At 72.4% G+C, this 111,105-nt stretch carries 103 protein-coding genes, 2 pseudogenes and 1 riboswitch (2 of these 106 running past the window's edge); of the genes and pseudogenes, 58 read left to right on the top strand and 47 right to left on the bottom strand.

Features of this window, described 5'->3' with window-relative positions; translation table 11 throughout:
- The 3 genes from QM792_RS01570 to QM792_RS01560 all read left to right on the top strand — a co-directional run.
- Positions 1-264 carry the final stretch of a vWA domain-containing protein gene (locus QM792_RS01570; protein WP_415147417.1) on the top strand. Its footprint begins 1,281 nt before the window's first position, so 264 of the gene's 1,545 nt are visible here — the last part of the coding sequence; its start codon lies beyond the left edge, outside the window; it ends in the stop codon at positions 262-264.
- 16 nt (positions 265-280) lie between these two features.
- The gene (locus QM792_RS01565) at positions 281-670 is read left to right on the top strand and encodes an Ig-like domain-containing protein (protein WP_415147416.1); all 390 of its coding nucleotides are present in this window, start codon (positions 281-283) and stop codon (positions 668-670) included.
- A gap of 266 nt (positions 671-936) precedes the next feature.
- Positions 937-1,341, top strand: a complete 405-nt coding sequence (locus tag QM792_RS01560) for a GreA/GreB family elongation factor (protein ID WP_415147415.1) — start codon at positions 937-939, stop codon at positions 1,339-1,341.
- A 13-nt stretch (positions 1,342-1,354) separates the two neighbouring features.
- On the opposite strand, the gene recQ is transcribed toward QM792_RS01560, so the two are convergent.
- Together recQ and QM792_RS01550 are read right to left on the bottom strand one after the other, a co-directional pair.
- Complete coding sequence (gene recQ / locus QM792_RS01555; RefSeq protein ID WP_415147414.1) at positions 1,355-3,211, bottom strand: DNA helicase RecQ; 1,857 nt, start codon at positions 3,209-3,211, stop codon at positions 1,355-1,357.
- Positions 3,212-3,290: 79 nt separating this feature from the next.
- The gene (locus tag QM792_RS01550; protein ID WP_415147413.1) at positions 3,291-3,785 is read right to left on the bottom strand and encodes a hypothetical protein; all 495 of its coding nucleotides are present in this window, start codon (positions 3,783-3,785) and stop codon (positions 3,291-3,293) included.
- Between the two features lie 142 nt (positions 3,786-3,927).
- On the opposite strand from QM792_RS01550, the gene QM792_RS01545 reads away from it, so the two are divergent.
- The gene (locus QM792_RS01545; protein ID WP_415147412.1) at positions 3,928-4,725 is read left to right on the top strand and encodes a helix-turn-helix domain-containing protein; all 798 of its coding nucleotides are present in this window, start codon (positions 3,928-3,930) and stop codon (positions 4,723-4,725) included.
- A 17-nt stretch (positions 4,726-4,742) separates the two neighbouring features.
- Here QM792_RS01545 and QM792_RS01540 read toward each other — a convergent pair whose 3' ends face one another.
- From QM792_RS01540 to QM792_RS01520, 5 genes are read right to left on the bottom strand one after another with little or no spacing between them, the layout of a single operon-like run.
- Positions 4,743-5,306 carry a carboxymuconolactone decarboxylase family protein gene (locus tag QM792_RS01540; RefSeq protein ID WP_415147411.1) on the bottom strand — a complete coding sequence of 188 codons (564 nt, stop codon included), beginning with the start codon at positions 5,304-5,306 and terminating at the stop codon, positions 4,743-4,745.
- Positions 5,296-5,991, bottom strand: coding sequence for a substrate-binding domain-containing protein (locus QM792_RS01535; protein WP_415147410.1), 696 nt, complete (start codon positions 5,989-5,991; stop codon positions 5,296-5,298). The genes QM792_RS01540 and QM792_RS01535 overlap by 11 nt, the downstream gene beginning before the upstream one ends.
- Entirely contained in the window at positions 5,988-7,064 is a 1,077-nt protein-coding gene (locus QM792_RS01530) for a Rieske 2Fe-2S domain-containing protein (protein ID WP_415147409.1), read from the bottom strand. Before QM792_RS01530 ends, QM792_RS01535 begins: the two co-directional genes overlap by 4 nt.
- A gap of 26 nt (positions 7,065-7,090) precedes the next feature.
- A complete protein-coding gene (locus tag QM792_RS01525; RefSeq protein ID WP_415147408.1) occupies positions 7,091-8,065 on the bottom strand; it encodes a hypothetical protein in 975 nt (324 codons plus the stop codon).
- On the bottom strand, positions 8,065-9,045 hold the full coding sequence (locus tag QM792_RS01520) for a fumarylacetoacetate hydrolase family protein (RefSeq protein WP_415147407.1): 981 nt from the start codon (positions 9,043-9,045) through the stop codon (positions 8,065-8,067). The genes QM792_RS01525 and QM792_RS01520 overlap by 1 nt, the downstream gene beginning before the upstream one ends.
- 180 nt (positions 9,046-9,225) lie before the next feature.
- Between QM792_RS01520 and QM792_RS01515 the strand changes: the two genes are divergently transcribed.
- The 3 genes from QM792_RS01515 to QM792_RS01505 all read left to right on the top strand — a co-directional run bounded on the left by QM792_RS01515 (position 9,226) and on the right by QM792_RS01505 (position 11,644).
- On the top strand, positions 9,226-10,206 hold the full coding sequence (locus tag QM792_RS01515) for a Bug family tripartite tricarboxylate transporter substrate binding protein (protein ID WP_415147406.1): 981 nt from the start codon (positions 9,226-9,228) through the stop codon (positions 10,204-10,206).
- A 224-nt stretch (positions 10,207-10,430) separates the two neighbouring features.
- Complete coding sequence (locus QM792_RS01510; RefSeq protein WP_415147405.1) at positions 10,431-10,919, top strand: single-stranded DNA-binding protein; 489 nt, start codon at positions 10,431-10,433, stop codon at positions 10,917-10,919.
- 104 nt (positions 10,920-11,023) lie between these two features.
- A complete protein-coding gene (locus tag QM792_RS01505) occupies positions 11,024-11,644 on the top strand; it encodes a CAP domain-containing protein (RefSeq protein WP_415147404.1) in 621 nt (206 codons plus the stop codon).
- A gap of 3 nt (positions 11,645-11,647) precedes the next feature.
- Here QM792_RS01505 and mnmA read toward each other — a convergent pair whose 3' ends face one another.
- Together mnmA and QM792_RS01495 are read right to left on the bottom strand one after the other, a co-directional pair.
- On the bottom strand, positions 11,648-12,760 hold the full coding sequence (gene mnmA, locus QM792_RS01500; protein ID WP_415147403.1) for a tRNA 2-thiouridine(34) synthase MnmA: 1,113 nt from the start codon (positions 12,758-12,760) through the stop codon (positions 11,648-11,650).
- Between the two features lie 8 nt (positions 12,761-12,768).
- The gene (locus QM792_RS01495; RefSeq protein ID WP_415147402.1) at positions 12,769-13,266 is read right to left on the bottom strand and encodes an NUDIX hydrolase; all 498 of its coding nucleotides are present in this window, start codon (positions 13,264-13,266) and stop codon (positions 12,769-12,771) included.
- A gap of 53 nt (positions 13,267-13,319) precedes the next feature.
- Between QM792_RS01495 and QM792_RS01490 the strand changes: the two genes are divergently transcribed.
- Both QM792_RS01490 and pntB read left to right on the top strand, forming a co-directional pair.
- Entirely contained in the window at positions 13,320-14,903 is a 1,584-nt protein-coding gene (locus QM792_RS01490; RefSeq protein ID WP_415147401.1) for a Re/Si-specific NAD(P)(+) transhydrogenase subunit alpha, read from the top strand.
- Positions 14,904-14,913: 10 nt separating this feature from the next.
- Positions 14,914-16,329 carry a Re/Si-specific NAD(P)(+) transhydrogenase subunit beta gene (pntB, locus tag QM792_RS01485; protein ID WP_415147400.1) on the top strand — a complete coding sequence of 472 codons (1,416 nt, stop codon included), beginning with the start codon at positions 14,914-14,916 and terminating at the stop codon, positions 16,327-16,329.
- Positions 16,330-16,352: 23 nt separating this feature from the next.
- Here the strand turns inward: pntB and QM792_RS01480 are convergent, their stop codons facing one another.
- The 3 genes from QM792_RS01480 to QM792_RS01470 form a co-directional block, all read right to left on the bottom strand.
- Complete coding sequence (locus tag QM792_RS01480) at positions 16,353-16,820, bottom strand: CreA family protein (protein WP_415147399.1); 468 nt, start codon at positions 16,818-16,820, stop codon at positions 16,353-16,355.
- A 45-nt stretch (positions 16,821-16,865) separates the two neighbouring features.
- Positions 16,866-16,988 carry a hypothetical protein gene (locus QM792_RS01475; RefSeq protein WP_415147398.1) on the bottom strand — a complete coding sequence of 41 codons (123 nt, stop codon included), beginning with the start codon at positions 16,986-16,988 and terminating at the stop codon, positions 16,866-16,868.
- Between the two features lie 146 nt (positions 16,989-17,134).
- Positions 17,135-18,001 carry a fumarylacetoacetate hydrolase family protein gene (locus QM792_RS01470; protein WP_415147397.1) on the bottom strand — a complete coding sequence of 289 codons (867 nt, stop codon included), beginning with the start codon at positions 17,999-18,001 and terminating at the stop codon, positions 17,135-17,137.
- Between the two features lie 173 nt (positions 18,002-18,174).
- On the opposite strand from QM792_RS01470, the gene QM792_RS01465 reads away from it, so the two are divergent.
- From QM792_RS01465 to QM792_RS01445, 5 genes and pseudogenes are all read left to right on the top strand, one after another.
- Positions 18,175-19,845: a long-chain-fatty-acid--CoA ligase gene (locus tag QM792_RS01465; RefSeq protein ID WP_415147396.1), complete on the top strand. Its 1,671-nt coding sequence runs from the start codon at positions 18,175-18,177 to the stop codon at positions 19,843-19,845.
- Between the two features lie 28 nt (positions 19,846-19,873).
- A complete protein-coding gene (locus QM792_RS01460) occupies positions 19,874-20,632 on the top strand; it encodes a 5'-methylthioadenosine/adenosylhomocysteine nucleosidase (protein ID WP_415147395.1) in 759 nt (252 codons plus the stop codon).
- A complete protein-coding gene (locus QM792_RS01455) occupies positions 20,632-21,381 on the top strand; it encodes a 16S rRNA (uracil(1498)-N(3))-methyltransferase (protein ID WP_415147394.1) in 750 nt (249 codons plus the stop codon). The genes QM792_RS01460 and QM792_RS01455 overlap by 1 nt, the downstream gene beginning before the upstream one ends.
- Positions 21,378-22,553, top strand: a complete 1,176-nt coding sequence (locus QM792_RS01450) for an MFS transporter (RefSeq protein ID WP_415147393.1) — start codon at positions 21,378-21,380, stop codon at positions 22,551-22,553. Before QM792_RS01455 ends, QM792_RS01450 begins: the two co-directional genes overlap by 4 nt.
- A 36-nt stretch (positions 22,554-22,589) precedes the next feature.
- Positions 22,590-23,057, top strand: a pseudogene (locus QM792_RS01445) (YidB family protein); the annotation flags it as partial.
- A 3-nt stretch (positions 23,058-23,060) separates the two neighbouring features.
- Here QM792_RS01445 and QM792_RS01440 read toward each other — a convergent pair.
- From QM792_RS01440 to argS, 7 genes are all read right to left on the bottom strand, one after another.
- A complete protein-coding gene (locus QM792_RS01440; protein WP_415147392.1) occupies positions 23,061-24,308 on the bottom strand; it encodes a THUMP domain-containing class I SAM-dependent RNA methyltransferase in 1,248 nt (415 codons plus the stop codon).
- A gap of 16 nt (positions 24,309-24,324) precedes the next feature.
- The gene (locus QM792_RS01435) at positions 24,325-25,860 is read right to left on the bottom strand and encodes an RNA polymerase factor sigma-54 (RefSeq protein WP_415147391.1); all 1,536 of its coding nucleotides are present in this window, start codon (positions 25,858-25,860) and stop codon (positions 24,325-24,327) included.
- 93 nt (positions 25,861-25,953) lie between these two features.
- Positions 25,954-26,736 carry an LPS export ABC transporter ATP-binding protein gene (gene lptB / locus QM792_RS01430; RefSeq protein ID WP_415147390.1) on the bottom strand — a complete coding sequence of 261 codons (783 nt, stop codon included), beginning with the start codon at positions 26,734-26,736 and terminating at the stop codon, positions 25,954-25,956.
- Positions 26,733-27,380 carry a lipopolysaccharide transport periplasmic protein LptA gene (gene lptA, locus QM792_RS01425; protein ID WP_415147389.1) on the bottom strand — a complete coding sequence of 216 codons (648 nt, stop codon included), beginning with the start codon at positions 27,378-27,380 and terminating at the stop codon, positions 26,733-26,735. Before lptA ends, lptB begins: the two co-directional genes overlap by 4 nt.
- 85 nt (positions 27,381-27,465) lie before the next feature.
- Positions 27,466-28,104: a thiol:disulfide interchange protein DsbA/DsbL gene (locus QM792_RS01420; RefSeq protein WP_415147889.1), complete on the bottom strand. Its 639-nt coding sequence runs from the start codon at positions 28,102-28,104 to the stop codon at positions 27,466-27,468.
- Between the two features lie 19 nt (positions 28,105-28,123).
- On the bottom strand, positions 28,124-28,717 hold the full coding sequence (locus QM792_RS01415) for an SPOR domain-containing protein (protein ID WP_415147388.1): 594 nt from the start codon (positions 28,715-28,717) through the stop codon (positions 28,124-28,126).
- Entirely contained in the window at positions 28,714-30,426 is a 1,713-nt protein-coding gene (gene argS, locus QM792_RS01410) for an arginine--tRNA ligase (RefSeq protein WP_415147387.1), read from the bottom strand. The genes QM792_RS01415 and argS overlap by 4 nt, the downstream gene beginning before the upstream one ends.
- 95 nt (positions 30,427-30,521) lie before the next feature.
- Here argS and QM792_RS01405 point away from each other — a divergent pair, with 95 nt between their 5' ends.
- Positions 30,522-31,871 carry a serine/threonine-protein kinase gene (locus QM792_RS01405; RefSeq protein WP_415147386.1) on the top strand — a complete coding sequence of 450 codons (1,350 nt, stop codon included), beginning with the start codon at positions 30,522-30,524 and terminating at the stop codon, positions 31,869-31,871.
- A 118-nt stretch (positions 31,872-31,989) separates the two neighbouring features.
- Entirely contained in the window at positions 31,990-32,277 is a 288-nt protein-coding gene (locus QM792_RS01400; RefSeq protein WP_415147385.1) for a PsiF family protein, read from the top strand.
- 10 nt (positions 32,278-32,287) lie between these two features.
- On the opposite strand, the gene QM792_RS01395 is transcribed toward QM792_RS01400, so the two are convergent.
- Complete coding sequence (locus tag QM792_RS01395; protein WP_415147384.1) at positions 32,288-33,193, bottom strand: LysR family transcriptional regulator; 906 nt, start codon at positions 33,191-33,193, stop codon at positions 32,288-32,290.
- 117 nt (positions 33,194-33,310) lie between these two features.
- On the opposite strand from QM792_RS01395, the gene QM792_RS01390 reads away from it, so the two are divergent.
- Positions 33,311-35,506 (top strand): malate synthase G, encoded by a 2,196-nt coding sequence (locus QM792_RS01390; RefSeq protein WP_415147383.1) that lies wholly within the window; start codon positions 33,311-33,313, stop codon positions 35,504-35,506.
- Here the strand turns inward: QM792_RS01390 and QM792_RS01385 are convergent, their stop codons facing one another.
- Positions 35,507-35,887: a hypothetical protein gene (locus QM792_RS01385; RefSeq protein WP_415147382.1), complete on the bottom strand. Its 381-nt coding sequence runs from the start codon at positions 35,885-35,887 to the stop codon at positions 35,507-35,509.
- A 91-nt stretch (positions 35,888-35,978) separates the two neighbouring features.
- Between QM792_RS01385 and QM792_RS01380 the strand changes: the two genes are divergently transcribed.
- The 4 genes from QM792_RS01380 to QM792_RS01365 are packed head-to-tail and all read left to right on the top strand — an operon-like array spanning position 35,979 to position 40,243.
- On the top strand, positions 35,979-36,530 hold the full coding sequence (locus tag QM792_RS01380) for a methylated-DNA--[protein]-cysteine S-methyltransferase (protein ID WP_415147381.1): 552 nt from the start codon (positions 35,979-35,981) through the stop codon (positions 36,528-36,530).
- A 27-nt stretch (positions 36,531-36,557) separates the two neighbouring features.
- Positions 36,558-37,748, top strand: coding sequence for an NAD(P)/FAD-dependent oxidoreductase (locus tag QM792_RS01375; protein WP_415147380.1), 1,191 nt, complete (start codon positions 36,558-36,560; stop codon positions 37,746-37,748).
- 7 nt (positions 37,749-37,755) lie between these two features.
- Positions 37,756-38,511 carry a class II glutamine amidotransferase gene (locus tag QM792_RS01370; protein ID WP_415147379.1) on the top strand — a complete coding sequence of 252 codons (756 nt, stop codon included), beginning with the start codon at positions 37,756-37,758 and terminating at the stop codon, positions 38,509-38,511.
- 22 nt (positions 38,512-38,533) lie between these two features.
- Complete coding sequence (locus QM792_RS01365; protein ID WP_415147378.1) at positions 38,534-40,243, top strand: M14 family metallopeptidase; 1,710 nt, start codon at positions 38,534-38,536, stop codon at positions 40,241-40,243.
- A 16-nt stretch (positions 40,244-40,259) separates the two neighbouring features.
- Here QM792_RS01365 and QM792_RS01360 read toward each other — a convergent pair whose 3' ends face one another.
- The 6 genes from QM792_RS01360 to deoA form a co-directional block, all read right to left on the bottom strand.
- Positions 40,260-41,216 (bottom strand): IS110 family transposase, encoded by a 957-nt coding sequence (locus QM792_RS01360; protein WP_415147377.1) that lies wholly within the window; start codon positions 41,214-41,216, stop codon positions 40,260-40,262.
- A gap of 168 nt (positions 41,217-41,384) precedes the next feature.
- Positions 41,385-41,957 (bottom strand): TMEM165/GDT1 family protein, encoded by a 573-nt coding sequence (locus QM792_RS01355; RefSeq protein ID WP_415147376.1) that lies wholly within the window; start codon positions 41,955-41,957, stop codon positions 41,385-41,387.
- Positions 41,958-42,016: 59 nt separating this feature from the next.
- Positions 42,017-42,141: riboswitch (yybP-ykoY riboswitch) on the bottom strand.
- A gap of 33 nt (positions 42,142-42,174) precedes the next feature.
- Positions 42,175-45,471 carry a PAS domain S-box protein gene (locus QM792_RS01350; RefSeq protein WP_415147375.1) on the bottom strand — a complete coding sequence of 1,099 codons (3,297 nt, stop codon included), beginning with the start codon at positions 45,469-45,471 and terminating at the stop codon, positions 42,175-42,177.
- 118 nt (positions 45,472-45,589) lie between these two features.
- A complete protein-coding gene (gene pyrF / locus QM792_RS01345; RefSeq protein WP_415147374.1) occupies positions 45,590-46,429 on the bottom strand; it encodes an orotidine-5'-phosphate decarboxylase in 840 nt (279 codons plus the stop codon).
- Between the two features lie 2 nt (positions 46,430-46,431).
- A complete protein-coding gene (gene purB, locus QM792_RS01340; protein ID WP_415147373.1) occupies positions 46,432-47,799 on the bottom strand; it encodes an adenylosuccinate lyase in 1,368 nt (455 codons plus the stop codon).
- 79 nt (positions 47,800-47,878) lie between these two features.
- The gene (deoA, locus tag QM792_RS01335) at positions 47,879-49,216 is read right to left on the bottom strand and encodes a thymidine phosphorylase (protein WP_415147372.1); all 1,338 of its coding nucleotides are present in this window, start codon (positions 49,214-49,216) and stop codon (positions 47,879-47,881) included.
- A gap of 101 nt (positions 49,217-49,317) precedes the next feature.
- Between deoA and QM792_RS01330 the strand changes: the two genes are divergently transcribed.
- Complete coding sequence (locus QM792_RS01330) at positions 49,318-50,031, top strand: glutathione S-transferase N-terminal domain-containing protein (protein WP_415147371.1); 714 nt, start codon at positions 49,318-49,320, stop codon at positions 50,029-50,031.
- Here QM792_RS01330 and deoC read toward each other — a convergent pair whose 3' ends face one another.
- From deoC to trhA, 4 genes are read right to left on the bottom strand one after another with little or no spacing between them, the layout of a single operon-like run.
- Positions 50,032-50,775: a deoxyribose-phosphate aldolase gene (gene deoC, locus QM792_RS01325; protein ID WP_415147370.1), complete on the bottom strand. Its 744-nt coding sequence runs from the start codon at positions 50,773-50,775 to the stop codon at positions 50,032-50,034.
- Between the two features lie 2 nt (positions 50,776-50,777).
- Complete coding sequence (locus QM792_RS01320) at positions 50,778-51,596, bottom strand: purine-nucleoside phosphorylase (RefSeq protein WP_415147369.1); 819 nt, start codon at positions 51,594-51,596, stop codon at positions 50,778-50,780.
- The gene (gene cdd, locus QM792_RS01315) at positions 51,593-52,018 is read right to left on the bottom strand and encodes a cytidine deaminase (RefSeq protein ID WP_415147368.1); all 426 of its coding nucleotides are present in this window, start codon (positions 52,016-52,018) and stop codon (positions 51,593-51,595) included. Before cdd ends, QM792_RS01320 begins: the two co-directional genes overlap by 4 nt.
- 51 nt (positions 52,019-52,069) lie before the next feature.
- Complete coding sequence (trhA, locus tag QM792_RS01310) at positions 52,070-52,717, bottom strand: PAQR family membrane homeostasis protein TrhA (RefSeq protein WP_415147367.1); 648 nt, start codon at positions 52,715-52,717, stop codon at positions 52,070-52,072.
- A gap of 172 nt (positions 52,718-52,889) precedes the next feature.
- Here trhA and QM792_RS01305 point away from each other — a divergent pair, with 172 nt between their 5' ends.
- Positions 52,890-53,507 (top strand): glutathione S-transferase family protein, encoded by a 618-nt coding sequence (locus tag QM792_RS01305; RefSeq protein WP_415147888.1) that lies wholly within the window; start codon positions 52,890-52,892, stop codon positions 53,505-53,507.
- Between the two features lie 53 nt (positions 53,508-53,560).
- Here QM792_RS01305 and QM792_RS01300 read toward each other — a convergent pair whose 3' ends face one another.
- Positions 53,561-54,205, bottom strand: coding sequence for a LuxR C-terminal-related transcriptional regulator (locus tag QM792_RS01300; protein ID WP_415147366.1), 645 nt, complete (start codon positions 54,203-54,205; stop codon positions 53,561-53,563).
- A gap of 163 nt (positions 54,206-54,368) precedes the next feature.
- On the opposite strand from QM792_RS01300, the gene QM792_RS01295 reads away from it, so the two are divergent.
- Positions 54,369-54,848 carry a hypothetical protein gene (locus tag QM792_RS01295; RefSeq protein WP_415147365.1) on the top strand — a complete coding sequence of 160 codons (480 nt, stop codon included), beginning with the start codon at positions 54,369-54,371 and terminating at the stop codon, positions 54,846-54,848.
- Positions 54,849-54,887: 39 nt separating this feature from the next.
- Here the strand turns inward: QM792_RS01295 and QM792_RS01290 are convergent, their stop codons facing one another.
- Entirely contained in the window at positions 54,888-56,039 is a 1,152-nt protein-coding gene (locus QM792_RS01290) for an aminotransferase class V-fold PLP-dependent enzyme (protein WP_415147364.1), read from the bottom strand.
- A gap of 181 nt (positions 56,040-56,220) precedes the next feature.
- On the opposite strand from QM792_RS01290, the gene metX reads away from it, so the two are divergent.
- Both metX and metW read left to right on the top strand, forming a co-directional pair.
- Positions 56,221-57,390, top strand: a complete 1,170-nt coding sequence (gene metX, locus QM792_RS01285; protein ID WP_415147363.1) for a homoserine O-succinyltransferase MetX — start codon at positions 56,221-56,223, stop codon at positions 57,388-57,390.
- The gene (gene metW / locus QM792_RS01280) at positions 57,387-57,971 is read left to right on the top strand and encodes a methionine biosynthesis protein MetW (RefSeq protein ID WP_415147362.1); all 585 of its coding nucleotides are present in this window, start codon (positions 57,387-57,389) and stop codon (positions 57,969-57,971) included. The genes metX and metW overlap by 4 nt, the downstream gene beginning before the upstream one ends.
- Positions 57,972-57,986: 15 nt before the next feature.
- Here the strand turns inward: metW and QM792_RS01275 are convergent, their stop codons facing one another.
- Positions 57,987-58,829 carry an enoyl-CoA hydratase-related protein gene (locus QM792_RS01275; RefSeq protein WP_415147361.1) on the bottom strand — a complete coding sequence of 281 codons (843 nt, stop codon included), beginning with the start codon at positions 58,827-58,829 and terminating at the stop codon, positions 57,987-57,989.
- A 47-nt stretch (positions 58,830-58,876) separates the two neighbouring features.
- Here QM792_RS01275 and QM792_RS01270 point away from each other — a divergent pair, with 47 nt between their 5' ends.
- From QM792_RS01270 to QM792_RS01260, 3 genes are all read left to right on the top strand, one after another.
- Positions 58,877-59,716: a lysophospholipase gene (locus QM792_RS01270; RefSeq protein WP_415147360.1), complete on the top strand. Its 840-nt coding sequence runs from the start codon at positions 58,877-58,879 to the stop codon at positions 59,714-59,716.
- A 43-nt stretch (positions 59,717-59,759) separates the two neighbouring features.
- Positions 59,760-61,199 (top strand): M20 family metallopeptidase, encoded by a 1,440-nt coding sequence (locus QM792_RS01265; protein ID WP_415147359.1) that lies wholly within the window; start codon positions 59,760-59,762, stop codon positions 61,197-61,199.
- Between the two features lie 125 nt (positions 61,200-61,324).
- Positions 61,325-61,804, top strand: coding sequence for a hypothetical protein (locus QM792_RS01260; protein WP_415147358.1), 480 nt, complete (start codon positions 61,325-61,327; stop codon positions 61,802-61,804).
- Here QM792_RS01260 and QM792_RS01255 read toward each other — a convergent pair.
- The 3 genes from QM792_RS01255 to QM792_RS01245 all read right to left on the bottom strand — a co-directional run bounded on the left by QM792_RS01255 (position 61,766) and on the right by QM792_RS01245 (position 69,140).
- The gene (locus tag QM792_RS01255) at positions 61,766-66,898 is read right to left on the bottom strand and encodes an amino acid adenylation domain-containing protein (RefSeq protein WP_415147357.1); all 5,133 of its coding nucleotides are present in this window, start codon (positions 66,896-66,898) and stop codon (positions 61,766-61,768) included. The genes QM792_RS01260 and QM792_RS01255 overlap by 39 nt on opposite strands.
- A gap of 126 nt (positions 66,899-67,024) precedes the next feature.
- A complete protein-coding gene (locus QM792_RS01250) occupies positions 67,025-68,674 on the bottom strand; it encodes an NAD(P)/FAD-dependent oxidoreductase (protein ID WP_415147356.1) in 1,650 nt (549 codons plus the stop codon).
- 151 nt (positions 68,675-68,825) lie between these two features.
- Positions 68,826-69,140 (bottom strand): DUF4148 domain-containing protein, encoded by a 315-nt coding sequence (locus QM792_RS01245; protein ID WP_415147355.1) that lies wholly within the window; start codon positions 69,138-69,140, stop codon positions 68,826-68,828.
- Between the two features lie 113 nt (positions 69,141-69,253).
- Here QM792_RS01245 and QM792_RS01240 point away from each other — a divergent pair, with 113 nt between their 5' ends.
- The 3 genes and pseudogenes from QM792_RS01240 to QM792_RS01230 form a co-directional block, all read left to right on the top strand.
- Positions 69,254-70,210, top strand: a complete 957-nt coding sequence (locus QM792_RS01240; protein WP_415147354.1) for a LysR substrate-binding domain-containing protein — start codon at positions 69,254-69,256, stop codon at positions 70,208-70,210.
- A gap of 72 nt (positions 70,211-70,282) precedes the next feature.
- Positions 70,283-75,928 (top strand): CHAT domain-containing protein, encoded by a 5,646-nt coding sequence (locus QM792_RS01235; RefSeq protein ID WP_415147353.1) that lies wholly within the window; start codon positions 70,283-70,285, stop codon positions 75,926-75,928.
- A 17-nt stretch (positions 75,929-75,945) separates the two neighbouring features.
- A pseudogene (locus tag QM792_RS01230) lies at positions 75,946-76,272 on the top strand (hypothetical protein); the annotation flags it as partial.
- A 268-nt stretch (positions 76,273-76,540) separates the two neighbouring features.
- Here the strand turns inward: QM792_RS01230 and QM792_RS01225 are convergent.
- From QM792_RS01225 to QM792_RS01215, 3 genes are read right to left on the bottom strand one after another with little or no spacing between them, the layout of a single operon-like run.
- On the bottom strand, positions 76,541-77,293 hold the full coding sequence (locus QM792_RS01225; RefSeq protein ID WP_415147352.1) for an SDR family oxidoreductase: 753 nt from the start codon (positions 77,291-77,293) through the stop codon (positions 76,541-76,543).
- Entirely contained in the window at positions 77,283-78,299 is a 1,017-nt protein-coding gene (locus tag QM792_RS01220) for an FHA domain-containing protein (RefSeq protein ID WP_415147351.1), read from the bottom strand. Before QM792_RS01220 ends, QM792_RS01225 begins: the two co-directional genes overlap by 11 nt.
- Complete coding sequence (locus tag QM792_RS01215) at positions 78,281-79,633, bottom strand: S1 family peptidase (RefSeq protein ID WP_415147350.1); 1,353 nt, start codon at positions 79,631-79,633, stop codon at positions 78,281-78,283. The genes QM792_RS01220 and QM792_RS01215 overlap by 19 nt, the downstream gene beginning before the upstream one ends.
- 93 nt (positions 79,634-79,726) lie before the next feature.
- Here QM792_RS01215 and QM792_RS01210 point away from each other — a divergent pair, with 93 nt between their 5' ends.
- The 4 genes from QM792_RS01210 to QM792_RS01195 are packed head-to-tail and all read left to right on the top strand — an operon-like array spanning position 79,727 to position 84,311.
- A complete protein-coding gene (locus QM792_RS01210) occupies positions 79,727-80,755 on the top strand; it encodes an ABC transporter substrate-binding protein (protein ID WP_415147349.1) in 1,029 nt (342 codons plus the stop codon).
- Positions 80,752-81,555, top strand: a complete 804-nt coding sequence (locus QM792_RS01205; RefSeq protein WP_415147348.1) for an ABC transporter ATP-binding protein — start codon at positions 80,752-80,754, stop codon at positions 81,553-81,555. The genes QM792_RS01210 and QM792_RS01205 overlap by 4 nt, the downstream gene beginning before the upstream one ends.
- The gene (locus tag QM792_RS01200) at positions 81,552-82,385 is read left to right on the top strand and encodes an ABC transporter permease (protein WP_415147347.1); all 834 of its coding nucleotides are present in this window, start codon (positions 81,552-81,554) and stop codon (positions 82,383-82,385) included. The genes QM792_RS01205 and QM792_RS01200 overlap by 4 nt, the downstream gene beginning before the upstream one ends.
- Positions 82,386-82,400: 15 nt before the next feature.
- Positions 82,401-84,311, top strand: a complete 1,911-nt coding sequence (locus QM792_RS01195; RefSeq protein WP_415147346.1) for a PhoX family protein — start codon at positions 82,401-82,403, stop codon at positions 84,309-84,311.
- Between the two features lie 30 nt (positions 84,312-84,341).
- Here QM792_RS01195 and QM792_RS01190 read toward each other — a convergent pair whose 3' ends face one another.
- Entirely contained in the window at positions 84,342-84,815 is a 474-nt protein-coding gene (locus QM792_RS01190; protein ID WP_415147345.1) for a DUF3237 domain-containing protein, read from the bottom strand.
- A 121-nt stretch (positions 84,816-84,936) separates the two neighbouring features.
- Here QM792_RS01190 and QM792_RS01185 point away from each other — a divergent pair, with 121 nt between their 5' ends.
- Both QM792_RS01185 and QM792_RS01180 read left to right on the top strand, forming a co-directional pair.
- Entirely contained in the window at positions 84,937-85,125 is a 189-nt protein-coding gene (locus tag QM792_RS01185) for a hypothetical protein (protein WP_415147344.1), read from the top strand.
- A 208-nt stretch (positions 85,126-85,333) separates the two neighbouring features.
- Positions 85,334-85,963, top strand: a complete 630-nt coding sequence (locus QM792_RS01180; RefSeq protein ID WP_415147343.1) for a YecA family protein — start codon at positions 85,334-85,336, stop codon at positions 85,961-85,963.
- A gap of 2 nt (positions 85,964-85,965) precedes the next feature.
- Here QM792_RS01180 and QM792_RS01175 read toward each other — a convergent pair whose 3' ends face one another.
- The 3 genes from QM792_RS01175 to hemE form a co-directional block, all read right to left on the bottom strand.
- Complete coding sequence (locus QM792_RS01175) at positions 85,966-88,020, bottom strand: primosomal protein N' (RefSeq protein ID WP_415147887.1); 2,055 nt, start codon at positions 88,018-88,020, stop codon at positions 85,966-85,968.
- Positions 88,011-88,247: a hypothetical protein gene (locus QM792_RS01170; RefSeq protein WP_415147342.1), complete on the bottom strand. Its 237-nt coding sequence runs from the start codon at positions 88,245-88,247 to the stop codon at positions 88,011-88,013. The genes QM792_RS01175 and QM792_RS01170 overlap by 10 nt, the downstream gene beginning before the upstream one ends.
- Before the next feature lie 122 nt (positions 88,248-88,369).
- Positions 88,370-89,470, bottom strand: coding sequence for a uroporphyrinogen decarboxylase (gene hemE / locus QM792_RS01165; protein WP_415147341.1), 1,101 nt, complete (start codon positions 89,468-89,470; stop codon positions 88,370-88,372).
- Between the two features lie 50 nt (positions 89,471-89,520).
- Between hemE and cysK the strand changes: the two genes are divergently transcribed.
- From cysK to QM792_RS01070, 19 genes are all read left to right on the top strand, one after another.
- Positions 89,521-90,450 (top strand): cysteine synthase A, encoded by a 930-nt coding sequence (gene cysK / locus QM792_RS01160; protein ID WP_415147340.1) that lies wholly within the window; start codon positions 89,521-89,523, stop codon positions 90,448-90,450.
- Positions 90,447-91,238 carry a two-component system response regulator CreB gene (creB, locus tag QM792_RS01155; RefSeq protein WP_415147339.1) on the top strand — a complete coding sequence of 264 codons (792 nt, stop codon included), beginning with the start codon at positions 90,447-90,449 and terminating at the stop codon, positions 91,236-91,238. Before cysK ends, creB begins: the two co-directional genes overlap by 4 nt.
- A complete protein-coding gene (gene creC / locus QM792_RS01150) occupies positions 91,235-92,683 on the top strand; it encodes a two-component system sensor histidine kinase CreC (RefSeq protein ID WP_415147338.1) in 1,449 nt (482 codons plus the stop codon). Before creB ends, creC begins: the two co-directional genes overlap by 4 nt.
- Before the next feature lie 26 nt (positions 92,684-92,709).
- Positions 92,710-94,275 carry a GGDEF domain-containing protein gene (locus QM792_RS01145; RefSeq protein ID WP_415147337.1) on the top strand — a complete coding sequence of 522 codons (1,566 nt, stop codon included), beginning with the start codon at positions 92,710-92,712 and terminating at the stop codon, positions 94,273-94,275.
- 123 nt (positions 94,276-94,398) lie between these two features.
- Positions 94,399-94,938, top strand: a complete 540-nt coding sequence (locus QM792_RS01140) for a phasin family protein (protein ID WP_415147336.1) — start codon at positions 94,399-94,401, stop codon at positions 94,936-94,938.
- Between the two features lie 31 nt (positions 94,939-94,969).
- Entirely contained in the window at positions 94,970-95,644 is a 675-nt protein-coding gene (locus QM792_RS01135; protein ID WP_415147335.1) for a hypothetical protein, read from the top strand.
- 54 nt (positions 95,645-95,698) lie between these two features.
- The gene (locus QM792_RS01130; RefSeq protein WP_415147334.1) at positions 95,699-96,139 is read left to right on the top strand and encodes a hypothetical protein; all 441 of its coding nucleotides are present in this window, start codon (positions 95,699-95,701) and stop codon (positions 96,137-96,139) included.
- Positions 96,140-96,254: 115 nt separating this feature from the next.
- Entirely contained in the window at positions 96,255-98,315 is a 2,061-nt protein-coding gene (locus QM792_RS01125; protein ID WP_415147333.1) for a VIT and vWA domain-containing protein, read from the top strand.
- Positions 98,312-99,145 carry an exosortase Q gene (gene xrtQ / locus QM792_RS01120; protein ID WP_415147332.1) on the top strand — a complete coding sequence of 278 codons (834 nt, stop codon included), beginning with the start codon at positions 98,312-98,314 and terminating at the stop codon, positions 99,143-99,145. Before QM792_RS01125 ends, xrtQ begins: the two co-directional genes overlap by 4 nt.
- Positions 99,129-99,662 (top strand): hypothetical protein, encoded by a 534-nt coding sequence (locus tag QM792_RS01115; RefSeq protein WP_415147331.1) that lies wholly within the window; start codon positions 99,129-99,131, stop codon positions 99,660-99,662. Before xrtQ ends, QM792_RS01115 begins: the two co-directional genes overlap by 17 nt.
- Positions 99,662-100,939 (top strand): biosynthetic peptidoglycan transglycosylase, encoded by a 1,278-nt coding sequence (locus tag QM792_RS01110; RefSeq protein ID WP_415147330.1) that lies wholly within the window; start codon positions 99,662-99,664, stop codon positions 100,937-100,939. The genes QM792_RS01115 and QM792_RS01110 overlap by 1 nt, the downstream gene beginning before the upstream one ends.
- 50 nt (positions 100,940-100,989) lie before the next feature.
- The gene (locus QM792_RS01105; protein WP_415147329.1) at positions 100,990-102,495 is read left to right on the top strand and encodes a S41 family peptidase; all 1,506 of its coding nucleotides are present in this window, start codon (positions 100,990-100,992) and stop codon (positions 102,493-102,495) included.
- Between the two features lie 71 nt (positions 102,496-102,566).
- Positions 102,567-103,859, top strand: a complete 1,293-nt coding sequence (locus QM792_RS01100; RefSeq protein WP_415147328.1) for an O-acetylhomoserine aminocarboxypropyltransferase/cysteine synthase family protein — start codon at positions 102,567-102,569, stop codon at positions 103,857-103,859.
- A 94-nt stretch (positions 103,860-103,953) separates the two neighbouring features.
- Entirely contained in the window at positions 103,954-104,574 is a 621-nt protein-coding gene (locus QM792_RS01095; RefSeq protein ID WP_415147327.1) for a LemA family protein, read from the top strand.
- 25 nt (positions 104,575-104,599) lie between these two features.
- Entirely contained in the window at positions 104,600-105,520 is a 921-nt protein-coding gene (locus QM792_RS01090; RefSeq protein WP_415147326.1) for a TPM domain-containing protein, read from the top strand.
- Complete coding sequence (locus QM792_RS01085) at positions 105,520-106,032, top strand: TPM domain-containing protein (protein WP_415147325.1); 513 nt, start codon at positions 105,520-105,522, stop codon at positions 106,030-106,032. Before QM792_RS01090 ends, QM792_RS01085 begins: the two co-directional genes overlap by 1 nt.
- 1 nt (position 106,033) lies before the next feature.
- Positions 106,034-106,537: a hypothetical protein gene (locus QM792_RS01080; RefSeq protein WP_415147324.1), complete on the top strand. Its 504-nt coding sequence runs from the start codon at positions 106,034-106,036 to the stop codon at positions 106,535-106,537.
- A 14-nt stretch (positions 106,538-106,551) separates the two neighbouring features.
- Positions 106,552-107,172: a thioredoxin fold domain-containing protein gene (locus tag QM792_RS01075; RefSeq protein ID WP_415147323.1), complete on the top strand. Its 621-nt coding sequence runs from the start codon at positions 106,552-106,554 to the stop codon at positions 107,170-107,172.
- A gap of 19 nt (positions 107,173-107,191) precedes the next feature.
- Positions 107,192-107,440: a DUF3297 family protein gene (locus tag QM792_RS01070; protein WP_415147322.1), complete on the top strand. Its 249-nt coding sequence runs from the start codon at positions 107,192-107,194 to the stop codon at positions 107,438-107,440.
- Here the strand turns inward: QM792_RS01070 and QM792_RS01065 are convergent.
- From QM792_RS01065 to QM792_RS01055, 3 genes are all read right to left on the bottom strand, one after another.
- Complete coding sequence (locus tag QM792_RS01065) at positions 107,431-108,273, bottom strand: DUF3014 domain-containing protein (RefSeq protein ID WP_415147321.1); 843 nt, start codon at positions 108,271-108,273, stop codon at positions 107,431-107,433. The two genes, QM792_RS01070 and QM792_RS01065, sit on opposite strands and share 10 nt — an antisense overlap.
- Positions 108,274-108,356: 83 nt before the next feature.
- On the bottom strand, positions 108,357-109,364 hold the full coding sequence (locus QM792_RS01060; RefSeq protein ID WP_415147320.1) for a DMT family transporter: 1,008 nt from the start codon (positions 109,362-109,364) through the stop codon (positions 108,357-108,359).
- Positions 109,365-109,401: 37 nt separating this feature from the next.
- Entirely contained in the window at positions 109,402-110,043 is a 642-nt protein-coding gene (locus tag QM792_RS01055) for a septal ring lytic transglycosylase RlpA family protein (RefSeq protein WP_415147319.1), read from the bottom strand.
- A 239-nt stretch (positions 110,044-110,282) separates the two neighbouring features.
- Between QM792_RS01055 and QM792_RS01050 the strand changes: the two genes are divergently transcribed.
- A protein-coding gene (locus QM792_RS01050) for an HD-GYP domain-containing protein (RefSeq protein ID WP_415147318.1) crosses the window boundary here: on the top strand, positions 110,283-111,105 show its 5' portion. It continues 449 nt past the right edge of the window; the window shows 823 of its 1,272 coding nt (coding positions 1-823); it begins with the start codon at positions 110,283-110,285; the stop codon falls past the right edge of the window.

Here is a 111,105-nt window from a genome sequence, read left to right as displayed (position 1 = left end):
ATGCAGGCCGCGCTGGCCAAGGGCATCAAGCTGTTTGCCGTCGGCGCCAGCGGGCTCGACCCGGTGGGCGAGTACGTCTACCGCCAGATCGCGCAGTACACCGCCGGGCGCTTCGTCTTCCTGACCTACAAGGATGCCGCCGACCCCGGCAGCGGGCCGGGCACGCAGACGCCGCACGACGTGCGCGGCTACTCGGTGCAGACGCTCGACCGCCTGATCGTCAAGCTCGTCGGCGACGAACTGGCGCGACTGCCGCGCGGCTGATGCGTACCATCGCGGCATGAGACGAATCGCCGCGCTGTCCGCATCCCTCGCCCTGCTGCTTGCCGGCTGCGGCGGCGGCGTCTACCTCGGCTGGAGCTGGGGCGACGACGACTTCGGCCCGCCCTCGGTGAGCATCACCAGCGCGCAAGCCAGCGTGCCGGCCGGCGGCACGCTGCGCGTGGTGGCCGCCGCGTCCGACGCCGACAGCGGCATCGACGAGGTGGCGTTCTACCGCGTCGACCCCGGCGCCGACACGCGCCTGGGCAGCACCGGCCGCCCGCCCTACGAATGGAACGTGCCGGTGCCGGCCGACGGCCGCAGCACGCTGACCGTCTACGCGCGGGCGCGCGATGGCGCCAGCCGCACGGCCGAGAGCGACCGTCTCACGGTGAGCGTGACGCCCTGAGCCGGCGCAGCGCCAACGGCGCGGCCATACCGCACTGCCGCCGTGCGACATTGCGGCGCGGCTAGCATGGCCGCATGCGTCGCCCGGCTGCCGCCCCTCGCCACGACGTCGCCCCGCCGCGGGCGACGCGAGCCGCGCGCGCCTGGCGCCAGCCGGCCGCACCCTTCTAGCCCGGCGATCGCTCTTCCTCCTTCTCCTTCTTCCGCGCCTTTCTCGATCGCCGGGCCACCCTTCAGGCGCTGCTCCTGCCTCGAAAGGACACCGGCATGGCTTTCGCCGACCTCGACCGCACGCTCACCGAACTCGACCACGTGCGCCTGACCCGGCTGCTGCAACGGCAGCCGGCCGATCCCGCCGCCATCGGCGCGCTGCTGGAGGCGGCGCACGTCGTGCCGTCGCGCGCCGTCGGCCCCGACGTCGTGACCATGTACTCGCAGGTGCTGCTGCGCGACGCCGGGGCCGCCACGCCCATCAAGCTCACGCTGTGCTACCCGGACGACGCCGAGCCCGCGGCGGGATTCGTCTCGGTGCTGTCGCCGCTGGGCCAGGCGCTGCTCGGCCTGCGCTGCGGCGAGACCGCGTGCTGGACCACGCCCGACGGCCGCGCCCGCGCGGCGCGCGTCGAGGCGCTGCTGTTCCAGCCCGAGGCCAGCGGCGACTACACGCTGTGAGCGGCGCGGCGGCTCACGCGGCGGCGTCGAGCACGCGCAGGATCTCGCGCCCGTAGGCTTCGAGCTTCTTCGCGCCGACGCCGCTGATGCCGCCCAGCGCGTCCAGCGAGTCCGGCCGGCTGCGCGCCATCTCGGCCAGCGTGGCGTCGTGGAACACCACGTAGGCCGGCAGGTTGTGCTCGCGCGCCACCTCGGCGCGCCAGGTCTTCAGCGCGGCGTAGCGGCGCTGGCCGGCCTCGTCGAGCGCGACCGGCGCGGCCTTCTCCTTCGCGCCGCCGCCGCGGCCCGCGCGGCCGCGGCGGGGCGCCTCGCTGGGCACGCGCAGCAGCAGTTGCACCTCGCCCTTGAGCACCTCGCGCGCGCTGTCCGTCAGTTCGAGCGTGTTGTATTCACCCTCGGCGCGCAGGTGGCCGAGCGCGATCAACTGGCGCAGCACGCCGCGCCACTGCGGCTCGCCCAGGTCCGCGCCGATGCCGAAGGTGGAGAGCGTCTCGTGGCCGTACTGCGCCACCTTGTCGGTGCGCTTGCCGCGCAGCACGTCGATCAGGTGGCCGGCGCCGAAGCGCTGGCCGCGCTGCTGGCGGAAGCGGTAGACGCAGCTCAGCGCCTTGCGCGAGGCCTCGGTCGCGTCCCAGGTGGCCGGCGGGTTCAGGCAGTTGTCGCAGTTGCCGCAGGGCTGGCTGTGCTCGCCGAAGTAGGCCAGCAGGCGCACGCGCCGGCAGTCGTGCGCCTCGGCCAGCGCGAGCAGCGCGTCGAGCTTGGCGCGCTGGCCGCGCTTGAACTCCTCGTCGGCCGGGCTCTCGTCGATCATGCGGCGCTGGTTCACCACGTCGGCCAGGCCGTAGGCCATCCAGGCGTCGGCCGGCTCGCCGTCGCGGCCGGCGCGGCCGGTCTCCTGGTAGTAGCTCTCGATGTTCTTGGGCAGGTCGAGGTGCGCGACGAAACGCACGTCGGGCTTGTCGATGCCCATGCCGAAGGCGATGGTGGCGACCATCACCACGCCCTCTTCGCGCAGGAAGCGGTCCTGGTTGCGGCGGCGCAGCTCGGCGTCGAGCCCGGCGTGGTACGGCAGCGCGGCGATGCCCTCGTCGTTCAGCCAGGCCGCGGTCTCCTCGACCTTCTTGCGCGACTGGCAGTAGACGATGCCCGCGTCGCCCTCGTGCTCGTCGCGGATGAAGCGCAGCAACTGGCGCCGCGCGTCGTCCTTCTCGACGATGGCGTAGCGGATGTTGGGCCGGTCGAAGCTGCTGATGAAGACCTGCGCCGCACCGAGCTGCAGCCGCTCGATGATGTCGGCGCGCGTCAGCGCGTCGGCCGTGGCGGTCAGCGCGATGCGCGGCACGTCGGCGTAGCGCTCGTGCAGCACCGACAGGCCGAGGTAGTCCTCGCGGAAATCGTGGCCCCACTGGCTGACGCAGTGCGCCTCGTCGATCGCGAACAGGCTGAGCAGCCCGCGTTCGTGCAGCGAATCGAGCTGCGCGAGGAAGCGCGGCGTCGTCACGCGCTCCGGCGCGGCGTACAGCAGCACCAGGCGGCCGGACATCATCTCGCGCTCGATGCGCTGCGCCTCGTCGAGCGTCAGCGTGGAGTTGAGGAAGGCGGCGCGCACGCCGGCCTCTTCGAGCGCGCCGACCTGGTCGTGCATCAGCGCGATCAGCGGGCTGACGACGATCGCCACGCCGCGCTCGCGGCGATGCCGCACGATCGCCGGCACCTGGTAGCACAGGCTCTTGCCGCCGCCGGTGGGCATCAGCACCAGCGCGTCGCCGCCGGCGACCACGTGCTCGACGACCGCCGCCTGCTGGCCGCGGAAGGCGGGGTAGCCGAACACCTCGTTCAGGACGGCGAGCGGGGTGGTGGCGGCAGGCACGGACGGGCGCGGGAGCAAAGACGCGCGATGTTAAGGGAGCCGCGTGCCGGCGCGGCTGGCGGGCGTCGCCCGCCGGCGGCTAACGGGCCGCGGACGCGGCGGGTGCGGCGGAGGCCGCCGGCGCGGCCGGCTCGACGCCGATCGCCGGCTTGCCGTCTTTCTCGGTGCTGCGATCGATCACCAGCGTCTTGCCGAACACGAGCTGGACCCAGGTCGGGTAGGTGTAGGCCGTGCCCTTGTTGTGGTCGATGAGGGCGCCGATGCCGCCGCCGATGAGGATGTTGCCGAACATGCCGCCGTTGACGCGCGAGATGGCGCGCGCGGTCGCGTCGGGGTTCTCGGGGTGCTTGCAGACGATGTCCAGATCCTTGCCCGAGCGGCGCACCTGAGCGGTTTCGCCGGACTTGGCCGTGAGCGTGCCGTAGTCGTTGGTGAGCTTGCATTCGGCGCCCGCGACCATCTGGCCGGCGTCCGTCTGCGTCTCGATCTTCATCGGGTGGGTGGCGTCGTTGACGATGGTGGCGCAACCGGTGGACAGCACGGCCGTACAGCACAGCGCGAGGCAGCGAAGCATGGAAACATCCCTGAGCTTGTTGTGGGATGGCCAGTCTAGGCGGGCGGCGCGCCTGTCTCGCGGCGCGTGCCCGGTGCCGGGGCACTTTGTGTGACTATCATCTCGCAACCCGTGCCCCACGATCCTCGCTCGGAAGACACTCATGCCCCAGGCTGAAGACATGCACGGGGATGGAATCATCCGCTCCGTGACACGGGCACTGCGGGTCCTGGCGGTGCTCAACGAGCATGAGGCCATTTCCCTCGCCGAACTCCACAAGATCCTCGGGCTGCCGAAGACGACGATCCATCGGCTTCTCACGACGCTGTGCCATGCCGGCTACGCCCAGGCCGAGGAGCAGGCGGGCGCCTATCGTGTGTCCGAGAAGGTTCGCGAGCTCGGTGCCGGCTACACGCGGCGGTCGCTGGTGGTTGATGTCGGGGTGCCGATCGTCAAGCGCGTGACGCGCGAGATCAAATGGCCGCTGGCCATCGGCACGCTCGAGGGCACGGTGATTGTGATCCGCTACAGCACGATGCCCTACAGCCCGCTGGCGGTGCAGGCGACGACGGTGGGCCACCGGCACGGCCTGCTGGGTTCGGCGAGCGGGATGGCCTATCTGGCGTTCTGCGACGAACTTCAGCGCGAATCCCTGCTGCGGGCGCTGGTGGACGCGGCGCCCGTGCATTCCGGGCTGGAGCGCAGCATCTGGAGTCAGATTCGATCGGCGCAGCAGAAGGGGTATGGGCTCAGGCTGCCGAGCCGCCCGGGGGATAGCGCGACCGTCGCCGTTCCGATCAAGGTCGACACCGAGGTCGCCGGCGTACTGAGCATGACGACGTTCGGCAAGCTGATGGACCAGCGCCTGTTGGTGGAGCGCGTACCGGTGCTCAACGCGACCGCGGCGCAGATCGGCAGCGAGATGCGAAAGCGGGTCGGGCAAGAGGGCGCGGCCTCGTAGGCCGTGCGGACCGCATGTCAGGGCAGGGCGGGAAGCGTGGGCGCGCCATCGGCGGGCACGGCCGTCCGCGCCGCGTTCATGACCACCGCGAGCAGACCGTAGTAGCCGACGAGTCCGAGCAGGTCGACCGTCCCCGCTTCTCCAAACGCCGACACGGCCTGCGTCCAGGTCGTGTCGGCGACGGTGCGGTGGCTTTCCAGCTCCTTGCAGAAGTCGTAGACGAGCGCCTCGTGCGCGGACAGGTCCGCCGGGCGCCTGCCTTCGGCGATCGCGGCGATCGTCGCCGGCGACACGCCCGCGCGCTGCGCGATCGGCGCATGGATCGCCCACTCGACCGGCTGCGACCACGCACGCGCCACGAGCAGGATGACGAACTCCGACAGATGGAGTCCGAGCGCGCTGCGGTAGCGCAGGTACTCCCCCATGCGCTGCGCATGACGCATCAGCTCCGGGCTGCGCAGAAGCGGGACGAACGGCGAGATCAGCGCTCGGCGCGGACCCGAGATGACTTCGTCGGCGCACTCTGCCTGCAGCGGCGTCCAGCTCTCGCGCGGCAGCGCGGGAAGGCGGTCAAGGCTCATCGGTGGGTCTCAATCCATGTTTGCATAGCGACGGTTGGAACGCTGGCCCCCGGAGCCAGTCGGCGAGCCGCCGGAAGTTTGCCGATTGCGCCCCGCGCGTCGCCGCGAGGCAGAAGCGGGTGACGCACTGCTCCTGGTCCGGCGGGCAGCCAATGATGCGAAGGCCGCGCGCCGGCAGCAGCTCGCTGAGTTGCTGAAATCCCAGCGCAACGCGCCCGTCCGCGATCAGCGACGCGACCGGGATGCCCGCCTCGGCTACCACGAGACGTCCGTCGAGGTCGGCACCGAAGCCTCCTGCGATGAAGCGCTGCCTCAGGTGGCGGCCGCTCGGGCCGCTGGAGATGCCGACCGACGCCGCCGCCGCGATCGCCGCGCGAAAGGCCTGTGGCGTCGAGATGTCGACCGACTGCGCGTCGGAGGCGACGGCGGCGGCGATGGGCGACAAGGCAATCGCGGTGCTCGTGCCCGGAACCAGGTGCCCGGCGGCCTCGGCGGACGAGACCACCTCGTCGCTGAGCAGGACGGCATCGCAGGCGAACCCGCTCCGCAACACGTCGAGCGCTTTCGAGCCGCTCACGGACCGCACCTCGAGCTCGATGGCGAGCTCCTGCCGGCACGGATGGACGGCCTCCGCGAGCAGATGCCGCGTCGCCATCGACGACAGCACGACGAGTGGCGGGCTCACGCGATCTGCTTGTCCGCCATCTGTTTCAGCAGGCGCCGCGCCGCGCCGCCGGCCGCGTCGCTCTTGACGTGGATCTCCAGCCGTGTCGCCTCCGGCTCTAGGCGGTGCATGCGGGCCGCTTCCTCGAGCGCGAACTTGTCTTCCGCGAACGCCGTGCGGGCGTTGCTCTCGAACATCGCTGTAACCGCCGGGTCTCGCAACGCAAAGTCGCGTGCGAAGGTGAACCAGTAGTGGGTGCTCGTCCGGGTTTCCGGCGTCACGAAGTGCGTGATGCGGCCGTGGAACTCGGCGCGCCGGCTGGCCGGCGCCTGCAGGTCGCGCAACTCGACCTCGGCGCGGTGCAGCGCCGGGGAGCTGAACTCGGAGTACGTCCTGCGCGACATCTTGCCCTCGATGCCGGTCGGGCGGTACATCGGCGGAACCTCGCACTCGGCGACGAACCGCGTTATGCGGACCGTATCGCCTTCGGCCTGCATCTCGAAGGGCGCCTTCGCGTACTCGGGTGTGCCGAGCGTGCTGGGATGGAGGTATGTGAAGTGCGACAGGTCCAGCAGGTTCTCGTGCAGGTAGGCGTAGTTGGCGTTCAGGTGCAAATAACCGCGCGCGAAGTCCCAGCTCGAGTCGGTCAGCCAGCCCGTGTCGGGCACGCGTGACGTGTTGGCCGCGGCAGGGTCGCCGGTCCAGATCCAGACCAGCGGGCCTTGTTCCACGAGCGGATACGAGCGCGTGCAGGCCGTCGGCGGGATGCTCGTCTGCATCGGAATGTCGGCGCAGCTGCCGTCGGCGCGGAACGCCAGGCCGTGGTAGCCGCAGCGAAGCACGTCGCCTTCCAGCTTGCCGTGCACGAGTGGGTAGGAGCGGTGCGGACATCGGTTGCGCAACGCCACCGGCGTGCCCTTGGTGTCGCGGTAGAACACGAGGCTGTGGCCGAGCAGCGTGCGTTCCTTCAGCTCGCGCGAGAAGTCTTCCGCCCAGCCGGCGATGTACCAGCAATCCTCGATGAGCGGGGTGCTGGCATCGGCGAGGCGTTCGTTGGCGCGCGCCAGGGCAGAGGCGTGAGGGGGCTGTTGCATGTGTCGTTCCGGATGAGAGGCGCGGGCTACAGGTCGGCTGAGACCATGCCGTAGCCGATGCCGTATTCCAGGGTTGGCGCATAGGCGCGCTCGGAGGGTGCCGAGCCGCCGGCGGCGAGGTGTGCCGCCGTCGCGCACACCCAGGTGTGCAGTTCGAGGAAGCCGATGCCGGCGCGCTGCACGAGGTCGACCGGATCCCAGTCGTCCAGCAGTTGCGGCCTGCCGGCGCACAGCGCATCCAGAACCTCGTTGTCGAGCTGCGGGTTGAGCCGGATGTCCGCGCGCGTGCGGGCGCCGGACACCAGCATCTCCGCTCCCTCGATGTGCATGTCGTGTATGCGCCGGAACCACTGCTCATCGCTGAACGTTCCGCCGCGCGCACCGTCGAGCTGGTAGGCCGCGACGTCGGGGGCTCCTTCTCCGACCATCGGGTAGTAGCGCGTCGGGTGGTGAGACATGCCGCCCGATCCCATGAACAGCGTGCGTTTGCCTGTCGATGCGACGAAGCGTCCGATCGCCTCGCCGAGCAGGCGCGAGCGACGAAACGGCAGGTAGGGCTGCACCAGCGCGCCGATGAAGACGGGAATCACCGGAAAGCGATCGTGGCTGCCCAGCAGGCGCTTCAGCGGCTGCGAGAAGCCATGGTCGATGCGCATCTTGTAGGAGACGGCGGTGTCGAAGTCGGACGTGCGCAGGTGCTGCACCAGCGCTGTCGCCTGTTCGCGCGGGACGGCAAGGCGACCCGGGAAGCCGCCGATGTCGTCGACCGCTTCGGCGTCGAGCCCTACGCAATGCGCCGGCATCGTCGACAGGTGGAAGCCGGCGAAGTGGTCGGTGCCGAACACCACGACCTGCTCCGGCTCGAAGCTGTCGATCCGCGCCGCGCAGCGTTCGTAGTACGCGAGCAGCTCTGCCTCTTCCGCCGGAGCGCGTGCGCGGATCATGATGATCGGCGAATGGGACACGCACACGAGCGCCGTGTTCCCCGGACGCGCAGGCATCACGATTGCTCCGTGTCCAGGCGCCGGACGCCGTTGCTGAGCGTGCCGATGCGCTCGATGGTCACCGTCACGGGGCCGCCCAAGTTGTAGAGGTCGACATTCTGCACAGCGCCACCCGAGCCCGACTTCTTCAGCGCCGTGCCCATGGACACGATGTCGCCCGGCCACAGAGTCATGTAGCGCGACAGGAAGGCGATGACTTCCGGCGTCTTGAAGGTCAGGTTCGCCGTGTTGTCCTCAGTGATGACCCGTCCCTGGTGCCCGCAGGCGATCGCAAGATCGTGCGGGTCGGCGATGTCGTCCGCGGTGACGAGCCACGGCCCCATGCATCCGAAGGAGTCGCTGCCTTTGTAGCGTCCGGGATAGCTGACCCAGGTGTCGACGTAGCGCGTCTCCAGCGACCCCGCGGCGGCCGGGTGGATCGCCCGGTAGTGGAATGTGTCCTCCCCGCGCATCGTGGCTCCGGTGATGTCGTTGTGCGCGGTGTAGCCGAAGACGTGGTCGTAGGCCTGCTCGGCGCGCACGTTCTTGGCTTCCTTGCCAATGATCACTGCAAGCTCCGGCTCCGGATGCACGCGGCCGTAGTCGGCGCGCAGTTCGATCGAGTCATCGTGGCCGATGAGCGAACTGGCAGGCTTGATGAACGTCGCAGGGTGCTTTGGACCCTGCATGATGCGTTCGCTGTTCGCGCTGTTGTTGAGCGCGAGGCAGACGATCTTCGAGGGCCGACGCACCGGCGGTTGTAGCGCGACCTCGGCGATAGGCACGCCGCGCTGAGCGGCCATGATGGCCGGCAGCGCCTGGCGAAGCGACACCATCGTCGCCGGGCCCGCCTCGATCAGCTCGAGCATCGTGCGCGGTGCGGGCGCCGACGTGATGTGGTCGGACCAGGCGCTCGGCAGATCGAACAACTGCGTGCCGTCAGCGTTCACCGCGCCGATGCTGTCGCGTGTGCCCTGCCGGTAGCTCGCGAGTCTCATGCCATCTCCAATCAAAAGCAGATCGGCCCGCAGCGTAGTTCCAGGGGCGCCCGGCCAGGCAGATCATGCTTCGCCATTCCGGCAGGCGGAACGACATGACGAGCGCACATCGAAGCGATGCAGCGATTCTTAGGATGCTCGGACACCGCAGCCGCGGAACCATTCGAACAGGAGACATTGATGACGCTTGCCTCAATTTCCCGTCGCGCCCTCGTGGCGGCCGCGGCCCTTGCGCTGCTTGGCGCCGGTCCAGCCGGGGCCGAGACCTATCCGTCCAAGCCCTTGCGCATCCTCGTGCCGTTCCCACCGGGTGGTCCCAGCGACACGGTCACGCGCTTGGTGGGCCAACGCCTGAGCGAGACCATGGCCCAGCCTATCGTCATCGACAACCGGCCGGGCGGCGGCGGGCAGATCGCCGCTTCCGCGCTGCTGCAGGCCCCGGCCGACGGGTACACCCTGTTTGTCGGCGATGTGGGTGCGCTTTCGATCAATCCCTCGCTCTATGCCAAGCTGACCTTCGACCCGCTCAAGGACTTCCAGGGCATCTCGACCTTGATGAGTGCCAGCATGGTGCTGGTCGTGCCGGCGGCAAGTCCGATCGCCAGCGTCAAGCAACTGCTCGCCAAGGCAACCGCGCAGAAGTCCGTCCAGTTCTCGTCGCCGGGCATCGGTACCGGCAGCCACATGTTGAGCGAGATGCTGCGCTCGCAAGCCAACGCGAACTTTCAGCACGTTCCCTACAAGGGGACTGCCGCCGCGGTCCAGGGGGTCATGGCCGAGGAAGTGGACTTCATGTTCGAAAACGTGGGCGCCGTCGCGCCGCTCGCGAAAGCCGGCAAGGTCAAGGCGATCGCCATTGCGGACATGCAGCGCAACAAGTTCCTGCCGGAAGTCCCGACCATGTCCGAGCAGGGCCTGCCGACCGTGAAAATGTCCCCGTGGTGGGCATTGGTGGCTCGCGCGGGTACGCCCGACGCTGTCGTCCAGCGCCTCCACGCCGAGGTGAGCGCGGCATTGAGCCATCCCGCTGTCGTGCGTCGACTCAACGAACTCGGATTCGAGCCCATGCTGAGAAGCCCCGAAGAGACTCAGAAGCTCATCAGGGACGAAGGCGCCCTGTGGGGATCGGTCGTGAAGGCGGCCGGCATCAAGGTCGAGTGATCCCGCGGCGGGCGGCGTTGGGCAGGAGCCGCAACTTCGGCCGGGGCACGCTTCTCCGTGCCCGCCATGGATCAGGCTCCTCGCCCGTGGTGCTGGCCTGGACGCCGCGCGGGCACATCCAGCGCCGCTGAATCCCAGCCGTGGTGCTCGGTGGGGTAAGCTTCGACACAGTCGGGCAAACTGGACGGGAAGATTGCCCCCAAACAGCAGAAGCGGAGAGCGCCATGGCCTCGTTGAACAAAGTGATGATCATCGGCAACCTCGGCCGCGACCCCGAGGTGCGCTACACGCCGAACGGCAACGCGGTCTGCAACGTCAGCGTGGCCAGCACGCGGCAGTGGAAGAGCAAGGATTCCGGCGAGCGCCAGGAAGAGACCGAATGGCACCGCGTGGTGTTCTACGACCGCCTGGCCGAGATCGCCGGTGAATATTTGAAGAAGGGCCGCTCGGTGTACGTCGAGGGCCGCCTGAAGACCCGCAAGTGGCAGGACAAGGAAGGCAAGGACCAGTACACCACCGAGATCATCGCCACCGAGATGCAGATGCTCGGCGGCCGCGAAGGCATGGGTGGCGGCGCCGGCGACGAGCGTGGCGGCGACGACTACGCCGAGCGCCCGCAGCGTTCCGCCCCGGCGGCCCGCCCGGCGGCGAGCAAGCCGGCGGCCAAGCCGGCCACGGGCTTCGATGCGATGGACGACGACATTCCGTTCTGATTCCGCAGCGGTCGCCGCCGGCGCGGGCCGCCCGAAGCGGCCCGATCCACTGCTTACCGTTCTTCACCCCCTTGGCGCGGTGCGCTCGCTAGCCTTGCCGCGCCATGTCAACAAGCTCGAAACACCAAGGCCCCGCGCGGCTGGCCAGCCTGTGGCTGGCCGCCGTGGTGGCGGCCTGCGGCGGTGGCGGCGGCAGCGATGCGCCCGCGCCCTCGGCGGATGCAGCCGCGCCCGCACCGGTACCTGCCCCCGCGCCCCCCTCACCCGCGCCGCCCTCGGCCGACGCCAACTGCGCGTTGCCCGACTTCGCCGCCAGCGCGCTCGCACGTGTCAACCAGCTACGCGCCGCCGGCGCGGACTGCGGTGCGAGCGGCCGCTTCGCGCCGGCCGGCGCGCTGGCCTGGAACACGCAGCTCGCCGCGGCGGCCACGGCGCATTCGCTCGACATGGTGGCGAACAACTTCTTCTCGCACACCGGCTCGAACGGCAGCACGATGCGTTCGCGCGTCGAAGCCACCGGCTACGCGTGGAGCGGCCTGGGCGAGAACATCGCGGCCGGCTACGGCACGGTCAACAGCGTGATCGAAGGCTGGATCGGCAGCGACGGCCACTGCGCCAACCTCATGAACCCGAACTTCACGCAGCTCGGCGTGGCCTGCGTCAAGGGCACGGCGGCCAACCGCTACGGCAACTACTGGACGATGGACCTGGCGCGCCCGCGCTGAGCCTCAATCCAGCGCCTGCGCGATCACCCCGCCGCCGAGGCACACCTCGCCGTCGTACAGCACCGCCGACTGCCCCGGCGTCACGGCCCATTGCGGCTCGTCGAAGCGCAGCGTGAACCCGCCCGCCGCGGCGCCGCGCTCGAAGCGGCACGGCGCATCGGCCTGGCGGTAGCGCGTCTTCGCGCCGCAGGCGCCGGCCGGCGGCGCCGTGCCGGCCACCCAGCTCGCGTCGTCGGCGCGCAGCGCGCCCGACAGCAGCCACGGGTGCTCGTGGCCCTGCACGGCGTACAGCGTGTTGCTCGCCATGTCCTTGCGCGCCGCGAACCAGGGCGCGTGCTCGCTGCCGCCCCTGGCCGCGCCGCGCTCCTTCAGCCCGCCGATGCCGATGCCCTTGCGCTGGCCCAGCGTGTAGAACGACAGGCCGACGTGCTCGCCGATCGTGCGGCCGCGGTCGTCCTTGATCGGCCCGGGCTGGTTGGCGAGGTAGCGGTTGAGGAATTCGCGGAACGGCCGCTCGCCGATGAAGCAGATGCCGGTGGAGTCCTTCTTCTTCGCGTTCGGCAGGCCGATCTCGGCGGCGATGCGGCGCACCTCGGTCTTGGGCAGCTCGCCGATCGGGAACATCGTGCGGGCCAGTTGCGCCTGGTTCAGCCGGTGCAGGAAGTAGCTCTGGTCCTTCAGCGGGTCCAGGCCCTTGAGCAGCTCGAACGTCCCTTCGCGCTCACGCACGCGCGCGTAGTGCCCGGTGGCGATCTTCTGCGCGCCCAGGCGCATCGCGTGGTCGAGAAAGGCCTTGAACTTGATCTCGGCGTTGCACAGCACGTCGGGGTTGGGCGTGCGGCCGGCCTGGTATTCGCGCAGGAACTCGGCGAAGACGCGGTCCTTGTAGTCGGCGGCGAAGTTGACGTGCTCGATCTCGATGCCGATCACGTCGGCCACCGCCGCCGCGTCGACGAAGTCGACGTTGCTCGAGCAGTACGCCGAATCGTCGTCGTCCTCCCAGTTCTTCATGAAGATGCCGACCACCTCGTGGCCCTGCCGCTTGAGCAGCCATGCGCTCACGGCGGAGTCGACCCCGCCGGACAGACCGACGACGACCCGCAGCTTCTTGCCCATGGAGGCGATTATCCGGCGCGCTTGATCTCCGGCGCGCGCACGCTGGCGTCGGTGTGGATGGCCGCCAGCGGCAGCCGCGCGCCGGCGGCGTGGTCCTCGATGCAGCGCAGCACCAGCGCGCTGCGGTGGCGCTCGCGGCTGGCGCGCACTTCGGCCAGCGTCATCCACAGCGTGCGCACGATGCCCGCGTCGAGCGCGCGCGCCGGGTCGGGCTCGCCCACCGTGCCGCCGAAGGCCAGGCGCAGGTAGGTCACGTCTTCGCCGGTGGCCGGGCGCTGGAAGCGCGAGAGGTACACGCCGACCAGGTGGCCGGGCGTGAAGGCGCGCGCGGTCTCCTCCAGGGCCTCGCGCACCACGCCTTGCTGCGGGCTTTCGCCGGGGTCGAGGTGGCCGGCCGGGTTGTTGAGCCTCAGGCCTTCGGACGTGTGTTCCTCGACGAGCAGGTAGCGGCCGTCGCGCTCGATGATCGCCGCGACGGTGACGCTGGGCTTCCAACGTTCGGTCATGGCCGCAGAGAATGCCAGAATCCACCCATAACGAGGACCGAGAGGAGCAGACCATGCTGATTGGAGTCCCGCTGGAGACAGCGGCTGGGGAAAAGCGCGTCGCCACCGTGCCGGAGGTGGTCGAGAAGCTCGTCAAGCTGGGCTTCACGGTGGCCGTGCAAAGCGGCGCCGGCGAGGCGGCGAATGTCAGCGACGAGGCCTACCGCGCCGCCGGCGCCGAGGTGCTGCCCAGCGCGGCCGAGCTGTGGGCCAAGGCCGACGTCGTCTTCAAGGTGCGCCCGCCGAGCGCGGAAGAAGTGGGCCTGATGCGCGAGGGCGGCATGCTGGTCGGCTTCGTCTGGCCGGCGCAGAACCCCGAGCTGATGCAGCAGCTCGCCGCGAAGAAGGCCACCGTGCTGGCCATCGACTCGCTGCCGCGCCAGCTCTCGCGCGCGCAGAAGATGGACGCGCTGACCTCGATGGCCGGCGTCAGCGGCTACCGCGCGGTGATCGAGGCGGCCAACGCCTTCGGCCGCTACTTCAACGGCCAGATCACCGCCGCCGGCAAGATCCCGCCGGCCAAGGTGTTCATCGCCGGCGCCGGCGTGGCGGGCCTGGCCGCGATCGGCACGGCCGCCGGCCTGGGCGCGATCGTGCGCGCCAACGACACGCGCGCCGAGGTGGCCGACCAGGTCGTCTCGCTGGGCGGCGAGTTCGTCAAGGTCGACTACGAGGAAGAAGGCTCGGGCGGCGGTGGCTACGCCAAGGTGATGAGCGAGGGCTTCCAGCAGGCGCAGCGCGAGATGTACGCGCAGCAGGCCAGGGAGTGCGACATCATCATCACCACCGCGCTGATCCCGGGCAAGCCCGCGCCCCGGCTGATCACCGCCGAGATGGTCCGCAGCATGAAGCCCGGCAGCGTCATCGTCGACATGGCGGCCGAGCAGGGCGGCAACTGCGAGCTGACCGAACCCGGCCGGGCGGTGGTCAAGCACGGCGTCACCATCGTCGGCTACACCGACCTGGCCAGCCGGCTGGCCAAGCAGTCGTCGACGCTGTACTCGAACAACCTGCTGCGCCTGACCGAGGAGCTGTGCAAGGCCAAGGACGGCAAGGTCGACGTCAACATGGACGACGACGCGATCCGCGGCCTGACGGTCATCAAGGACGGCACCGTCACCTGGCCGCCGCCGCCGTTGAAGCTGCCGGCCGCGGCGCCCAAGCCCAAGGCGAGCGCCGCGGCGGCGCCGGCCGCCAAGGGCCACGGCCACGGCGCCGGCGAGCCGATGTCGGCCAAGGCGCTGGTGACGACCTTCGCCATCGGCGCGGCCGCGCTGCTGGTCGTCGGCCTGTTCGCGCCGGCCTCGTTCCTGTCGCACTTCACGGTGTTCGTGCTGGCCTGCTTCATCGGCTACATGGTGATCTGGAACGTGACGCCCTCGCTGCACACGCCGCTGATGAGCGTGACCAACGCGATCTCGTCGATCATCGCCATCGGCGCGCTGATCCAGATCGCGCCGCCGCTGGACGGCGCCGGGGCCGACCGGCCCTCGGGGCTGATCCTGGGCATGGCCGTGCTCGCGCTCGTGCTCACGGCCATCAACATGTTCGGCGGCTTCGCGGTGACGCGGCGCATGCTGGCGATGTTCCGCAAGTGAGGGAGTGGAGATGACTTCGAGCCTGGCCACCGTCGCCTACATCGGCGCCACCATCCTCTTCATCCTCAGCCTCGGCGGACTCGCCAACCCCGAGACCGCGCGCCGCGGCAACCTGTTCGGCATCATCGGCATGACCATCGCCGTGCTGGCCACCGTGCTCGGCCCGCGCGTCACGCCGGCCGGCTACGCCTGGATCGTCGGCGCGCTGGTGGTCGGCGGCAGCATCGGCCTGGTCGCGGCGAAGAAGGTGCAGATGACGCAGATGCCCGAGCTGGTCGCGCTGATGCACAGCCTGGTGGGCCTGGCGGCCTGCCTGGTCGGCTTCGCCAGCTACGTCGACACCTCGATCACCTTCGCCTCGCCGGCCGAGAAATCCATCCACGAGGGCGAGGTCTACATCGGCATCCTGATCGGCGCCATCACCTTCTCGGGCTCGGTGATCGCCTTCGGCAAGCTGTCGGGCAAGATCGGCGGCAAGCCGCTGCTGCTGCCCGCTCGGCACTGGCTGAACCTGGCCGCGCTGCTGGTGGTGGTCTGGCTCGGCCGCGTCTTCCTGCAGGCGCACGACGTGCAGTCCGGCATGGTGCCGCTGCTGGTGATGACGGTGATCGCGCTGCTGTTCGGCGTGCACATGGTGATGGCCATCGGCGGCGCCGACATGCCGGTGGTCGTCTCGATGCTCAACAGCTACTCGGGCTGGGCCGCGGCGGCCACCGGCTTCATGCTCGGCAACGATTTGCTGATCGTCATCGGCGCGCTGGTCGGCTCCTCGGGCGCGATCCTGTCGTACATCATGTGCCGCGCGATGAACCGCAACTTCGTCAGCGTGATCGCCGGCGGCTTCGGCGGCGGCGCGCCCGCGCCGGCCGCGGGCGGCGGCGCGGCGCAGCCCGCCGGCGAGGTGTCGCCGATCAGCGCGGCGGAGACCGCCGAGCTGCTGAAGGAGGCCAAGAACGTCGTCATCGTGCCGGGCTACGGCATGGCGGTGGCGCAGGCGCAGCACGTCGTCAACGAGATCACGAAGATCCTGCGCGCCAAGGGCGTGAACGTGCGCTTCGGCATCCACCCGGTGGCCGGGCGCATGCCGGGGCACATGAACGTGCTGCTGGCCGAGGCCAAGGTGCCCTACGACATCGTGCTGGAGATGGACGAGATCAACGCCGACTTCCCCGACACCGACGTGGCGATGGTGATCGGCGCCAACGACATCGTGAACCCGGCCGCGCAGGAAGACCCCGCCAGCCCGATCGCCGGCATGCCGGTGCTCGAGGTGTGGAAGGCGCGCACCTCGATCGTGATGAAGCGCAGCATGGCCTCGGGCTACGCCGGCGTCGACAACCCGCTCTTCTACAAGGACAACAACCGCATGCTGTTCGGCGACGCGAAGAAGATGCTCGACGAGGTGCAGGCGGCGTTGAACGGGTGAGGGGCGCCGCCGCGGGCCGCCGCTCAGCGCAGCGGAATCACCGTGGCGCGGTCCACCGGCACGGCGGTCACGCTGTTCTGCGGCGAGCCTTCGATGACGCGGTCGGAGTAGGTCAGGTAGACCAGCGTGTTGCGCGCCTTGTCGACCATGCGCACCACGCGCAGCTTCTTGAACACCAGCGAGATGCGCTCGTTGAACATCTCCTCCTGCGCGCGCAGCGGCTTGGGGAAGGAGATCGGGCCGGTCTGGCGGCAGGCGATCGAGGCTTCGGCCTTGTCCTCGGCCAGCCCCAGGCCGCCCTTGATGCCGCCGGTCTTGGCGCGCGACACGTAGCAGGTGACGCCGGCCACGCCGGGGTCGTCGTAGGCGTCGACGACGATCTTGTGGTCGGGCCCGATCAGCTTGAAGACGGTGTCGACCTCGCCGATCTCGTCGGCGTGGGCGGCAAGGGCGCAGGCGGCGAGCGCCAGCGCGGGCAGGAACTTCGTCATGTCGGCCTCCGTGGTGACGGGGCCGAGCGTAGCGCAGGCGGTCTGTCAGCCGAGGCTGCGCGCCAGCACCACCAGCGCGAAGCCGCTGGCCAGGCACAGCACCAGCGCCCAGTTGGGCATCTGGCCCTTGGGCACGGGAAGGTGGCGGTGACGAAACTTGTCGTTCATGCGATTTCCGGTCACCCCGCCAGCCGCAAAGTGGCTGCTTCGGGGTGAATCCGCTCCTGCGGGCGTGGTTGCGGGCGCCGCTGCGAAGTCCGTGCCACTTCGCGCGCCGGCCCGTGCGGAAATCACGCCGCCGCGGGCCTTGCGCTTCAACCGTCGATGAGCGCCGGATCCCAGGCGTGGACCCGCTGGTGCTGCTCGCCGAGTTTCTCGATGCCCAGGCGCATCGTGTCGCCGGGCTTCAGGTACACCGGCTGCGGCTTGACGCCCATGCCCACGCCCGGCGGCGTGCCGGTGGAGATCAGGTCGCCGGGGTACAGCGTCATGAAGCGGCTGACGTAGCTGACCAGTTGCGCCACGCCGAAGATCATCGTCTTCGTGCTGCCGCTCTGGAAGCGCCGGCCGTTGACCTCCAGGAACATGGCGAGGTCCTGCGGGTCGCCGACCTCGTCGGCGGTGACCAGCCAGGGACCGACCGGGCCGAAGGTGTCGCAGCCCTTGCCCTTGTCCCAGGTGCCGCCGCGCTCGAGCTGGTATTCACGCTCGGAGACGTCGTTGACCACGCAGTAGCCGGCCACGTGCCGCAGCGCCTCGGCCTCGGGCACGTAGCGCGCCTTGCTGCCGATCACCACGCCCAGCTCCACCTCCCAGTCGCTCCTGGTCGAACCCTGCGGCAGCACCACCGCGTCGTTCGGCCCGGTGCGCGCGCTGATCGGTTTCATGAACAGGATCGGCTCCCGGGGCGCCGGCAGGCCGGCCTCGGCGGCGTGGTCGGCGTAGTTCAGGCCGATGCACAGAAACTTTTCGCAACCGCTCCACGGTGGCGCGATGCGGCCGGGCTGTTCGACGACGGGCAGCGTGGCCGGGTCGATCGCGCGCAGCCGCTCCAGCCCCTTGGGCGTGAGGGTGTGGGCGCCGATGTCGGCCAGCACGCCGGCCAGGTCGCGCACGCGGCCCCGCGCGTCGAGCAGGGCGGGTTTTTCGGCGCCCCTGGCGCCGTATCGCATCAGCTTCATGTCGTGGATCATCCGCAAGGCGTCGGTGCCGAATGATGATTCATCCGCGCCGCGAGCGCGGGATTACCCGCGGCGCGGCGGCGGCCGGGCGTGCCGCGCCGCTATCGAAACACCTGAGGGGTGCGCCGCGGGGCGTGGGCGAGAATCGCCGCAGTGCAAGGAGAGACGAGCCGATGGAAAAAACCTGGTTGAAGCAGTACCCCGCAGGCGTGCCGGCGAACATCGACGTCGCGCAATACCCCTCGCTGGTGGCGCTGCTGGAGGACAGCCTGAAGAAGTACGCCGCGCTGCCCGCGTACAAGTTCATGGGCAAGCCGATCAGCTTCGCGCAGCTCGACCAGGCCTCGCGCGCGCTGGCCGCCTACCTGCAGTCGCAGGGGCTGGCCAAGGGCGACCGCGTCGCGATCATGATGCCCAACGTCCCGCAGTACCCGGTGGCGGTGGCGGCCGTGCTGCGCGCCGGCCTCGTGGTGGTCAACGTCAACCCGCTGTACACGCCACGCGAACTGGAGCACCAGCTCAAGGACTCCGGCGCCAAGGCGATCCTGATCGTCGAGAACTTCGCCCACGTGCTGCAGCAGGTGATGAGCGCGGTGCCGACCAAGAAGGTGATCCTCACCGCGCTGGGCGACATGCTCGGCGTGCCGAAGTCGTGGATCGTCAACTACGTGGTGCGCAAGGTGAAGAAGATGGTGCCGGCCTACGAGCTGCCCGGCGCCGTGCGCTTCAACGACGCGCTCTCGCAGGGCGCCGGCAAGTCCTTCACGCCGGCGCAGGTGGGGCCCGACGACATCGCGGTGCTGCAGTACACCGGCGGCACCACCGGCGTCAGCAAGGGCGCGGTGCTGCTGCATCGCAACCTGGTGGCCAACATCCTGCAGTCCGAGGCCTGGTACCAGCCGGCGCTGAAGAAGATCCCCAAGGGCGAGCAGATCGTCACCGTCTGCGCGCTGCCGCTGTACCACATCTTCGGCTTCAACACGAACATGATGCTGGGCCTGCGCATGGGCGGCTGCAACATCCTGATCGCCAACCCGCGCGACCTGCCGGCGATGTTCAAGGACCTGGCGCGCGAGAAGTTCCACAGCTTCCCGGCCGTCAACACGCTGTTCACCGCGATGGCCAACCACGCCGAGTTCGGCACCGTGGACTGGAGCAGCCTGGTGATCTCGGTGGGCGGCGGCATGGCGGTGCAAAGCGCCACCGCCAAGCTGTGGCTGGAGAAGACCGGCTGCCCGATCGTCGAGGGCTACGGCCTGTCGGAGACCTCGCCGTCGGCCACCTGCAACCCGGTGGACAGCACCGCCTTCAGCGGCAACATCGGCCTGCCGATGCCCAACACCGAGCTGACGCTGCTCGACGACGACGGCCGCGAGGTCGGCCCCGGCCAGGCCGGCGAGATCGCGATCCGCGGCCCGCAGGTGATGGCCGGCTACTGGCAGCGCCCCGACGAGACCGCCAAGGTGATGACCGCCGACGGCTACTTCCGCACCGGCGACATCGGCATGGTCGACGAGCGCGGCTACTTCCGCATCGTCGACCGCAAGAAGGACATGATCCTGGTCAGCGGCTTCAACGTCTACCCGAACGAGGTCGAGGACGTGGTGACGCAGATGGACGGCATCCTCGAATGCGCCGCGATCGGCGTTCCCGACGAGAAGGCCGGCGAGGCCGTCAAGCTGGTGATCGTCAGGAAGAACCCGGCGGTCACCGAGGCCGACGTGCGCGCCTACTGCGAAGCCAACCTGACCGGCTACAAGCGGCCCAAGGTGGTGGAGTTCCGCAACGAGCTGCCCAAGACGCCGGTGGGCAAGATCCTGCGCCGGGAGCTGCGCGGAAAGTGACGCTCCCGGCTCGTGCGAGACTCCGCGCATGAGTCGGATCGCCATCGTCAGCGCCATGCACCAGGAGCTGCGCGCGCTCCTGCCGGCGCTCGACAAGCACCGCAGCGTCAGCTTCGCCGGCCGCACCTTCCACATCGGCACGATGGAAGGGCAGCCGGTGGTGATGACGCTGTCGGGCGTCGGCAAGGTGGCCGCCGCCATCACCGCGACGCTGCTGCTGCAGGAGATCGACGTGCAGCGCATCGTCTTCACCGGCGTGGCCGGCGGCCTGGGCCCGGGCGTGCGCGTCGGCGACGTGGTGGTGGCGCGCGAGCTGCTGCAGCACGACATGGACGCCTCGCCGCTGTTCCCGCGCTGGGAGGTGCCGCTGACCGGCCGCGCGCGTTTTCCGGCCGACGCCGACCTGAGCGACGCGCTGGCCGCCGCCGCGCTGCACTGCCTGCAGCACGCCCCCGAGCGCATCGGCGAGACGCACCTGGCCGACTTCGGCATCGACAGCCCGCTGCTGCACCAGGGCCTGGTGGTCAGCGGCGACCGCTTCGTCACCACCGCCGCCGAGAGCGCCACGCTGCGCGCCGCGCTGCCCGACGCGCTGGCCGTCGAGATGGAAGGCGCGGCGCTGGCCCAGGCGTGCGCCGACTTCGGCCGGCCGTTCGCGGTGATCCGCACCGTCTCCGACCGCTCGGACGACGCCGCGCACGTCGACTTCAACCGCTTCATCGCCGAGGTGGCGAGCATCTACACGCGCGAGATCCTCGCCTGCTGGATGTCGGGCGTGGTCGACTGATGGCCGCGCCGCGGCTGCACGTGCCGCTGGCGCTGCGCGAGGGCCTGGAACTCGCGCTGCCCGAGGCCGCGGCGCGCCACGCGCAGGTGCTGCGACTGCAGCCCGGCGACGCGCTGACGCTGTTCGACGGCCAGCGCGGCGAGTGGGCGGCGCAGGTGCTGCGCATGGGCCGGCGCGAGGTGGCGGTGCGTGTCGGCGCGTTCGCCGACGTGTCGCGCGAACTGCCCGTGGCGCTGACGCTGGCGCTGGGCATGCCGGCCAACGAGCGCATGGACGCGCTGGTCGAGAAGGCCTGCGAGCTGGGCGTGGCGGCGATCCAGCCGCTGCTGTGCGAGCGCTCCGTGCTGCGCCTGTCCGGCGAGCGCGCGCAGAAGAAGGTGGCGCACTGGCAGGCCGTCGCGGTGGCGGCCTGCGAGCAGAGCGGGCGCACGCGCGTGCCCGCCGTGGCCCCGGTGCTGGCCCTGCCCGACTGGCTGGCCGCGCTGCCGGCCGCGGCGCCGCCGCACGAGGCGCGCCTGCTGCTGAGCCTGCGCGACGCGGCGCCGCTGCGCGCGCCGGGCGCGCCGGGCGCGAGTGCCGTGGTGCTCGCGCTCAGCGGCCCCGAGGGCGGCCTCGCCGACGCCGAGGAAGACGCCGCGCGCCGCGCCGGCTTCGTGCCGGTCTCGCTCGGCGCGCGCACGCTGCGCGCCGACACCGCGCCGCTGGCGCTGCTCGCCCACATTGCCCTGGCCCGCGAAGGATCGCCGTGAATCTCCAGTTGCTGCTGCTGACGCTGTGCCAGGGACTCTTCCTCACCAACAACGTCACCTTCATCGCCATCAACGGGCTGGTCGGCCTGGCGCTCGCGCCGGTGCCGTGGATGGCCACGCTGCCGGTGGCCGGCTACGTGGCCGGCGGGGCGCTGTGCGCGCCGCTGGTGGCGCGCCACCAGCGCCGCTTCGGGCGCCGCCGCGCCTTCCAGTTCGGGCTGCTGGCGGCCATCGCCACCACCGCGCTGTGCGCCTGGGCCGCGTCGTCGCACGAGTTCTGGTGGCTGGTGGCGGCCACCGTGCTGGCCGGCTACTACAACGCCAACGCCGCGCTGTACCGCTTCGCCGCCACCGAGCTGGTGGCGCCGGCGTTCAAGGAGCGCGCCATCTCCTGGGTGATGGCCGGCGGCATCCTCGGCGCGGTGGCCGGGCCGAGCCTGGCCAGCGCCACGCGCGACGCGCTGCCGGTGGCCTTCGCCGGCGCCTATGCGGCGCTGGTCGGCGTGGCGCTGCTGGGGCTGCTGGTCATGTCCTTCATCCGCTTCCCTCCGCTGCCGCTGCCGAACGCGGCGCACCCGGGCCGGCCGCTGCGCGAGATCGCGCGCCAGCCGGTCTTCATCGTCGCGGTGGCCGGCTGCGCGCTCGGCTTCGGCGTGATGAACCTGCTGATGGCGGCCACGCCGATCGCGATGTCGCAGTGCGCGCACCCGTTCTCCAGCGCGGCGCTGGTGCTGGAGTGGCACGTGCTGGGCATGTTCGTGCCGAGCTTCTTCACCGGCTCGCTGATCCGCCGCTTCGGCGTGCTGCGCGTGATGGGCGCGGGCGTCGTGCTCAACGCGCTGTGCATCGCGGTGGCGTTGTCGGGCGTCGAGCTGATGCAGTTCCTGCTGGCGCTGTTCGCGCTCGGCGTGGGCTGGAATTTCCTCTACGTCGGCGGCACCACGCTGTTCACCGAGGCCTACCGACCGGAGGAGAAGACCACCGCGCAGGCGGCGATGGACAGCACGGTGATGGCGACCACCATGGTCACCGGCCTGGCCTCCGGCGCGCTGGTCACCACGCAGGGCTGGACCTGGCTGAACATCGGCTCGATCGTGCCGGTGCTGCTGGCCGGCGCGGCGATCGCGTGGCTGGCCGCGCTGCGCCGGCGCGCGGCGGCAGCGGCGACTTGAGTCCTCGGCCAGAATGCGCTTTCCTTCACCCCATTCCCCACGGAGGTTGTCATGGGTCTTCTCGATTCCGTCATCGGTGCGCTCGGCCAGGGTGGCCAGGATGGACAAGGCGGGGGCGGCGGCCAGGCCGCGCTCTTGCAGGCGCTGCTGGCGATGCTCCTCGGCGGGCAGCAGGGCGGCGCGGGCGGCGGCGGCCTGGCCGACCTGGTGGCGCGCTTCCAGCAGGGCGGCCTGGGCGACGTGATCGGCTCGTGGGTGGGCACCGGGCAGAACCTGCCGGTTTCACCCGACCAGCTCGGCGGCGTGCTCGGCGACGACCTGCTCGGCCAGTTGACGCGCAGCACCGGCATGAACAGCGGCGACCTGCTGGGCCAGCTCGCGCAGGTGCTGCCGCAACTGGTGGACCACGTCACGCCGCAGGGTCAGCTGCCGTCGCAGGGCGCCGGCGCGGGCGAGCTGGACCTCGGTTCGGTGCTCGGGCAGTTGTTCGGCGGCGGGCGCTGAGGGCTACGCGCCCGGCGTGCGCGCCGAGCCGCCCACCAGGTCGAAGCGGAACAGCCGGCACTCGATCGGCCCGTTCCACATCGGGATGCGGCGGCTCTCCTTGAGCCGCATCGCCGTGGGCAGCTTCATGTCGGGGCTCAGCACCCAGGCGGTCCAGCCGGCGGCGTGGCGCGTGTAGGCGCGCTTCCAGTGCGAGGCCAGCCGCGCGAAGAAGTCGCTCGGCATGGATCGGTTGTCGTCCCGCGGGTCCGGCGCCGGCGCGCGCGCCGCCTTGCCGCCGACCTCGATGCGCTCGCCGTAGGGCGGGTTGAGCATCAGCGTGCCGGGCAGGCCCTCGGGCAGCGCCGGCGCGGGCCGCTCCAGCGCGTCGCCACCGTGGAATTCGATCGCCGCCGCGACGCCGGCGCGCTCGGCGTTGCGGCGCGCGAAGTCGACCATGCGGAACGACACGTCGCTGGCGTGGATGGGCACCGCCGCCGCGTGGATGCGCGCCCTGGCCTCGGCCTTGAGCTGCTGCCACAGCGCGCGCTGCTCGGGCCCGCTGAACGGCAACTGGCGCTCGAAGGCGAAGCGGCGTTGCAGCCCCGGCGCGATGCCGCAGGCGATCTGCGCCGCCTCGATGGCGATCGTGCCCGAGCCGCAGCACGGGTCGTGCAGCGCGCCGCCGGCCTCGGGCGTGCCGCGCCAGCCGGCGGCGGCGAGCAGCGCGGCGGCGAGCGTCTCCTTCAGCGGCGCGTCGCCCTTGTCCTCGCGCCAGCCGCGCTTGAACAAGGGCTCGCCCGAGCTGTCGACGTAGATCGCCGCGCGCTCGGGCCCGACGTGCAGCAGCAGCGGCAGATCCGGCCGGCGCGTATCGACGCTGCTGCGCGCGCCTTCGGCCTCGCGCTGCTGGTCGCACACCGCGTCCTTGATGCGCAGCGCGGCGAAGTTCAGGCTCTTCAGCGGGCTCTTCTGCGCCGTGGTGTCGACGCGCAGCGTGTGGCGCGGCGTCAGCCACTGCGACCAGTCCACCGTGCCGGCCAGCGCGTACAGGTCGTGCTCGTCGCGGTACGGCCCCTCGGCCACCTCGACCAGCACACGCTGCGCGAGGCGGCTCTCCAGGTTGAGCAGCATCACCTCGCGCTCGTCGCCTTCCAGCGCGACGCCGCCGCGGCGTGCCTGCACGCGTGCTTCGGGCAGCACGCGCGCGATTTCCTCGGCGAGCCAGTCCTCGACGCCGGCGGCGCAGGGCAGGAACAGGGGCAGGGGCATCCGGCGCAGCCCTGGCCTACATCGCTTTTCTGAGGTTGGCCGGCGCGATCTTCAGCGCCTCGCGGTACTTCGCCACCGTGCGTCGCGCCACGCGGATGCCCTGCTCTTCGAGCATCTGCGAGATCTGGCTGTCGCTCAAGGGCTTGTTGGCGTCTTCCGCCGCGACGAGCTGCTTGATCAGCGCGCGCACCGCCGTGCTCGACGCGTTGCCGCCGGCGTCGGTGTTCAGCGAGGAGCCGAAGAAGTACTTCAGCTCGAAGGTGCCGAAGGGCGTGGACATGTACTTGGCGGTGGTCACGCGCGAGATGGTCGATTCGTGCAGGCCCAGTTCGTCGGCGATCTCGCGCAGCACCAGCGGCTTCATCGCGATCTCGCCGTGCGTGAAGAAGGCCTTCTGGCGCTCGACGATGGCCTGCGACACGCGCTGGATGGTGTCGAAGCGCTGCAGGATGTTCTTCATGAACCAGCGCGCCTCCTGCAGCCGCGCGTTCAGCCCGGCGCCCGCGCCGTTCGCGCCGCCGCCGCGGCCCTGCTGGCGGATCGCGTTGGCGTACAGGTCGTTGATGCGCAGCCGGGGCATCACGTCGGGGTTGAGCACCACCTTCCAGCCGCGCCCGGCCTTCTGCACGATCACGTCGGGCACGATGATGTTGGCCTCGGCGCGCGCGAACGGCCGGCCCGGCTTGGGTTCGCAGGCGACGATCAGCGCCTGCGCCTGCTTGAGCAGGTCCTCGTCGGCGCCGGTGGCGGCCATCAGCTTCTTCAGGTCGCGCCGCGCCAGCAGCTCGAGGTGGCTCTTGCTGACGATGATCGCCACCATCTGCGCCTCGCTGCGCGGCAGCGCGCGCAGTTGCAGCATCAGGCACTCCGACAGGTTGGCCGCGCCGACGCCGGTGGGCTCCATGCTCTGCAGGAAGCGCAGGCCGCAGCGCAGGCGGTCGAGCATCTCCTCGCGCATGCCGTCGTCGGCGTCCTCGTCGACGAGGCGCGCGGCGATCTCCTCCAGCGGGTCGGCGAGGTAGCCGTCGTCGTCGAGCGAGTCGATCAGCACCAGCACCGCCGCCGCGTCCTCGTCCGACAGGCGCATGCCGCGCAACTGCTCGCGCAGGTGGTCCTGCAGGGTCGGCAGCGCGGCGTCGCGGTCGGCGCCGTCGAACTCGTCGCCGTCGCCCGCCGCCGCGGCCTTGCCCGGCAGCTCGCCGATGCCGTCGAAGTCGTCGCGCTCGGTGCCGTTCTCCCAGTCGTCGCGCTCGGTAGTGCCGAGTTCGGCGCCGTCCAGGCCGGGTGTCTCGTCGCCGCCCTCGCCCGTGCTCTCGGCGGCGCGTTCGCTCTCGCGTTCGCCGGCGCGCTCGGCCGCGCTGGTGCGCTCGGCCATCGGCTCGAAGGGCGCGCCGGCCTCCTCGTCGGGTTCGAGGAAGGGGTTCTGCTCCAGCATCTGCTCGACCTCCTGGTGGAGTTCGAGCGTCGAGAGCTGCAGCAGCCGGATCGACTGCTGCAACTGGGGCGTCAGCGCCAGGTGCTGGGAGAGGCGGACCTGCAGGGACGGCTTCATGCGTGGCCGGTCTCCCGCCGGGCTGCCCCAAGGGAGACTGCGGCCCCCTCGGGGGGTAGCGAAGGCGCGGAGCGACAAGCTTGGGGGCTCATGTCACATCCTGAAGTGCTCGCCGAGGTAGACCTTGCGCACGTCCGGGTTCTCGACGATCTCCGAGGGCGTGCCTTCGGCCAGCACGGCGCCCTCGCTGATGATGTAGGCGCGGTCGCAGATGCCCAGCGTCTCGCGCACGTTGTGGTCGGTGATCAGCACGCCGATGCCGCGCGCCTTCAGGAAGCTGATGATGCGCTGGATCTCCAGCACCGCGATCGGGTCGACGCCGGCGAAGGGCTCGTCGAGCAGGATGAAGCGCGGCTGCGTGGCCAGCGCGCGCGCGATCTCGACGCGGCGGCGCTCGCCGCCGGACAGCGCCGGCGCCGGCACGCTGCGCAGCTTCTCGATGCTCAGGTCGTGCAGCAGGCCGTCGAGCATCTGCTCGATCTGCGCCGCGCGCAGCGGGCGGCCGTCCTTGTCGAGCTGCAGCTCCAGCACCGCGCGGATGTTCTCCTCGACGGTCAGCTTGCGGAAGATCGACGCCTCCTGCGGCAGGTACGACAGCCCGAGGCGCGAGCGCAGGTGGATGGGCAGGCGTTCGACGCGCTGGCCCTCGATGCTGATCTCGCCGGCGTCGGCGCGCACCAGGCCGACGATCATGTAGAAGCTGGTGGTCTTGCCGGCGCCGTTGGGGCCGAGCAGGCCGACGACCTCGCCGCTGTCGACCGCCAGGCGGACGTCCTTGACGACCTTGCGCACGCCGTAGGACTTCTCCAGCCCGCGCGCTTCGAGGCGATGCACACGCGCCGGCGTGGCCGGTGCGGCGCTGGCGGCGGCGCTCATCGGCCGCCCCCGAGCGTGCTGGCCGGCTTGAGCGGCAGCGCGGGCCGGGCGGCGGCGGAGGCCGCGGCCTCCGCTTCGGCCGCCGCGGCCGAGCCCTCGCGCGGCGTCAGCACCGCGCGCACGCGGCCGCCCGGGTTGCTCGGCGTCGCGGCGGCGCCGCCGGAGACGCTGAACACCTCGGCGATGCTGTCGTAGGCCACCACGTTGCCGGCGATCTCGTCGGCCACCGTGCTGCCGCGCAGGCGCCGCACCGAGGCGTTGGTGACGAAGCGCACGGTGTCGGTCTTGCCGTCGTATTCGAGCCGCTCGGCTTCGCCCTCGATCCACTCGTCCACGCCGTCGCGCTTCTGGCGGAAGGTGGCCGGCTTGTCGGCCGAACCCAGCGCCACCGCGCTGTGGTAGCCGTCGGGTGTCTCGCGCACCTCGATGCGGCCGGCGCGTATGGTCATCGTGCCCTTGGTGACCACGACGTTGCCGTTGAACACCACGTGCTGGTTGAGCAGGTCGATGCGGCCGGGCTGGTCGGCCTCGACGTTCAGCGGCTTGAAGCGGTCGGCCTTCTCGGCGAAGGCCGGGGCGGCGGCAAGGGCGGCGGCCAGCAGCAGCGCGTGCCGGAGGATGCGGGGGATCGGAAGGATTCTCATCGAGGGCATGAAACTTGCATGCCATTCTAGCCACAAGCCATGCCGGCGCGGCGCCGGCAGCGGCGCCGCGCGTGGCGAGACGTCGTCAGCCCTTGCGCGAGGCCGCGATCAGGTAGTCGGCCACGGCCAGCATGCGCTCGTTGTTGCCGGCCAGGCCGCCCGAGGTGTAGTAGCGGCCCTGCACGCCCATCGCCGGCACGCCGTCGATCTTGTAGGCCTCGGCCAGCGTCAGCGCCTGGCGCGCCTTGGCCTGCACGCCGAAGGAGTTCATCACCTCGACGAACTTGGCGGCGTCGACGCCGTTCTTCGTCACCAGCGCCTCGACCTCGGCCTGCGTGGCGAGCTTCTGGCGCTCGACGTGGTAGGCGTGGAAGACCTTGCGGTGCATGGCCTCGACCAGGCCCATCGCCTCGAGCGTGTAGAAGATGCGCTGGTGCAGGCCCTCGGGCTCGCCGCGGAAGCGCACCGGCACGCGCCGGAACACCACGTGGTCGGGCAGCTTCTTCGCCCAGGCCTCGAGCGCCGGCTCGAAGGCGTTGCAGTGCGGGCAGCTGTACATGAAGAACTCCAGCACCTCGACCTTGCCGGCCGCCGTGGTGGGCACGGGCTGGCTCAGGCGCACGTAGTGCGTGCCCTCGACGAAACCGCCCTGCGCGGCGGCCGGCAGGCCCAGCACCAGGGCGCCGGCGCCGGCCAGCGCGGCGGAGAACTCGCGGCGTTGCATCTTCTTCATCGGTCGTTCCTTATTTCTGCACCCGCACCAGCACCGACTCGACGCCGGCCGCGGCGAGCTTGTCCTTGGCGCCGTCGGCCGCGTCCTTGACGATGAACGGGCCGACGCGCACGCGGTAGACGGTGCGGCCGGACTGCTCGCGCTCGCTGACCTTGGCCTCGTAGCCCATCATCGCCAGCCGGGCGCGCTGCTGCTCGGCGTCCTCGGGCCGGGCGAAGGCGCCGGCCTGCACGAAGTAGTTGAAGGGGTCGGCCGCCGGCGTCGGCTTGACGACGCTGGTCTCGCGCGCCGCGAGGATGGCGGCCGGGTCGCGCGCCGGCGACGAGGCGGGCGTGGCGCTGACCACCGGCGGCGCGGGCAGCGCCGCGGCCGAGGCGGGCGAGGCCGGCCGCGCGCCGTTCTTCTGGCTCAGGCCGGCGTTCGGGTCCCAGTTGCGGTTGCGCTCCTGCTCGGCCGCGTCCTGCTCGGCGGTGCGCTGCGGCACCTTGTTGACGAAGGGCACCGGCACCTTGGTGACGTACAGCGCCACGGCCAGCGACAGCGCCAGGCCGATCAGCAGGCCCACCACCAGGCCGAGGGCGAATCCGCCGCGTTGCGATTTCATGCGGTCTCCAGAGCGGGTTGTTCGCGGTCCATGCGCTGCGGCGCCGACACGCCCAGCACCGCCAGCGCGTTGCGCAGCACCTGGCGCGTGGCCGTCAGCAGCGCGATGCGCGCGCGCGCCAGCGCGGCGTCGTCGACGAGGAAGCGCTCGTTCGCGTAGTAACTGTGGAAGGCGCCGGCCACGCCGCGCAGGTAGAAGGCGATGTCGTGCGGCGCGAAGTCGGCCGCGGCGCCGGCCAGCACCTCGGGAAAGCGCGCCAGCTCGAGCATCAGCGCGGCCTCGGCGGGCGCCGTCAGCAGCGCGAAGTCGGCGCCGTGCAGCGCGCCCGCGTCGCCGCCCTTCTCGACGTACTGCTGGATCACCGAGCAGATGCGCGCGTGGGCGTACTGCACGTAGAAGACCGGGTTCTCGTCGTTCTTCTTCAGCGCCAGGTCGACGTCGAAGACGAACTCGGTGTCGGCCTTGCGGCTGAGCATGAAGAAGCGCACCGCGTCGCGGCCGGTCCACTCGATCAGGTCGCGCAGCGTCACGTAGCTGCCGGCGCGCTTGGAGATCTTCACCTCCTGCCCGCCCTTCATCACCGTGACCATCTTGTGCAGCACGTAGTCGGGGTAGCCGGCCGGCACGCCCAGGCCGGCGGCCTGGATGCCGGCGCGCACGCGCGCGATGGTGCCGTGGTGGTCGCCGCCCTGGATGTTGATCGCGCGCGGGAAGCCGCGCTCGAACTTGGCGAGGTGGTAGGCGACGTCGGGCACGAAGTAGGTGTAGCTGCCGTCGGACTTGCGCATCACGCGGTCCTTGTCGTCGCCGTATTCGGTGCTGCGCAGCCACAACGCGCCGCCTTCCTCGTAGGTCTTGCCGGCGGCGACCAGGCGCTCGACGGCGTCTTCCACGCGCCCGCTGCCGTACAGGCTCGACTCGAGGAAGTAGTGGTCGAAGTGCACGCCCAGCGCGCGCAGGTCCAGGTCCTGCTCGTGGCGCAGGTAGGCGACGGCGAACTGGCGGATGCCTTCGAGGTCGTCGCTGAAGCCGGAGGCCGTGAACTCGCGGTCGTCGGCGTGCACGGTCTTGCGCGCGGCGAAGTCGGCCGCCACGTCGGCGATGTACTCGCCGTTGTAGGCCGACTCGGGCCAGCCGGCGTCGCCCGGCTTCAGGCCGTTCAGGCGCGCCTGCACCGAGGCGGCCAGCGTGGCGATCTGCACGCCGGCGTCGTTGTAGTAGAACTCGCGCGTCACCTGCCAGCCCTGCCAGTCGAGCAGGTTGCAGATCGCGTCGCCCAGGCAGGCCTGGCGCGCGTGGCCGGTGTGCAGCGGGCCGGTCGGGTTGGCCGAGACGAACTCCACCAGCACGGGCTTTCCGTTCGGCGCGGCGCGGCCGAAGTCGTCGCCGCCGCGCAGCACCTCGGCGACGATGGCCTGGCGCGCCGCGTCGCGCAGCCGGAAGTTGACGAAGCCGGGGCCGGCGATCTCCAGCGCCGCCACCCAGCGCTGCACGGCGGCCTGGCGGCTCAGCGCCTCGACCAGCGCCTGGGCCACCTCGCGCGGGTTCTTCTTCAGCGGCCGGGCGAGCTGCAGCGCCGCGGTGCAGGCCAGGTCGCCGTGCGCCGCCTGCTTGGGCGACTCGAACGCCGCCGCCACGGCGGCGCCGGGGCCGGCCTCGGCGATCGCCGCGGCCAGCGCCGCCAGCAGCTCCTGTTTGGCTTGGATCATGCGCAGGATTCTATTTGGCCTCGATTCCTTCGCTTGTTCCACGCGGCGGCCGCGCGCGGCCTGTGGAATCATGCAGCAGCCCCGCCTCGCCCGACATGAGCTCGCCGACACCCGACCCGACCTCGCTCGATCTGCCGCTGCTGATCGGCAAGTACCGCGTGCTGAAGAAGCTCGGCGAGGGCGCCACCAGCGAGGTCTTCCTGTGCCACGACGACTTCCAGGACATGGACGTGGCGATCAAGCGCGTGCGTCCGGCGGCGCTGGGCGACACGCAGGACGCGCGGTTTTTCGAGCGCTTCTTCGCCGCCGAGGCGGCGCTGGTCGGGCGCCTGAAGCACCCCAACGTGGTGCAGATCTTCGACGCCGTGGCCGACTCGGCCGAGCCCTACCTGGTGATGGAGTACGTGGCCGGCAACACGCTGCGCCCCTACTGCCGCGCCGACCAGTTGCTGCCGCTGGAGCTGATCGTCGAGCTGGGCTTCAAGTGCGCGATGGCGCTGGGCTACGTCTACCGGCAGGGCCTGATCCACCGCGACGTCAAGCCGGCCAACCTGCTGGTGACGCTGAGCAACGGTTCGATCACCGACGTCAAGGTCAGCGACTTCGGCAGCGTGCTCAACCTGGCGTCCGACGCGACGCAGGTCTACCGCGTCGGCTCGCTGGCCTACATGTCGCCCGAGCAGCTCGACGGCGCCGCGCTCGACAGCCGCGCCGACATCTACTCGCTCGGCGCGGTGCTCTACCACCTGATCGCCGGGCGCCCGCCGTTCGACGCGCAGGTGCAGTCGGCGCTGATGCAGCAGATCTACCACCAGAGCCCGCCGCCGCTGACACGCCTGCGCGACGGCGTCTCGGCCACGGTGGACGCGGTGATCCAGCGCGCGCTGAACAAGGACGTGAACCACCGCTACCGCGGCTGGGACGAGTTCGCGCAGGCGCTGGCGGCGCTGATCTCGCAGCAGCACGTGCCGCGCGGGCAGTTGCAGGGCGTGCTCGACTCGGAGCGCTTCACGCTGCTGCGCTCGCTCGACTTCTTCGCCAGCTTCGGCGACGTCGAGCTGTGGGAGGTGGTGCACCGCGCCCGGTGGCAGCGCTTCGACCTCGGCCACGCGCTGTACCGGCGCGGCGAGGAGGGCGGCGGCGACTTCCACATCATCGCCAAGGGCGCGCTGGAGGTGTTTCGCGACGGCGCGCGCGTGGCCCAGCTCGGCGCCGGCACCAGCGTCGGGGAGATGGCCTACCTCGCGCCCAGCGCCGAGCTGCGCCGCCACGGCACCGACGTGGTGGTCACCGAGACCGCCACCACGATCTCCTTCTCGCCCGAGACGCTGGCGCAGCTCAGCCCGGGCTGCCGGCACCGCTTCGACGAGGGTTTCATCCGCGTTCTGGTGCGGCGGCTGCACGCGGCGCACGAGGCGCTGGCCCATCCGCGCCGGATTCTGTGAATCCGGCGCGCCGCCGTGTCGGCGGCCCCACGGCCGGGTGCGTTGCTGCCTTTGCCGGCGGCTGGGCGCGATGCTTCAATCCGCAGCGGCAAACTTGCCCCTCAGCACAGGAGATTCCATGAACAAGCTGATCACCGTCGCGGCGCTGTCCGCCATCGCCTTCATCGCCCCGGCGCATGCCGCCGACGCCGCCGCCAAGGCGCCCACCGCGCAGCAGAACCGCATGACCACGTGCAATCACGAGGCCGGCGACAAGAAGGGCGACGAACGCAAGGCCTTCATGAAGAGCTGCCTCAGCGCCAAGAAGCAGACCCAGCAGGAGAAGATGAAGACCTGCAACAAGGACGCCGGCGACAGGAAGGGCGACGAGCGCAAGGCGTTCATGAAGGAATGCCTGAGCAAGTGATGGGCTATGGTCAACGCCGCCAGTAGGACGGATCGCCGTAGGTGAGTTTCAGGAAGTCGATCCACAGGCGCACGCGCAGCGGCAGGTGCTTGGCGTGCGGGAACACCGCGTAGATGCCGTTCGGCGGCGCGGCGAACTCGTCGAGCACGCTGACCAGCGCGCCGCTGGCGACTTCCTGCTCCACCTCCCAGGTCGAGCGCCAGGCGATGCCCAGCCCGGCGGTGCACCAGTCGTGCAGCACCTGGCCGTCGCTGCAATCGAGCCGGCCGCTGGGGCGCAGGTGCGTCACCGCGCCGTCGATCACGAAGGCCCAGCCGCGTGTCTGGCTGGCGTCGGAGCTGAGCGTCAGGCACTCGTGGCGCAGCAGCTCGCTCGGGTGCCTGGGCGTGCCGGCGCGCTTCAGGTAGGCCGGCGTGGCCACGCACAGGCGGCGGTTGTCGGCCATGCGCACGCTGATCAGGCTGGAGTCGGGCAGGTCGCCGACGCGCACCGCGCAGTCGTAGCCCTCGTTGACGATGTCGACGACGCGGTCGCTCAGGTTCAGCGACACGTTCACGTCGGGATGGCGCTCGATGAAGCGCGGTACCAGCGGCGCCACGTGGCGGCGTCCGAAGCCGGCCGGCGCGGTGACGCGCAAGTAGCCGCTCGCTTTCACACCGCCGGCGCTGACGCTGGCCTCGGCGTTGGCCAGGTCGGCCAGCAGGCGCTGGCAGTCTTCCAGGAAGGCGCTGCCCTCGTGCGTGAGCGTGATGCGCCGCGTGGTGCGCACCAGCAGCTTGACGCCCAGGCGCGCCTCCAGCGCGTCGATGCGCCGGCCGATCACCGCCGGCGCCACGCCCTCGGCATGGGCGGCGGCCGTCAGGCTGCCACGCGCGGCCACCGCGACGAAGGATTCGATCTGCTTGAGGCGGGCCATCGGCGTCGATTATCGCGATTCATGCGTTGGCGTCACAAATCCAAGACTTTCGAGGCTATTAATGTTGGCCGCGGTGTCCAATAGATTCGGGAATCCGCCCGAGTTTCGAGGACCGTCATGACCGATCGCACCACCCGCCACCGCCTGCACGTCGCCACGCCGCTGTACCGCTTCATCGAAGAGCGCGTTCTGCCCGGCACCGGCGTCGCCAGCGATGCCTTCTGGGCCGGTTTCGATGCGATCGTCGCCGAGCTGGCGCCGAAGAACGCCGCGCTGCTGGCCGAGCGCGACCGCCTGCAGACCGAGCTGGACCACTGGCACCGCGCCAACCCCGGCCCCATCGCCAGGCCCAAGGCCTACCGCAAGTTTCTGGAGCGCATCGGCTACCTCGTGCCCGAGCCGAAGAAGGTCAAGGCGACGACGAAGAACGTCGACGCCGAACTGGCCTTGCAGGCCGGCCCGCAGCTCGTGGTGCCGATCACCAACGCGCGCTACGCGCTGAACGCGGCCAACGCGCGCTGGGGCTCGCTGTACGACGCGCTGTACGGCACCGACGTGCTCTCCGAGGCCGACGGCTGCGAGAAGGGCCGCGGCTACAACCCCAAGCGCGGTGCCAAGGTGATCGAGTACGCGCGCCACGTGCTCGACCGCTGCGTGCCGCTGAAGACGGGCTCGCACATCGATTCCACCGCCTACCGCGTGGTCGACAACAAGCTGCTCGTGACGCTGAAGAACGGCAAGAGCGTCGGCCTGAAGAACCCGGCGCAGTTCGTCGGCTTCCAGGGTGAGGCCGACGCGCCCTCGGCGGTGCTGCTGTCGCACCACGGCCTGCACCTGGACATCCGCGTCGACCGGCGGCACCCCATCGGCGCCACCGACCCGGCCGGCGTGGCCGACCTGGTGCTCGAAGCGGCGCTGTCGACCATCCTCGACCTGGAGGACTCGGTCGCGGTGGTCGACGCCGAAGACAAGGTGCTCGCCTACGGCAACTGGCTGGGCATCATCCAGGGCACGCTCACGGAAGAAGTCAGCAAGGGCGGCAAGAGCTTCACGCGCGGCCTGAACCCGGACCGCCGCTACACCGGCCCGCGCGGCGAGGACGTGCTGCTGCACGGCCGCTCGCTGCTGTTCGTGCGCAACGTCGGCCACCTGATGACGAACCCGGCGATCCTGTGGGGCGATGACAGGAAGGAGATCCCCGAAGGGATCATGGACGCGGTGATCACCACCACCATCGCGCTGCACGACCTGCGGCGCCGTGGCAAGGACGGCATCACCAACTCGCGCAGCGGCTCGGTCTACATCGTCAAGCCGAAGATGCACGGGCCGGCGGAAGTGGCCTTCGCCGCCGAGCTGTTCGGCCGCGTCGAGAAGCTGCTCGGCCTGCCCGAGTCCACCGTCAAGCTCGGCATCATGGACGAGGAGCGCCGCACCAGCGTCAACCTGAAGGCCTGCATCGCCGCGGCGGCCTCGCGCGTGGCCTTCATCAACACCGGCTTCCTCGACCGCACCGGCGACGAGATGCACACCGCGATGCTCGCCGGGCCGATGCTGCGCAAGGGCGACATGAAGTCCAGCGCCTGGATCCAGGCCTACGAGCGCAACAACGTGCTGGTGGGCCTGGCCTGCGGGCTGCGCGGCAAGGCGCAGATCGGCAAGGGCATGTGGGCCATGCCCGACCTGATGAAGGCGATGCTGGAGCAGAAGATCGCGCACCCGCGCGCCGGCGCCAACACCGCCTGGGTGCCCAGCCCGACGGCGGCGACGCTGCACGCGCTGCACTACCACCAGGTCGACGTGTTCAAGGTGCAGAAGGAGCTGGAGAAGATCGACGCCGCCGCGGAGCGCGACACCCTGCTCGCCGGATTGCTGACCGTGCCGGTGGTGAAGAAGGCGAAGTGGAGCGACGAGCAGCGCCAGCAGGAGCTGGACAACAACGCCCAGGGCATCCTCGGCTACGTGGTGCGCTGGGTCGACCAGGGCGTGGGCTGCTCCAAGGTGCCCGACATTCACGACGTCGGCCTGATGGAAGACCGCGCCACGCTGCGCATCAGCAGCCAGCACATCGCCAACTGGCTGGAGCACGGCGTGGTGACGAAGGCGCAGGTCAACGCCACCTTCCGCCGCATGGCCAAGGTGGTGGACCAGCAGAACGCGGGGGATGCGCTCTACAAGCCGATGGCGGGGAACTGGGACACCAGCCGCGCCTACCAGGCCGCGCTGGACCTCGTCTTCAAGGGCAAGCAGCAGCCCAGCGGCTACACCGAGCCGCTGCTGCACGCGGCCCGGTTGAAGGTCAAGGCGGGCGCCTGATCAAGTCGGAGTGGGGGTGCCGGCCATCCGGTCGTACTTGAGGAAGTACTTGCGCGCCAGCGCGACGAGTTGCGCGTCGCTCGGGTGGTCCACCGTCTCGTAGCCGACGACCTGCCTGGCGGCGGCGGGGCGGTGCTTCTCGGCGTAGTGCTTGAAGTCGGCCAGGCTGGTGTGCGAGCCGGTCACCAGCACCTCGGCGATGCCGGCCAGCGCGTCGCACACCTCGCCGAAGAACTCGTGGCCGGTGCGCACGCCGCTGCCGTGCTGCGCGGTGTGGTGGGTGTGCGCCTTGACCTTCTGCGCCTGCACGTGCTCGGCATCGAACTGCAGGATCTGCGCTTTCTGGTGATCGACCCAGACCACGGCGTGGAACAGGCTCATCGTGTCGTCCTTTCTCGTTGATTGACTGCGAGCATCGTCGCGCCGGGCGGGGCCGGCCGGCTTGAGCACCGTCAAGGCGCACAATGGCCGCGTGGCCGAGAGCATCCACTACGCTTGGTTCGATACGCCGCTGGGCGGCTGCGCGATCGTCTGGGGCGATGCCGGCGTGCGCGGCCTGATGCTGCCCGGCGCGGACCGCGCGCGCACGCTGGCCAGCCTGCGCCGCCGCCATCCGGGCGCGAGCGAAGGCGCGCCGACGCCGGCCATCGCCGCCGCGATCGCCGCGCTGCACGCGCTGCTGGCCGGCGCGCCGGAGTCGCTGGCCGGCATCGCGCTCGACCTGCGCGGTGTGCCCGACTTCCATCGCCGCGTCTACGAAGCCGCGCGCCACATCCTGCCCGGCCGCACCTGCACCTACGGCGAGCTGGCCGAGACGCTCGGCGACGCCGGCGCGGCGCGCGCGGTGGGCCAGGCGCTGGGCGCCAACCCGTTCGCGATCATCGTGCCCTGCCACCGCGTGCTGGCCGCCGGCGGCGCCAGCGGCGGCTTCTCGGCGCCCGGCGGCGTGGCCACCAAGCTCAGGCTGCTGGAGATCGAGCGCGCGCGCTTCGGCGGCCAGCCTTCGCTGTTCGACGCCTCCTAGAATCCGCCGCGCACCATGAACCTCGCGATGGCCCAGCTTCCCGAACGCTGCGACGTGCTCGTCGCCGGCGCCGGCCCGGCCGGCAGCGCGGCGGCCACGCTGCTGGCGCGCGGCGGGCTCGACGTGGTGCTGGTCGACCAGCACGCCTTCCCGCGCGACAAGGTCTGCGGCGACGGCCTGATCCCCGACGCGCACCGCGCGCTGCGCCGCCTCGGCCTGCTCGACGAGGTGATGGCGCGGGCGCAGCCGGCCACGCACGTGGGCCTGGTGTCGCCGCGCGCCATCCGCGTCGACGTGCCGGGCGCGCTGGCGGTGCTGCCGCGCCGCGAGCTCGACGAGATCGTCTGCCGCGGCGCGCTGCGCGCCGGCGCGCGCCTGTTCGCGCCGGTGCGCTTCGTCGCGCCGCTCGAGGAGGGCGGCGCGGTGGTCGGCGCGCGGCTGGCCGGCGGCGAGCACGAGCGCGAGATCCGCTGCGCCTGGCTGGTGCTCGCCAGCGGCGCGGTGCCGCAGGCGCTGATCGCCGCCGGCATGGCGCTGCGCCAGCGCCCCAGCGGCGTGGCGCTGCGCGGCTACCTGAAGAACGACGCGATGCGCGCGCGCATCGACAAGCTCGAAGTGGTCTGGCACCGCGCCGTGGTGCCCGGCTACGGCTGGATCTTCCCGTGCCGCGACGGCGTGTTCAACGTCGGCGTCGGCGCCGCCACCGACCGCGAGATCAACCTGCGCGTGCTGCTCGACGCCTTCACGCGCATCTACCCGAACGCGCGCGAGCTGGTGGCCGGCGGCCAGTGGCTGGCGCCGCCCAAGGGCGCGCCACTGCGCACCTCGCTGGATGGTGCGCGGCTGTCGCGGCCCGGGCTGCTGGTCACCGGCGAAGCGGCCGGCAGCACCTACGCCTTCACCGGCGAAGGCATCGGCAAGGCGCTCGAAACCGGCATGCACGCCGCCGAGGCGCTGCTGCACGGCGGCGCGCGGCGCGCCGCCGACGCGGCCGTGCGCGCCGACTACGAGGCACGCCTGGCCGCGCTGAAGCCGCGCTTCGCGCTCTACGAACGCGCCAACTGGGTCAACCGCCACCCCTGGCTGGCGGACCTGGTGCTGTGGCGCGCCACGCGCAGCGAGCGGGTGCATCGACGCATCGCCGGCGTGCTCGAAGAAACCAGCAACCCCGGCCGCCTGCTGACGGCCGGCGGCCTGTACCGCCTGTTCACCGAATAGCCGCGCGATGTGCCAGTTGCTCGGCCTGAACGCCAACACGCCCACCGACGTGGTGTTCAGCTTCACCGGCTTCTCGACGCGCGCCGACGAACACAAGGACGGCTTCGGCATCGCCTTCTTCGAGGGCCGCGGCGCGCGCGTCTTCGTCGATGCGCAGAGCGCGCGCTGCTCGCCGGTGGCCGACATGGTGCGGCGCTACCCGATCCGCAGCCGCAGCGTCATCGCCCACATCCGCAAGGCCACGCAGGGCGGCGTGGCGCTGGAGAACACCCATCCGTTCCAGCGCGAGCTGTGGGGCCGCACCTGGGTGTTCGCGCACAACGGCGACCTGAAGGGCTATGCGCCGCGCCTGCACGCGAGCTTCCACCCGGTGGGCGACACCGACAGCGAACGCGCCTTCTGCTGGCTGATGCAGGAGCTGGCCAAGGCCCACGCCAGCCTGCCGAGCATCGCCGAGCTGACGACCACGCTGCGCGAGCTGGTGCCCGGCATCGCCGCGCACGGCAGCTTCAACTTCATGCTCAGCCACGGCGAGGCGCTGTGGGCGCACTGCTCGACGCGGCTGCACTGGCTGGTGCGCGAGCACCCGTTCCGCGCCGCGCGGCTGGCCGACGAGGACCTGAGCGTCGATTTCGCCAGCGTCACCACGCCCGCCGACCGCGTCGCGGTGATCGTCACCGAGCCGCTGACGCGCGACGAGCGATGGCAGGCGCTGGCCGGCGGCGAGCTGGCGGTGTTCCACGACGGCGCGCGCGTTCTCTGAACCCCTCACCACCGGCCTTCGCATGACCCAGCCCGCCACGCCCACGCCGCGCTTCGACACCTTCTACAAGTACGACGCGCTGACGCGATTGCTGTTCGACTACGCCGACGCGCACCCGAACCTGGTGAGCGTCGAATCCATCGGCAAGAGCCACGAGGGGCGCGACATCTGGGTCGCGACCGTCACCAACGCGGCCACCGGCGCGGCCATCGACAAGCCGGCCTTCTGGTGCGACGGCAACATCCACGCCGCCGAGCTGACCGCCAGCACCGCGGTGCTGTACTACCTGCACCAGCTCGTCACCGGCCACGGCGCCGACGCGAAGATCACCCATCTGCTCGACACGCGCGCGCTGTACCTGTGCCCGCGCCTGAACCCCGACGGCGCCGAGCTGGCGCTGGCCGACCGGCCGCGCCACATCCGCTCGTCGACGCGGCCCTACCCCTTCGACGAGGAGCCGGTCGAGGGGCTGACGATGGAGGACGTCGACGGCGACGGCCGCATCCTGACGATGCGCATCCCCGACCCGCACGGCGCCTACAAGAAGTGCGACAAGGACGAGCGCCTGATGGTGGCGCGCGAGCCCGGCGAGTTCGGCGGCGAGTACTACCGGCTGGTGCCCGAGGGCACGCTGACGCACTGGGACGGCCTGACCGTCAAGGTGAACCGCGACCGCGAGGGCCTGGACCTGAACCGCAACTTCCCGGCCGCGTGGCGCCAGGAGTTCGAGCAGCTCGGCGCCGGCCCCTACCCGACCAGCGAGCCCGAGGTGCGCGCGATGGTCGACTTCGTGATCGCGCACCCGAACATCGGCGCCGGCATCAGCTACCACACGCACAGCGGCGTGATCCTGCGGCCGATGGGCGCGTGCAGCGACGACGACATGATCCCCGAGGACCTGTGGGCCTACCAGCGCTTCAGCAAGCTGGGCAGCGAACTGACCGGCTACCCGGCGGTGAGCATCTGGCACGAGTTCAAGTACCACCCGAAGGAAGTGATAGGCGGCACGCAGGACTGGCTTTACGAGCACCTGGGCGCGCTGTTCTGGGTGGTGGAGATCTGGTCGCCCAACCAGGCGGCGGGCATCCAGGGCTACAAGTGGATCGACTGGTTCCGCGAGCACCCGGTGGACGACGAGCTGAAGCTGCTGAAGTGGAGCGACGAGAACTGCGGCGGCCAGGCGCACGTGGACTGGAAGCCCTTCATGCACCCGCAGCTCGGCGCCGTCGAGATCGGCGGCTGGGACAAGATGAACTTCTGGCGCAACCCGCCGCCGCCGCTGCGCGAGCGCGAGGCGGCGCGCTTCCCGGCCTGGATGACGCAGCTCGCGCTGAGCCTGCCCAGGCTGGAGCTGCTGCGCACCGAGGTGCGCGCGCTCGGCCCCGACACCTGGCGCGTGCGCATGGCGGTGGCCAACAGCGGCTGGCTGCCGGCCTACGTGAGCCAGCGCGCCTTGCAGCGCAAGGTGGTGCGCGGCGTGGTCTTCGAGATCGCGCTGCCGCAGGGCGACCCGGCCATCTCGCTCGTGTCCGGCAAGCAGCGCATCGAGGGGCCGCAGCTCGAAGGCCACGCGCCCAAGCAGTCGCAGATCGCCTTCCTGTCCAGCCGCGAACTGACCGCCGACCGCGCGGTGGCCGAGTGGGTGCTGCGCGCGCCCAAGGGCACGCGGCTCGCGCTGGTGGCGCGCGCCGATCGGGCCGGGACGGTGCGCACCGAGGTCAGCCTCGATTGAGCAACCGTCTTGTTCGTCAAGCGCTATGCATAGTCGAATCCCACATCGAGCCATGTTTGGCGATGGCATTGAGCATCGTCAGCAGCTTGCGCATGCAAGCGACCAGGGCGACCTTCTTGCGCTTGCCGGCCACCAGCAGGCGTTCGTAGCAGACCTTAAGCGCCGGGTTGTACCGGACCGCCGTGAGGGTGGCCATGTACAGCGTTCGTCGCACATCTGCGCGCCCACCCCAGATGGAGTGCTGCCCGCGCATCTGGCCGGAGTCGCGGTTCAACGGCGCCACGCCGACCAGCGCGGCAATGCGGCGCCGGTCGAGCTTGCCGAGTTCGGGCAGTTCGGCCAGCAGCACCGCCACGCTGGCCGCGCCGATGCCCGGCACGCTGGTCAGCGCCTGGGCCAGCTCGGCATGGTGGCGCTGCACATGCGCTGCCACCTCCACTTCGCTGTCGCCCAGTTCGTGCTTCAGAAACTCAATGACCCGCTCGATGCTCGGGCGCGAGGCCGCGTGCGCCAGGCGCAGACGCTGCCGCTCGGCCGTCAGCATCTGCACCAGTTGGCGACGGCGCAGCACCAGGGCCTGCAGCTGCTGCAGCTCGGCGTCGGCCAGCGGCTTGACGAAGCGTTCGCGCTCGGGGTGCTGGTGCAGCACGCGCGCGAAGGCCGCCAGCATGCGCGCGTCCAGCGCGTCGGTTTTGGCCAATGCACCCATGGCGCGGGCGAAGTCGCGCGCCGTGCGCGGGTTGACCACAGCCACCGCCAGGCCCGAGGCCTGCAGCGCGCAGGCCGCCTCGAACTCGTAGCCGCCGGTGGCCTCCAGCACCACCAGCGCCGGCGACAGGGCCGTGGCCTGGTGGACGAGTTGCTCGATGCCGCTGACGTCGTTGGCCACCTGCCAGGTCTTGGACTGCTCGCTGCTGGCGATCTCCAGCGTCTGGCTGGAGACATCAATGCCGATAAAAACAGAGTCGGACACGTCCTCTCACCCCCATCCTTGTCTATGCGAACTTCAAGTTCCTACAACCGTTCGGGTTGCAGAGAAGGACGGTCCGGCTCAGGCGCCCAGTGCTCAATCACGGGCTTCAAACATCCCAGAGGCCGCTCGGGCTACCCGAGCCGGTCCGAGGCTTAAAGATACAAGGCCTCAGAACAAGCGCCCCACGTTCATCAAGGTCAGCACCCCCAGCACCGCGAAGATCGCCGCCGCGATGCCGTGCACCAGGCGCATCGGCACCTTCTTCGCCGCCACGTCGCCCAGCAGCACGGCCGGCACGTTGGCGATCATCATGCCCAGCGTGGTGCCGGCCACCACCGCGGCCAGGTCGGCGTAGCGCGCCGCCAGCGCCACGGTGGCGATCTGCGTCTTGTCGCCCATCTCGGCGAGGAAGAAGGCCAGCACCGTGGTGCCGAACACGCCCAGGCGCGGCATGCCGCCCTCGGCCGCGTCGTCGATCTGGTCGGGCACCAGCATCCAGGCCGCCATCGCGAGGAAGGACAGGCCGATCACCCAGCGCAGCGTGTCGGGGCCGAGCGCGCGCGCGATCCAGTCGCCGACGACGCCGGCCAGCGCGTGGTTGACCAGCGTGGCCACCAGGATGCCCAGCACGATGGGCACGGGGCGGCGGAACTTCGCCGCCAGCAGCAGCGCCAGCAGTTGCGTCTTGTCGCCCATTTCGCCGAGCGCGACGATGCCGGTGGAGACGAGGAAGGCTTCCAAGAGGATCTCCGGGCCGGGAGCGGGACGGATGACCGCACGGCCTCCCCGGCCGCGGACGGAGGCGTGTGGTCAACGGTCTTGCCGGGCCGGAAAAGGCTGCTGCCGCCACGGCCTGCGGGCCGAGTGTGTTGACGGCAGCTCCCGCGCGGGCGGCGCGGGGCGGCTACTCCCCGATGACGGGCAACGAGTGCGCGCGGATTGTAGTCGCGCCTGCCGCTCAGGCCGCCGCGGTGCGCCGCAGGTAGCGGGCCAGCGTCTCGCGCAGCCGCGCCACGTCGATCGGCTTGGTGAGGAAGTCGTTCATGCCGCAGGCCAGCGCCTCGTCGCGCTCGGAGGTCAGCGCCGCGGCGGTCAGCGCGACCACCGGCAGCGTCTCGGCGTCGAATTTCTCGCGCAGCGCGCGCACCGCGGCGTGGCCGCTCATCACCGGCATGTGCACGTCCATCAGCACCAGGTCGAAGGGCCGGCCGGCGGCGACGGCGGCCTCGACCGCCTCGACCGCGCCGGCGCCGTCGCCGGCCTGCGTCACGTCCAGGCCCCACTGCTCGAGCATCGCCACGGCGATCAGCATGTTCACCGGGTTGTCCTCGGCCACCAGCACGCGCCCGCCCCGCAGCGGCGCGAGCGCGTCGCCCTCGGCCGGCGCGTCGGGCGCGCCGGCGGCCGGCAGCGGCAGGTCGGCCCAGAAGGCGCTGCCGTAGCCCGGCGCGCTGTTGACGCCGACGCTGCCGCCCATCAGCGCGGCCAGCTCGCGGCAGATCGACAGCCCCAGGCCGGTGCCGCCGTAGCGCCGCGTGATCGAGTCGTCGGCCTGCGAGAAGGGCGTGAACAGGCGCTGCTGCGTCTCGGCGGCTATGCCCGGGCCGGTGTCGTGCACCGCCAGGCGGACCAGCGCGCCGCGCACGCCGGCCTCGATGCGCACGCTGCCGCGCTCGGTGAACTTGATCGCGTTGGCGACGAAGTTGGTGAGGATCTGGCGCACGCGCAGCGGGTCGCCGCGCACCGTGGGCGGCACCGCGTCGTCGACCGACAGCAGCAGCGCCAGGCCCTTGGCCTCGGCCAGCGGCAGGTAGGCGTGGTGCACCGCGGCGAGCGTCTCGCGCAGGCCGAAGGCGACGTCTTCCAGCGCGATGCGGCCGGCCTCGACCTTGGACAGGTCGAGGATGTCCGAGATGATGCCGGTCAGGCTCTGCGTGCTGTCGATCATCTGCGCCAGGTACTGCTGGCGGCGCTGCTCGCTCAGGCCCGGCTGCATCGCCAGCCGCGCCAGCCCGAGCAGGCCGTTGAGCGGCGTGCGGATCTCGTGGCTGGTGTTGGCGAGGAAGGCGCTCTTGGCGCGGTTGGCCGCCTCGGCGGCGTCGCGCGCGTCGGCCAGCGCGCGCTGCGTCTGGCGCCGCTCGGTGATGTCCTCGGCGCTCCAGATCGTGCCGCCGCCGATCGGGTTGCTCGGGTCGACCGACTGCGCCTGCAGGCGCACCCACAGCAGGCTGCCGTCGCGCCGCTTGAGCTGCGCCTCGCACTCGAAGCCCTGCTTGTGCCGCAGCTTGCCGATCGCCTCGCGGCGCAGGCGCTGGAAGCCGGCCGGGTCGGGCCACAGCACCGACAGCGTGGTGTCGCGCAGCTCGTCCTGGCTCCAGCCGAACATCTCGCGGTGGCGCGTGTTGATGCGCACGATGCGCTGCTGGCGCACGAAGGCGATCGCCAGCGTCACGGTGTTGAGGATGGCCTCGACCTCCAGGCGCGTCTGCTCGTTGGCGCTCATGTCGCGCCCGGCCGTCACCAGGAAGCGCTGGCCGTCGAAGTCGAAACGCGCGCCCGACACCAGCATCGGCAGGCGCCGGCCGTCGCGGTGGCGGAAGGTGACCGGCCTGGCCTGCACGCTGCCGTCGCGGCGTATCGCGGCGACGAAGGCCTCGCGGTCCGCCGGCCGCTGCCACAGGCGGATCTCGGTCGAGGTGCGCCCGATCACCTCTTCGCGGCGGTGGCCGCTGACCTGCAGGAAGCAGTCGTTGACCAGCGCGAAGCGGCCGGTCTCCATCTCGGTCAGCGTCAGGCAGTCGGGGCTGGTCGCGAACAGGTGCGACAGCAGCGCCTCGGAGCGGCGCAGCGCCGCCTCGGCGTTCTTGCGCGCGGTGATGTCGACGTACATCGTCAGCAGCGCCGGCCCGGCCACGCTGCCCACGGCCACCGCGGTGGCTTCCACCACCACCGGCCGGCCGTCGAGCGCGAGCATCTGCTCGTCGACCACCGGCAGCGCCTCGCCGGGCGCGAGCCGCTCCGAGCGGGCGATGCGCTCGCGCATCGCCTGGCGCTGCTCGGGCGCGGCGAAGTGGTCGAGCAGGTGGCTGCCCTTCATCGCCTCGGCGTCGCGGTAGCCGAACAGGTGCGCGGCGGCGGCGTTGGCGTCGAGCACGGTGCCGCGGCGCTGCAGCACCATCGCCGAGGGCGAGCGCGTGAACAGCGAGCGGTAGCGCGTCTCGCTGGCCGCCACCGCCTGCTGCGCGCGAACCTGCGCGGTGACGTCGCGGCCCACGCCCCAGTAGCCGCGGAAGATGCCGGCGGCGTCGAACTGCGGCTCGCCGCCGAGCGCGATGTGGCGCACGCGGCCCTGCGCGTCGAGCATGCTGGTCAGCAGGTTGCCGAACGGGCGGTGCGCCTCCAGGTCGGCGCGGTGCGCGTCGAGCGCCTCGTCGTCCAGCCCCAGCCCGGCGGCGTGCTCCCACGCCGTGCGGCCGATCGCGCGCTGCAGCGACAGGCCGGCCGCGCCGGCGCGGCTCTCGGTGATGCGGGTGAAGCGGAACTCCTCGTCCTGCTCCCAGTAGCAGTCGACCGCGATGCCGAGCAGCTCGCGGAAGCGCCGCTCGCGCTTGGCGCTCTCGGCGAGGTAGTGGTCGATCACGCGCGCGATCAGCGCGCCGCCGGCGCCGCCGCAGCCGATCAGCAGCACGTGCAGCGCGATCAGGATCGCCAGCGAGGTCGATGCCGGCGGCGCGGGCAGGCGCCCGCTCGCCTGCATCCAGGCGATGCCCGCCACCGCCGCCAGCGCGGCCACGGCGGCGGCCAGGCTGTGGCGCGGCCCGGCCACCGCGGCGAGCAGGCACACCACCAGGCCGTAGAAGCCGAGGCTGGGGTTGCCCAGCCCGTCGGCCAGCACCACGGCCGCCCCGGCGGACAGCGCGATCGCGCCGAGCGCGATCGCCAGCAGCGTCGCGTCGACGTGCACGAGGCGCGACTGCCGGCTCAGCGCCCAGGCGCGCGCGCACAGCGCGGCGTACAGCAGGAACGACAGCGCCGCGCCGCCGCGCGCGGCGTCCGGCAGCGCCGCCGGCAGCAGCGCGAACACCACCGCCGCGGTGGCCGCGGCCAGCGTGGCCGTGCCGAACAGCACGCTGCCGATCAGCCGCCGCACCGGGTCGGAGCCGGTGCGCGCCGCCGCGGCGCCGGGCGCGGCCGGCGCTCCCGCCATCAGCGGCGCCGGTCGGCTCGGGGAGGCGTTCGACTCGGTGGGGCTCATCGGGCGGGCGCGGCGGGGGGATCGGCGATGTTACGTCGGGCGCCCCGCGCAAAAAGCGCGCCGCCGGCGCGCACCGAGCACTATGGCGCGCTCGGCCGCTGTTCGGCCCGCCGCGAACTCAGGGCGCCGCGGCGCGCCCGGCGGCCAGCGCCGCGCGCGTGGCCTGCGCCGCCGCGCGCGCGGCGGCCGCGAACTCGTTGCCGCGGCTGGCGTAGAGGATGGCGCGCGAGGAGTTCACCACCACCGCGCCGCTGGTGCGGCCGGCCTGGGCGCGCCAGCCGGCGCGCACCGTCGCCAGCGCATCGCCGCCCTGCGCGCCGACGCCGGGGATCAGCAGCGGCAGCGTCGGCGCCAGCTCGCGCACACGCTCGATCTCGGCCGGGAAGGTGGCGCCCACCACCAGGCCGAGCTGGCCGCTGCGGTTCCACGGCCCCTGCGCGAGGCGCGCGATGTGCTCGTAGAGCAGGTCGCCGGTGACCAGGCGCTGCGCCTGCAAATCCGAGCCGCCCGGGTTCGAGGTGCGGCACAGCAGGAACAGGCCCTTGTCCTCGTACTTCAGCCAGGGCTCGACCGAGTCGAAGCCCATGAAGGGCGACAGCGTCACCGCATCGGCCCGGTAGCGCTCGAAGGCCTCCAGCGCGTACTGCTCGGCGGTGCTGCCGATGTCGCCGCGCTTGGCGTCGAGGATCACCGGCACGGCCGGCGCCACCTTGCGGATGTGCGCCATCAGGCGTTCGAGCTGGTCCTCGGCGCGCTGCGCGGCGAAGTAGGCCACCTGCGGCTTGTAGGCCAGCACCAGGTCTTTCGTCGCGTCGACGATGGTGGCGCAGAAGTCGAAGATGCGCGAGGCATCGTGCTGCCACGCGCCGGGGAACTTGGACGGCTCGGGGTCCAGCCCCACGCACAGCAGCGAGTCGTTGGCGCGTTCGGCGCCGGCGAGCTTGTCGGTGAACTTCATCGTCAGATCCGCCTGGCCAGCGCCGCCGCCGCGCCGGTGTAGCCGCCCGGCGTCAGCGCCTTCAGCCGCGCGCGCTCGGCCTCGGGCAGTTCGAGCGTGTCGATGAAGGCGGCGATCGCCTCGCGCGTGATCGCCTTGCCGCGAGTCAGCTCCTTCAGCCGCTCGTAGGGGTTGGGCAGCGCGTAGCGCCGCATCACGGTCTGGATCGGCTCGGCCAGCACTTCCCAGGCGGCGTCGAGGTCGGCGGCGAGCGCCTCGCGGTTGACTTCCAGCTTGTCGAGCCCGCGCAGCAGCGAGTCGAAGCCGAGCAGCGCGTAGCCCAGCGCCACGCCCATGTTGCGCAGCACGGTGCTGTCGGTCAGGTCGCGCTGCCAGCGGCTGATCGGCAGCTTCTGGCTCAGGTGCGCCAGCAGCGCGTTGGCCAGGCCGAAGTTGCCCTCGGCGTTCTCGAAGTCGATCGGGTTGACCTTGTGCGGCATCGTCGAGCTGCCGATCTCGCCGGCCTTGGTGCGCTGCTTGAAGTAGCCCAGGCTGACGTAGCCCCACACGTCGCGCGACCAGTCGATCAGGATGGTGTCGGTGCGCGCGACGGCGTCGAACAGCTCGGCCATCCAGTCGTGCGGCTCGATCTGGATGGTGTACGGGTTGAACGCCAGCCCGAGCCGCCGCTCCACCACGTCGCGGCTGAAGCCCTCCCAGTCGAACGCCGGCCAGGCCGCGAGGTGGGCGTTGTAGTTGCCCACCGCGCCGTTCATCTTGGCCAGCAGCTTCACCTCGGCGATGCGGCCGCGCGCGTGCGCCAGGCGCGCCACGACGTTGGCGATCTCCTTGCCCACCGTGGTCGGGCTGGCAGTCTGGCCGTGGGTGCGGCTGAGCATCGGCACCTCGGCCAGTTCGCGCGCCATCGTGGAGAGCTTGGTCACGATGCGGTCCAGCGCCGGCAGCAGCACCTCGGCGCGCGCCGCCTTGAGCATCAGCGCGTGGCTGGTGTTGTTGATGTCCTCGCTGGTGCAGGCGAAGTGCACGAACTCGCCGGCCGCCTTCAGCTCGGCGTGGTGCTCGAAGCGGCCCTTGAGCCAGTACTCGACCGCCTTGACGTCGTGGTTGGTGGTGCGCTCGATGTCCTTGATGGCCTGCGCGTCGGCCTCGGAGAAGCGCGCCACCAGCCCGTGCAGCAGGCCGCGCGCGGCTTCCGACAGCGGCTTGAACTCGGCGAAGCCGGCGTCCGACAGCGCGATGAACCACTCCACCTCGACCTGCACGCGGCGGTGCATCAGGCCGAATTCCGACAGCAGCGGGCGCAGCGGCGCGAGCCGGGCGGCGTAGCGGCCGTCCAGCGGCGACAAGGCGGTGAGGGCGGAGAGGGTCATCGCGGGGGCGCGGCGGGCGGCGCGTGTGCTCGGGAAGGGCCCCGATTTTAGGCGGCGGCGCCCGGCCGCCGGCCCCGGCTCAGCCGCCGCGCCCGGGCCGGCCGACCACGCTGCGCACCACCGGCGGGTTCGGCATCGCCGGGCCGTCGTGGATGTGCAGCGCCTCGGCCAGCGTGCGCAGCGCCGCCTCGGCGGTGGCGGCGCTGGCGGCGTGCACCTTGAGCAGCGCGTCGCCGGCCTTCACGCGGCTGCCCAGCGGCGGCAGCCGCGTGATGCCCACGCGCGGGTCGACCTTGTCGCCGGGGCGGCGCCGCCCGCCGCCCAGGGCGACGATCACCAGCCCGATGCGGCGCGTGTCCATCGCGCCGAACACGCCGTCGCGCGGCGCGGCCAGCACGCGCTGCACCGGGGCCGAGGGCAGGTGCGCGCCGCCGCGCGCCAGCACGTTGGCGGGCCCGCCCAGGCCGGCGACCATGCGCGCGAAGCGCTCGGCCGCGCGGCCGTCGTCGAGCGCGCGCATCGCCTGCTGCTCGCCCTTGGCCGGCGAGCCGGCCAGCCCGCCCAGCCACAGCATGTGGCCGGCCAGCGCGAGCGTGAGCTGCAGCAGGCGCGGCTCGCGCGCCGCGCCGGTGAGGAAGTCGATCGCCTCGCGCACCTCCACCGCGTTGCCGGCGGTGCTGCCGAGCACCTGGTTCATGTCGCTGACCAGCGCCTGCGTCGGCAGCCCGGCGCCGACCGCCACCTCGACCAGGCTGCGCGCCAGCGTGTCGGCGGCGTGCGCCTCGCGGCAGAAGGCGCCGTTGCCGAGCTTGACGTCCATCACCAGCGCGTCGATGCCGGCGGCGAGCTTCTTCGAGAGGATGCTGGCGGTGATCAGCGGCACCGACTCGATCGTCGAGGTGACGTCGCGGATCGCGTAGAGGCGCCGGTCGGCCGGCGCGATGCGCGCGCTCGCGCCGACGATCGCGCAGCCGGCCTCGCGCAGCACGCGCTGCAGCGTCGGCCGGCGCGGCGTGACGCTGTAGCCGGGCAGCGCCTCGAGCTTGTCGAGCGTGCCGCCGGTGTGGCCCAGGCCGCGGCCCGAGACCATCGGCACCACGCCGCCGCAGGCGGCGACGATGGGCGCCAGCAGCAGGCTGGTCTTGTCGCCCACGCCGCCGGTGGAGTGCTTGTCGATCAGCGGGCCGTGCAGCCGCGCGCGCGACCAGTCGATGCGGTCGCCCGAGTCGGTCATCGCCTGCGTCAGCGCGACGCACTCCTCGCGGTTCATGCCGCGCAGGCACACCGCCATCGCGAAGGCGGCGATCTGGCCCTCGCTCCACGAGCGGTCCACCAGGCCGCGCACGAAGGCGCGGATCTCGGCGGCGTCCAGCCGCTGCGCGCGGCTCTTGCGATGGATGATTTCCTGGGCCAGCATGGAACGGCGATTGTCCGCAAGGCGGCCGGCCTTGTCCTCCCCGGTGCCGGGTGTTTGGCGCGGGCGCGAGAATTCCCGCACCCCTTCCATCGTTTCATTCCATGACCGACCTGTCACGCTTCGACATCACGCGCAAGTGGCCCGCCGCGCACCCGGATCGCCTGCAGCTCTACTCGCTGCCCACGCCCAACGGCGTGAAGGTGTCCATCCTGCTGGAAGAGCTGGGCCTGCCCTACGAGCCGCACCTGGTGAGCTTCGAGACGAACGACCAGTTGTCGCCGGAGTTCCTGTCGCTGAACCCGAACAACAAGATCCCCGCGATCCTCGACCCCGACGGCCCGGGCGGCCGGCCGCTGGCGCTGTTCGAGTCGGGCGCGATCCTGATCTACCTCGCGGAGAAGTGCGGCCGCTTCCTGCCCGCCGACCCGGCCGCGCGCTACCAGGCGATCCAGTGGCTGATGTTCCAGATGGGCGGCGTCGGGCCGATGTTCGGCCAGCTCGGCTTCTTCCACAAGTTCGCCGGCAAGGACTACGAGGACAAGCGCCCGCGCGACCGCTACGTGGCCGAATCGAAACGCCTGCTGAGCGTGCTGGACCGGCACCTGGCCGGGCGCGCGTGGATGCTGGGCGACGAGTACACGATCGCCGACATCGCGATCTGGCCCTGGGTGAACAACCTCGTCGGCTTCTACGGCGCGGGCGAACTGGTCGGCTTCGATGCGTTAGAGAACGTGCGGCGCGTGCTCGACGCCTTCCGCGCGCGGCCGGCGGTGCAGCGCGGGCTGAACATCCCGGCGCGGCCGGTCAAGGCCTGATCAGGCGCTCAGCACGCGCTCGATGTCGTCGAGCAGCGCGCTGGCGCCCAGGCGCAGGCGCTGCGGCGTCAACGCGGCGCCGCCGAGAATCCGCTCGGCGAGGTCGAGGTAGACCGCCGCATCGGCCACGCGCCGCACGCCGCCCGAGGCCTTGAAGCCGACGCGCCGCGCGCCGCCGGCATCGGCCGCGACCGCCTCCAGCATCGTGCGCGCGGCGTCGGGCGTCGCGCCGACGGGTGTCTTGCCGGTGCTGGTCTTGAGGAAGTCGGCGCCTTCGGCCAGCGCGATGCGCGAGGCGCGCTCGATCAGCGCGGCGCTCTTCAGCTCGCCGCTTTCGAGAATCACCTTCAGCACGCGGCCCTCGCATTCGCGCCGCACCGCGCGCAGCAGCGCCGCGGTCTGGGTGTCGCCGCCGGCCGCGAGCGCGCGCCACGGCAGCACCACGTCGACCTCCTGCGCGCCGGCGGCGACGATCTGGCCGGTTTCGCGCAGCGCGCGTTCGACGTCGGCCCCGCCGTCGGGAAAGTTCGCCACCGCCGCGACCGCCACGCCGCGCGGCGCGTGGGCGAGCGCGCTGCGCACGAGGCGCGGCCACACGCACAGCGCCGCCACGCGGCCCGGCGCGCCGGCCGCGCGTTCGGCCAGGCGCTGTACGTCGGCTTCGCCGTCGGCGTCGTTCAGGCTGGTCAGGTCCAGGCAGGCGAGCGCGAGGCGCGCGGTGTCGTGCGGCGTCCGTTCGCTCACGTTCACAACTCCAGCGCGGCGATCACCGCTTCGAGCAGCGCCACCGCGCGCGGCGCGGCGTCGTCCGCCACGGCCAGCGTGTGCGCGTGGCTGAGCGCCTCGGCGCGCAGCCCGCAGCCCATGTTGGTCAGCAGCGAGAAGGCCAGCACGCGCAGGCCGGCGTGGCGCGCCAGGATGGTCTCCGGCACCGTGCTCATGCCCACCGCCTGCGCGCCCAGGCGCTGCAACATGCGGATCTCCGCCGGCGTCTCGAACTGCGGGCCCAGCACCCAGGCGTAGACGCCTTCGTGCAGCACGATCCCGGCGCGCCGCGCGGCCGCCTGGGCCTGCGCGCGCAGCGCGGGGTCGTAGGCGTCGCGCAGGTCGACGAAGCGCGCGCCGCCCGTCTCGCCGAGCAGCGGCGAGCGCTGAACGAGGTTGAGGTGATCGGTGAGCATCATCAGCTCGCCGGGCTGCATCGCATCGGCCAGGCTGCCGGCCGCGTTGGTCTGCACCAGCAGCTCGACGCCGGCGGCGGCCAGCGCGGCGATCGGCGGCTTCATCGCCGCGGCGTCGCCGCCTTCGTAGGCGTGGCGGCGGCCGCACAGCACCGCCACCTCGTGCGGCCCGATGCGGCCCAGCACCAGCTCGCCGCGGTGGCCGGCGATGCCGGGCTCGGGAAAGCCCGGCAACTGCGCATAAGGCAGGCACAGCGGATCGGCGACGCGCTGTGCCAGCGGTGCCCAGCCCGAGCCGAGCAGCACCGCGATGCGCGGGCGGCGGCCCGTCGCCAGCAGCCGCGCCGCGCACGGATTTGCCTGCTCGACGCCGGGCCGGCTCATCGCGGCGGCGCGAGCTGCTCGGGCCCGAAGCTCGCCGGCAGCAACCCGGCCAGCGTGTGGCGCGCGGTGACGCGCCGCGTGTCGGCCGACCACACCGGCGTCTCGTCACCGGCGAACTCGCGCAGCTTCTGCCGGCAGCCGCCGCAGGGCGTGACGGGCCGCGCCGAATCCGCCGCCACCAGCACCGCGGTGACGCGCGTGCCGCCGCCCAGCACCAGTTGGCCCAGCGCCACCGCCTCGGCGCACAGGCCTTCCGGGTAGGCGGCGTTCTCGACGTTGCAGCCGGCGTGGACGCGGCCGTGCTCGTCGATCAGCGCGGCGCCGACGGCGAAGCGCGAGTAGGGCGCGTAGGCCCGTTCGCGGGCGGCCAGCGCGGCGGCGAGCAGCGCCGCCGGCGGCGCATCGGGGGCGAGGGTGTCCAAGAGAACGAATCGCGGCAGGTCGGGCCGCGATTGTCCGCTACCCGTGGCCGCTCAGACCGACGCCATCGCGGCCGCGAGGTGGCATCCGCTGCCGGCCATCACGAACAGGTGCCAGATGAAGTGGCCGAAGCGCAGCGAGGCGTCGAACACGAAGAAGGCCGTGCCGACCAGGTAGGCCACGCCGCCGGCCAGCAGCCAGCCCAGCGCCGAGGCATCGAGCGCCGCCACGCCGGGCAGCGCGGCCAGCAGCGCGCACCAGCCCAGCAGCAGGTACAGCCCGGTGGACAGGCGCCGCTGCGTCAGCCGGCGCATCAGCTTGAGCGCCGCGCCGGCCAGCGCCAGCGCCCACAGCAGCGCGCAGGTGGCGATGCCGGCCCAGCCGGCCATCGCGCCCAGCGTGAAGGGCGTGGCGCTGCCGGCGATGAAGAGGTAGATCGCCGCGTGGTCCACCGCGCGCGCCCACAGCTTGGCGCGCCCCGGCGGCAGCGCGTGGTAGACCGCCGAGGCCAGGAACACCAGCACCATCGTGGCGCAGAACACGCCCACCGCGACGGTGCCGAGCGCGCCGTTGTGGCGCGGCGCGGCGGCCGACAGCGCCGGCCAGGCCGCCAGCGGCAGCACGCAGGCCAGCGCGTGGCTGGCGGCGTTGGCGATTTCCTCGGCGCGTGTCTGCACCCGCGCGCGCGGCGCGGTTCGCATCGGAATGGGCAGGACGAGGCGCATGCCTGCAATGAACGCCCGAAGCGCACGCCGCGCATCCCCTCGAACGGGCCGGACCCCGCATTCACGCGCCTTCGAACCCGGGAGTCGCCGGCGCCAGCCCCTAGAATGAATCGCAGCAGGGACGACACAAAAGAACGACGGCATGACGATGAAGCTCATCGGCGCTCTCACCAGCCCGTACGTGCGCAAGGTGCGCATCGTGCTGGCCGAGAAGAAGCTCGACTACCAGTTCGAACTCGAGGACGTCTGGAACGCCGACACCATCCTCAAGGCCAACCCGCTGGGCAAGGTGCCCTGCCTGGTGCTGGAAGGCGGCGAGGCGGTGTTCGACTCGCGCGTGATCGTCGAATACCTCGACACGCGCTCGCCGCTGAACCGGCTGATTCCCGAATCGGGCCGCGGCCGCACCGAGGTGCGCACCTGGGAGGCGCTGGCCGACGGGCTGCTCGATGCAGCCGTGCTCGCGCGCCTCGAGGCCACCTGGCCGGGGCGCGCCGAAGGCCAGCGCTCGCCGGCCTGGATCGAGCGCCAGCTCGGCCGCGTCGACACCGCGCTGACGTCGATGGGCACCGGCCTGGCCGACAAGCCCTGGTGCGCGGGCGTGCACATGTCGCTGGCCGACATCGCGGTCGGCTGCGCGCTCGGCTACCTCGACTTCCGCTTCCCGCAGATCGACTGGCGCGCCCGCCACGCCAACCTCGCCAAGCTGGCCGAGAAGCTGGAGGCGCGGCAGAGCTTCATCGACACCCGGCCGCCCGCGGCCTGATGGAAACCCGTTCGCCCTGATCTTGTCGAAGGGCCCGGCCCGAACGGGATTGGTCAGAGCATTTGCAGCGACGGCGACGCGGTGCGCCGGTCGAGGTGCAGCTTGCGGTACAGCGTGCGCATGCGCTGCGCCACCTCGCGGGTGCTGATGCGCAGGTCGCGCGCGATCTCGTGCGGCAGGAAGCCGTCGCAGGTCCATTGCAGCACCTGGCGCTCGACGCGATCCGGATGCCGTGGGTTGTTCTCGTCGAGCGGCTCGTACCCCGTCCAGGCCGAGGCGTCGAAGTGCGCCTTCACCTGGCGCGCGATCGCCGGCGCCATCTCGGCGCCGCCGGCCAGCACCTGCTCGATCGTCGCGATCAGCATGCGGCTCGACTGGCCCTGCACGAAGTAGCCGTCGGCGCCGCGCGCCAGCACGGCCAGCAGTTGCGGGTCGTCCAGCGAGAGCGTGGTCAGCAGCGTCTTCGGCGAGCCGTAGCGGCCGCTGGTGGCCAGTTCCTCGACCAGGCCGGCCACGCAGCCGTCGGCCAGTTGCAGGTCGGCCAGCACCAGGTCGGCGCCGAGCGCGGGCAGTTGCGCACGCGCCTGCTCGATCGTGGTGGCCCAGCCCACCGTCTTCAGCCCCGGCACGGCGTCGATGGAGGCGCGCATGCCTTCGGCGACCAGCGGGTCGTTGATCAGCAGGAAGGCGCGGGGCATGACGTCGGTGACGGATCGATGACATAGGGATTGTCAGATTCGCACGGAGCTGTCGCATCCCCGCAACCCGGTGGGCGCCATCCCCGCAGCGCGGGGCCGCCGGCGGCGCGGCGGCGGGCGCCGCCGCTGTGGCAAGCTGCGCGCCGGAGGCAGGCCACCCACCATGTTCGCGCTCAGGTTCACCGGATGCAGCGTCCTGGCGTTGGGGGCCGGCCTGGCGTTCTACCTCGCGCCCCTGAAGCCCGGCGTGCTGGCGCTGCAGCTCGCGTTCACGCCGCAGGCCTTCGCCCGGATCATCCACGCCTGGCCGCCCGAGCATCTGGCCCGGTACCGCGCGCACCTGCCGCTCGACTTCGCGCTGCTGCTCGGCTACGGCGCGTTCGGCTTCCTGCTGGCCACGCGCACGGACCTCTTCTCCCGTTCGTCGCCTCGGCGGCGGCGCCTGGCGGCCTGGACGCTGCCGCTGGCTGCCGTGTTCGACGCGGCGGAGAACGTGCTGCACTGGTGGCTCACGGCCGAGCCGCGCTTCGGTTTGGCGTCGGTGTACGCCGTGGCGGCACTGGCGTCGGCGGCGAAGTGGGCGCTGCTGGTGCTGTTCGGTGTGGGGGTGGCTGGTGCGCTGGTGAGGCGGGAGGCGGCGTGAGCGTCAAGCGATCGGAAGCCTCGATGCGGATCGCAGCCCTCAAGCCGCCGCCCGCTCCCCCTTCGCCGCGATCCGGTCCAGCGCCGCTTCCAGGTTCGCCACCGTGCGGTCCACGTGCTGCAGCTTCTCCAGCCCGAACAGCCCGAGGCGGAAGGTCTTGAAGTCGGCCGGCTCGTCGCATTGCAGCGGCACGCCCGAGGCGCTTTGCAGACCTTCGGCGAGGAAGGCCTTGCCGGTGTGCAGGCCGTCGTCGTCGGTGTAGCTCACCACCACGCCGGCGGCCTGGAAGCCTTCGGCGGCGACGCTGGGGAAGCCGCGGCGCACCAGCAGCGCGCGCACCTTGCGGCCCAGTTCGATCTGCGCGGCGCGCAGCTTCTCGAAGCCGATCGTGCGCGTCTCGACCATCACGTCGCGCGTCTTCGCCAGCGCGTCGGTCGGCATCGTGGTGTGGTAGACGTGCGCGCCGTTTTCGTAGGTCTCCATCACCGCGAGCCACTTCTTCAGGTCCATCGCGAAGCTGCTGCTGGTGGTGGCGTCGATCGCCGTGCGCGCGCGTTCGCCGAGCATCACGAAGGCGCAGCACGGCGAGCCGCTCCAGCCCTTTTGCGGCGCGCTGATCAGCACGTCGACGCCGGTGGCCTTCATGTCCACCCACAGCGCGCCGGAGGCGATGCAGTCGAGCACGAACAGGCCGCCCACCTCGTGCACCGCGTCGGCCACCGCCTTCAGGTAGTCGTCGGGCAGCACCAGGCCGGCGGCGGTCTCGACGTGCGGGGCGAACACCACGGCCGGCTTGTCCTTGTGGATCGCGGCCACCACCTCGGCGACGGGCGCCGGCGCGAAGGGCTGCTGGCGGCCGCCGCCCTGCGTGCGCGCCTTCAGCACCGACACCGAGGCGGCGATGCCGCCCATCTCGAAGATCTGCGTCCAGCGGAAGCTGAACCAGCCGTTGCGGATCACCAGCACCGGCTTGCCCGTGGCGAACTGGCGCGCCACCGACTCCATGCCGAAGCTGCCGCTGCCGGGCACGACGATGGCCGAGCGCGCCTGGTAGGCGTCCTTCAGCACGGACGAGATGTCGCGCATCACGCCCTGGAACTTGCGCGACATGTGGTTGAGCGCGCGGTCGGTGTAGACCACCGAGTATTCGAGCAGGCCGTCGGGGTCGACGTCGGGCAGCAGTCCGGGCATGGCGTATCTCCGTGTGGGGCGGCAAACAGCTTAGCACCGGCCCCGTGTCCCGGCCGCTATACTGGCCGCTTCCAGCGCTGATTTGTTCCGGCTTGCGAGCGCTCTATAAATTCCGCTAAAGAAGAACGCACCCGGCGTTCCGCTCTTGGCGGCGCCGGGTGTTTCTTTTTCTCGAGGTCACATGGGATCGCTGGGGGATGTCGAGGCGAAGGCGATGCGGTTCGCCGAGCCGCTGCCGCTGAGGAGCGGCGCGCAGCTCGCCGACTACACGCTGGTCTACGAAACCTACGGCACGCTCAACGCCGACAAGAGCAACGCCGTGCTGGTGTGCCACGCGCTGAACGCCTCGCACCACGTGGCCGGCACCCATGCCGGCGAGCCGCGCAGCGAGGGCTGGTGGGACAACCTCGTCGGCCCGGGCAAGCCGCTGGACACCGACCGCTTCTTCGTGATCGGCGTCAACAACCCCGGCTCGTGCTTCGGTTCGACCGGGCCGATGCACGTCAACCCGGCGACGGGCCGCATCTACGGCGCCGACTTCCCGGTGGTGACGGTGGAAGACTGGGTCGATGCGCAGGCGCGCCTGCTCGACCGGCTCGGCGTCGCGCAGCTCGCCGCGGTGCTCGGCGGCAGCCTGGGCGGCATGCAGGCGCTGTCGTGGTCGCTGCGCCATCCGCAGCGGCTGCGGCTGTGCGTCGCGGTGGCCACGGCGCCGAACCTGTCGGCGCAGAACATCGCCTTCAACGAGGTGGCGCGGCGCGCCATCGTCACCGACCCCGAGTTCCACGGCGGCCACTACTACGCGCACGGCGTGGTGCCCAAGCGCGGGCTGCGCGTGGCGCGCATGATCGGCCACATCACCTACCTGTCCGACGACGCGATGGAGGCGAAATTCGGCCGAAGAACCCGTGTCGACGGGTCCCTGCCCGTCGACGTGCGCGCCGCCGAGTATGGCTACTCGACGCAGGAGATCGAGTTCGAGATCGAGAGCTACCTGCGCCACCAGGGCGACAAGTTCAGCGAGTACTTCGACGCCAACACCTACCTGCTGATCACGCGCGCGCTCGACTACTTCGACCCCGCGCGCGAGCACGGCGGCGACCTGACGCGCGCCTTCGCCGGCGCGGCCTGCCGCTTCCAGCTCGTGAGCTTCACCACCGACTGGCGCTTCTCGCCGGCGCGCTCGCGCGAGATCGTCAAGGCGCTGCTCGACAACCGGCACCGCGTCAGCTACGCCGAGATCGCCGCGCCGCACGGCCACGACGCCTTCCTGCTCGACGACGCGCGCTACCACGGCGTGCTGCGCGCCTGCTTCGACAACCTCGCGAAGGAGGTTGGGGCTCCATCATGAGTGAACGGAAAGACCTGGAGATCATCGCGGGCCTGGTGCCCGAAGGCTCGCGCGTGCTCGACCTCGGCTGCGGCAACGGCGAGCTGCTCGCCTACTTGCAGTCGCGGCGCGGCTGCTCCGGCTACGGCATCGAGATCGCCGACCACAACGTGCTGGCCTGCGCGCAGCGCGGCGTCGACGTCATCCAGCTCAACCTGGAGGACGGCCTGGCGATCTTCGAGGACAGGAGCTTCGACGTGGTCCTGCAGCTCGAAACGCTGCAACACCTGCGCAACACCGAGAAGATGCTGCGCGAGACGGCGCGTGTCGGGCGCATCGGCATCGTCAGCTTTCCGAACTTCGCGCACTGGCCGAACCGCCTGCGCGTGGCCACCGGGCGCATGCCGGTGACCAAGGCGCTGCCCTACGAGTGGTACGACACGCCGAACATCCGCGTCGGCACCTATGCCGACTTCGAGGTGCTGGCGCGCAAGGACGGGCTGCGCATCCTCGACTCGTTCGGCATCCAGGGCGGCGAGGTGGTGCGCGCCTGGCCGAACCTGCTGGCCAGCGTCGCGGTGTTCAAGTTCGAGCGCACCTGAGCGGCGCACCGCGCCTCACGGCCTGGCGATCGGCGCCAGCGGCGCGAAGTCGCCCTCGCGCTTGTCCTTCCAGGCGGCGATCGCCTCGGCCATCTCGGCGGTGTCGAAGATCGCGCTTTGCAGCAGCGTGAGCTGCTGCAAGGCGGCGGCGGTGCCGTGGTCGCGCGCGTGGTTCAGCGCGAGCTTGCTGCCGGCCACCGCCAGCGGCGACTTGGCGGCGATCTGCCGCGCCAGGCCGAGCGCGTGCTCCAGCACCGCGGCCGGATCGGCCAGCACCGCGTTGACGAGGCCCCATTCGAGCGCGAGCCGCGCGTCGACGCGGTCGCCGGTGTAGGCCATCTGGCGCGCCACGCCCTGCGGCACGATCTTGGCCAGGCGTTGCAGCACGCCGAGGTCGGCCATCATGCCGATGTGGATCTCCTGCACGGTGAAGAAGGCGTCGGCGCTGCACACGCGGATGTCGCAGGCGGCGGCGAGGTCGAGCGCGCCGCCGACGCAGCCGCCCTGCACCGCGCAGATCACCGGGAAGCGCGCTTCGTCGAGCGCCGAGAGGCAGTCGATCAGGCGGCGCAGCGATTCCTGGAAGCTCAGCCGCGCACGCGCGCTGCGCGTGTCGAGCATCTGCGCGGCCGGGCCGCCGGCGTCGAACACGTCGAGCGCCATGCCGGCGCTGAAGTGCTTGCCGGTCGACGAGATCAGCAGCACGCGCGTCGCCGCGTCGTCCTGCAGGCGGCGCACCGCGTCGCGCAGCGCCGGGAAGAACGCCGGCGCCAGCGTGTTCAGGCGCTCGGGGCGGCACAGTTGCAGGTGCGCGATCGCGCCTTCGTGCTGCAGGGTGAAGAACTCGTTGTCGCTCATCGCGGGCTCCGCAGGGGTGGACGAGGCTACCACCTACACTGGGCGCGATGAGCGACATCTTCACCACCGCCGACGGCCTCGCGCTCGCGCGCCGCGACTGGCCGGCCGCCGGCGCGGCGCGCGGCACGGTGCTGCTCGTGCACGGCCTGGGCGAACACGCGGGGCGCTACGAACATCTCGCGGCGCGCCTGGCGGCGCAGGGCTGGCGCGTCGTCGGCTACGACCAGCGCGGCCACGGCGCGAGCCCCGGCGCGCGCGGCGCGCTGCCCGACGGCGAAGCGCTGCTGCGCGACCTGGCCGCGGTGATCGACGCCGTGCGCGCCGAGCGCCCCGGCCCGCTGGTGCTGTTGGGCCACAGCATGGGCGGGCTGGTGGCGGCGCGCTTCGTCGCCGAAGGCCTGCGCACGCCGGCGGCGGCGTGGAGCCGGCCGGTCGATGCGCTGGTGCTCTCGTCGCCCGCGCTGGCGGCCGACACGAGCGCGGGGCAGAAGCTGCTTCTCGCCACACTGGGCGGCATCGCGCCCAACCTCGCGGTCAACAACGGCCTGAAGCCCGCGTGGATCTCGCGCGACGCGGCGGTGGTGGCGGCCTACGTCGCCGATGCGCGCGTGCACGACCGCATCACGCCGCGCCTGGCGCGTTTCATCCTCGATGGCGGCGCGCTGGTGCGCCGTCTCGCGCCGCTGTGGCGCGTGCCCACGCTGCTGCTGTGGGCGGGCGCCGACCGCTGCGTCGCGCCACGCGGCAGCGCCGAATTCGCGGCCGCGGCGCCGGCCGGCATGGTGCAGGCGCAGGACTTCCCCGCGCTGTACCACGAGATCTTCAACGAGCCCGAGCGCGACGCCGTGATCGAGCGCCTGACCGGCTGGCTCGCGCGCGTCGGCTGAGGCGGTTCTAAACTCGCGGCTCCACCCGACACGGGAGCCGCACATGAACGCGAGCGCCATCGCCGCCTTCGCCGACCGGGCCTGGGACGAGGAGATCGTCCCCGCGCTGACCGACTACATCGCCATCCCCGCCAAGAGCCCGATGTTCGACGCCGACTGGCAGAGCCACGGCCACATCGAGCGCGTGGTGCACGACGCGGCGCGCTGGGTCGAGGGGCGCCGCATCGCCGGGCTGAAGCTGGAGGTGATCCGTCTCGAAGGCCGCACGCCGGTGATCTTCTTCGAGGTGCCGGCGACCCGGGCCGGCAGCACCGACACCATCTGCCTGTACGGCCACCTCGACAAGCAGCCCGAGTTCAGCGGCTGGCGCAACGACCTCGGGCCCTGGACGCCCAGATACCTCGACGGCCTGCTGTACGGCCGCGGCGGCGCCGACGACGGCTACGCGGTCTACGCCGCCATCACCGCCATCGAGGCGCTCGACCGGCAGGGCATCCCGCGCCCGCGCTGCGTCGGGCTGATCGAGACCTGCGAGGAAAGCGGCTCCTTCGACCTGCCGGCCTACATCGAGCAGCTCACGCCGCGCCTGGGCGAGGTGGCGCTGGTGGTGTGCCTGGACAGCGGCGCCGGCAACTACGACCAGCTCTGGCTCACCACCAGCCTGCGCGGCAACGTCACCGGCACGCTGAAGGTGGAGATCCTCACCGAGGGTGTGCACTCCGGCGATTCGAGCGGGCTGGTGCCGTCGAGCTTCCGCATCCTGCGCCAGGTGCTCGACCGGCTCGAAGACGCGAAGAGCGGCGAGCTGCTGCCGCGGTCCTTCCACTGCGAGATCCCGGCCGACCGGCTCGAACAGGCGCGCGCCACCGCGGCCATCCTCGGCGACGAGGTGTGGAAGCGCTTCCCCTGGGCCTGCGGCGCCGACGGCACGCCGGCGCTGCCGACCACCACCGACCCGACGCAGGCGCTGATCCGGCGCACCTGGAAGCCGACGCTGAGCGTCACCGGCGCCGAGGGCCTGCCCGAGCTGGGCAACGCCGGCAACGTGCTGCGCCCCTACACCGCCTTCAAGCTCTCGCTGCGCCTGCCGCCGCTGGTGGACGGCAACCGCGCCGCCGCCGAGCTGAAGACGCTGCTGGAGGACAACGCGCCGTACAACGCGCGCGTCACCTTCCATGCCGACGGCCGCGTCGGCGCGATGGGCGCGAGCGGCTGGAACGCGCCGGCGCTGGCGCCGTGGCTGGAGACGGCGCTGCACGCCGCGTCGAACGCGCACTTCGGCGCGCCCTGCGGCTTCATCGGCCAGGGCGGCACGATCCCGCTGATGAGCATGCTGCAACAGGGCTTTCCGCGCGCGCAGATGATGGTCTGCGGCGTGCTCGGGCCGAAGAGCAACGCCCACGGGCCGAACGAGTTCCTGCACGTGCCCTACGGCAAGAAGCTGACCGCGGCGGTGGCGCAGGTGATGGCGGCCTGCCCCTGACGGGCCGACGCAGGGCGCCGGGCGTGAAACGCCGCACGCCGGCGCCGCGCGCGGCGCGCCGGCGTGCGTTCGCACGAGGCCGCGCCGTCTTCTAATCGGGGTTTCGTCCAGCCCGACCCCGACCGATGGCACTCTCCCGCGGCACCCAGCCCCCGATCGACGCTTCGTCGTCGGGTGCCGACCTGCGCCGCTCGATCGCCGTCGTCGCGGTGTTGAGCGCGCTGGTGGCGGTGCCGGTGGGCCTGTCGCTGGGCATGTCGTGGCTCGACATGCCCTGGGCCGAGCGCCCGGGCGCTCGGCCCGCGCCCGACTGGGTGGCGCTGCCGGCGCTGCGCGCCACCACCGCCGACGGCACGCTGGTCAAGGCGCGCGTCGCGCTCGACGTGCCGCAGCGCTCGGCGCGCTCGACCATCGAGCACAACCTGCAGCAGGTCGGCCTGCTGCTGGAAGTCAGCGTCGCGCAGCAGACGCGCGAGCAGATCGGCTCGGCCGCCGGCATTCCGCACCTGGCCGAGGACATGCGCGACCGGCTCAACGCCTACCTCGGCGCCGACGCGGCGGTGCGCTCAGTGGCGATCCAGGACCTGCTCGTCAAGCCGCGCTGAGGCCGCGCGCTCGCAGCCCGCGGCGATCTGGCGCAGGCTTTCGAAGATGAGCTGGCGCAGCGCGACGCGCTGGCCGAGGCGGCGCTCGATCTCCTGCGCCGCGCGCGCCGCCAGCAGCGAGTGGCCGCCGAGGTCGAAGAAGTTGTCGTCCCAGCCGATGTCGGCGGTGCCCAGCAGCTCGGCCCACACCTGCGCGACGACGCGGCCGGCCGGCGTGTCGGGCCGGTCGATGCTTGCGGCGCGGGTTTCGGCGTGCGCATGGAAGTCGGGCGCCGGCAGCGCCTGCCGCGCCACCTTGCCGTTGGGCAGCAGCGGCAGCCGCTCCAGCGCGACGTAGGCCTGCGGCAGCATGTATTCGGGCAGTGCGAGGCGCAGGAAGTCGCGCAGCTCGGCCGGCGGCGGCAGGGGTTCGTGCGCCACCAGGTAGGCGGCCAGCCGCGCGTCGCCCGGTTGCAGCTCGTGCACGCAGGCCACCGCCTGCGTGACGGCCGGGATCCGGGCCAGCGCGGCCTCGATCTCGCCCAGCTCGATGCGGTGGCCGCGCAGCTTGACCTGGCCGTCGAGGCGGCCGAGGTGTTCGAGCTGCCCGTCGGCGCGCCAGCGCCCAAGGTCGCCGGTGCGGTAGCGCGTCGCGCCCGGCGCCGCGGGGTCGGCGACGAAGCGGTCGGCGCTGATCTCCGGCCGCCGCCAGTAGCCGAGCGCGACGCCCTGGCCGCCGATGACGATCTCGCCGGCGATGCCGGCCGGGCAGTCGTGGCCGGCCTCGTCGAGCACCGCGATCGTCGTGTTGGCGATCGGCGCGCCGATGGTGACGGGCGCCGCCGCGTCGTCGATGCGCACGCAGCTCGACCACACCGTGGTCTCGGTCGGGCCGTACATGTTCCACAGCTCGCCGACGCGCGGCAGCAGCCGTCTCGCGAGATCGGGCGCGAGCGCCTCGCCGCCGACCAGCGCGCGCAGGCTGCGCCGGCCCGGCCAGCCGGCGTCGAGCAGCATGCGCCAGGTCGACGGCGTGGCCTGCAGCAGCGTGATGTCGTGGTCGTGGATCAGCGCTTGCAGCGCCGCCGCGTCCAGCGCCTGCTCGGACGAGGCCAGCACCAGCTCGGCGCCCTGCATCAGCGGCAGCAGCAGCTCGAGCACCGCGATGTCGAAGGACAGCGTGGTCACGGCGAGCAGGCGGTCGCTGCTTTGCAGCCCGGGCTCGACCGCCATGCTGGCCAGGAAGTTGACGACCGCGCGCTGCGGCACGAGCACGCCCTTGGGCTGCCCGGTCGATCCCGAGGTGTAGATCAGGTAGGCGGCGTCTTCCGGCGAGCGCTGCGGCGGCGTGAAGGCCGGCAGCTCGGACAGCGGCGGCAGGGTGTCGACCTCGAGCCGCTCGCCCTGGTGCCAGCGCAGCAGCACGTGCTGGAAGCGCGTGGCGACCAGGCAGCGCAGCGCGGCGTCGGAGGCCATGTCGACCAGGCGCGACACCGGGTAGGTCGGGTCCAGCGGCACGTAGGCCGCGCCGCAGCGCCAGGTGGCGAGCATCGCCGCGACCATGTCGATGCCGCGCGGCAGCGCGAGGCCGACGCGGTCGCCGCGGCGCACGCCGCGCTGCTGCAGCGCGGCGGCGATCTGCTCGACGCGCTCGGCCAGCTCGGGGCCGCTGCAACGGCGGCCGCTGGCGGCGTCGCGCAGCACGCTGCGCTCGACCTCGGCGCAGCCGCCGAGCACACGCTCGTCGGCGAGCATCGGGCCGCGCTGTTCGATCGCCGTGGCGTTCCAGCGCGCCAGCGCGCTGCGGTCGGCCTCGGACATCAGCGAGCACTCGGCCAGCCGGCGCGTCGGTTGCGCCGCGAGCTGCTGCAGCAGGCCGAGGTACTGGTCCAGCCAGCGCTCGGCGGTGGCGGCGTCGAACATCGTGTCGGCGTACTCGAGCGTGATGGTGCGCGACAGCTCGATGTCCACCGCGAACGAGAGCGGGAACTGCGTCGCGCCGCGCTCGACGTCGAGCGGCGCCCAGGCCAGCCCGTCCAGGGCCACGTGGCCCAGCGGCGCGTTCTGCACGTTGAACAGCACCTGCAGGCCCAGCGGCAGGTCCTGCCGGCGGTGTTCGCTGCCGAGCAGCTCGACCAGCTCGTCGAAGGCGATGTCCTGGTGGTCGAAGGCCTCCAGCGCGTTGCGGCGCACCTGTTCGAGCAGTTCGTCGAAGCGCGCGTCGGCCCGCACGCCGTTGCGCATCACGATGGTGTTGACCAGCGTGCCGACGAGGTTCTCGCTGTCGACGTGGCGGCGGTTCGCCACCGGCGTGCCGACGGCGATGTCGTCGCTGCGCAGCAGGCGCGCCAGCCAGGCGTTGAGGCCGGCCAGCATCACCATGAAGGGCGTGGCGCCGTGGCTGCCGGCGAGCCGCGCCATCGTGTCGAGCAGCGCGGGCGGCAGCGCGCGCACCACGCGCGCGCCGCCGAGGGCGGCGCCCGGGGCGAGGCGCCGGTCGGCCGGCAGCGGCGCGGGGTTCATGCCGTGCAGGCGCGCGCGCCAGTGGTCGCGTTCGCGCGCCAGCGCCGCGTGGCCCGCCGCGCCGCGCTGCCAGGCGGCGTAGTCGGCCTGGTCGATGCGCTGCGGCGCGAGCTGCGCGGCGCGGCCTTCGCGGCGCGCGTTGTACAGCTCGGCCAGTTCGCGCCACAGCACCATGGCCGACCACTGGTCGACGATCAAGTGGTGCGCCACCCAGCTCAGCACGTGTTCGTCGTCGGCCGTGCGCACGCACAGCAGGCGGTGCAGCGCGCCGCCGTCGAGGTCGAAGACGAACGCGGCCTCGGCGCGCAGCGCGGAGTGCAGCGCGTCCGCGCGTGCGGCCTCGGCGAGCGGGCGCAGGTCCAGCTCGCGCCACGGCGCCGCCGCGGCCGGCTCGAAGCGCTGCGTGAGCTGGCCGTCGTGCAGCGCGAAGCGGGCGCGGAACGCCTCGTGGCGCATGCACAGCGCCTCGACGGCCGCGCGCAGCGCCGCGTGGTCGAGCGCGCCGCGCAGGCGCACCACCATCGGCACGTTGTAGGCGGTGGTCGACGGGTTCATGCGCTGCACCAGCCACATGCGCTGCTGCGAGAAGGTCACCGGCATCGCCGCAGCGCGCGGCTGCGGCGGGATGGCCGCGGCGCCGGCGGCGTCGCGCGGCGTGCCGCGCACCGCGTCGGCCAGCGTGGCCACGGTCGGGCAGGCGAACAGCGTCGCCAGCGGCAGCTCGACGCCCGAGCGCGTGCGCAGCCGCGCCGCCACCTGCGTGGCCGTCAGCGAGCTGCCGCCGAGCATGAAGAAGTGTTCGTGCACGCCGAAGCGGTCGTGGCCGAGCAGCTCGCGCCAGATCTCCCACACGCCTTGCTCGACCGGGTCGCGCGGCGGGGTGAACGTGGTCGCCGCGGGTGCCGCGCCGGCGAGCCGGTCGTCGAGCAGCGCGGCCAGCGTGCCCTCGGCCCAGGCGTCGCGGCAGGCCGACCGGCGCAGCTTGCGGCTCGAGGTGCGCGGCACGCGGCCGCGCGCCACCAGCACCACGGCGTGCACGCCCAGTTCATGCGAGTCGGCGAGCGCGCGGCGGATCGCGGCGACGATGCCGGGCCGCTCGGCCGGCCCGTGCGGGCCGACTTCCTGCACCAGCACCAGCGGCTCGCCTTCGTCGTCGGGCCCGGCCAGCGCGGCATGCGTGAAGGCCACCGCGCCGCCGGCGACGCAGGCCGGGTGCGCCGCTTCGGCGCTGTGTTCCAGGTCCTGCGGGTAGAGGTTGCGGCCGCGCACGATCAGCATGTCCTTCAGCCGGCCGGCGATGTGCAGCTCGCCGTCGTGCAGGAAGCCGAGGTCGCCGCTGCGCAGCCAGGGGCCGCTGCCGTCGGCGGCGCAGGCGCCGAACGCCGCCGCGCTGTCCTGCGGCCGGCCCCAGTAGCCCTGCGCGACGCTGGCGCCGCGCAGCCAGATCTCGCCGACGGCATCGCCGGCGCAGGCCTGCCGGGTCTGCGGCTCGACGATGCGCAGCTCGAAGCCGGGCAGTGGCGCGCCGCAGGCGACGCTGCGGCGGCCGGGTTCGGCGGGCGGCGTGTACAGGCGCGGCGCGCGCAGCGGCTCGAGCGGCGGCGCGCTGACGCCCAGCACCGCCTCGGCCAGCCCGTAGGCGGGCGCGAACACGCCGGGGCCGGCGCCGAAACGTGCCAGCGCCCGGGTGACGGCCTCGACGGTCTCGGCGCGGATCGGTTCGGCGCCGCACGACAGGCAGCGCAGCGCCGACAGGTCTTCGTGCCAGTCGGGCGCGGCCGCCAGCGCCTTGATCACCGCCGCGTAGGCGAAGTGCGGGCCGCCGCTGTGCGTGGTGCCGCGCCGCGCGGCGGCGGTCCACCACGCGAGCGGCTGGCGGATGAAGGCGTGCGCGGGCATCAGGTCGCAGCGCCCGCCGGCCGCGAAGGGCATCAGCGCGCCCGCCACCAGGCCGTAGTCGTGGAACAGCGGCAGCCAGCTCAGCACGCGGCAGCGCTCGTCCATGCCGCTGCGCGCCAGCGCCGCGCGCAACTGCGCCAGCACGTTGGCGTGGCTGATCATCACGCCGCGCGGCGTGCCGGTGGAGCCGGAGGTGTATTGCAGGTAGGCGAGCTGCGCGCCGGCGAGGGTCGGGCCCGGTGCCGCCGGAGCGCCGGCAACGCCCAGCGCCACGTCGAGGCGCTCGGGCCATGCTCGTTCGCCGCGCGCGGGAAGGCGCGCGTCGGGCGGCGTCAGCATCAGGCGCGGCGCCGCGTCGTCGACGATCGCGCCGAGCACGTCGCTGCCGCCGTGCGCCATGCGCGGTTCGGCGACCGGCACGGCGATGCGGCCGCTGCTCACGCAGGCCCAGAAGGCGCATACCCATTCGAGCCCGGTGGGCAGCATCAGCAGCACACGATCGCCGGGTTCGCTGCGCTCGGCGATGCGCGCCGCCAGCGCGTGCACTTCATGCGCCAGTTGCGCGTAGCCCAGCGACGCGCTGCACTCGCCGTCGCCGTGCACCAACGCATAGGCCGTGTCCGATGCGGACTGCTTGCAACGCCATTCGAACAAGGCGTGAAGATCGGCGATGGCGCTGGGCAGGACGGACACGGGACGCGCGGAACAGGGGGACCGTCCGGATTCTCCGCAGCCGCGCGGCCCTCGCCCCACGCCCGTCTCGGGGGCGCAAGGTCATATTCCGTGATGGATTCGCCGCGCCGCCGGCGCTACGTTTGCTTACGGGCTCGCCAGCAGCGCGCACGCCACGGCCTCGGCCGTCTCGATGCCGTCGACGCTCGCCGACATGATGCCGCCCGCATACCCCGCGCCTTCGCCGGCCGGGTACAGGCCTTTCACGTTCAGGCTCTGCCTGTCGCGGCCGCGCGGGATGCGCAGCGGCGACGAGGTGCGCGTCTCGACGCCGGTCAGCACCGCGTCGGGCAGCGCGAAGCCGCGCAACTGGCGCTCGAAGGCCGGCAGCGCTTCGCGGATCGCGTCGATCGCGTAGCGCGGCAGGCTCTCGTTGCCGCGCTCGGCGAGGTCGGTGGGCTTCACGCCGGGCTTGTACGAGGGCGTGACGCTCTCGAAGCCGCGCGACGCCCGCCCGGCGAGGAAGTCGCCGACACGCTGGCCCGGCGCGTCGTAGTTCGCGCCGCCGAGCGCATAGGCGCGCGACTCCAGCGCGCGCTGGAAGGCGATGCCGTCCAGCGGGTCCACCGCGCCCTCGCCCGGCGCCTGCCGATAGTCCTCGGGCGTGATGCCGACCACGATGCCGGCGTTGGCGTTGCGCTCGTTGCGCGAGTACTGGCTCATGCCGTTGGTGACCACGCGCCCCGGCTCCGAGGTGGCCGCCACCACCGTGCCGCCGGGGCACATGCAGAAGCTGTAGACCGCGCGGCCGTTCTTCGCGTGGTGCACCAGCTTGTAGTCGGCCGCGCCGAGCAGCGGGTGGCCGGCGCTCGGCCCGAAGCGCGCCTGGTCGACCAGCGACTGCGGATGCTCGATGCGAAAACCCACCGAGAAGGGCTTGGCCTCCATGCGCACGCCGCGCGCGTGCAGCATCTCGAAGGTGTCGCGCGCGCTGTGGCCGAGCGCGAGGATCACCCGGTCGGCGTCGATCTGCGTGCCGTCGCGCAGCGTCACGCCGCGCACGGCGCCGGCCTCGATGCGCAGGTCGGTGACCTGGCTCCCGAAGCGGATCTCGCCGCCCAGCGCCTCGATCTCGGCGCGCATCTTCTCGATCATCGACACCAGCCGGAAGGTGCCGATGTGCGGCTTGCTGACGTACAGGATCTCCTGCGGCGCGCCGGCCTTGACGAATTCGTGCAGCACCTTGCGCGTCAGGTGGCGCGGGTCGCCGATCTGGCTCCACAGCTTGCCGTCGGAGAAGGTGCCGGCGCCGCCCTCGCCGAACTGCACGTTCGATTCGGGGTTCAGCTCGCGGCGCCGCCACAGGCCCCAGGTGTCCTGCGTGCGCTCGCGCACCGCCTTGCCGCGTTCCAGCACGATGGGCCGCAGCCCCATCTGCGCCAGGATCAGCGCGGCGAACAGCCCGCAGGGGCCGAAGCCGATCACCAGCGGGCGCGGCCGCTGCCGCGCGGCGAAGTCGGCCGGCACGTCGGCGACGAAGCGGTAGGTGGTGTCGGGCGCGGGGCGGACGTGCGGGTCGCCGGCGTGGCGCGCCAGCACGGCCGCCTCGTCATCGACCTCGCAGTCGAGCGTGTAGACCAGCACGATGTCGCTCTTGCGCCGCGCGTCGTGGCCGCGCCGGAACACCGTCAGCGCGCGCAGCGCCGCATCGGGCAGCCCCAGGCGCGCGAGCACCGCTTCGCGCAGCGCGGGCTCGGGGTGGTTCAGCGGCAGGCGCAGTTCGGTGATTCGCAGCATCAAGACCTATTGTCGGGCCCGTGTCGCGCCGGCCAAGGACAAAGGCCGCCCGCAGGCGGCCTCGTCTCGTGGATCGTCCACGGCCCGGCTTGCGTGCCGGGCCGGTTCGCCAGGCGAAGGTCCGTGCGCAGGCACGGCCCTTCGTCCGGGCTCACCCACCGACGTAGTCGCTGTTGAACGTCGTCGAGCGCGCCGCGGCACGGCCTTCGGCGCGCACCTCGTCGCGGCTGCGGGAGGCGGCGTGCTCGATGGCGCCGCCCTTGCGCGCCGCGAAGCTGCGCTCCTTCACGCCGTCGTAGCTGTCGTTCTGGACCAGTTCACCGGCGGTGCGGGAGCGCAGGAATTCGGCCTGCACTTCGGCGCGGGTCAGCGTGCCCTTGGGCACCACCATTTGCTCGTCGATGGCGAAGGCCGAGGTGCCGATCAGGGCGATGGTGGCGGCGGCGATGAGTTGCTTGCGGTTCATGGTGCTTTCCTTTCCTTGGTTCAGCGTTGCGATGGGATGAACTGTAGGTATTTCACTTCGATCAATAAAGTACGTATCATCAAATACGGAATTGCTGATTTGGAAACAATCCTATGGACCGACTCCACTCGATGCGCGCCTTCGTGAAGGTGATCGACGCCGGCAGCTTCGCCGCCGCGGCGCGCGAGATGAACCTCTCGCCGGCGGTGGTGACGCGGCTGGTCGCCGACCTCGAAGAGCACCTCGGCGCGCGGCTGATGAACCGCACCACGCGCCGCCTCGCGCTGACCGACATCGGCGAGGCCTACCTGGAGCGTGCGCGCGCCATCCTCACCGAGATCGAGGAGGCCGAGGCGCTGGCCGGCAGCGCGGCCAGCGAGCCGCGCGGCCACCTGCGCGTGCTGGCGACGCCGGCCTTCGCGGTGCACCAGCTCGCCAAGCACCTGCCGGCCTTCCACGAGCAGTACCCGAAGGTGACCATCGAGCTGACTGCGCCCGGCCCGGTGGAGGCGATGGACGAGGCCTTCGACGTCACGCTGCTGTCGGTATCGCGCCGCGCGCTGGACGGCAACTTCGTCGCGCGCCGCCTCGCGCGCACCGAGGTGGTGGCCTGCGCGTCGCCGGCCTACCTCGACCGGCGCGGCCGCCCGCAGCATCCCGAGGACCTGGTCGACCACGACGCGATGCTGCCGAGCTTCCTGCGCGAAGTGAGCTTCGTGCGCGGCGAGGACGGCGACGGCGCCGCGGGCGGCGAGTCGGTGTCGCTGTCGACGCCGCGGCCGCTGCTGGGCACCACCCACGTCGACCTGCTCTACGCCGCGGCGCTGCACGGCCTGGGCATCGCCGGGCTGCCGTCCTTCGTCGCCGAGGACGCGCTGCGCGAAGGCGTGCTGGAGCGCGTGCTGCCCGAGTGGCGGCTGTTCGACGCCGTGCTGTACGCCGCGATGCCGACGCGCAAGCACGTGCCGGCGCGCACGCGGGTGTTCGTCGACTTCCTCGTCAAGGCCTTCGGCGGCGAAGACCGCGACCCGTGGCTGAGCGCGGCGGGCTGCGAGACGCGGCGGCGCTGAGGCGGCGCGCTCCAAGGGGTTGACCCGGCTTCGTCTTCGGTGCTGTCATCGACTCCCTTCGCAGGAGCACGCATGGCCACCCGCAGCACGAAGAACAGGAACGAGGCAGCCCCCACGCTGGCGCTGCGCGCGGTCGAGGAAGGCGCGGCGCAGCCGCTGGCGACCTCGGGCGACGAGGTCAGGCTGCGCAGCGCCCGGCGCGTGCGCGTCGGCGCGGCCTCGCGCGATGCCGCCGGCGGCGCGGCGCGGGTGGAGGTGCACCCCGACGACGTGGCCTGCGTCGAGTACGAAAACGGCGTGCGCCTGTGGATGCGCGCCGACGAGCTGCTGCGCGAGCGCGGCAGCCCCGCGGCGACGCGCGGCGGCGAAGCGCCGGCCTGGGAGATCGACACGGCGCCGCGTGTCTCCGGCGCGAGCGACGAGGCGCCGGCCGGCGCCGAGCGCGGCATGGTCGGCATCGGCATCAAGGTGCTGGAGTTCTTCGGCGTCGACGTGGCGGCCAAGTCGGCGCGCGTGATCGGCGACAAGTTCGAGCTGCGGCAGTTGCAGTTGCCCGCGGGCACGGCGCCGGGGCTGTTCCGCGTCTCGCTGGACGCCGCGCCGGCGCTCGAGCGCATCGCCGACGGCGCCGGGCCGGCGACGCTGGCCGCCGACCGGCCGCTGCTGCTGTTCCTGCACGGCACGATGTCGCGCGTGGGCGGCAGCTTCGGCGCGCTGTGGGCCGACGGCGGCGACGAGGGCGGCCGCGCCGCCGCGGCGCTGCGCGAGGGCCTGCGGCGCCGCTACGGCCGCGAGGCCTATGCCTTCGAGCACCGCACGCTCACGCACAGCCCGATCCGCAACGCGCTCGAGCTGGCGCGCGAGCTGCCGGCGGGCGCGCGGCTGCACGTCGTCTCGCACTCGCGCGGCGGGCTGGTCGGCGAGCTGCTGTGCCTGGCCGGCCGCAACCGGGCCGACGACCCGCTGCGCGCCGAGCTGCTGGGCACGCTGTTCGCGGCCGACCGCACGATGGCCGCGCAGCTCGGGCTGGGCGAACTCGACGGCGAGGAGGCCCGGGCGCGCGACGCCGCCTACGCCGCCGACCGCGCGCTGCTGGCCGAGCTGATCGAGACGCTGGACGCCAAGCGCATCCAGGTGCAGCGCTTCGTGCGCGTGGCCTGCCCGGCGCGCGGCACCACGCTGGCCTCGGGGCGGCTCGACCGCTGGCTGTCGGTGATCAACTTCCTCACCGGCGACGGGCTGATCGGCGGCAGCGCCGACTTCCTGCTCGCGGTGGTCAAGCAGCGCACCGACCCGCGCACGCTGCCCGGCGTCGAGGCGATGATGCCCGGCTCGGCGCTGACGCGGCTGCTGCACCTGCCGCAGCTCAGCACCAGCGCCGACCTCAGCGTGATCTGCGGCGACGTGCAGGGCAAGGGCCTGTTCGGGCAGTTGAAGGTTCTCGCGCTCGACTGGTTCTACGGCAGCGACCACGACCTCGTCGTCAACACCGGCTCGATGCTCGGCGGCATCGCGCGCAGCGGCGGCGCGGCGCGTTGGCGGCGCGACGAGGGCGAGCAGGTCAACCACTTCCGCTACTTCACGAACCGGAAGTCGCTCGACTGGCTGGCCGACGCGCTGGCGCGCGAGGACGGCAGCGACGCCGGCTTCGCGCCGCTGGCCGAGGCGCCGCACGAGGAGCCGCGCTGGCGCTCGGCGCTGCGCGCCAGCCGCTCGGTGAGCACGCCGCGGCCGATCGCCGTGCTGCTGCCCGGCACGATGGGCAGCGCGCTGTCGGCACGCGACCGCGCGATCTGGCTGGAGTACTTCGCGCTGCTCAAGGGCGGCCTGGGCGAGATCGCCATCGACGCGCCCGACGTGCGCCCGACCGACCTGCTCGACGACTTCTACGGCCCGCTGATCGAGCACCTGACGCGCACCCACCGCGTCGAGATCTTTCCCTACGACTGGCGGCTGTCGGTGCGCGAGGCGGCGGCGCGGCTCGCGCTGCGGCTCGAAGCCCTGCTGCCCGAGGCCGAGCGCACGCGCCAGCCGGTGCACCTCGTCGCGCACTCGATGGGCGGGCTGGTGGCGCGCGCGATGATCGCCGACGGCGGCGCCGGCGCGGCGGCGTGGCGGCGCATGAACGCGCTGCCGGGCAGCCGGCTGCTGATGCTGGGCACGCCCAACCTCGGCTCGCACGAGGCGGTGCGCTGGCTCACCGGCACCAACCCGACGCAGGCCAAGCTCGCGCTGCTCGACTTCACGCGCGGCAGCGACGGCGTGATCGACATCGTGCGCCGCTACCCCGGCCTGGCCGAGCTGCTGCCCTTCGACGAGGCCAGCCCCTGGGGCCGGCTGTCGGCCTGGAAGCAGCTCCAAAGCGAGCTGGCCGCGCGCTTCCCGCTGATCGACGACGCCGTGCTGCGCCAGGCCGCCGCCACCTGGCAGTTGCTGCGCGCCGCGCCGGCCGATCCGCTGCGCATGGTCTACGTGGCCGGCTGCCGCGGCGCCACGGTGATCGGCCACGAGGTCGTGGACGAGGAGTTCGGCTTCGCGCGCAAGCAGTTGCGCTTCATCGCCACGCGCGAGGGCGACGGCACGGTGAGCTGGGCCTCGGGCCGGCTCGCCGACGTGCCCACCTGGTATGCGCCCGACACCGGCCACGACGAGCTGTGCAGCAACGCCGACGACCGGCGCATCTTCCGCGGCTACGTCGACCTGCTGCTGACCGGCAAGACCGACCAGTTGCCGCAGACGCCGCCGCTGCGCGCGCGCGCCGCGGGCGCGCCGCCCGAGCGCTTCGTGCTGCCGCCGCTGCCGCCGGCCGACGACCTGCCCGACGCCGCCGCGCTGCGCGGCCTGGGCTTCGGCGGCGCCCGGCCGCGCCGGCGCGGCGCGGCGCAGGTGCGCTCCGCGCCGCTGCGCGTCAGCATCCGCCACGGCGACCTGCGCTACGCGCGCTACCCGGTGCTGGTGGGTCACTACACCGGCGACACCATCGTCAGCGCCGAGGAGGCGCTGGACCGGCAGATGCAGGGCGCGCAGTCGCAGGGTCCGCTGTCGCGCCGCCGCGACCTCGGCCTCTATCCGGGCCCGCACGGCACGCACGCGGTGTTCTTCAACGACGACCCGGCGCGCCAGCCGATGGGCGCGCTCGTGGTCGGGCTCGGCCAGGTGGGCGAGCTGTCGCCGACGCGGCTGGAGACCGGCGCGCGCGACGCGCTGCTCGAATACGCGCTGCGCCTGCAGACCTACCGCGCGACGGCGCGCATCGCCGCGCCGCCGGGGCGCTTCAACGCCAGCGTCTGCTGCCTGATGGTCGGCACCGGCGCCAACAGCCTGGCGCTGCGCGATTCGCTCGAGGCGCTGCTGCGCGGCGCGCTGGCCGCGAACCGCAAGCTCGAGGACGCCAAGCTCGACCAGCAGGTGCTGATCGACCACGTCGAGTTCATCGAGCTGTACGAGGACCTCGCCATCGCCGCCGCCAAGGAGCTGTCGATGCTCGTCGCCAGCGCCGAGCTGGGCACGCGCATCGAATGGCGCGACGGCACGGTGATCGCCGGCGAGGGCCGCCGCCGGCGCAGCCGCTTCGACGCCGACCAATCGTGGTGGCAGCGCATCGAGGTCACCGAGGACCGCAAGGCCGACTGCCTGCGCTTCATCACCACCGGCGACCGCGCGCGCGCCGAGGAGTCGCTCGCCGAAGGGCAGCTTCGCCTGGCCGACCGCTTCATCGCCCAGGCCTGCGGCAGCGCGACGGCGAGCAGCGAGATCTCGAGAACGCTGTTCGAGATGCTGCTGCCGCAGCGCCTCAAGCAGAGCTCGCCCGACCAGCGCGCCATCGTGATCCTGCTCGACGAGGCGGCGGCGCGCTTCCCCTGGGAACTGCTGGAAGACCGCTGGAGCCACCAGGGCCGTCCGCCGGCCGTGAGCGCCGGGCTCGTGCGCCAGTTGAAGAGCAGCGAGTACCGCGTCGAGCCGCTGCACGCCTTCGAGAACACCGTGCTGGTGGTCGGCAACCCCGACCTGAACGGCTGGAACCTGTTCCCCGACCTGCCCGGCGCGCGCCGCGAGGCCGAGCGCGTGCGCGAGCTGTTCGCGCGCGCCGGCTACTACGCCGGCGAGGCGATAGACGCGCAGGCCACCGAGATCGTCGACGGCCTGCACGCGCGCCCCTGGCGCGTGCTGCACCTGGCCGGCCACGGCGAGCACGAGTTCGTGGTCGACGAGGGCGTGGCCGAGGAGGCCGCCGCGCCGGTGGAGCTGGCCGACGGCCGCCTGGCGGTGCCGCTCAAGCGCAGCCGCAAGGTCTCGGGCATGGTGATCGGGCGCGACACCTTCCTGACGCCGGGCGACGTGAAGCAGATGCGCCATGTGCCCGAACTGGTGTTCATCAACTGCTGCCACCTCGGCAACACCGGCGCCGGCGCGGCGCAGTTCAACCGGCTCGCCGCCAACCTGGGCGTCGAGTTCATCCGCATGGGCGTGCGCGCCGTGGTGTGCGCCGGCTGGGCGGTCGACGACGCGGCCGCGCTGACCTTCGCCGAGGCCTTCTACGGCCGCATGCTGGCCGGCGCCGAGTTCGGCGAGGCGGTGCGCCGCGCGCGCGCCGAGACCTGGAGCGCGCACCCCGGCGTCAACACCTGGGGCGCCTACCAGTGCTACGGCGACCCGGGCTTCCGCCTGGTGCGCGAGGCCGAGGGGCTGGAGCGCGCCGCGCCGCCGGCCTTCTTCGCGCCGTCGGAGCTGGTCACCGAGCTGGACAACCTGGCCGAGGCGATCAGCATGGTCGGGCGCCGCCGCGAGCGCGACGAGGAGGCGATCTCGCGCGACCTGCGCCAGCGCGTCGACGCGCTGCTGGCGCGCGTGCCCGAGACGGCGCGCGCCGCCTGGATGCGGCGTGCCGACGTGTGCGCCGCGGTCGGCTTCGCCTGGGGTGAGGGCCGGCTGTTCGAGGAGGCCAGTGAGTGGCTCGACCGCGCGCTGCACGCCGGCGAGGGCGATTGCCCGGTGCGCGCCGCCGAGCAACACGCCAACTACCAGGTGCGCCTGGCGGCGCGGGCCTGGGCGGCGCTGCGCGCCGGCGGCGGCGACATGCGGGCCGAGGCCTTGCAGGAGCGCCGCGCCGCGCTGGCCGAGCAGATCGAGCGCGCGCTGGTGCAGCTCGACGCCATCAACGCGCGCGCCACCACCGACGAGCGCCTGCTGCTGCTGGGCAGCGCGTGCAAGCGCCTGGCCTGGGTGCAGTCGGGCCGGCCGCGCGTCGAGGCGCTGCTCAACATGGCGCAGTACTACCGCAGCGTGCTCGACCGCGGCGCCGACGAGGTCTACGCCTTCAACAACTGGGCCGTGGCCTGCCTGCTGCTGCGCCGCCTCGACGCCGAGCGCGCCGCCGGCGACTGGCTTGCCGCGCTGGCCGAGATGACCGAGCGCCAGGCCGGCGCGACGCGCGCGCGGCTGGCCGAGTCGCCCTCGCTGTGGCTGGCCAGCGGGCTGGGCGACCTGCAGGTGCTGCGGCTGCTGCTGGCCGCCGACGACGCGGACGCCGACCACGCCGCGCTCGCCGCCGGCGCCGCCGAGCTGTACGCCGCGGCCTTCGCGCGCGGCGCCAGCCCGCGCGAGCTGGCCTCGATCCAGGAGCACGTCGACTTCCTCGTCGAGATGACCGACGAGCACGAGGCGCGCTGGCCCAAGGCCGTGCGCGACGCGCTGGGCGCGCTGCGGCGCGCGATGTGATCGACGGAGACGCGCCCATGGCCGGACGAGACCTCTCCAGCGCGCCGCTCGCGCAACTGCGCGTCGACCAGCTCGACCCGCAGGACCGCATCGCGAAGCACTTCCGCCTCTACGAGCTGACGGTCAGCGAGACCGCCGTGCGCCAGCGCATCGACAACCGCATCCACGACGACAAGGTGCTGCGCAGCGCCGTGCACCTGGCGCGCCGCGTGCTCGACCCGATCCGCGAGGCCTTCGGCGGCCTCACGCCGAACAGCGTGTACCGCTCGCAGGCGCTGGAGCGCTCGCTCAAGGGCAAGCCCTCGAGCTGGATCTCGACCAGCCAGCACACCGAAGGGCGCGCCTGCGACGTCGAGATCGTCGCCAAGCCGACGCTCGAGCTGGCGCGCTGGGCCAGCACGCACCTGGACGACTTCGACCAGATCATCTGCGAGTGCTACGACCCGCGCAAAGGCCCGAACTCCGGCTGGCTGCACGTTTCGCTGCTGCCGCCCGGCGCCGGCCGCAACCGGCGCCAGTTGCTGAGCTACGTGGTCGATCCGAAGAGCGGGCGGCTCGGTGTACGTCAACGGCTTGCGGGCGAGCCGCTGAGCGCGCCCTCCGAGCCGAGCCTCAGCGCCCGCCCGACACGTCGAGGATCGCGCCGGTGGTGTAGCTCGCCTCGTCCGACAGCAGCCAGGCGATGGCCTGCGCCACCTCGTCGGCGTTGCCGGCGCGCTGCATCGGCACCTGCGGGGCCAACTGCCGGGCGCGCTCGGGCAGGCCGCCCGAGGCGTGGATCTCGGTGGCGATCAGGCCGGGTCGCACGGCGTTGACGCGCACGCCCTCGGCGGCCACCTCGCGCGCCAGGCCGAGCGTGAAGGTGTCGATCGCGCCCTTGGTGGCGGCGTAGTCGACGTACTGCCCCGGCGAGCCCAGCCGCGCCGCGGCCGAGCCGACGTTGACGATCGCGCCGCCGCGCCCGCCGTGTTTCGTCGACAGCCGCCGCACCGCCTCGCGCGCGCAGTGGAAGCTGCCGAACACGTTGATCGCGAACATGCGCTGCAAACGCGCCGCATCCATCTCGTCGACGCGCGCCGGCAGGTCGACCACGCCGGCGTTGTTGACCAGGGCGCGCAGCGGCGGCAGCTCGCGGTCGGCGCGCGCGAACAGCGCGGCCACCTGCTGCGCGTCGGCCACGTCGGCCTGGATCGCCAGCGCCCGGCCGCCGCGCGCGCGGATCTCGGCCGCCAGGGCCTCGGCCGCGGCGGCGTCGCGTGTGTAGTTCACCGCCACGGCGTGGCCGCGCCCGGCCAGCACGCGGCACGCCGCGGCGCCGATGCCGCGGCTGCCGCCGGTGACGATCACGGTGCTTTCATTCGTCATCGCTCGCTCCGTTCTCGGTGGCGTTCTCTTCCTTGGCCTTCTTGTCCAGCAGCGGCTGCAGCGCCGCCAGTTCGGCTGCGAACCTGTCGGCCGGCACCGGCCGGGCCAGGCGCAGCGCGGGCGGCTGGAAGCTGCTCAGGTACAGCTCGGCGCCGAGGCGTTCGTTGCGCTGCTCCTGCTTCCACAGCGTCAGCGCGGTGCCGAGCACGAAGGCGGTGACCGCGACGCCGCGCATCAGCCTGGGTCGCGAGGGCTCGACGCCGAGCAGGTGGTAGTACAGCGCCGCCGCGCCGATCGCGTAGCCGGCGATGAAGCCGAAGTCCGACACCCAGGGCCACGACAGCGCGAAGGCGATCACGCCCGGCAGCGCGCCCACCACCATCCAGGCCAGCGACGAGAACAGGAACACGCGCAGGTGCCAGCCGGCGTGCGTCTGGCGCGTGAACAGCTTGGACAGCAGCGCCCACAGGCCGATCCACACCGCCGCGCCCATCACCGTGGTCAGTGCGGTGGTGCCCAGCGTGCGCAGGAACACGTCGGGGTCGCTGGCCAGCCAGGTCTCGAAGGCGAGCGCCAGCGCCAGGCCGGCGCCGGCCGCCAGCACCGGCGCGCCGCGGCGCAGCAGCGTGGCCGAGGCCGCCAGCGGCAGCTCGGGCGCGAGCGCGTCGCCCGGGCGGCGCAGGCGCAGCCGCGTGCGCCCGGCGCTGATCTCGACGGCGTGTTCGCCGTCGGCCAGCGCCTCGCGCTCGCCGGCGCGCAGGTGCCGCGCGCCGGCGATCTGCACGCCGTTGGCGCTGTCGAGCACGCGCAGGCCCAGGCCGTTCGCGTCGAGCTCGATCACGCAGTGGTGCGGCGCCAGGTAGGGGTCGCCGAGCGACAGCTCGTTGTCGAGCGCGCGCCCGATGCTCAGCGGCCAGGAGGGCACGCGCTGCGCGTGGCGCACCTGGCCGTCGCGGTCCAGCACCTCGACGATGGCCAGCGGCGCGTTCACTTCTTCTTCACCCATTGGTAGGCATCGAGGTAGTGGCGCGCCAGGCGCTGCGCGTTGGCGAAGCTGACGCCCTGCGCGTCGAAGCGGCCCTGCACGCCCGACGAGGGCTGGTCCAGCGTGGCCACCAGCACCGCCACGTCGTAGAGCTGCGGCAGCTTCCTGTAGGCGCGCAGGCACACCACCGCGCGCAGCACCAGGCCGTCGCGGTCGACGAAGTCCTCGTGGCACTGCGGGCGCGTCTGCAGGTCGGCGCGCAGCCGCGTGAACGACTCGTTGCGGAAGCTCTGCCCGTGCTGCGCGGCGAAGCGCAGCGCGCCGAGCTTGCTGCCGTCGTAGCTCTCGTGGCGCACGCTGATCGCGCCGGTGTTGAACTCGCCGGCGAAGATGTGCGTGTCCATCACGCAGTCCGAGCGCTCCAGGTCGAGCCCGCCGGTGCGCGAGGCCTCGCTGCCGCCCCAGCAGCGCATGAAGCCGTCCTGCGGCACCGGCACGCGGTAGCGCGGGTGGGTGTCGGGCTTCCAGCCCTGCGCGACGAAGCGCTCGGTCAGCTCGGCCTGGTGCGCGGTGAGCTGCGCGGCCACCTCGGCATGCGCCGGCGTCTTCAGCGGCGCGCCGTCGCGGGCGCGCGCCAGCAGCGCGGCGACGAAGGGCGCCGGCACCAGGAAGCTCACCTGCTCGCCGTCGATGCGGCGCGCCACGTTGACGCCGATCACCTGGCCGTCCTGGTCGAGCGCCGGGCCGCCGCTCATGCCGCCCGACAGCGCGCCGCCGAAGAAGATCTGCGGGTAGAAGCTGCGCCGCACCAGGCCGTTGTAGTTGCCCTCCATCACCGCGAAGCCCACGTCCAGCGGGTTGCCCAGCGAGTAGATGCGCTCGCCCTGCGCCAGCACGCGCGCGGCCGGGCGCAGCGCCAGCGCGTCGAAGCGGCCGATACCGGGCGCGCCGGCGTCGCCGGCCTTGAGCAATGCCAGGTCGTGGCGCACGTCGATGGCGAGGATGCTCACCGGCGCCTCGCGGCCGTCGGCGGTGACGTAGACCAGGTCGTGCCGCTCCGGCTTGAGCGCCGCCTGGCTGACGACGTGGAAGTTGGTGACGAGGTGGCCCTCGGGCGTGACGAAAAAGCCCGAGCCCACCGAGGTCTGGCTGGCGCGGCCCTTGAGCACGGTGCGGATCTGCACGAGCTGAGAGCGCGCCTGCTCGTAGACCTTGCGCGCCGACAGCGACGGCGTGGTGCCGCCGGGCGCATCGGCCGGCTCGGCGGGCGGTGGCGCGGGCGGCGCGGCGGTCTGGGCCGCCGCGCCCCAGGCGGCAAGCGCCAGCGCGAGGCCGGCGAGGCGGGCAGGCTTCATCGAAAATCATTCTACGGTCGGGCTTTGCCCGGCTGCGCGGCGCGGCCCGCTGCGCCAGAATCGGCGCGGCCCAACCGCTTCTTTCCGCACGCCATGCAACGCCGCACCCTGCTGATCGCCGCCTCGTCGTCCCTGGTCGCCGCGCCCGCGCTGCTGCGCGCGCAGCCGCTCGAGAAACCCAGGCTCACCATCGCGGTGGGCGGCAAGAACCTGCTGTACTACCTGCCGCTGACCATCGCCGAGACGCAGGGTTTCTTCAAGGCCGAGGGCCTGGACGTGACCGTGGCCGACTTCGCCGGCGGCTCGCAGGCGCTGCGCGCCGTGGTGGGCGGCAGCGCCGACGTGGTCTCGGGCGCCTTCGAGCACACGCTGAACATGCAGAGCAAGGGCCAGGCGCTGCGCGCCTTCGTGCTGCAGGGGCGCGCGCCGCAGGTCGTGCTGGGCGTCAACCCGAAGACGCTGCCGAACTACAAGACGCTGGCCGACCTGAAAGGCAAGAAGATCGGCGTCACCGCGCCGGGCTCGTCGACCAACGTGATGGCGAACTTCGTGCTGGCCAAGTCCGGCATCAAGCCCAGCGAGGTGTCCATCGTCGGCGTGGGCGCCGGCAACGGCGCGGTGGCGGCGATGCGCGCCGGCCAGATCGACGCGATCAGCAACCTCGACCCGGTGATCACGCTGCTGCAGCGCTCGGGCGACCTCAAGGTGATCTCCGACACGCGCATCGTCGCCGAGGCCGACAAGGTGTTCGGCGGGCCGATGCCGGCCGCCTGCCTGTACGCGCCGCAGGCCTTCATCGACAAGCACCCGGCCACCGTGCAGGCGCTGGCCAACGCGCTGGTGCGCGCCGACCGCTGGATCCAGGGCGCCGGCGCGGGCGAGATCATCAAGGCCGTGCCCGAGAACTACCTGCTGGGCGACCGCGCCGTCTACATCGACGCCTTCATGGCCGCCAAGGGCGCGCTCTCGCCCGACGGCTTCATTCCCGAAGCCGGCGCCGCCACCGCGGTGCGCGCCTTGCAGAGCATCGACGACACGCTGAAGAACGTGAAGTTCGACCTCGGCGCGGCGTGGACCAACGACTTCGTGCGCAAGGCCAATACCCAGTACCCGAAGGGATGAGCGCGCCGGCCCTGTCGCTGCGCGGCGTCGGCTGCACCTTCGTCGACCGCCACGACGCGACGCAGCGTTACACCGCCGTGCGCGACGTGACCCTGAACGTCGGCGCCGGCGAGTTCGTCAGCGTGGTCGGCCCCACCGGCTGCGGCAAGAGCACGCTGCTGAACGTCGCCGCCGGGCTGCTCGCGCCGTCCGGCGGCACGGTCGAGGTGTTCGGCGCGCCGCTGTCCGGCATCAACGCGCGCGCCGGCTACATGTTCCAGGCCGAGAGCCTGATGCCCTGGCGCACCGCGCTGGGCAACGTGATGGCCGGGCTGGAGTTCCGCGGCGCGGCCGATGCGAAGGAGCGCGCGCAGGAATGGCTGCGCCGCGTCGGCCTCGGCGGTTTCGGCGACCGTTATCCGCACCAGCTTTCCGGCGGCATGCGCAAGCGCACCTCGCTGGCGCAGACGCTCGCGCTCGACCCCGACATCATCCTGATGGACGAACCCTTCTCGGCGCTCGACATCCAGACGCGCCAGTTGATGGAAAACGAGGTGCTCGCCCTGTGGGCGGCGAAGAAGAAGGCGGTGCTGTTCATCACGCACGACCTCGACGAGGCGATCGCGATGAGCGACCGCGTGGTGGTGCTCTCCGCCGGGCCGGCGTCGCGGCCGATCGGCGAATTCACGGTCGATCTCGAACGCCCGCGCGACGTGGCCGAGGTGCGCGCGACGCCGCGCTTCGTCGAGTTGCACCAGGCGATCTGGGGCGTGCTGCGCGACGAGGTGCTGAAGGGCTACCAGCAGCAGCTTGCCGCATGAAAGTCTGGAACCTGATCAAGCCGAGACCCGGCAACCTGCGCGCCTGGCAGCTCGCCGTGCTGCTGGCGGTCTTCGGCCTGTGGCACCTGCTGACCAAGCCCGGCCTGGTCCCGCCCTTCGTGTTCGACAACGATCGCCAGGCCGCCTTCTTCTTCGGCGAGCCGCTGGTGATCTTGCAGCGCATGGTCGCCTGGTTCTTCACCAACGCCGACATCTACCAGCACCTGTGGGTCACGCTGGTCGAGACCGTGCTCGCCTTCGGCATCGGCACCGCGCTCGGCCTGGTGTTCGGGCTGTGGCTGGCGCTCAGCCCGATGGCCGCGGCCATCCTCGACCCCTACATCAAGGCGGCCAACAGCATGCCGCGCGTGATCCTGGCGCCGATCTTCGCGGTGTGGTTCGGGCTGGGCATCGCGAGCAAGGTGGCGCTGGGCGTCACGCTGGTGTTCTTCATCGTGTTCTTCAACGTCTACCAGGGCGTCAAGGAGGTCAGCCCGGTGGTGCTGGCCAACGCGCGCATGCTGGGCGCGAGTTCGCGGCAACTGCTGCGCCACGTCTACCTGCCCAGCGCGACGAGCTGGGTGTTCAGCTCGCTGCACACCAGCGTCGGGCTGGCCTTCGTCGGCGCGGTGGTGGGTGAGTACCTCGGCTCGTCGCGCGGCGTCGGCTACCTGATCCTGCAGGCCGAAGGCGCCTTCGACATCAACACCGTGATGGCCGGCATCCTGGTGCTGACGGCCTTCGCGCTGGCGCTCGACGCGGCGGTCGGACGCATCGAGCGGCGCCTGATGAAGTGGCAGCCGCGCAGCGGCGAGACCGAGAAGCTCTGAGGGGCGCGGCGGGCGATGGCCAAGGATTTCGACGCGATGGAGGACAGCAACCGCTCGGGCAACCCGAGCATCCACGCGCTGTCCGATCCGGCGCGGCGGCAGTGGCTGCACGGCGGCCTCGGCGCGCTGGTCGGCGGCGCGCTCGCGCCCTGGCTGGCCGGCTGCGCGGGCGCGTCGTCCGGCGGCCCGCTGCTCGGCTTCCAGGGCATCGCCGCGAGCAGCGCCGATGCCGTGCGGGTGCCCGAGGGCTACGTCGCCGAGGTGATCGCGCCCTGGGGCGAGCCGGTGGGCATTCCCGGCGCGATGCCGGCGTGGCGCGAGGATGCGTCCAACACCGCCGCCGAGCAGGCGCTGCAGATGGGCATGCACCACGACGGCATGCACTTCTTCCCGCTCGAAGGCAGCAGCACGCATGGACTCCTGGTGATGAACCACGAGTACGTCGACGACGGACTGCTGTACCCCGACGGCCTGAAGACCTGGAGCGCCGAGAAGGTGCAAAAGGCGCAGGCGGCGCACGGCGTCGCGGTGATCGAGGTCGAGCTGCACCAGGGCCGCTGGCGCATGGTGCGGCCCTCGCGCCACGCGCGCCGCTTCACCGCGTCCACGCCCTTCGCGGTGCAGGGCCCGGCGGCCGGCCATGCGCTGCTGCGCACCGCGGCCGACCCCGAAGGCCGCCGCGTGCTGGGCACGCTGAACAACTGCGCCGCCGGCATGACGCCCTGGGGCACCTACCTGTCCGGCGAGGAGAACTGGGTCTTCTACTTCGACGGCGGCGAGGCGATCACGCCCGACCAGCGCCGCTGGGGCCTGCGCAAGCGCGGCTTCTACCGCTGGGGCGAGCACGACGAGCGCTTCGACGCGCGCCGCCATCCCAACGAGTTCCACCGCTTCGGCTGGATCGTCGAGATCGACCCGATGGACCCGGCCGGCACACCCGTCAAGCGCACCGCGCTGGGCCGCGCCGCGCACGAAGGCGCCTGGGTGGCGACGACGCACGACGGCCGCGCCGTCGTCTACTCCGGCGAGGACGCGCGCTTCGAGTACATCTACAAGTTCGTCAGCCGGGATCGCATCGCGCCGGGCGGCGGGAACCTGACAAAAGCGCAGGCGAACCGCGAACTGCTGGACCACGGCACGCTGTACGTGGCGCGCTTCGACGCCGACGGCGGCGGCCGCTGGCTGCCGCTGGTGCACGGCCAGGGGCCGCTGACGGCGGCCAACGGCTTTGCCGACCAGGGCGAGGTGCTGGTCAAGACGCGCCAGGCCAGCGACGCCCTGGGCGCCACCAAGATGGACCGCCCCGAGTGGCTGGCCATCGACCCGCAGCGCCGCGAGGTCTACTGCACGCTGACCAACAACAGCGCGCGCGGCGGCCCGGGCCAGCCCGGCGTGGACGCCGCCAACCCGCGCGCCAACAACGTGATGGGCCAGATCATCCGCTGGCGCGAAGACGGCGACTTCGACGGCCTGACGATGCGCTGGGACCACCTCGTGCTCGCCGGCGACCCGGCCAACGCACGCGCCGAGGCGCGGGGCAGCATCCGCGGCGACATCTTTGCCTGCCCCGACGGCCTGATGCTCGATGCGCGCGGCGTGCTGTGGATCCAGACCGACGCGCACGCTTCGCAGATGAACCAGGGCGAGCTCGCGCGCATCGGCAACAACCAGATGCTGGCCTGCGACCGCACGACGGGCGAGATCCGCCGCTTCCTCACCGGCCCGGTGAACTGCGAGATCACCGGCGCGACGATGACGCCCGACGGCCGCACGATGTTCGTCAACGTGCAGCACCCCGGCGAGACGCCCGGCGACCGCAGCGACCCCGACGAGCCGAACAGGTTCTCGCGCTGGCCCTTCGGCGGCCGGCCGCGCTCGGCGACGGTGGCGATCCGGCGCCGCGACGGCGGCCCGGTCGGCACCTGAACGCCCGTTCGCGCCGAGCCTGTCGAAGCGTCAGCTCAGGCGGTAGACGTCGAGCAGCACCGCGCGCGCCTCGCGCTGGCCGACCGCGATGGCCATCACCTTGTTCAGGTGCGCCCAGGCCGGCGCGCCGGTGGTGAAGCGCATCAGCGTGCGGAAGAAGTAGGCGTCGCGCGGCACCGCCTCGCCGCGCGCGAGAAGCGCCATCACCTCGGCCGGGCCGTGGCGCAGGCCGTCGCTGCGCACCTCGATCAGCGCGCCGTCGTCGGCGCGGATCACGTAGTGCGCGGCGATCTCCAGCGCGCCGTCGCCGCGCGCCACCTGCCAGTCGATGCCGCCTTCGACCAGCGTGCCGTTCAGCTCGGGCCCGCGCACCGTGCCGCCGCCCAGCGGCACGTAGCGCCGCTCGCCGGCCGGCGCGGCACCCAGGCTGACGAGCGCGCCGACCTCGACGCGGATCTGCGTCATCGGCAGCAGGGCGGGGGCGGGGGGAAAAGCATCATTCATGGGATCGTGTCTCCGAAACGGTAGCGGCATCGTCCTACAGCGGCGTGCGCGGCCGGTCGACAGACTGGCCTGCCTGCGCGTTCTACAACGATTGGCCTGTCGGGCACGCCGGGAGGGTTCCATGAAAGCACTCATTGCCATCGCCGCCGCCTTGTCGGGCGCCGTCGTTGCCACGGCCGCGCCGCTGGTCGACGACACCCATCTGGCCGCCGTCGCCGACGCCGGGCCCTGCCTGCTGGCGCAACTGTCGGCCGAGGACAAAAAAGAGCCCACCTGCATCGCAGGTGGGCTGTGTCAAGTCCTCAAGTAAGGACGTCGTTGGGACGGGTGCCAGTCTCTCGCCCTGTTGCTGCGGGCGTGCGGACTTTTGAGCGCGCGATCCTCGCGGATCCCGTGTGACAGCAATGCGCGTGACTCTAGGAGCGGCCGCGCCGTCCGGCCATCCCAAAGACGTGGGGCAGGGATAGAGCGCATGGCGATCCGCCCAGCGCGTCCGGCGCGCGCCGCACAATCCGCGCATGGCCACGCACCGACCCTTCCCCCGCCGCGCGCCTCGCGCCGCCGCGCAGCGAGCGCTCACAGAAGCCGAGATCGGCGAGTTGCAGCAGCGGCTCGACGCCGTGCCGGCGCCTTTCGAGCCGCTGGACGTGAGCGCGCTCGACGGCTATTTGTGCGGCGTGCTGTTGCAGCCGCGCCGCATCGCCGAGGCGGCCTGGCTGGCGCACGTGGCCGATGCCGACGGCCGCGCGCTGCCGCCGGGCTTCGACACGGGCCGGCTGCACACGCTGGTGCGGCGCCGCCACGCCGAGCTGGACGCGGCGATCCAGGCGCGCCAGTGGTTCGACCCCTGGGTGTTCGAGCTGGACGGCGAAGACGCCACGCCCAGCGAGGCGGTGGTCGGCTGGGTGGCCGGCTTCGCCACCGCGATGGAATTCTTCCCGGCGCTGATGGGGCTGGACGAAGCGACGCTGCGCGAGCCGCTGGCGCTGCTGTACCGCCATCTCGACCCCGAGGACCTGGAAGACGCCGACGACCTGCTGGAGGAGATCGAATCGCTGGAGCCGCCCGCCGACCTGGCCGAAGCGGTCGAGGATCTGGTCAAGGCGACGCTGCTGCTGGCCGACGTGTCGCGGCCCTTGCGCGGCTGAGCTCAGATCGACAAGGGATCCACGTCGATCGCCCAGCGCAGCACCTTGTGCGCGCGGCGCAGCCCGTGCAGCGCCGGCACCCAGGCGGCGAGAAAACGTTGCAGCGCCGGCCGCGAGGCCGATTCCAGCAGCATCTGCATGCGCTCCACGCCGGCCACGCGCGCCACCGGCAGCGGCACCGGCGCGTAGACGCTCAGCGCGTCGGCGCCCGGCAGCGCGGCGGCCAGTTCCGCGGCTGCCGCCAGGAAGCCCTGCGCCACTTCCGCCTGCTTGGCATCGGCGCGCAGCATCGCCAGGTGCGCGAAGGGTGGCAGGCCGGCGGCTTCGCGCTCCTCCAGTTGCCCCTGTGCGAAGGCCGCGAAGTCGTGCCGGCGCAGCGCGGCGTACAGGGCGTGCTGCGGATGCCAGGTCTGCACCCACATCTCGCTGGCCTGCGCGTGTTCGGCCGAGCGCCCGGCGCGGCCGGCCGCCTGCATCAGCAGCGCGAACAGCCGCTCGGGCGCGCGGAAGTCGCTGCTGAACAGGGCGCTGTCGGGGTTCACCGCCGCCACCAGCGTGATGCGGCGGAAGTCGTGGCCCTTGGTGACCATCTGCGTGCCCACCAGCACGTCGACCTCGCCGGCGTGCACCGCGCCTAGCTGCGCCTCCAGCGCGCCCTTGAGCCGCGTGCTGTCGGCGTCTATGCGCGCGATGCGCGGCTGCGTGCCGTCGGGCGCCGCCAGCAGCGTGCCGATCTGCTCTTCGAGCCGCTCGGTGCCGCGCCCGATCGGCGCGATGTCGAGGTTGCCGCAGTCGGGGCAGGCGCGCGGCACGCGCTCGGTGAAGCCGCAGTGGTGGCAGCGCAGCGTGCGGTCGAGCTTGTGGAACACGCGCCAGGCGCTGCAATGCGGGCAGCCGCTCTTCCAGCCGCAGTCGGCGCAGTGCAGCACCGGCGCGTAGCCGCGCCGGTTCAGGAACACCAGGCTCTGCTCGCCGCGCGCGATGCGCTCGCGGATCGCCGCCAGCAGCGGCGGCGAGAGCGCCGCGCCGCCGCGATCCTTCGGCTGCTGGCCCATGTCGACCAGGCGCACGCGCGGCAGCAGCGCGCCGCCGATGCGCGAGGGCAGCGCCAGGCGCCGGTAGCGCCCTTCGTTGGCGCGCTGCCAGCTCTCCAGCGAGGGCGTGGCCGAGCCCAGCAGCACGCGCGCGCCTTGCAGCCGGGCGCGGTAGACGGCCAGGTCGCGCGCCGAGTAGCGCGCGCCTTCCTGCTGCTTGTACGACGGGTCGTGTTCCTCGTCGACGACGATCAGCCCGAGCCGCGGCAGCGGCGTGAACACCGCCAGCCGCGTGCCCAGCACCAGGTCGGCCAGGCCCAGGTGCGCGGCCAGCCAGCCGCGCAGCCGCTGCGCCGGCGTCAGGCCGCTGTGCAGCGAGACGATGCGCCGGCCCGCGAAGCGCGCCGCGAAGCGCGCTTCGAGCTGCGGCGTCAGGTTGATCTCGGGCACCAGCACCAGCGCCTGCCGGCCGGCGGCCAGCGCGCGCGCCGCGGCGTTCAGGTAGACCTCGGTCTTGCCGCTGCCGGTCACGCCGTGCAGCAGCACCGGCGTGGCGACGGGCGTGGCGTCGAGCTGCGCCAGCGCCTCGGCCTGCTCGGCGCTGGGCGGCGGCGGCGTCTCGGCGGCGGCGGCTGGCGCGTCGCCCAGCGCCTTGTGCAGCTTGCGCAGGCGCAGCGCGAGCTGCTTGGCGTCGAGCTTGTGCAGCTCCGGCGGCAGCACCGACAGCGCCAGCTCGCCCAGGCCGCGCTGATAGTAAGCAGATGCAAAAGCCACCAGGTCCCGCCACGCCGCGTCCAGCGGCGGCAGCTCCGACAGCACCGCGGCCAGCGGTTTGAGCTCGCTCTCGGCCCAGGCGCCGGGCTCGCCCGGCCACACGATGCCCAGCAGCTCGCGCTTGCCCAGCGGCGCGCGCACCAAGGTTCCGGGCGCGAGTGGCTGCTCGCTCAGGTAGTCCAGCGTGTGCTCCAGCCCGGCGTGCTGGGGCGCCTCGACGGCCACCTTCACGCGCTGCATCACGGCCATGCTGCACGGCGGCGCGAACTTGGCCGCCACATCTCGACCGACTCTGAAGGAGCGCCGGCAAGTGGCTGATTTTCCGAGACTTTCCGGACTTTCCACGCTGCTTGTGGATAACTTTGTGCAGAACCTGCCCAAAGCCGCGCTAACTGCTTGATGCGCCGAGGCCAGCGGTTCTTTGCCTGCTTTCGCAGCAGGATGAAACAATCAATCAAATCAATGACTTGCGTCATGGCGCTGGATTCGGCGTGACGCGCTGCAACACGGCGCCGGCCGGCGAGACACGACGCCAATTTTGGGGATAAGTCAAGCCCTGAGCGTTCACTCACGCGCAGCGGCAGCACCGGCGGCGTGCTCAGGCGGCGCGGATGCGCCGCGACACCTCGTGCACGGTGTCGACCAGCACCGAAACCGCTTCCGGCGGCGTGTGCTGGCTGATGCCGTGGCCGAGGTTGAAGACGTGGCCGCCGTAGCCGCCCTGGGCGTTGCGCGGCGCGCCGAAGCTCTCCAGCACCTTGGTGGCCTCGGCGCGGATCTGCGGCGCGTCGGCGAACAGCACGTTGGGGTCGAGGTTGCCTTGCAGCGCGACGCGGTCGCCGGTGAGCCTGCGCGCTGCGGCCAGGTTCATCGTCCAGTCCAGCCCGACCACGTCGGGGCCGACGCCGTCGACCGGCGCGGCGATCTGTTCGATCCACAGCCCGCCGCCCTTGGTGAAGACGATGTGCGGTATGCGCGCGCCGGCATGTTCGCGCTTGAGCTGCTTCAGCACGCGGCGCGTGTAGGCGAGGCTGAATTCCTGGAAGGCGCCGTCGGCGAGTACGCCGCCCCAGCTGTCGAACACCATCACCGCCTGCGCGCCGGCTTCGATCTGCGTGTTCAGGTACAGCGCCACCGCGTCGGCGTTGATCTCGAGGATGCGGTGCATCAGGTCCGGGCGGCGGTACAGCATCGTCTTGACGAGCCGGTAGTCGTCCGAGCCGGCGCCTTCGACCATGTAGCAGGCCAGCGTCCACGGGCTGCCCGAGAAGCCGATCAGCGGCACGCGGCCGTTCAGCGCGCGGCGTATCGAGGTCACCGCATCGAACACGTAGCGCAGCCTGTCCATGTCGGGCACGGCGAGCTTGGCCACGGCGGCTTCGTCGCGCACCGGGTGGGCGAAGCGCGGGCCCTCGCCGATCGCGAAGCTCAGGCCCAGGCCCATCGCGTCGGGCACGGTCAGGATGTCGCTGAACAGGATCGCCGCGTCCAGCGCGTAGCGCTCCAGCGGCTGCAGCGTCACCTCGGTGGCGAAGGCGGTGTTGGTCGCCAGGCCCATGAAGCTGCCCGCCTTGGCGCGCGTTTCGCGGTACTCGGCCAGGTAGCGGCCGGCCTGGCGCATCAGCCACACGGGCGTGTGCTCGGTGGGCTGGCGCAGGCAGGCGCGCAGGAAGCTGTCGTTCTGGAGCGGCGCAAACATGGCGCGGATTATCGCGCCCATAATTCCGCGATCTTCCGAGGAGAGCAGCCATGCGCGCCGCCAACGTCCTGCACACCATCGGCCACACGCCGCACATCCGCATCAACCGCCTGTTCGGCGCCGTGCCGGGTTCGCACGAGGTGTGGATCAAGAGCGAGCGCGCCAACCCGGGCGGCTCGATCAAGGACCGCATCGCGCTGGCCATGGTCGAGGCCGCCGAGGCCAGCGGCGCGCTCCAGCCCGGCGCGACCATCGTCGAGCCGACCTCCGGCAACACCGGCGTCGGCCTGGCGATGGTGGCGGCGGTGAAGGGCTACAAGCTGGTCCTCGTGATGCCCGACAGCATGAGCGTCGAGCGGCGCCGCCTGATGCTGGCCTACGGCGCGAGCTTCGAGCTGACGCCGCGCGAGAAGGGCATGAACGGCTCGATCGCGCGCGCGAAGGAACTGGTCGCCGCGACGCCCGGCGCGTGGATGCCGCAGCAGTTCGAAAACCCGGCCAACATCGACGTGCACCTGCGCACCACCGCCGCCGAGATCGCCGCCGACTTCCCCGAAGGGCTGGACGCGCTGATCACCGGCGTGGGCACCGGCGGGCACCTGTCGGGCTGCGCGCAACTGCTGAAGGCGAAGTGGCCCCAGCTCAAGGTGTTCGCGGTCGAGCCGACGGCCTCGCCGGTGATCAGCGGCGGCAAGCCGAGCCCGCACCCGATCCAGGGCATCGGTGCGGGTTTCATCCCGGCCAACCTGAAGACCGAGCTGCTCGACGGCGTGATCCAGGTCGAGGCCGAGGCGGCGCGCGAGATGGCGCGCCGCAGCGCCAGGGAAGAAGGGCTGCTGGTGGGCATCTCCTCGGGCGCGACGCTGGCGGCGATCGCGCAGAAGCTGCCCGAGCTGCCGGCCGGCAGCCGGGTGCTGGGCTTCAACTACGACACCGGCGAGCGCTACCTCTCCATCGACGGTTTCCTGCCCACCGAATGACGGCCCCTCGCCCGTCGGGCACGACGGTCGATCCCCCGGGGGGATGCGGGCCGGCTTGGGAGCGGCCCGGCGCCCGGCCCGGCAGCAGGCCCACGATCCTCATCGTCGAAGACGAGCCCGGCATCGCCGACACGCTGCAATACGCGCTCGCCACCGACGGCTTCGAGCCGCTGTGGGTGGCCAGCGGCGAAGCGGCGCTGGCCCGCTTGCGCGAAGCCGGCGTGGCGCTGGTGATCCTCGACGTCGGGCTGCCCGACCTGAACGGCTTCGAGGTGTTCCGGCGCCTGCGCGGCTTCAGCGAGGTGCCGGTGCTGTTCCTCACCGCGCGCGCCGACGAGATCGACCGCGTCGTCGGCCTCGAACTGGGCGCCGACGACTACGTCGCCAAGCCCTTCTCGCCGCGCGAGCTGGTGGCGCGCATCCGCGGCATCCTGCGCCGCGCGGCCAAGGCGACCGCGCCGGCCGCGCCGAGCACGCCGCCGCTGCCCTTCCAGGTCGACGAGGGCCGGCGCACGATCCGCTTCTACGGCCGGCCGCTGGAGCTGTCGCGCTACGAATACGGCCTGCTGAAGACGCTGGTCGAGCACCCCGGCCACGTCTTCAGCCGCGACGTGCTGCTCGACAAGGTGTGGGACACCCGCAGCGAGAGCCTGGACCGCACCGTCGACGCCCACGTCAAGACGCTGCGCGCCAAGCTGAAAGCCGTCGCGCCGACGCTGGAGGCTATCCGCACGCACCGCGGCAGCGGCTACGCGCTCGCCGAGGACCTGCCGGCGGCGCCGCCGTGACGAAAAGAACGGGCGTCTTCGTCGGCATCCTGCTCGTCTACGCGCTGGGCGTCGGCCTGCTGATGTACCGGCTGCTGGCCGACATCGACCCGCGCTACCGCGAGTCGGCCGAGGAATCGCTGGTCGAGACCGCGCACCTGCTGGCCAGCGTGGTCGAGCAGGCGAGCCCCGACGGCCATCTCGACGCCGAACTGCTGCGCCCGGTGTTCCGCCGCGTCTACGCGCGCAGCTTCTCGGCGCGCATCTTCGACTTCGAGAAAACCGGCGTCGAGCTGCAGGCGCTGGTGATCGGCCGCGACGGCATCGTCGTGTTCGACTCGCTCGGCCGGCGCGAGGGCGAGGACTACTCGCAGTGGCGCGACGTGCGCGCCGCGCTGGCCGGCGAGTACCGTGCGCGCACCACGCCGGCGATCGCGGGCGACGAGCTCAGCTCGGTGATGTACGTCGCCGCGCCGGTGCGCGACGCCGGCGGCGGCATCGTCGGCGTGGTCAGCGTCGGCAAGCCGGTGCAGAGCCTGAACCAGTTCGTCGCCGCGGCGCGCCGCAAGACGCTGGTCGTCGGCGCCACCTCGGTGGGCGCGGTGCTGGTGCTGGCGCTGATCCTGCTGCTGTGGCTGGTGCGGCCGTTCGGACTGGTCGCCGACTACGCGCGCTACGTGCGTTCGCAGCGCAGCTTCAGCCTGCCGCGCCTGGGCCGGCGCGCGCTCGGCACGCTGGGCGCCGCCTACGACGAGATGCGCGACGCGCTGGCCGGCCGCCACTACGTGGCCGACTACGTGCAGACGCTGACGCACGAGCTGAAGAGCCCGCTGTCGGCGATCCGGGGCGCGGCCGAGCTGATGCAGGAGGGCGGCATGCCCGAGGCCGACCGGCAGCGCTTCGTCGCCAACATCGGCCGCGAGACGCAGCGCATCCAGGAGCTGGTCGACCGCATGATGGAGCTGGCCGCGCTCGAACAGCAGCGCCGCCTGCCCAAGGTGGAGTCGCTCTCGCTGCGCCCGCTGCTCGAGGAGCTGGTGGCCAGCGCCGAAGCCAGCGGCGCCGCGCGCGGCCTGCGCGTCGAGCTGGCCGCCGGCGAGACGGCCTGGGTGGAGGGCGAGGCCTTCCTGCTGCGCCGCGCCTTGGGCAACCTGATGGCCAACGCGCTGGAGTTCTCGCCCGACCACGGCACGATCGAGGTGGCGCTGCGGGCCGGGCCGCGCAGCGTCGAGCTCAGCGTGCGCGACCACGGCCCGGGCATCCCCGACTACGCCGACCAGCGCGTGTTCGAGAAGTTCTATTCGCTGGCGCGCCCGGCCACCGGCAAGAAGAGCACCGGCCTGGGGCTGGCCTTCGTCAAGGAGATCGCCGAGCTGCACCATGGCCGCGTCGCGTTGCGCAACGCCGACGGCGGCGGGGCGCTCGCCACGCTCTCGCTGCCGCGCATGGCGGCGCCGCCCGGCTGACGCCGCGCGCGGCTATGCTGCGCCGCGTGGAAGCCACGACCATCGCCTGGGTGCTGCCGCACGCGGACTTCGACGACGAAGCCGCGTTCGAGCCGCTGCGCGCGCACGGCGTGCGCGTGCTGCCCTGCGCGGCCGGCGCGGCGCTGCCGGCCGAGGCCGGCGTGCGCGTGCTGCGCTGCGCGCTGTTCGGCGACGCGCGGCGCCTGCGCCGCGAGTACCTGCTCGACGCGCGGCCGACGCTGATCGTCGCCGACACGGCCGAGCAGGAGGCCGAGGCGCTGGAATTCCTCAAGGCCCGCGACGACGTGGTGCGCGGCCTGCATCCGGTGGAACTGCTGCTGCTGCGCCTGGCGCGCCTGCTCAAGCACGCCGGCGGCGAGGCGCGGCTGCACTCGCTGCAATTCACCGACGAGCTGACCGGCCTGGCCAACCGCAAGCGCTGGCAGGCGCTGCTGACGCAGGCGCTGGCGGCGAGCGACGCGCCCGACGAGTGCCGCGCCGTGGTGCTGTTCGACCTCGACCACTTCAAGCAGATCAACGACCGCTTCGGCCACCAGGCCGGCGACCAGGTGCTGCGCGAGTCGGCCGCGCTGCTGCTCGACGCGCTGGCGCCCGGCGACCGCCTCGCGCGCTGGGGCGGCGAGGAGTTCGCCGCGCTGCTGACGCGCTACGACCGCGCCACCATCGCCGCCGACGTGCAGCGCATGCTGCAGCGCCTGGCCGAACACGTCTTCGTCGCGCCGGCGGCCGGCGGCAGCGGCTTCGAGCGGCTCGTCAACCGCTTCGACGACTCCGCGGCCGCGCCGCTGGACGGCGAGCCGATGCAGCGCATCGCGGTGTCGGCCAGCGCCGGCCTGGCCTTCGTTCGCGAGCGTTCGAGCTTCGCCGACCTGATGAGCCAGGCCGACGTGGCGCTCTACGAGGCCAAGAGCCGCGGGCGCAACCGGCTGGTCTCCTACGAGGCCTTGCAGGACGGCGCCGGCGGCGAGGAGCGCGACCTCTACGTGCGCCACTTCGAGAACGTCACGCGCGTGCTGACCGAGCGCATGACCACGCTGGTGACCAACATGGGCCGCAGCCTCGTCGAGGCGGCGCGCCGCGAGGCCAACCAGGACGCGCTGACGCAACTGCACAACCGGCGCTACTTCGACGCGCGGCTGGCGCGCGAGGTCGAGACGGCGCACAAGCGCGGCCGCGCCCTGAGCCTGGCGCTGATCGACCTCGACCACTTCCACGACGTCAACGCCACCTACGGCTACCCGAGCGGCGACCAGGTGCTGCGCCGCTTCGCCGAGATCGCGCGCCACGGCGTGCGCCTGACCGACTGGCTGGCGCGCTACGGCGGCGAGGAGTTCTGCCTGGTGATGCCCGACACCGACCGCGCCACCGCCGAGCGTGTGGCCGAGCGCGTGCGCGCGCAGGTGGCCGCCGCCGAGATCCTCAGCGTCGACCAGCGCCGCGTGGCGCTGACCGCCAGCGTCGGCGTCGCCCAGCTCGGCGCCGGCGACGACCCGCTCACGCTGGTGCAGCGCGCCAGCGAGGCGGTGCTTTCCGCCAAGCGCGCCGGGCGCAACCGGCTGGGCACGGCTTAGGGGTTTTCATCTAGATTTGCTGCAACGCAGCAATCGGCGCTTGCGTTCGTGAGCCGGGGCACTATGATGCAATCATGCTGCGATGCAGCAAAAGATTTCATCACCCTCCAAGGAGCCCTTGCCATGACGACCAACGAACAATTCGCCGCCGCCCAGAAGGCCCAGATCGCCACGCTGCTCGGCCTCGCTTCCACCGGCCTGGATGCCGCCGAGAAGCTCGTCGCGCTGAACCTCGAGACCGCGCGCGGCGCGCTCGCCGAGGCCGACGCGCAGGCGCAGGCGCTGCTGGGCGCCAAGGACATGCAATCGCTGTTCGCGCTGCAGGCCGAGTGGCTGCAGCCCGCGCCCGAGAAGGCCGGCGCCTATGGCCGCAAGCTGTACGACATCGTCTCGCGCGTGCAGGCCGAGTTGAGCGAAGTCGCCGAAGCCGGCGCCGCCGACGCGCAGCGCAAGTTCGCCGCGCTGGTCGAATCGGCCGCCAAGAACGCGCCGGCCGGCTCGGAGCAGGCCGTGGCGATGGCCAAGGCCGCCTTCGCCGCCGCCAACGACGCCTTCGGCAATGCGCAGAAGGCCGCCAAGCAGGCCGCCGAAGCCGCCGAGGCCAACATCGTCAAGTTCAGCGCCGCCACCAAGCCGGCGGCCAAGTCGCGCCGCGCCGCCTGAGGGCGCGCACGAGCGCAACCCTGGGGTGCCGATGGCTTCCCTCGGCCATGCCGGACGCCACGACGGCGACGCCGCGGCCTCGCCGTGGCGCCGCCTGGGTGCCGACAGCCCCGACGGCTGGCTCGGCACCCGTGAGCTGCCCGGCTACCGCGCCGGCGCGCTGATCGTGCGCCTCGCGGACCTGCCCGCCGTCGACCCCGCGCATCTCTACCTCGACGTGATGCGCCTGGGCGACGACGGGCACATCGACGAAACCCTGTCCGGCCCCTGCGCCGCGCTGCCGCACGGCCAGCCGCTGGACGCGCGCTCGCGCTTCGTGCGCGTGGTGGCCGAACTGCTGCGCCACGCCGCCGATGCGCGGCGCGGCCTGGCCGGGCTGGCGCCGGCGGTCAGCCTGCTGCGCGACGGCGGCATCGACGGCCCGCAGCTCGCGCTGGCGGCGCAGCAGCTCGACGCCGCCAGCAGCGAGGACGCGCTGGCCGCCACGCTCGCCCAGATGCTGGTGCTCAGCCTCGGCGAAGAGGAGGCGCTCGGCACGCTGGACACGCTGCTGGCGCGGCTGCTGCCCAACGCCGTGGCCGGCGACACGCTGGTCGAGCAGGTCGGCCTGCTGCTGCGCTGTGTCGGCCGCTTCCAGGCGCGCCGCCGCCTGCGCGAGGCGACCGATTTCGAACTGTTGCCGACGCCTGAATTGCTCGGCCTGTAGGCGCAGAATCGACCTGTCGGGGCCGCACCCGCCGGCCCGCGAGGAGAAACCGCCATGCGTGCTGCCGCCAGCCTCGTCCTGATCACCCTTGCCGCCGCGCTGGCCAGCGAGCCGGCGCAGGCCCGCCCCGGCCGCTGGCGCGGCGGCGTGAGCATCGGCATCGGCGTGCCGCTGTACGTGGGGCCGGGCTACTACGGCGGTTATTACGGGGGTTACTACAGTCCCTGGTACGGCCCTTACGGCTACCCGGCGCCGCTGGTCGTCGCGCCGCCGGCGGCGGCGTATGCCGAGCCGCCCGCGCCGCCGCCGCCGCCGAAAGGCCCGCCCGACCCGATCTTCTACCCGAGCCGGCAGCAGAGCGCCGCCCAGCTCGAGGCCGACCGCCAGGAGTGCAACCGCTGGGCCACCACGCAGCCGGCGGCGATGGCCGACGCCGGCGTGTTCCACCGCGCCACGCTGGCCTGCATGGAAGGGCGCGGCTACAGCGTGCGTTAGCGGACTTCACGCCCGCTTCACATTCCCCGCGCGCCCTTCGAACGCTCTTCGCAGCGCGCTTCCATCCTGAGCCCCGTGCCGCCGCCTGGTGCGGCACGCCATCAGGAGAAGCCGCATGCGCCGCGTTCGAGGTCCCGTCTTTCCGCTCTTCCGCCACCCGCTGCCGCCGCTGTCCAGGGGCGGCCGGGTGCTCGTCGCCGTGCTGTTCGCGATCTGGGCCTTCGCGATCAGCGTGGCCTGGACGCCCGCCTTCGCCGACGACGCGCAGGCGCCGCAGGCCGAAGGCCCGTACTTCGCGGTGGCCGGCGAGGCCGGCGTCGACGCGCTGCCGCTGAAGGCGACGCAGGTCGAGGTGCGCATCGCAGGCGCGATCGCCGACGTCACCGTCACGCAGCGCTACCGCAACGAGGGCCGGCGCCCCATAGCGGCGCGCTACGTCTTCCCCGGCTCGACGCGCGCGGCGGTGCACGCGATGCAGGTGCGCCTGGGCGGGCGCGTGCTGCACGCGCAGATCGAGGAGAAGCAGCGCGCGCGCATCCGCCACGACGCCGCCCGGCGCGAGGGCAAGACCAGCGCGCTGCTCGAACAGGCGCGGCCCAACGTGTTCACGATGAACGTGGCCAACATCCAGCCTGGCGACGACGTGCAGGTGGAACTGCGCTACACCGAGCTGGTGCTGCCCACCGAGGGGCGCTACGAGTTCGTCTTCCCGACCGTGGCCGGCCCGCGCTACCACCGCGCGGGCGAAGGCAACACCTTCCCGGCCACGGCGCACCTGAAGGAAGGGAAGGAAAGCGAGGCCTCGCGCCCGGCCTTCGCGCTGCGCGTGCATTTCGCCTCGCCGCTGCCGGTCAGCGAGCTGCGCTCGCCCTCGCACGGCATCGAGGTGGCCGGCGAGGGCACGGCGCAGGCCGAGGTCGAACTGAACGACGCCGGCGCGCGCAACGACCGCGACTTCATCCTCGGCTACCGCCTCGCCGGCGAGCGCACCGCCACCGGGCTGAGCCTGTTCCAGGGCGAGGACGGCGAGAACTTCTTCCTCGCCGTCGTCGAGCCGCCGAAGGCCATCGCCCCCGCGCAGATCAACCCGCGCGAGTACGTGTTCGTGGTCGACATCTCCGGCTCCATGCACGGCCAGCCGCTCGCCACCGCGAAGACGCTGCTGCGCAACCTGATCGGCAAGCTGCGCCCCGGCGACACCTTCAACGTGCTGCTGTTCTCCGGCAGCAGCCAGATGCTGGACGCCGCGCCGGTGCCGGCCACGCGCCAGAACATCGAGCGCGCCGTCGCCGTGATCGACCAGGCGCGCGGCGGCGGCTCCACCGAGATCGTGCCGGCGCTCAAGCGCATCGCCGCGCTGCCCAAGGCGGCCGACGTGGCGCGCAGCGTGATCGTCGTCACCGACGGCTACGTGACGGTCGAGAACGAGGTGTTCGCGCTGATCCGCCGCAACCTCGGCAACAGCAACGTGTTCGCCTTCGGCATCGGCAGCGCGGTGAACCGGCACCTGATCGAAGGCATCGCGCGCGCCGGCCAGGGCGAGCCCTTCATCGTCACCCGGCCCGAACTCGCGGCGGCGCAGGCCGAGCGGCTGCGCAAGATGATCGACAGCCCGGTGCTGACGAACCTGCGCGCGCGTTTCGAGGGGCTGGACGTCTACGACCTCGAACCCGCGTCGCTGAATGCGCTGCCCGACGTGCTGGCCGGCCGGCCGGTGCTGATCCAGGGCAAGTGGCGCGGCGAGCCGCGCGGCCAACTGGTGCTGGAAGGCCAGGCGGCCACCGGCGCGCACGTCGACGTGGTGCCGGTCGCGGCGCCCGATGCGCAGGCCGGCGCGCTGCGCCAGTTGTGGGCGCGCAGCCGCATCCAGCAGCTCTCCGACCAGGAGGCGCTCGAAGGCGGCAGCGGCCAGCGCGAGGCGATCACCGCGCTGGGCCTGCGCTACAGCCTGCTGACGCAGTACACCAGCTTCATCGCGGTCGACCAGATCGTGCGCGGCAGCGAAGCGGCGGTGCCGGTGGACCAGCCGCTGCCGCTGCCGCAGGGCGTCGGCAACCTGGCGGTCGGCGAAGTGGGCGCCGCGGTGCCCAGCACGCCGGAGCCGGGCGCGTGGCTGTCGCTGCTGGTGGTGCTGGCGCTGGTGGGCGCCGCGCTGGCCAAGCGGAGCAACTGGTGAGCGCGGCGACGCTGAACGCGCTGCGCTGCCGGCCGACCTACCTCGCGCCGGCCGCCTGGCTGGGCTTGCAGGCGGCGGCGCTGTGGCCGCACGGCGCGTGGCTGCTGGCGCGTGTGCAAGACGGCTCCGACGAGCCGCTCGGCCTGGCCGCGCTGGCGCTGCTGCTGATGCTGCTGGCGGCGCGCGCGCACACGCTGCGCCTCGCGCCGCGTACCGGCTGGCTGGGCGCCGGCGTGGCGCTGACGCTGGCCGCGAACGCCGCGCTGCCGATCGCGCCGCCGCTGGCCTGCGCGCTGCTGGCCGCGCTGGCGCTGGCGGCGGCGCTGCTCGCCTGGCTGCCGGCCGACGCGCCGCGCGCGCCGCTGGCCGGCCTGGTGCTGCTGGCGCTGCCGTGGATCGCCTCCTTGCAGTATTACGGCGGCTATCCGCTGCGCGTGCTGACCGCGCAGGCCAGCGCCTGGCTGCTGCGCGCGGCCGGCATCGCGGCCGAGCGCAGCGGCGCGGCGATGCGGGTCGAAGGCCGGCTGGTGATCGTCGACGCGCCCTGCTCGGGCGTGCAGATGGCCTGGATGGCCTGGTTCTGCGCCTGCGCGGCGGCGGCGCTGAGCGGCCAGCGCGACGCGCGTTTCCTGCGCCGCCTGCCCTGCGTCGGCCTGATCGTGCTGGCCGGCAACGTGCTGCGCAACAGCCTGCTGGTGGCGCTGGAAGCGCGGCCGCAGGGCCTGGCGAGCGCGCTGCACGAAGGCATAGGCCTGCTGGTGCTGGCGCTGGTGTGCGCCGGCGTGATCGTGGTGATGGGCAAAGGAGCGCGTCGTGAAGCCCTCGTCTGAGCTCTGGCAGCGCCACTGGCCGGCGCTCGCCGCGGCCCTGCTGGCGCTGGCGGCGGCGCTGCCGCTGGCCTCGGCGCGGCGCGCTGCGGCCGCGCCGCCGCGCCACGTCGAGTGGCCGCGCGAGTGGGAGGGCCGCGCGCTGCGGCCTTTGGCCACCAACGCGGTCGAACAGCGCTTCGCGGCGCGCTTCCCGGGCGCGATCGCGCGCTTTTCCGACGGCGAGCGCGTGCTGGTGCTGCGCCGCGTCGACGCGCCGACGCGCATGCTGCATCCGGCGGCCGACTGCTTCCGCGGCCTGGGCTACCGCATAGAACACGCGCAGCTCGAACACGATGCGCGACGGCGCTTGTGGCGCTGCTTCGAGGCCGAAGGCGACGGGCAGCGGCTGCGTGTCTGCGAACGCATCGAAGGCGAGGACGGCGAGGACTTCGTCGATGCCTCGGCGTGGTTCTGGGCCGCCGCGCTGGGCCGCTCGCAAGGCCCGTGGCAGGCCGTCACCGTGGTGGAGGCCTTGTGATGAGGGCGCTGCCGAAGTTCATGGCCGGCGCGCTGGCGGCGCTGCTGCTGGCCGCCGTGCTGCTCGCCGCGTTGGCCTGGCATGCGCTCGCGCCGCGGCCGGGCGAGTGGGCGATGGCTTTGCGCGTCTGGAAGTTCGAACGCCAGGCCAGCGTGCCCACGCTGCTGCGCTGGGCCACGCACCCGCTGGCGCTGCCCTGGCTGGACGGACGCCGGTTCGGCGACTGGCAGGTGCACACCGAAGGCGAAGGCGCGCACCGGCTGGCGGCGCGCTGCGCGCCCTGCCGCGTGCGGCTGGGCGGCCTCGGCTCGCAGCCCGTCGTGATCGACGAAGCGCGCCTGAGCATCGACATTCGCGGCGCGGACCGCTTCGACGGCACGCTGCGCCTGGGCCGCGGCGAACGCCCGGCCACGCTGGCCTGGCGCGCCGAACTGCAACACGACGGCCTGGGCGTGCATGCCGAGCTGCCGGCCACGCCGCTGGCGCGTGTGCTCGCGGCGTTCGAGGCATCCATCCCCGAGCTGCGGCAAGCGCAGGTGCAGGGCAGCGTCGCGCTCGGGCTCGAAGGCCGGCTCGACGCCGCCGGCTGGCGCGTCACCAAGCTCCGGCCGACACTCGCCGACATCGCCGTCGCCGGCCTGGGCACCGAGGCGCTGCGCGATGTCGACGTGGCGCAGCGCTGCCGCCCGCAGCCGGACGGCGGCCGCATCGAGGGCTGGATCCAGAACGCGGTGATCGCCGCCGAGGACCAGCGCTTCTTCGAGCACCCCGGCTACGAACTCGACGCCTGGGTGGCGGTGCTGAAGGCCAACCAGCGCGTCGACTCGCGCTCGGGCGGGCTGCTGCAAGGCGCGAGCACCATCACCCAGCAGCTCGCCAAGCTGCTCTACACCGGCGACGAGCGCGACGCCGCGCGCAAGCTGCGCGAGTGGCTGTACGCGGTGGAGATGGAGCGCACGCTCGGCAAGGGCCGCATCCTGCAGCTCTACCTCGCGCTGCTGCCCTGGGGCGACGGCGTCTGCGGCGCCGAGGCCGCCGCGCGCCACCACCTCGGCAAGAGCGCGAACCGGCTCAAGCCGCGCGAGGCCGCCTGGCTCGCCAGCCTGCTGGTCAACCCCGACCAGCAACTGCGCCGCTGGGGCGCCGACGAAGCCGGCGCGCGCGAACGCGCCGCCTGGGTGCTCAAGGGCATCCGGCGCCTGCCGCGCGAGCGCCGCGAGGCCGAGCTGGACGCGCTGGTGGCGTGGCGGCCGCCGGTCGGGCGCGTGGACCGGTGACGACATAATGGGTTTCATCCGATGACAAACCCCGGGGAGGGGACACGCTCATGACACTCGGCAGCGCGGCAACACGGTTCGGAGTCCTGGCGATCTGCGTCGCGCTGTCGGCCTGCGGCGGGGGAGGTGGCGGCGGCGGCGGTGGTGGTGGCGACGGCACCACGCCCCCGGACGGCGGCAGCGCCGCGCTGGCGCAGCAGTGCTCGGCCAACAACCCCTACCGCGCCGACGCCAGGAGCGCGCCGAAGGCGGGCAGCCTGGCCACGGAGAAGCGCTGGGTCCGTGCGTACGTCGACGAAGCCTATCTCTGGTTCGACGAGGTGCCGGCGGTCGACGCCGCGCAGCCGCTGTTCAGCAGCGACACGCCGGCGGGCTTCTACGACGCCATCGACAGCTACTTCAGCGCCTTGACGGCCGTCGGCAAGGACCGCTTCAGCTTCACCTACCCGACGAAGGCCTGGAACGCCCTGTACCAGTCGGGGCAGATGGTCGGCGACGGCATCCAGTGGCACTACGACTCGCCGACACCGCCGCGCAACATGCGCGTGGTCCACGTGCAGCCCGGCTCGCCCGGCGACATCGCCGGCGTGCTGCGCGGCGACACGCTGCTGTCGGTGGACGGCGTCTCGGCCGACGACGGCACCTCGGCGGGCGTCACGGTCCTGAACGCGGCCTTGTTCGGCGCGAACACCACGGCCCACAGCTACGTGTTCAGCCGCCGCGGCGTGGCGCTGGGCGCCAAGGCCATCGCCAGGATCGCCAACTTCATCACCGAGCCGGTGCCGCAGACCTCGGTGCTGACGGCCGCCGACGGCGGCAAGGTCGGCTACCTGCTCTTCAACGACCACATCGCGACGGCGGAGGGCCGGCTGAGCGCGGCGATCGACACCCTCAAGGCCCAGAACGTCAGCGACCTGGTGCTGGACCTGCGCTACAACGGCGGCGGCTACCTCTACATCGCCAGCGAACTGGCGTACATGATCGCCGGCCCCAACCCCACCAGCGGCAAGACCTTCGAGACGCTGCGCTTCAACCGCAAGCGCAGCAGCGAGAACGAGGTCACGCCCTTCTACAACACGTCCACGCAGAGCCAGCCCCTGCCCACGCTGAACCTGCCGCGTGTCTACGTGCTGACCGGCCCAGGCACCTGCTCGGCCAGCGAGGCCATCATCAACGGCCTGCAAGGCGTGGACGTCACGGTGCGCCGCATCGGCGGCACCACCTGCGGCAAGCCCTACGGCTTCCTGTCGCAGGACAACTGCGGCATCTCCTACTTCCCGATCGAGTTCGAGGGCGTCAACGCCAAGGGCTTCGGCGACTACGCCGGCGGCTTCACGCCCGACTGCACGGTGGCGGACGACCTGGAGCATGCGCTCGGCGATGCCTCCGAGGCGCGCCTGTCGGCCGCGCTGACGCTGCGCGCCACCGGCGCCTGCCCGGCGGGCACGGCCGGCGCGGCCGCCCGGGCGCAGGCCCAGCGCGCCGGCGCGGCGCTCGCCGCCGGCACGCTGGTCAAGCACCCGGCGCGCGAGAACGCCTACCGCGGCGGCCGTTGATGCTTATGCGGTTCGTGTCGCGGCGGCGCGCCTAGACTCGCCGCTTCGCCCGCCACCCAGGAGACACCCGCATGACCCGCGACACCAGCCAATGGCGTTTCGAGACCAAGTCCGTGCACGCCGGCTACGCGCCCGAGCCGACGACGCACGCCGTCGCCGTGCCGCTGTACCAGACCGTGGCCTATTCGTTCGACAGCGCGCAGCATGGCGCCGACCTGTTCGACCTGAAGGTGCCTGGCAACATCTACACGCGCATCATGAACCCGACGCAGGCGGTGCTCGAAGAGCGCATCGCCGCGCTCGAAGGCGGCATCGCGGCGCTGGCGCTGGCCTCGGGCCAGGCGGCCATCACCTACGCGATCCAGACCATCGCCGAGGCCGGCGACAACGTCGTCGCCAGCAACGCGCTGTACGGCGGCACCTACAACCTGTTCGCGCACACGCTGCCGCAGTACGGCATCCAGGTGCGCTTCGCCGACTACCGCGACCCGGCGAGCTTCGAGCCGCTGATCGACGCGCGCACCAAGGCCGTGTTCGTCGAGTCGCTCGGCAACCCGCAGGGCAACATCACCGACATCGCGGCCATCGCCGCGATCGCCCACCGGCACGGCGTGCCGCTGATCGTCGATAACACCGTGCCCAGCCCCTACCTGTGCCGGCCCTTCGAGCACGGCGCCGACATCGTCGTGCACTCGCTGACCAAGTACCTCGGCGGCCACGGCACCAGCCTGGGCGGCGCGATCGTCGACAGCGGCAAGTTCCCCTGGACGCAGCACAAGGAACGCTTCAAGCGCCTGAACGAACCCGACGTCAGCTACCACGGCGTGGTCTACACCGAGGCGCTGGGGCCGGCGGCCTACATCGGGCGGGCGCGCGTCGTGCCGCTGCGCAACATGGGTGCGGCGATCTCGCCCTTCAACGCCTGGCAGATCCTGCAGGGCGTGGAGACGCTGGCGCTGCGCATGGACCGCATCTGCGACAACGCGCTGGCCGTGGCGCGGCACCTGAAAAAGCACCCGAAGGTGGCGTGGGTGAACTACGCCGGGCTGGAAGACCACCCCGACCACGCGCTGGCGAAGAAGCTGCTCGGCGGGCGCGCCTCCGGGCTGCTGACCTTCGGCGTCGAGGGCGGGCGCGCCGGCGGCGAGCGCTTCCTCGACGCGCTGCAGCTCTTCACGCGGCTGGTCAACATCGGCGACACCAAGTCGCTGGCCACGCACCCGGCCTCGACCACGCACCGCCAGCTCTCGCCCGAGGAGCTGAAAAGCGCCGGCGTCGGCGAGGAGACGGTGCGCCTGTGCGTGGGCATCGAGCACATCGCCGACCTGCTGGCCGACCTGGACGCGGCGCTGGACAAGGCCTGAGGCGCGCCGCGCGGGATTGAATTCCGGCCGGCCGGCCCCAGATCGGGCAGCGCGGGGGAGTACCATCCCCGCGCTTCACTGGGGAGAACCGACCATGACCTTCTCGCTTTCCCGCCGCCTGCTCGGCGCCGTCGCCGTGCTGCTGTCCGCCCTCGCGCTCGGCGGCTGCGGCTACAACGACTTCCAGCGCCTCGACGAGCAGACCAAGTCGGCCTGGTCCGAGGTGCTGAACCAGTACCAGCGGCGCGCCGACCTGATCCCGAACATCGTCGCCACCGTCAAGGGCGAGGCCAACTTCGAGCAGGAGACGCTCACCAAGGTGGTCGAGGCGCGCGCCAAGGCCACCTCGATCCAGGCCACGCCCGAACTGATCAACGACCCGGCGGCGTTCCAGAAATTCCAGGCCGCGCAGGGCGAGCTGTCGGGGGCGCTGTCGCGCCTGATGGCGGTGGTCGAGAACTACCCCAACCTGAAGGCCAACCAGGGCTTCCAGGACCTGCGCGTGCAGCTCGAAGGCACCGAGAACCGCATCACCGTGGCGCGCGGCCGCTACGTCAAGGCGGTGCAGGACTACAACGTGCTCGCGCGCAGCTTCCCGACCAACCTCACCGCGATGCTGTTCAGCTACAAGGTGAAGGAGAACTTCAGCGTGCAGAACGAGGCGCAGATCTCGCAGCCGCCGGCGGTGAGTTTCGACAAGCCGGCGTCGAAGTAAGCGCGACTCGCCGCGATTCGCCGTGATGCGCCTCGCGCGCTCCCTCCTCGCCGCGCTGCTGGCCGCGCTGGCGGCCGTGGCGTTCGCGCAGCCGCTGCGGCCGGTGCCGCCGCTGTCCGGCCGCGTGATCGACCAGACCGGCACGCTGACGCCGGCGCAGCAGCAGGCGATGAGCGACAAGCTCGCCGCGCTGGAGGCCAGGCGCGGCACGCAGCTCGTGGTGCTGCTGGTGCCCAGCACGCAGCCCGAGGACATCGCCGCCTACGGCCAGCGCGTGGCCGACCAGTGGAAGATCGGCCGCCTCGCGGTGGGCGACGGCCTGCTGATCGTCGTCGCCAAGGAAGACCGGCGCGTGCGCATCGAGGTCGCCAAGGCGCTCGAAGGCGCGGTGCCCGATCTGGCGGCGCGCCAGATCATCGGCGACGTGATCAGCCCGGCCTTCCGCCGCGACGACTTCGCCGGCGGGCTGAACGCGGCGATCGACCGGCTCGACGCGCGCATCGGCAACGAGGGCCTGCCCGAGCCGAACGCCGCGCCGCAAGGGCCGCTGCCGCCCTCGGGCCAGGGCTTTCAGTTGCAGGACCTGGCCCTGTTCCTGTTCGTCGCCGTGCCCATCATCGGCGCGGTGCTCACCGGCATCTTCGGCCGCAAGCTCGGCTCGCTGGCCACCGCGGCGGCGGCCGGCGGCATGGGCTGGTGGTTCAGCGCGAGCGTGGCGCTGGCCGTGGGCGTGGGTGTCGTCGCGCTGATCCTGGTGATGGTGCTGGGCATAGGCGCGGCCACGCGCGGCGCCGCGCGCGGCACGCGCCACGGCGGGCCGCCGATCATCTGGGGTGGTGGTGGCGGCGGCTTCGGCGGGGGTGGGGGCTTCGGCGGTGGCGGCGGTGGTTTCGGCTCCGGCGGCGGTGGTGATTTCGGCGGCGGCGGCGCGTCGGGAGACTGGTGATGGGCAGGCTCGCGCGCATCCTCAAGCACCGCTGGCTCGACGAAGGCGACCTCGCGCGCGCGCTCGACGACGCCGCGCTCGGCCGCATAGAGCGGCGCGTCGCCGCGAGCGAGAAGCGCCACAGCGGCGAGATCCGCGTCTGCGCCGAGGCCGGGCTGCCGCTGAGCTACCTGTGGCGCGGCGCGAGCACGCGCGAGCGCGCACTGACGATGTTCGGCAAGCTGCGCGTGTGGGACACCGAGCACAACAACGGCGTGCTGATCTACCTGCTGCTGGCCGAGCACCACATCGAGATCGTCGCCGACCGCGCGCTGGACCGCCTGGTCAGCGCCGAGCAGTGGCAGGAGGTGATGGCGCACATGCGCGCCGCGTTCCGGCAGGGCGAATTCGAGGCCGGGCTGAACGCCGCGATCGACGCGGTCGATGCGCTGCTCGCGCGCCACTTCCCGCTCGCGCCGGGGCAGGCCAATCCCAACGAGCTGCCGGACCGGCCCACGCTGCGAGGCAACTGACGTGAAGCCACGCGGGTCGAACACGGCGCTGCTCCTGCTGCTGATGGCGCTGGGCGCCTTCGTCTGGCGCACGTCGGCGGGCCTGCCGCCGGTGGTGGCCTCGCATTTCGGCGCCGATGGCGCGGCCGACGGCGCGATGGCCCGCGGCAGCTACCTCGTGCTGATGCTGCTGCTGGTGGTCGGCCTGCCGCTGCTGATCGGCTGGCTGGTGCCGGTCGTGGCGGGCGGCGAGGGCCGGCACCTCAATATCCCGAACCGCGCCTACTGGCTCGCGCCCGAGCGCCGCGCCGCCACGCTGGCCTTCGTGTACGGCCACCTGCGCTGGTTCGCCGCGGCGGTGGCGCTGTTCCTCGCCTACGTGCACCTGCTGGTCGTGCGTGCCAACGCGCAGCAGCCGCCGCAGCTCTCGTTCTCCGACATCACCGGCGCGCTGCTGGTGTTCTTCCTGGCGCTGGCGGCCTGGATGGCCGTCCTGTGGGCGCGCCTGCGCCGGCGCGACTCCTGAAACCTTTTTCCACCATGAACAAGACCACCCGCCGCCTCCAACGCCGCCCGCTGCTGCTCGCCCTGGCCGCATTGCCGCTCGCCCCGCTGGCCGCCTGTTCGAAGAAGGACGCCGAAGCCACCTCGGCCGCCCCGGCCGCCGCGCCCGCCGCCGCGCGCAAGCCCAACGGCATCGAGGCCTACGCCATCGCCGAGCGCGGCCACGGCTTCACGGTCGGCGCGATGATGGCGGCCAACACGGTCTACGTCTTCTTCGACACCACCTGCCCGCACTGCGCCGAGCTGTGGGCCGCGTCGCAGCCGCTGCTGAACCGCTTGAAGATGGTGTGGATGCCCATCGGCCTGCTGCGCTCGCAGTCGGGCCCGCAGGGCGCGACCATCCTCGCCGCGCCCGACCCCGCCAAGGCGATGGCCGAACACGAGGCCAGCCTGCTCGCGCGCGGCGGCGGCATCGGCGTGGCGGCCAAGCTGCCCGAGGACATCGTGCAGAAGGTCAAGGACAACACCGAGCTGTTCCGCCAGTTGCAGGCCGACAGCGTGCCGCTGATCGTCTACCGCAATGCGGGCAGCGGCCAGCACGGCATGCACGCCGGCGCCGTCGACACCGCCGGGCTGGCCGCGCTGGCCGGCATCTGACGGGCCGACAATCGCCGCCATGAGCGACACCCCGAGCAAACCGCCCCTGCCCGACCGCCTCTCGATCGACCCGCGCAGCCCGCACCACGTGGCCGCGGTGTTCGAGCACGAGGTCGGCATCCGTTTCAACGGCGCCGAGCGCGCCGACGTCGAGGAATACTGCATCAGCGAAGGCTGGGTGCGCGTGCCGCACGGCCGCACGGTCGACCGCAAGGGCAACCCGGTGATGCTGAAGCTGAAGGGGCGGGTCGAGGCGTTTTATCGCTGAGCCGCCACCGCCTGCCGGAACCCCGCCAGCCAGCCCTTCAACCGGCGCTCGTTGGCCAGCCCGACGCGCACCATGATCTTCTGGCCCGACGACAGCGCTTCCAGCGCCGGGTCGGTGTATTCGTAGCGCACCCAGGGCCGCGTCGAAGGCACCTCGCCTTTCACCTCGACCAGCGCAACCGCCGGCGGCCGCGCCGGCTCGGGGGCGGCGAGCAGGTGGTCGATCACCTCGACGAGGCGGTCGTTGAAGTGGCCCTTCGGGTAACCCAGCTCGACGTAGGCCTGCTGGAACAGCGGGTACAGGCGCCGGTACAGCGCGGCGGCCTGCGAGGGCTCGACCGAGGCGACGAAGGCGACGAAGGGTTGGTAGCGGCGGGCGTTGTCGGCGCCTATCAGTTGCGCATCGCCGGCCGCGAGCAGTTGCAGCCGGCCCGGCGTGGCCTGCACCGGCCACAGGCGCGAGGCGGCCATGCCGCGCGCCAGGTTGTCGACGGTGACGACCACGCGGCGCACGAAGCCGTCGGTGGCCAGGAAGGTCAGCACGCCGGAGCGGCCGACCAGCCCGGCCAGCGCCTGGCCGAGCAGCGCGTCGGAGTCGGCCAGCGCCGGAAGCGGCGCGGCGCTGGCGGCCGGCTCGGGCTCGATCGGGTGCTCGGGGCCGGCCTCGGCGAGCGGCGGCGTCGCGGCGGGTGGCGTGGCGGGTGCCGGCGACGCGGCCGGCGCCTGGGCGCGCGGCGGGCGCGGCGCCGGCTGGCCGCGCGTGAACCACCAGGCCGCGCCGCCGGCCAGCGCCAGCACGGCGGCGGTGATCAGGGCGATGGTGCGGGTCTGCATCGAAGGGCCTCCTCGCGGGTCTGGCGACCGCTGTGCGACCCCGCAGCCCAGGCCGGCGTTCCGCCCGCCTTGTATCAGCGTGCTCAGTTCGGATGCGCCTCGGCCACCTCCGGGCCGGACCCGGCGCGCAGCGCCCACAGCACGCCGGCCACCAGCAGCACGATGCCCGCCAGCGTGGCCGGCTGCGGCCACTGGCCGCGCAGCACGAAGGCGTAGGCGAGCGCCGACAGCGTCTCGAACACGATCAACTGGCCGACGATGGTGGGCGGCAGGCGCTGGCTGGCCTCGTTCCAGCACAGCGTGCCCAGCCAGGAGGCGAACAGGCCGATGGCGAACATCAGGCCGACGAACTGCCAGGCGCGCGGGCCCAGCGGCATCTCGAAGGCGTTGCCCGACAGCGCGAACCACAGCCAGGTCAGCGCGTAGCCGAGCAGCGCCAGCGGCAGCGTCGCCAGGCCCTGCGCGGTGGCCCAGCCGCGCGGGCTGCGCTCGGGGTGGGCGCGCAGCCATTCGGCGTTGCGGATCGGGTACCAGGTCCAGCAGGCCACCGCGCCCACCGCCAGCAGCGCGCCGAGCGCGTAGCGGCCCAGGTCGGCGGCCGGGTCGGCGCGCAGGTGCTCGAGCTCGACCTGGTTGACCAGCGCGATGCCCAGCGCGATCAGCGTCAGCGAGGGCGCCAGCGCGCGCCAGCGCAGCGGCGCCTCGCGACGCGTGCCCGCGCGGTGGCCGCGCGCCTTGGCGGTGATCGCGATCACCACCGGCAGCGTGCCGATGATCATGGTCGGCAGCGGCCCGCCGGCGCGCTGGATCGCGCTGGCGAGGAACAGGTAGTAGACGATGTTGCCCACCAGCGCCAGGCGCAGCGCCTCGCGCCAGTCGGCCCGCGTGAGCTGGCGCAGCGCGGCGCGGTCGAACCAGGCCAGCGGCAGCGCGATCAGGCCGAAGGCGAGGTAGCGCCCGAAGCTGTGCAGCGCCGCCGGGTACTCGGGCAGCAGCAGCGGGCCGACGAACACCAGCCCCCACATCAGGCCGGCGGCCAGGGCGAACAGGGTTCCGGTGACGGTGGCGGAGACGGCGGCGGCGGGGCTCATGACGGCGGCGATTGTCCGCCAGCGCCGTTCACGCAACCTACTCGGTCGGCGAGGCGTCGGCCATGCGCTGCGCCGGCAGCTTCCAGGCGCCGCTGCGGATCTCGGGGTGCGTCAGGCGGCGCAGCTCCACCGTCGCGACGCCGGTGATGCCGAGCTTGCGCGCCGCGGCGCGGCTGAGGTCGATGATGCGGCCGTTCTTGAACGGACCGCGGTCGTTGACGCGCACCACCACCTCGCGGCGGTTCTTCGGGTTGCGCACCACCGCGTAGCTCGGCAGCGGCATGGTCTTGTGCGCCGCCGTCATCGCGTTCATGTCGTAGACCTCGCCGCTGGCGGTGCGGCGGCCGTGGAAGGGGCGGCCGTACCACGAGGCGATGCCGCGCTCGGTCATCGGCACGTCGGTGTTCTCGGGGTCGTACAGCTCGCCCTTGATCTCGTAGGGCAGGTTGGGCGCGCCCTGCGGGATCGCGGCCACGCGCGGCACCGCGTCGGGCGGGTGCGTGTAGGGCACGGCCGCGCGCGCGGCCGGCGCCGCGGGCGATGGCGTCGGCGTGGGCTCGGGCGCCGGTTCGGGCGCGGCCACCGGCGCCTCGGCGGGCGCCAGGCCCGGCAGGCGCAGGCTGCCGCAGCCGGCAAGCAGCGTCAGCAGGCCGAAGGCGAGCAATCGGGCGCATCTCATGCCGCCAGTGAACGGCAGGCCACGCCGCCGCGGGCGCGGCGCAGATGTTTCACGGCCGCGCGGTGTGACAAGCGGCCGGAACGCCCGGCCGCGAAGGGGGAAGGTGCAAGTAACCGCAACCGCGCGCTGCGGCGCCGGCGCAACGGCGCTTGCAGACGGACACCGATGCGCGCTGCCGGCCTCTCCAGTCGCGCCGGCGCGTGCCGATAGGCCGGGGGACAGCCCGACCAGGAGCCTCCATGCCCACCCCGCCCCGCAGCGCCCCGGCCTTCGCCAGCGCCAATCCGCATGCGCTGGCCGCCATCCTCGAAGCGAGCGAGACGCGCCGCATCATCGCGGTGACCGACATCTTCGACCTCGCCGGCACCAAGCTGTGGGCGCGCCACCAGCCGGTGTCGGCCGAGCTGCAGCGCAAGCTGCTCGACCGCAAGCTGCGCGAGCCGCTCGAAGCCTGCCTGCTCGCCGAAGAGGGCGTCACGCTCGCTTCGCTGGCGGGCGACCTGTCCGCGCTGATCGACGGCGACGGCCGCCTCGCGCCGCTGCTGCGCCCGCAGGCGGCGCGGCTGCTGCGCGAAGTCACGCACCTGCACCTGCACCCGGTGGCGCAACTGCTGCTGTCGGCCGCGCAGGCGGCGCGGCCGGCGGTGTTCGAGCATGCCGTCGCGGCGATGGCGCTGGCCGGCGCGCTGATGGCGCGCCACGGCGGCCAGGCGCCGGAGATCCGGCTGGCGATGCTGGCCGGCCTGCTGCACGACCTGGGCGAGATGTACGTCGCGCCCGAGTCCGGCGAGGCCGAGGCCGACCGCGAGCTCGACGCGCTGAGCTACCGCCAGCTCGTCGTGCATCCGCACGTCGGCCTGCTGCTGGTGGCACAGCTCACCAACTACCCCGCCGTGGTGGCGCGCGCGGTGGCCGAGCACCACGAGCGGCTCGACGGCTCGGGCTACCCGCACCGCCTGGCGGGCGACCGCATCTCGGTGTTGGGCCGGCTGGTCTGCGTGGTCGAGGCGGCGCTGGCCGCGCTGCGCAGCCCGCACGACGGCCTGCCGCGCGCCGGCGTGG

It is taken from the genome of Piscinibacter sp. (assembly GCF_047600445.1).
Taxonomy (GTDB): Bacteria; Pseudomonadota; Gammaproteobacteria; order Burkholderiales; family Burkholderiaceae_C; genus Piscinibacter.
The sequence above is the reverse complement of the archived record's forward strand: the minus strand, read 5'-3'. Positions and strand labels throughout refer to the sequence as shown.

What these genes read in the sequence shown, in the direction of transcription:
- QM792_RS01565 (WP_415147416.1), top strand. Translation starts at nt 281, where the DNA reads ATGAGACGAATCGCCGCGCTGTCCGCATCCCTCGCCCTGCTGCTTGCC.
- QM792_RS01560 (WP_415147415.1), top strand. Translation starts at nt 937, where the DNA reads ATGGCTTTCGCCGACCTCGACCGCACGCTCACCGAACTCGACCACGTG.
- QM792_RS01550 (WP_415147413.1), bottom strand. Translation starts at nt 3,785, where the DNA reads ATGCTTCGCTGCCTCGCGCTGTGCTGTACGGCCGTGCTGTCCACCGGT.
- QM792_RS01545 (WP_415147412.1), top strand. Translation starts at nt 3,928, where the DNA reads ATGCCCCAGGCTGAAGACATGCACGGGGATGGAATCATCCGCTCCGTG.
- QM792_RS01540 (WP_415147411.1), bottom strand. Translation starts at nt 5,306, where the DNA reads ATGAGCCTTGACCGCCTTCCCGCGCTGCCGCGCGAGAGCTGGACGCCG.
- QM792_RS01530 (WP_415147409.1), bottom strand. Translation starts at nt 7,064, where the DNA reads ATGCAACAGCCCCCTCACGCCTCTGCCCTGGCGCGCGCCAACGAACGC.
- QM792_RS01525 (WP_415147408.1), bottom strand. Translation starts at nt 8,065, where the DNA reads ATGCCTGCGCGTCCGGGGAACACGGCGCTCGTGTGCGTGTCCCATTCG.
- QM792_RS01520 (WP_415147407.1), bottom strand. Translation starts at nt 9,045, where the DNA reads ATGAGACTCGCGAGCTACCGGCAGGGCACACGCGACAGCATCGGCGCG.
- QM792_RS01515 (WP_415147406.1), top strand. Translation starts at nt 9,226, where the DNA reads ATGACGCTTGCCTCAATTTCCCGTCGCGCCCTCGTGGCGGCCGCGGCC.
- QM792_RS01510 (WP_415147405.1), top strand. Translation starts at nt 10,431, where the DNA reads ATGGCCTCGTTGAACAAAGTGATGATCATCGGCAACCTCGGCCGCGAC.
- QM792_RS01505 (WP_415147404.1), top strand. Translation starts at nt 11,024, where the DNA reads ATGTCAACAAGCTCGAAACACCAAGGCCCCGCGCGGCTGGCCAGCCTG.
- mnmA (WP_415147403.1), bottom strand. Translation starts at nt 12,760, where the DNA reads ATGGGCAAGAAGCTGCGGGTCGTCGTCGGTCTGTCCGGCGGGGTCGAC.
- QM792_RS01495 (WP_415147402.1), bottom strand. Translation starts at nt 13,266, where the DNA reads ATGACCGAACGTTGGAAGCCCAGCGTCACCGTCGCGGCGATCATCGAG.
- QM792_RS01490 (WP_415147401.1), top strand. Translation starts at nt 13,320, where the DNA reads ATGCTGATTGGAGTCCCGCTGGAGACAGCGGCTGGGGAAAAGCGCGTC.
- pntB (WP_415147400.1), top strand. Translation starts at nt 14,914, where the DNA reads ATGACTTCGAGCCTGGCCACCGTCGCCTACATCGGCGCCACCATCCTC.
- QM792_RS01480 (WP_415147399.1), bottom strand. Translation starts at nt 16,820, where the DNA reads ATGACGAAGTTCCTGCCCGCGCTGGCGCTCGCCGCCTGCGCCCTTGCC.
- QM792_RS01475 (WP_415147398.1), bottom strand. Translation starts at nt 16,988, where the DNA reads ATGAACGACAAGTTTCGTCACCGCCACCTTCCCGTGCCCAAGGGCCAG.
- QM792_RS01470 (WP_415147397.1), bottom strand. Translation starts at nt 18,001, where the DNA reads ATGAAGCTGATGCGATACGGCGCCAGGGGCGCCGAAAAACCCGCCCTG.
- QM792_RS01465 (WP_415147396.1), top strand. Translation starts at nt 18,175, where the DNA reads ATGGAAAAAACCTGGTTGAAGCAGTACCCCGCAGGCGTGCCGGCGAAC.
- QM792_RS01460 (WP_415147395.1), top strand. Translation starts at nt 19,874, where the DNA reads ATGAGTCGGATCGCCATCGTCAGCGCCATGCACCAGGAGCTGCGCGCG.
- QM792_RS01455 (WP_415147394.1), top strand. Translation starts at nt 20,632, where the DNA reads ATGGCCGCGCCGCGGCTGCACGTGCCGCTGGCGCTGCGCGAGGGCCTG.
- QM792_RS01440 (WP_415147392.1), bottom strand. Translation starts at nt 24,308, where the DNA reads ATGCCCCTGCCCCTGTTCCTGCCCTGCGCCGCCGGCGTCGAGGACTGG.
- QM792_RS01435 (WP_415147391.1), bottom strand. Translation starts at nt 25,860, where the DNA reads ATGAAGCCGTCCCTGCAGGTCCGCCTCTCCCAGCACCTGGCGCTGACG.
- lptB (WP_415147390.1), bottom strand. Translation starts at nt 26,736, where the DNA reads ATGAGCGCCGCCGCCAGCGCCGCACCGGCCACGCCGGCGCGTGTGCAT.
- lptA (WP_415147389.1), bottom strand. Translation starts at nt 27,380, where the DNA reads ATGAGAATCCTTCCGATCCCCCGCATCCTCCGGCACGCGCTGCTGCTG.
- QM792_RS01420 (WP_415147889.1), bottom strand. Translation starts at nt 28,104, where the DNA reads ATGCAACGCCGCGAGTTCTCCGCCGCGCTGGCCGGCGCCGGCGCCCTG.
- QM792_RS01415 (WP_415147388.1), bottom strand. Translation starts at nt 28,717, where the DNA reads ATGAAATCGCAACGCGGCGGATTCGCCCTCGGCCTGGTGGTGGGCCTG.
- argS (WP_415147387.1), bottom strand. Translation starts at nt 30,426, where the DNA reads ATGATCCAAGCCAAACAGGAGCTGCTGGCGGCGCTGGCCGCGGCGATC.
- QM792_RS01405 (WP_415147386.1), top strand. Translation starts at nt 30,522, where the DNA reads ATGAGCTCGCCGACACCCGACCCGACCTCGCTCGATCTGCCGCTGCTG.
- QM792_RS01400 (WP_415147385.1), top strand. Translation starts at nt 31,990, where the DNA reads ATGAACAAGCTGATCACCGTCGCGGCGCTGTCCGCCATCGCCTTCATC.
- QM792_RS01395 (WP_415147384.1), bottom strand. Translation starts at nt 33,193, where the DNA reads ATGGCCCGCCTCAAGCAGATCGAATCCTTCGTCGCGGTGGCCGCGCGT.
- QM792_RS01390 (WP_415147383.1), top strand. Translation starts at nt 33,311, where the DNA reads ATGACCGATCGCACCACCCGCCACCGCCTGCACGTCGCCACGCCGCTG.
- QM792_RS01385 (WP_415147382.1), bottom strand. Translation starts at nt 35,887, where the DNA reads ATGAGCCTGTTCCACGCCGTGGTCTGGGTCGATCACCAGAAAGCGCAG.
- QM792_RS01375 (WP_415147380.1), top strand. Translation starts at nt 36,558, where the DNA reads ATGGCCCAGCTTCCCGAACGCTGCGACGTGCTCGTCGCCGGCGCCGGC.
- QM792_RS01370 (WP_415147379.1), top strand. Translation starts at nt 37,756, where the DNA reads ATGTGCCAGTTGCTCGGCCTGAACGCCAACACGCCCACCGACGTGGTG.
- QM792_RS01365 (WP_415147378.1), top strand. Translation starts at nt 38,534, where the DNA reads ATGACCCAGCCCGCCACGCCCACGCCGCGCTTCGACACCTTCTACAAG.
- QM792_RS01350 (WP_415147375.1), bottom strand. Translation starts at nt 45,471, where the DNA reads ATGAGCCCCACCGAGTCGAACGCCTCCCCGAGCCGACCGGCGCCGCTG.
- pyrF (WP_415147374.1), bottom strand. Translation starts at nt 46,429, where the DNA reads ATGAAGTTCACCGACAAGCTCGCCGGCGCCGAACGCGCCAACGACTCG.
- purB (WP_415147373.1), bottom strand. Translation starts at nt 47,799, where the DNA reads ATGACCCTCTCCGCCCTCACCGCCTTGTCGCCGCTGGACGGCCGCTAC.
- deoA (WP_415147372.1), bottom strand. Translation starts at nt 49,216, where the DNA reads ATGCTGGCCCAGGAAATCATCCATCGCAAGAGCCGCGCGCAGCGGCTG.
- QM792_RS01330 (WP_415147371.1), top strand. Translation starts at nt 49,318, where the DNA reads ATGACCGACCTGTCACGCTTCGACATCACGCGCAAGTGGCCCGCCGCG.
- QM792_RS01320 (WP_415147369.1), bottom strand. Translation starts at nt 51,596, where the DNA reads ATGAGCCGGCCCGGCGTCGAGCAGGCAAATCCGTGCGCGGCGCGGCTG.
- trhA (WP_415147367.1), bottom strand. Translation starts at nt 52,717, where the DNA reads ATGCGAACCGCGCCGCGCGCGCGGGTGCAGACACGCGCCGAGGAAATC.
- QM792_RS01305 (WP_415147888.1), top strand. Translation starts at nt 52,890, where the DNA reads ATGAAGCTCATCGGCGCTCTCACCAGCCCGTACGTGCGCAAGGTGCGC.
- QM792_RS01300 (WP_415147366.1), bottom strand. Translation starts at nt 54,205, where the DNA reads ATGCCCCGCGCCTTCCTGCTGATCAACGACCCGCTGGTCGCCGAAGGC.
- QM792_RS01295 (WP_415147365.1), top strand. Translation starts at nt 54,369, where the DNA reads ATGTTCGCGCTCAGGTTCACCGGATGCAGCGTCCTGGCGTTGGGGGCC.
- QM792_RS01290 (WP_415147364.1), bottom strand. Translation starts at nt 56,039, where the DNA reads ATGCCCGGACTGCTGCCCGACGTCGACCCCGACGGCCTGCTCGAATAC.
- metX (WP_415147363.1), top strand. Translation starts at nt 56,221, where the DNA reads ATGGGATCGCTGGGGGATGTCGAGGCGAAGGCGATGCGGTTCGCCGAG.
- metW (WP_415147362.1), top strand. Translation starts at nt 57,387, where the DNA reads ATGAGTGAACGGAAAGACCTGGAGATCATCGCGGGCCTGGTGCCCGAA.
- QM792_RS01275 (WP_415147361.1), bottom strand. Translation starts at nt 58,829, where the DNA reads ATGAGCGACAACGAGTTCTTCACCCTGCAGCACGAAGGCGCGATCGCG.
- QM792_RS01270 (WP_415147360.1), top strand. Translation starts at nt 58,877, where the DNA reads ATGAGCGACATCTTCACCACCGCCGACGGCCTCGCGCTCGCGCGCCGC.
- QM792_RS01265 (WP_415147359.1), top strand. Translation starts at nt 59,760, where the DNA reads ATGAACGCGAGCGCCATCGCCGCCTTCGCCGACCGGGCCTGGGACGAG.
- QM792_RS01260 (WP_415147358.1), top strand. Translation starts at nt 61,325, where the DNA reads ATGGCACTCTCCCGCGGCACCCAGCCCCCGATCGACGCTTCGTCGTCG.
- QM792_RS01250 (WP_415147356.1), bottom strand. Translation starts at nt 68,674, where the DNA reads ATGCTGCGAATCACCGAACTGCGCCTGCCGCTGAACCACCCCGAGCCC.
- QM792_RS01245 (WP_415147355.1), bottom strand. Translation starts at nt 69,140, where the DNA reads ATGAACCGCAAGCAACTCATCGCCGCCGCCACCATCGCCCTGATCGGC.
- QM792_RS01240 (WP_415147354.1), top strand. Translation starts at nt 69,254, where the DNA reads ATGGACCGACTCCACTCGATGCGCGCCTTCGTGAAGGTGATCGACGCC.
- QM792_RS01235 (WP_415147353.1), top strand. Translation starts at nt 70,283, where the DNA reads ATGGCCACCCGCAGCACGAAGAACAGGAACGAGGCAGCCCCCACGCTG.
- QM792_RS01225 (WP_415147352.1), bottom strand. Translation starts at nt 77,293, where the DNA reads ATGACGAATGAAAGCACCGTGATCGTCACCGGCGGCAGCCGCGGCATC.
- QM792_RS01220 (WP_415147351.1), bottom strand. Translation starts at nt 78,299, where the DNA reads ATGGGTGAAGAAGAAGTGAACGCGCCGCTGGCCATCGTCGAGGTGCTG.
- QM792_RS01215 (WP_415147350.1), bottom strand. Translation starts at nt 79,633, where the DNA reads ATGAAGCCTGCCCGCCTCGCCGGCCTCGCGCTGGCGCTTGCCGCCTGG.
- QM792_RS01210 (WP_415147349.1), top strand. Translation starts at nt 79,727, where the DNA reads ATGCAACGCCGCACCCTGCTGATCGCCGCCTCGTCGTCCCTGGTCGCC.
- QM792_RS01205 (WP_415147348.1), top strand. Translation starts at nt 80,752, where the DNA reads ATGAGCGCGCCGGCCCTGTCGCTGCGCGGCGTCGGCTGCACCTTCGTC.
- QM792_RS01200 (WP_415147347.1), top strand. Translation starts at nt 81,552, where the DNA reads ATGAAAGTCTGGAACCTGATCAAGCCGAGACCCGGCAACCTGCGCGCC.
- QM792_RS01195 (WP_415147346.1), top strand. Translation starts at nt 82,401, where the DNA reads ATGGCCAAGGATTTCGACGCGATGGAGGACAGCAACCGCTCGGGCAAC.
- QM792_RS01190 (WP_415147345.1), bottom strand. Translation starts at nt 84,815, where the DNA reads ATGAATGATGCTTTTCCCCCCGCCCCCGCCCTGCTGCCGATGACGCAG.
- QM792_RS01185 (WP_415147344.1), top strand. Translation starts at nt 84,937, where the DNA reads ATGAAAGCACTCATTGCCATCGCCGCCGCCTTGTCGGGCGCCGTCGTT.
- QM792_RS01180 (WP_415147343.1), top strand. Translation starts at nt 85,334, where the DNA reads ATGGCCACGCACCGACCCTTCCCCCGCCGCGCGCCTCGCGCCGCCGCG.
- QM792_RS01175 (WP_415147887.1), bottom strand. Translation starts at nt 88,020, where the DNA reads ATGGCCGTGATGCAGCGCGTGAAGGTGGCCGTCGAGGCGCCCCAGCAC.
- QM792_RS01170 (WP_415147342.1), bottom strand. Translation starts at nt 88,247, where the DNA reads ATGACGCAAGTCATTGATTTGATTGATTGTTTCATCCTGCTGCGAAAG.
- hemE (WP_415147341.1), bottom strand. Translation starts at nt 89,470, where the DNA reads ATGTTTGCGCCGCTCCAGAACGACAGCTTCCTGCGCGCCTGCCTGCGC.
- cysK (WP_415147340.1), top strand. Translation starts at nt 89,521, where the DNA reads ATGCGCGCCGCCAACGTCCTGCACACCATCGGCCACACGCCGCACATC.
- creB (WP_415147339.1), top strand. Translation starts at nt 90,447, where the DNA reads ATGACGGCCCCTCGCCCGTCGGGCACGACGGTCGATCCCCCGGGGGGA.
- QM792_RS01140 (WP_415147336.1), top strand. Translation starts at nt 94,399, where the DNA reads ATGACGACCAACGAACAATTCGCCGCCGCCCAGAAGGCCCAGATCGCC.
- QM792_RS01135 (WP_415147335.1), top strand. Translation starts at nt 94,970, where the DNA reads ATGGCTTCCCTCGGCCATGCCGGACGCCACGACGGCGACGCCGCGGCC.
- QM792_RS01130 (WP_415147334.1), top strand. Translation starts at nt 95,699, where the DNA reads ATGCGTGCTGCCGCCAGCCTCGTCCTGATCACCCTTGCCGCCGCGCTG.
- QM792_RS01125 (WP_415147333.1), top strand. Translation starts at nt 96,255, where the DNA reads ATGCGCCGCGTTCGAGGTCCCGTCTTTCCGCTCTTCCGCCACCCGCTG.
- QM792_RS01110 (WP_415147330.1), top strand. Translation starts at nt 99,662, where the DNA reads ATGAGGGCGCTGCCGAAGTTCATGGCCGGCGCGCTGGCGGCGCTGCTG.
- QM792_RS01105 (WP_415147329.1), top strand. Translation starts at nt 100,990, where the DNA reads ATGACACTCGGCAGCGCGGCAACACGGTTCGGAGTCCTGGCGATCTGC.
- QM792_RS01100 (WP_415147328.1), top strand. Translation starts at nt 102,567, where the DNA reads ATGACCCGCGACACCAGCCAATGGCGTTTCGAGACCAAGTCCGTGCAC.
- QM792_RS01095 (WP_415147327.1), top strand. Translation starts at nt 103,954, where the DNA reads ATGACCTTCTCGCTTTCCCGCCGCCTGCTCGGCGCCGTCGCCGTGCTG.
- QM792_RS01090 (WP_415147326.1), top strand. Translation starts at nt 104,600, where the DNA reads ATGCGCCTCGCGCGCTCCCTCCTCGCCGCGCTGCTGGCCGCGCTGGCG.
- QM792_RS01085 (WP_415147325.1), top strand. Translation starts at nt 105,520, where the DNA reads ATGGGCAGGCTCGCGCGCATCCTCAAGCACCGCTGGCTCGACGAAGGC.
- QM792_RS01075 (WP_415147323.1), top strand. Translation starts at nt 106,552, where the DNA reads ATGAACAAGACCACCCGCCGCCTCCAACGCCGCCCGCTGCTGCTCGCC.
- QM792_RS01070 (WP_415147322.1), top strand. Translation starts at nt 107,192, where the DNA reads ATGAGCGACACCCCGAGCAAACCGCCCCTGCCCGACCGCCTCTCGATC.
- QM792_RS01065 (WP_415147321.1), bottom strand. Translation starts at nt 108,273, where the DNA reads ATGCAGACCCGCACCATCGCCCTGATCACCGCCGCCGTGCTGGCGCTG.
- QM792_RS01060 (WP_415147320.1), bottom strand. Translation starts at nt 109,364, where the DNA reads ATGAGCCCCGCCGCCGCCGTCTCCGCCACCGTCACCGGAACCCTGTTC.
- QM792_RS01055 (WP_415147319.1), bottom strand. Translation starts at nt 110,043, where the DNA reads ATGAGATGCGCCCGATTGCTCGCCTTCGGCCTGCTGACGCTGCTTGCC.